Raw genomic sequence first — 114,469 nt, forward strand, 5'->3', positions numbered from 1 at the left:
GTCTACGACCGCGACGGCTACCTGTCGCACATCTACTACGGCCAGCGCAAGGACAACCTCTTCTCCGCCACGGCCCCGGCCCGTATCGGCTTCACCGTCGCGGAGCGCTGCTACACGGTCGGCTCGGTCACCTGCACCGACGCCAACTTCAAGTCGAAGGACCCGGGCAACTACCGCCCCTGGTTCGACACCCCGGCCGACCTGCGCTGCGAGGCGAAGAAGAAGTGCTGGAACGCGGGCCCGTCCTTCTGGACCCGTAAGCGCCTCGACAAGATCACGACCTCGGCCCAGCGCCGCACCGACACCGACGCCCGTCAGGTCGTCGACGAGTACCAGCTCAAGCAGTCCTTCGCCGAGCTGAAGACCGGCCCCAACACCGCGCTGTGGCTGGAGTCCGTCCAGCGCACCGGCTACGCCCGCAACGGTTCCACCGACGCCAGCGTCGCGCTGAACCCGGTCCGGTTCGAGCCGAACGCCGAGGACATGCCGAACCGCGTCAAGGCGGTCAACCCCCAGCGGCCCGGCTTCTCCCGCCTGCGCATCGCCCGCGTGATCAACGAGTACGGCGGCGAGACCGCCGTCACGTACAAGCCGATCACCGGCAAGTGCCTCTCCGGCACCGGCCTGCCGACGAAGACGGACAAGGCCGGCCTGAAGGCCAACAGCGAGCTCTGCTACCCGTCGTTCTGGAACCCGGACCCCGAGGTCGAGGACATCGACTGGTTCCACAAGTACGTCGTGGAATCCATCGAGGAGCTCCCGAACGTCCCCGGCGCCTACGCGACGAAGACGGCCTACCAGTACAAGAACCCGGCCTGGAAGTTCGCCGACTCCGAGTTCACGAAGAAGTCGACGCGGACGTACTCGCAGTTCGCGGGCTTTGAGCAGACGACCGTCATCACGGGCGCCGAGGACCCTGCCATCGGCAGCAAGCAGTCCAAGGCCGTGAGCCGTTTCTACCGTGGTATGGGCGACACGGTGCCGGTCAAGGACGTCCACGGCAACGTGATCAAGGCGGCGGACGGCTCCACCGTCTACGACCGTGAGGCCTTCGCCGGCCGTATCTCCGAGGAACTCAGCTACACCAACGCGACGGATGCCGACACTGACTGGCTGAGCCGCGGCGTCACCATCCTCGAGGCGACCGAGCTGGCCAAGCGGAACCGTGACGACGGCCTGGACCCGCTGAAGGCCTGGCGAGTCAACGAGGTGGAGGAGACGGCCTACACCAAGTCGTCCGGCACCAACACGGACGACCCGCGCGCCGAGCGCGTGGTCCGGACGAAGTCGACGTATGACTCGGCGAACGGACTGCCGACGCTGGTGGAGTCGCTCGGCGACACCGGCAAGACCGGCGACGAGTCCTGCACCAAGTCCGAGTACCTCAACGAGCCGACCAAGAACCTCATCGGCTTGACGAAGCAGGTCCTGGTCTCCCCGACGACGTGTGTGGCGGCGAACTTCGCGGATCTGTCGACGCTGAGCGGCGGAATCCGTACCTCGTACGACGGCACGGCCTACGGTGCGGCCCTCACGGGCACCGCGCGTGGCCTCGCCACCGAGTCGTGGTCCCTGAACGGCACCGGTACGGGCTTCGAGAGCAACGGCACCACGGGCTTCGACGCGGTGGGCCGTGTGATTCGGGAAACCGATCCGGACCAGTTGAAGCAGGCGAATCCGAAGTCCTCCACGATCACCTACTCCTCCGTGGGGCCGGCGACGGGGCAGGTATTCAAGATCACCACAGCTAACGTGCTCGGGCACACTCAGACTCAGGAGCTGGAGCCCGGCCGTGCGGTGACGCTGAAGACCACGGATACCAACAACCTGGTCAGTCAGGCGCTGTTCGACCCGCTGGGCCGTCTGGCCGAGGCGTGGGCCCCGGGCCGCACTCCGGGCAACGGCGTCGCGGACTTCCGCGCGGTCTACACGGTTCCGGCCGAGGAGATCGACCCGGAGGACCCGAACAGGAAGATCCGCAAGCCTCCGTACGTCACGACGTACGCGCGTGGGTACGAGGACCGGGTCGAGACCTCGGTGACGCTGTACGACGGTCTCGGCCGTGAGCGCCAGTCGCTGGAGGAGCCGGAGAGCGGCGACGGGTTCCTCGTCACCGACACGCTCTACAACAGCTCCGGTGAGGTCTGGCAGACCAACAACTCCTACCTGACCCGAGAGGCCAAGCCCGGCGAGCTGTTCACCCCGCTCGCCGACACCGCCATCCCGAACATCACCCGCTACACCTACGACGGCCTCGGCCGCGTGCTCGCCGAGACCCCGTACATGAAGTACGTGGACCCGGTCACCAAGGAGACGTCCTCCAAGGCGTACCCGGAGCGTGCCGTGCGCTACGAGTACGGCCAGGACTGGTCCAAGGTCATCCAGCCGCAGGGCGACTCGTCCTACCGCGTCTGGACCGACGCTCTGGGCCGCACCAGCCGCACGGACACCTTCAACCCGGCGGCGCCGGACGGCTTCACCTCCACGCGGTACGAGTACGACGTGCACGGCCAGCCGGTCAAGGCGACCTCGTCCGTCGATCCGACCCACCCGTGGACGTGGACCTACGACAACGCCGGCCGGATGCTCACCGCGTCGGACCCCGACTCGGGGACGAACCGCACGGGATACGACGCTCGCGGTCGGGTTCTCACGACCACCAATGCCAACAACGTCAAGGTCTGGAACGCGTACGACGAGCTGTCGCGCCCGACCCAGCAGCGCCTGAACGACGCCAACGGCAAGCTTCTGGCCGAGTTCACCTATGACACCGTCCCTGGCGGTCGTGGCATGCCCGCCACCGCCACGCGTTACACGGACGACCTGGCGTACTCCCAGAAGATCAACGGCTACACGACGGACTACCAGCCGACTTCGACGACGAAGTCGCTGCCCCAGTCCGTTGTCGACACCTGGGGCTTCGCCAAGGACTACACGTACGACTACGTGTACTCCGACAACGGCATGCTGGACGAGACCACCCTTCCCGCGGTGGGCAAGTTCGACAGGGAGAAGCTGGTCGTCCGCTACAACGAGGACGGCAAGGCGCTCTCCGTCTCCGGCAAGGACTGGTACGGCTCCGAGACCGTCTACTCACCCTACGGCCAGGTCCTGCGTTCGACCCTGGGCACCCAGCCGTACCGGGTCTGGGCGCAGAATTCCTACGACGAGGGCAGCGGTGAGCTGAAGGAGCAGGCGGTCTACCGGGAGAAGAACGACGCCTCCCTGGTCGGCGGCAACCTGGTCTCCAACCGGGCGTACACGTACGACCCGGCCGGCAACGTCACCTCGATCCAGGAGAAGTCCGTCGGGATCGAGGAGCGTCAGTGCTTCGCCTATGACCCGCTGGGTCAGCTGAAGTCCGCCTGGACCTCCAAGGAGCAGACGAACTGCTCCGCCCCGAAGAACATGGACGGCACGCTGAACGTGGCGTCTGGCAAGGACGGCTCCGGCTACTGGCAGGAGTACGAGTACGACCTCCTCGGCAACCGCACCAAGCTGACCGAGAAGAACCTGGCCGGCGACTCTGCTAAGGACGCCACCAGCACGTACGCCTACGGGAAGGCGGACGGCAGCCAGCCGCACACGCTGACCAAGGTGACGAAGAAGTACACCACCCCGGCCGGTGCGCAGGTCACGGCCGAGGCGACCCGCCTCTACGAGCTGACCGGTGACACCAAGTCGATCACCTCGGTTCAGAACGGCGACAAGCAGGACCTGACCTGGACGTACGACGGCAAGGTCGACCGGATCACCGGTCAGGGCTCGAACGGCAAGACCCCGTACGTGGGTCTCGGCCAGAAGTGCCTCGACCTGAAGTCGGGTCTGGCCACGGCGGGCAACGCGCTCCAGCTGTACGCCTGCAACGGCACCGTCGCACAGTCCTGGCACTTCGACCCGGCCCCTGGCCAGGCGGACGCCAACGTCGGCACGCTCGAGATGTACGACACCTGGTGCGTCCAGCCCGCCGCCAACACGGCCGGCTCGGCCGTCCAGCTCCAGAAGTGCAACGGCACCACCGCGCAGCAGCTCAAGCGCAACGCGACCGGTCAGCTGACCCACGTCGCCTCCGGCCTGTGCCTCGCGGTGCAGGGCGCGGCGAACGTCAACGGCACGGCCCTCGTGCTGGCGACCTGCGACGCGGCCCAGGCCGCCCAGCAGTGGCTGCCGCAGAACGACACCCGCCACATCTACGGCCCCGACGGTGAGCGCCTGCTCACCATCCAGGGCAAGCAGGCCACGCTCAATCTGGGCGAGGCGCAGGTCACCGTCCAGCAGGGCGGCATCCTGGTCCGCTCCGAGCGCACCTACTCGACTCCCGGCGGCGCGGTCCTGCGCTACGCCAACGGCACGGGTGGCGACGCCCTCACCGCGCTGGCGATGGATCACCAGGGCAGCGTCTACGCGGAGGTCGCTCTCTACAGCGGCATGCCGGTGCGGGTGCGTAAGCAGGACCCGTTCGGCAACCAGCGCGGCGCCGACACGGCCGGTCAGAACGTCCAGACCCACAAGGGCTTCCTGGGCAAGGACAGGGACGACGCCTCCGGCTTCCAGCCACTGGGCGCTCGTCTGTACGACCCTGCGGTGGGACGCTTCCTGTCCGTCGATCCGGTGCTCGACCTGAATGACCCGCTGCAGTCCAACGGGTACACCTATGCGCAGAACAACCCGCTCACCTACTCCGACCCGACGGGCGAATCGATCGTCCTGACGGCGTCGGAGCGGGCCGCGGCCCTCGCGGGCGCGGGTCTGTCGGCGGCGCAGGTCGCGCAGGCCGAGGCGATGCAGGGCAAGTCCCTCACGTCCGTCATCCTCGCGGTCGCGTGGGAGACGCTGAAGGACTTCATCGGCATCAATGACGCAATGGCCTGCTTCGGCGGCGATATGTGGTCCTGCGTGAGCATCGTGGTCGACGCCATTCCGTGGACCAAGCTGGGCAAGATTCCGTCCGTCATCAAGGCCGTCAACCGCACCATCGACGCCATCCAGGCGTTCAAGGCGGCCAAGAAGGCCGCAGAGGCGGTGCTCAAGGCCGCCAAGGCCGCCGAGGAGGCCGCGCTACGGGCCAAGAAGGCGGCGATCGAGAAGGCCAAGAAGGAAGCCGCGCAACGAGCGAAGAAGAAGGCAGCGGAGGAAGCGAAGAGGCGAGCAGACGCGGCGGCAGCCGCGAAGCGCAAGACGGGTAACCCCACCCACAAGCAGGCGCAGGCCAAGGCGGCGCCCAAGTCCTCCTCGCACCCCCCGGCTCACAAGGGCGGCGGCAAGAGCACCGCGGGATCCAAGAGCTCCGGCGGCGGCAAGTCCGGCGGCGGCGGAGGCGGCGGCAAGTCCGGGGGATCCTCTCGCAGCAACGGTGGTACCAGCGGTGGAGGCGGCTCGGGCAAGGCCGAAGGCGGCGGGGGCGGCAGCCAGGGCAGCCAGGGCAGCGGAAGCCCGGAGGGCGAGACCTGCAACAGCTTCGTGCCCGGCACGAAGGTGCTGATGGCCGACGGTTCCACCAAGTCGATCGAGCAGGTCAAGGTCGGCGACAAGGTGGTCGCGACCGACCCGAAGTCCGGGGAGACCCGGGTGGAGACGGTCACCGCCGAGATCAAGGGCCAGGGCCTCAAGCGGCTGGTCGAGATCACGCTCGATGTCGACGGCAAGGCCGGCTCGAAGACGGCCGTGATCACCGCGACCGACGGGCACCCGATCTGGGTTCCCGAGCTGGCTGCCTGGGTCAAGGCCACCGACGTGAAGTCCGGTCAGTGGCTCCAGACCAGCAGCGGCACTCGTGTCCAGGTCACGGCGGTGCGGAGTTGGACCGCCCAGACCTCGACCGTCCACAACCTCACCGTTTCCGACCTCCACACGTACTACGTGGCGGCGGGCGACTCCTCCGTCCTCGTCCACAACTGTGGCAACGGCAATGGGGGCGGAGCGGAGTCCTACTTCAGCGCCTACCCCAGGGAGTTCCTGGACCAGGCCGCCAAGTACGGCAAGGCGGGAGTCCGTGAGCTGCCGGACGGCCGCTTCCGGTTCTACGGTGAAGTCGCCGTGGCCCGTACCCCTGGTGAAATGCTGGGACGCCGGTTGGTGCGCGAGTGGAACCCCGCGACGGGTGCCACCCGCATCTGGCACGAGACGGTGGACCACAACGGTCGAGTGAGAATCGTCCGACCGGACGTGAATGTGACGGGTGGTCAGAAGGTGCACTACGTGTTCGATGCCGTCGGCAGATTCACGGGTACCTTCTAGCCATGAACGAGACGCTGATCGAGGCACGACGGCTCCTGGCCGGATTGATCTCCGGCCAGGTGGGCCGGGACGAGGCCGCGGACTGGGCCATGGAGAGAATCAAGGACGAGAGTGCCGACCATTCCTCCGACGAGGTCCTGTGGACGCTCCTCGACCGGTTGGCGGGCGCTGATCTCAAGCAGGCTCCGGAGTCCTACCTTCATGGTGCCGAGGACTTCGAGGAATGGCTGAGAGACGCTGATGCCTCACGCTGACTCGCGGTAGCAAGCGGCAGGGGCGGCCCCGCCGAATGGAGACATTCGGCGGGGCCGCACCCGTTTCAAGGCCCTTGCCGCCTCTCCGCCTCCAGCGCCAGCGCCTGTTCCATCACCGCCCGGGCGATCGGGGCCGCGTTGCCGCCGCCGCTGATGTCGGTGCGGCTGGCCTCCGCGTCCTCCACCACGACCGCCACCGCGACCGCCGGCTGGGCCGCGTCGGCGGCCTGGGCCCAGGCGATGAACCAGGCGTACGGGGTGCCCGTGTTGCCCAGGCCGTGCTGGGCCGTGCCGGTCTTGCCGCCGACGCGGGCGCCGGGGATCGCCGCGTTGGTGCCGGTGCCCTCGTCGACCGCGCGGACCATCAGGTTCTGGAGCTGGTTCGCGGTGGAGGGGCGCATCGCCTGGCGGTAGCCTCGGCGGCCGGTGGTGTCGACCGTGGTGCCGCCCGCCGTGGTGGTGCGCTCGACCAGGTGCGGGGCGGCGATCTCGCCGTTGTTCGCGACCGCCGCCGCCACCATCGCCATCTGGAGCGGGGTCGCCGCCGTGTCGAACTGGCCGATCGAGGAGAGGGCGAGCTGGTCGTCGCCCATGGCGGTGTCGAAGTTCGACTTCGCCACCCAGGACGGGACCCGCAGGCCCGTGTCGTTGAAGCCGAACCTCTCGACCGAGGCCACCATGTCCGTGAGCCCCACCTTCACCCCCAGCCCCGCCATCACCGTGTTGCACGACCACTGGATCGCGTACGCCAGCGAGGCGTCCGCGCAGCCCGTCGCCTCGTTCGGCAGGACCTGGCGGGTGCCCGGCAGGACGAAGGGGTCGGGGATGCCGGTCGGCGCGTCCACGTCCGTCACCACGTTCGCGTCGAGCGCCGCCGCCGCGGTGACGATCTTGAACGTGGAGCCCGGCGGATAGGTCTGCCGCAGCGCCCGGTTCAGCATGGGCTGCCCCGGGGCCGAGTTCAGGCTCCGCCACGCGCCGGTGACCGCCGGGCCCGTCCCGGACAGCGCGCCCGGCTCGTACGAGGGGGAGGACACCAGCGCGAGGATCCGGCCGCTCGCCGGTTCGATCGCGGCCACCGCGCCCCGCCGGCCGTCCAGGCCCCGGTACGCCGCCTCCTGCATCCGGGCCCGGATGGTGGTGACCACGTCGCCGCCCGGCTGCCGGCCGCGGCTGATGTCGTTCCAGAGGGGGAGCGGCGCCAGCATCGGGTCGGTGCCCGAGAGCAGGTCGTCCTCCGCGTTCTCCAGCAGCGAGGTGCCGTACGTCTGCGAGGCGTACCCCGTCACCGGCGCGTACAACGGGCCCTGGGTGTAGGTGCGTTCGTAGCGCAGCTGCTGGCCGCTGTCGCGGGAGCCGGTGACCGGGCGCCCGTCCACGACGATCTCGCCGCGCGGCTCGCCCCAGCGGGTGATCGCGATCCGGCGGTTGGCCGGATTGTCGTCGTACGTGTCGGCCTCGAAGACCATGACCCGCGCCGCGTTCACGAGCAGCGCGACGAGGAGGACCAGACAGAGCGCCGCCGCCCGGCGGATGTAGCGGATCACTTCGCGTCCTCCACGATCGGGGCGATGACGCCCCCGTCGGCCATCTCCGGGCGCGGCGCCCGCGCCGAGTCGGAGACCCGGACCAGCAGCGCCACGATGATCCAGTTGGTGACGACCGAGGAGCCGCCCTGGGCCAGGAACGGCATCGCCATGCCGGTCAGCGGGATCAGGCCCATCACCCCGCCCGCGATGACGAAGACCTGGAGGGCGAGGATCGAGGCCAGGCCGATGGCCAGCAGCCGCCCGAAGGGGTCGCGCAGGGCGAGCCCCGCCCGGTAGCCCCGGGCGACCAGGAGGGCGTAGAGGAGGAAGAGGGCGGTCAGGCCGACCAGGCCCAGCTCCTCGCCCGCCGTCGCCAGGATGAAGTCGGACTTGGCGGCGAAGCCGATCAGGACCGAGTGGCCGAGGCCGAGACCCGCGCCGAGCATCCCGCCGGCCGCGAAGGCGAAGAGGGACTGGGCGAGCTGCCCCGGGCCGTCGCCGGCCCGGATCGAGGCGAACGGGTCGAGCCAGTCCTGCACCCTGCTGTGCACATGCGGTTCGAGCGAGCCGACCAGGAAGGCGCCGGCCGCCGCGAGCACCAGCCCGACCGCGATCCAGCCGGTCCGGCCGGTCGCCACGTACAGCATGATGACGAACAGGCCGAAGAAGAGCAGCGAGGTGCCCAGGTCGCGCTCCAGCACCAGGACGCCGACGCTGAGCAGCCAGATCGCCACGATCGGGCCCAGCACCCGCCCGGTGGGGAACTGCAGTTTCCAGACCCTGCGGCCGGTGAAGGCGAGCGCGTTGCGGTTGGCGGCGAGGTAGGCGGCGAAGAAGACCGCCAGCAGGATCTTGGCGAACTCGCCGGGCTGGAAGGAGAGTCCGCCGAGCCGGATCCAGATCTTGGCCCCGTTCACCGCCGGGAAGAAGATCGGCAGGATCATCAGGCCCAGGGCCGTGGCCACCGAGAGGTACGCGTACCGCTGGAGCGTCCGGTGGTCGCGCAGCAGCACCACCACGACCGTGAACAGGGCGACTCCGAGCGTCGACCACACCAGCTGCGTGGGCGCCGCCCGGTCGCCCGGGGTCTCCAGGTCGAGCCGGTAGATAAGGACCAGACCGAGGCCGTTGAGCAGCACCGCGATCGGCAGCAGCAGCGGATCGGCGTACGGGGCGCGCCAGCGGACCGCCAGGTGCGCGAGCAGGGCGAGCAGCCCGAGCCCGGCGCCGTAGCGGGCGGCGTCCGGCGGCACGGCGCCGCTGCGGGCCAGGCCGACCTCGGCGTAGCCGTAGACGCAGATGAGGACGGCGCAGACGAGGAGGGAGAGTTCCACGCCGCGGCGCTTGGGGATGCGCAGCCCCGGCGGGGGCGCGTCCCGCGCGTCCTTCGGGGGCGGCGGCGCTGCGGTCATGGACCGCAACGTAGCAAGCAGTAAGCCCTATGTCCCTTTTGTGTGACGGTGTGCCGCGCCGGGGTCCGGCGGCCCGTCCCCCTGCTTGCCGTCCGGCCCGTCCTCCGGCCCATCCCCCGGTCCGTCCCCCGGTCCGTCCCCCGTCCTGTCCCCTGTCCCGTCGTCCGGGTCCGTCAGCCGGACGTACTCCGGCAGCTCCAGGCGCGCCACCGCGCCGCCGTCCGGCGCGTTGGCGAAGACCAGCTCCGCGCCGATCACCTCGGCCTGCCCCACGGCGATCGTCAGGCCGAGCCCGTGGCCCTTGCCGCCGCTCTCGGTGCGGAACCGCTGCGGGCCCGCCGCCAGCAGGTACTCCGGGTAGCCGGGGCCGTGGTCCCGTACGGTCACGACCGGGCCGTCCACGCTCAGCACCACCGGCGGCAGGCCGTGCCGGTGCGCGTTGGCGACCAGGTTGCCGAGGACCCGTTCCAGGCGCCGCTTGTCCGTCTCCACGGTCGCGTCCCGCCCGATCCGGACCTCGGTCGGCGTGCCGGAGGCCCGCACCACGCGCGCGGCGAGCGGGCCGAGGTCGTGCACGGCGAGGTCCACGGTCTCGGTGCCCGCGTCGAGGCGGGAGATCTCCAGCAGGTCCTCGGTGAGCCCCCGCATCGCCTTGACCCGGTCCCGCACCAGCTCCGACGGGCGCCCTTCGGGCAACAGTTCGGCCGCGGCGGACAGGCCGGTCAGCGGGGTGCGCAGCTCGTGCGCCACGTCGGCGGTGAAGCGCTGCTCGGTCTGGAGCTTGCGCTGGAGCGAGGACGCCATGGTGTCCAGGGCCCCGGACACCGTCGCCACCTCGTCCTGAGGGCGCGAAGGGTCCTCGGTCCGGGGGTCGTTGACGCGCGCGTCGAGGTCGCCGGCGCTGATCCGCCGGGCCACCTGCGCCGTGAGGTGCAGTCGCCGGGTGATCCGGGTGACGGCGAAGGCGCCGACGAGCAGGGTGACGCCGATGGCGAGCACGGAGGAGCCGAGGATCGAGCGGTCCAGGCCCTCGATGGTGGCGACGCCGCTGGAGTAGTCGAGGCGTACGGCGAGGGCCTTGCCGTCCGCCGGGCCCGCGGCCCACATCGTCGGCCGGCCCTGGTACTCGTCGACCATGGTGCCCCGGTCGCCGCGCAGCGCGAGCGCCCGCAGCGAGGCCGGCAGCCCGTCCGGGTCCACCCCGGCGAACCGGGGCAGCGGCTCGCCCGACTCGTACAGCCGGCTGACCTCGCCGAGCCGGCCGAGCGCCTTGTCCCGGGAGTCCTTCACCGTCTGGCTCGCCACCGACACGTGCACGAGGGCGCCGAGCAGCGCCGCCAGCGCGCAGCACATGACGGTGATGAAGACCGCGGACTTCCAGGTGAGCGTCGCGGTCCAGGCGGGCAGTCGGGGGCGGCGTCTCACCGGCTCGCCTCGGGCACCGACCCGGGCCGTCCGTCCCAGGGCGGCGCGGGCACCGCGGTGGGCGTGGCGGTGGGGCTGACGAACGCGGGCGCCGGGACCAGGGCGGCCCCCGTGCCCGGCGGCTTGACCCGGACGATCTCGTCCCGCGCGGGCAGCATCGTGCGCTGCTGCTCGTCCCAGGACCAGGCGGTCCGGTACTCGTAGCCGGGGATGCCCGCCGAGCTGACCCGCATGATCAGGTCCCGGCCGGCCAGCTCGACGCTGACCACCTGGTCGACGGTGGACATGATCCGGGTGAGGCCGCCGTTCTCGGCGAGGTAGACGCGGACGCCGAGCTGCTGGTCGGGCATCCGGATGCCGACGATCAGCTCGTCGCGCCCGTTGCCGGTGAGATCGCGGTAGTACGGGGTGAGGACCGGGCAGTGCGGACGGTCGGTGCCGCACGCTTCGATCGCCCGGACGGTCTGCTCGTAGAGCCCGTCCGCGCCGCTGCGGGCGTCGCCGTGGGCGCGCACCTCGGCCTGGACGACCGCCACCGGGTCCACCGAGCGCACGTCGTTGTCGGGGACCGCGATGCCGGGCACCCGCTGGGTGTCGGACTCGCCGTAGTCGATCGGCGGATTGGTCGCGGGGGGCAGGCCGGGCCAGAGCCGGACCGGCCCGACGGCGGTCGGGGTGGGGCCGGCGCTCCTGAGCTCGCCCTGGTTGCCGCAGCCGGTCAGGGCGAGCGCGCCGAACAGCACCGCGGCCGACAGGGCCGCGGCGCCGATGAGCTGTCTTCCGCGCGGTCTCACGCTCTTCCTTGTTCTTCCTTCGCGTCTCACTTCACCAGGTCGGCGAAGACGATGATGTTGTCGGTCCGGTGACCGTCCCGGACGGGGCCGCCGCAGGTGATCAGACGGAGCTCGGGACGATCGGTCCTCCCATAGACCTTATTCGTAGGGAAGTCCTTTTTGTCTACTTGCAGGATCTCGGTGACGGCGAACCGGGCCGTCGTGCCGTCCGCCCGCCGCACCTCGATCAGGGAGCCGGGCCGGACCGACGCCACGTTCCGCAGCAGCGCCGGGCCCCGGGCCGTGTCGTAGTGCGCCACCAGGACGGCGGCGCCCCGCTCGCCGGGTGTCACGCTTCCTGTGTACCAGCCCGGCAGCTCCGCCTGCTCGACGGAGGGCACCTGGAGCTCCCGGTCCGGGTCCAGGCCGAGCCGCAGGACGGGGCCGGCGTCGACGCCCGCCGCCGGGATCGCCAGCCGGACCGGGTCGGAGGCCGCCATCGGGCGGGCGGCGCGCTCCGCCGCCGGGGCGGCGGCCGAGCCGTGCGGCACCCGCACGTCGGGCGCCAGGGCCGCCGTCCCCTGCCCGGCGCAGCCGACGACGGTGCCGGCCCCGACCGCGAGGGCCAGCGCGCTGCCGGCGAGCAGGCCCCGGTGGCGCCGGGCCCGAGGGGGTGCGGGGGTGCGGTGGGGTGAGGTGCGGCGGGACGAGGTGCGGTGCGGCGAGGCGCGGCGGGGCGAGGGGCGCAGGCGCATGGCGGGCTCCGATCCGGAAGGGCTACTGACCGAATCTGAACCTAAATGTCCGTATTTGCGGTTGTGTAACGGTCGCCCGGAGACGAGCCCGCGAAGCCGTCACATCCGTCACGTCCATCGTGTCTGCCACGTCTGCCACGTCTGCCGCGTCTGCCGCGTCTGCCACGTCGCGTCTGCCGCATCGGTCCGCGAGGGGTCGCCCCGCCCGCTCACATCCGGTGCCGCTCCATCCGCGCCAGCGCCGCCCGGCAGAGCGTGAGCAGCTTCTCGTCGTCGTGCACGTCGTGCGAGCCCGCCCCGTCCTCGCGCGCGTTGTGACGGTGCCTTCTGGCCAGCTCGGTACGGATCGCGAACTCCGCCTCCGCCGCCGCCGGACCCATCTCCGCCAGGCACTCGGCCACCGTCACCCGCGTGTGCCGGTTCTCCTCCCAGGCCGCCAGCAGCACCGGCAGCACCGACTCGGCGTCCCCCGACACCCGCCACAGCGCCGCCGCCGACCGCACCCGCACCCACAGGTCCCGCGAGCCGAGCCCCGCCCGCAGCGCCGGGGCCGCCGGGGCCGCCGCCGGGCCGATCGCGCCCAGCGCCCGCGCCGCCGCGCACCACTCCGCGCCCGAGGCACCCGGCCGCAGCCAGCGGTCCAGCGCCTCCACCGCCTCCTCCGGCGATCCGTCCAGCGCCCACACCGCCTGCGCCGCCATCGACGACACCGCCGCCGACTCGGAGGCGAGCAGCCCCCGCGCGTCCTCCAGCGCCTCCCGGGCCGAGGGGCCGAACGCCGCCAGCGTCCGCAGACACGCCTCCCGCACCCAGTCCCGCCGGTTCGGCGGCGCCCCGCGCAGCACCCGCAGCACCTCCGGCAGCGCCTGCACGCCCCGGACCGCGCCCAGCGCGCACAGCAGCGGCGCCGCCCGGTCGTACAGCAGCTCGTCCAGCTCCACCTCCGCGAGCCCGCGCCGCAGCGCCGGGGCGAGCGGCAGCGCCGCCGGGCCCAGCGCCTTCACCGCGTACAGCAGCTCGCGGCGCACCTCGCCCTCCTCCAGGGCGCGCGCCAGCAGCGGGATCGCCCGCGCGTCCCCGCACCGGGCCAGCGCCAGCAGCGCCCCGCCCCGCCCGCCGGCCGGCCCCGGCGGCCCCAGCGGCCCCGCCGGGGCCGCGGCGATCCGCTCCGCCAGCGCGTCCGCCGAGGGGGCCGACAGCTCGAAGAGGCGCTCCAGGAAGGAGGTCGCCGCCTCGCGCAGCCGAGGCTCCGGATCGCTCAGCTGCGCGCCGATCAGTTGGACCACCTCGTCGTACCGGCCCCGCCAGACCCGTATCAACGCCCCGCACAGCCAGATCGCGTCCGAGCGCTGCCCCCAGTCGGGGCTGCGCAGCTGGGCCAGGATCAGCGCGATGCGGTCGTCCACCCGGTCGTCGAGCGCGGTGTGCAGGGTGCGCAGCAGCTCCTCGGTCCACGGGGTCGGGCGGCCCGCCGAGTGCTCCTCCAGGAGCTCCCTGACCTGCCCGATCAGCGTCGGGGTGGCCGCCCTCGGCGTCTCCCCGGGCCCCTCGGCGGCGGGCGCCGCGCGCACCTCGTCGAGCAGTGTGGTCACCCGGTCCACCACGTCGTCCGGGATCTCGGCGGGCGCCACCCGGGCCAGCTGCGCCAGCGCCGCGAGCCGCAGCCCCGGGGCCTGGGCGGCCCGGGAGAGCCAGGCCAGCCAGTCGACCGTCTCGGCGCGCAGCGACTCGTGCCGTAGCGCCAGCCGGCCCACCGCGTGCACCAGGGCCAGCCGCACCTCGGTGTCCCGCTCCACGGTGAGCCGTTCCCGCAGCAGGCCGAGCACCCGGACCGGGTCGGGGTGCAGCGAGGCGAGCGCGCACGGGGCCGCGATCCGCACCTCGGGGTCGGAGTCGCGCAGCAGCCCGAGGAAGACGTCGGCGCCGGCCGCGATGGCGGCGGCGGCCATCGCGAAGTTCGCCGCCGGTATGAACTCGGCGTCATCCGCGTCGAGTTCGGCGACCTCCTCGTCGTCGCCGAGGTCGATGCCGCCGATGCTGGTCAGCAGCTCCACGATGCAGCCCCGGTCCTGGACCTCGGGGTCGGCGACGAGTTCGAGCAGAAAGGGGATGCAGGCGAGGGTCGAGTCGTACACGTCGCCCTGGTGGTGCACCGCGCCGTACATGCCGTCCAGCGCGTTCTCCCGCTCCAGGGAATCGGCGGAGGCGAGCCCGCGCAGCAGCTCCGGCACGTCGTCCGCCGGGCCGTACGCGTGGCCCAGCGAGGCCCAGTCGACCTCCTCGATCCCCGTCAACATGCCAGGCCGCCTTCCCCGTGAGCGCTGTACCAGGGAGCAAGTGTGCACCAAGGCGCTGAGAACGAGGGCTCGCCTGCCGGACGCTCTCGGCGAACCCCCGCCGGGCCGCTCGCTTTGCGCCACCCGCCGTTCCGCCCGGCGCCGCGCCGGACCCCCACGGGACCCCTCCCGGACCCCCTCGGGACCCCCGCGGGGCCCCCGCATCCGGTCCGTACCACTCCCCGGGGACGGCCGACCGGCCCGGTTCCCCGGCGGGCGGGCCGCCGGGCGCCCGCGGCGGCGTTGCGTGAGTTTGTCCTGAACGGACCGCCACGGGAGGGGAGGGGGCAGGGCGCGCGATCCGGCCAGGGGGCTCGTTCACGGTGCGCGCCCCCCTCGGCCGGGGTGCGCGTCCCCCTCAGCCGGGGGCGCGTCCCCCTCGACTGGGGTGCCCTCGCCGGCCGGGGGGGGGCTAGACGGCCGGGCCTCCGGGCTCCGCGCTCGGCTCCCGGGGCCCGCCGTCCGGCGCTCGGGGCCCGGCGTCCGGTTCCCCGGGCTCGGCGTCCGGCGCTCGGGGCCCGGCGTCCGGTTCCCCGGCCTCCGCGTCCGGTTCCCCGGCCTCGGCGCCCGGCTCCCGGGGCCCGGTGTCCGGCTCGTCCGGCGCCCCGGGCTCCCCGTCCGGCTCCCCGGGCTCCCCCGGGGCCGGGGCGCGGTCCGCCGCCCGGACCCGGACGAAGCGGGCCGTGTCCTGGCGGCCCGCCGGGACCCGCAGCTCGACCGGCAGGTGCTCGGTCAGCGGGCGGACGGTCCCGTGCTCCGGGTCCGCCATCGGCCCCGCGAGCAGCCCCGCCGTCAGCGCGGCGACCTCCCGGGCCTGCGGCGCGGTCAGCCGGGGGGTGGTGCGCAGCGTGCGCCCGTCCGGCAGCCGGACCAGCACCGCCCGCGGGCGTTCGGGCGGGCCGAAGACGCCGACGAGGGCGGCGTCCCGGGTGTCCGCGTACCGGATCTTCCGCCAGGACCAGGTGCCGCCCGCCCGGTACGCCGAGCTCCACGCCTTCGCCACGATCCCCTCCACCCCCGCCGCGCGCAGCGCGCCGAACCACTCCCGCGCGGTGGCCGCGTCCTCCGTGGCCAGCACCCGCTGGAGCGGCGGTCCGGTGCCTTCGAGGGCCGCGCCGAGCAGCTCCCAGCGCTCCCGCAGCGGCCGGGCCCGCACGTCGTGCCCGGGGAGGGCGAGCAGGTCGAAGGCGATGTACGAGACGGGGACGCCGGCCCGCTCCCGCTCCCGGTGCGGGCGCAGCAGATCGGTGAAGCTCAGCCGCCCCTCGCGGTACGCGCAGAGCTCGCCGTCCAGCACGGTCCCGGGCGGCAGCCGCTCGCCCAGGTACGCGGCGACCGCCGGGAACTCGGGGGAGAGGTCGCGGCGGGCCCGGGACTGGAGGAAGACCCGGCCCCCCTCCAGGACGAAGGCGAGCGCGCGGAAGCCGTCGAGCTTGAGGGAGTACTGGTAGCCGCCGGGCACCCCGTCCGGCGCCGGGATCTCGTCGGCGGCCCGGGGCCGCATCACGTCGACCGGCGGCCGGAGCACTACGACGCCACCGGCACCGCCACCGCCAGCCCCAGCCCCGCCACCGCCAGCCCCGGTCCCGCCACCGGCACCAGCACCGCCGGCCCCAGCCCCGCCACCGGCCCCAGCCCCGCCACCGCCACCGGCCCCGGCCCCGGTCCCCGCCCCGCTCACGGCAGTGCTCCCGCCGCCGTCGGGTCGAGGAGCGGGGCGAGCAGCTCCCCGTACCGCTCCAGGCGCCCGGGCATGTCGGACAGGAGGACGACGAGCCGGTCCGGGGAGACGCAGTCCGCCACCTCCGCCCAGGTGACCGGCGCGGAGACGGCGGGCAGCGGGCGGGCCCGCAGGGTGTAGGGGGTGGCGGTGGTCTTCGCGGCGGCGTTCTGGCTGTGGTCGACGAAGACCTTGCCCGGCCGCAGCGCCTTCGCCATCCGGTGCACGACCAGGCGCGGGAGCGCCGCCTCGGCCTCGACGGCGAGCGCGCGGGCGTACGCGGACACCTCCTCGGACGGGGTCGGCCGCAGCGGGACCAGCAGGTGCAGCCCCTTGGCTCCGGAGGTCTTCGGGTACGCGGTGAGTCCGTCGGCCGCGAGGCGGTCCCGCAGCCGGCGGGCGACCAGGCAGCACTCGACGACCGTCGCGGGCGGCCCCGGGTCGAGGTCGAGCACGAGCCGGTCGGCGAGCCCGGGGGCGTCCGCCCGCCACTGCGGGGTGTGGAACTCGACCACCAGGTTGGCGGCCCACATCAGCGAGGCCAGGTCCTGGACCATCACCTGCCGGGCCCGGGGGTCCTCGGAGCGGGGCACCGGCGTGGTCTTCACCCAGGCGGGGGTGCCGGGCGGCGGGTTCTTGGTGAAGAAGAGCTGCCCGTCCGGGCCGTCCGGGTAGCGCAGGAAGGAGACCGGGCGGTCGCGCAGATGCGGCAGGATCGCGGGCCCGACCGTGGCGTAGTAGTGCAGCAGCTCGCCCTTGGTGGTGCCGGTGGCGGGGTGGAGGACCTTGTCCAGGTTGCTGAGCGCCAGCCGCCGCCCCTCCACCTCTGTGATGGGCGTCATACGATGAGAATCCCACGATTCCCTCCCATCCGGGGCTATTGCCGCTATCCGCAACTAACCGGCGTGAAAGGTGATGAACGTGCGATCCATCTGGAACGGCGCCATATCCTTCGGCCTCGTCAGCATCCCGATCAAGCTGGTCAACGCCACCGAGAGCCGTTCGGTCTCCTTCCGCCAGATCCACCTGGAGGACGGCGGGCGCGTCCGCTACCGCAAGGTGTGCGAGCTCGACGGGGCGGAGGTCTCACCGGCGGAGATCGGCAAGGCGTACGAGGACGCCGACGGCTCGATGATCCCGATCACCGACGAGGACCTGGCCGCCCTGCCGCTGCCGACGGCGAAGACGATCGAGATCGTGGCGTTCGTCCCGGCGGGCGAGATCGACCCGCTCCAGATGGACGCCGCCTACTACCTCTCCGCCAACGGGGTCCCCGCCGCCAAGCCGTACACCCTGCTGCGCGAGGCGCTGAAGCGCAGCGACAAGGTGGCGGTCGCCAAGTACGCGCTGCGCGGGCGGGAGCGGCTGGGGATGCTGCGGGTGGTGGACGACGTGATCGCCATGCACGGGCTGCTCTGGCCGGACGAGATCCGCGCCCCCGAGGGCGTCGCCCCGGAGACCCCGGTCACCGTGCGGGACGCCGAGCTCGACCTGGCGGACGCGCTGATGGCGACGCTGGGCGAGGTGGACATCAGCAGCCTGCACGACGACTACCGGGAGGCCGTGGAGGAGATGATCGCCGCCAAGGCCGAGGGCGGCGCGGGCCTGGCGCCCGCCGAGCCGGCGGCGGCCGGCGGCGGGCAGGTGATCGACCTGATGGCGGCCCTGGAGAGCAGCGTCCGCGCGGCGCGGGAGGCGCGCGGCGAGGCCCCCGGGGCGGACGGCGGCGCGGAGGGCGGCTCGGAAGGCGCGGACGACGGGCCGGCCGGGGGAGCCCAGGTCGCCGAGGTGACCGAGCTCAAGCCGCGCAAGAGGCCCGCGCGGGCGCCCGCCGCCCCCAAGGAGACGGGAGCGAAGAAGTCCACGGCCCGGACGGCGGCGAAGAAGACGGCGGCGTCGGCACCGGCCCGCAAGTCCACGGCCAAGAGCACGGCCACGGCCAAGGGCGCGGCCGCCGCGAAGAGTCCGGCCAAGTCCACCGCGAAGAAGCAGCCCGCCAAGGCGGCGAAGAAGGCGGTGCCGCGCAAGCGCTCCGCGTGACCGGCGGAGTGTGGAGGGCCGGCGGAGGGTCTGCGGAGGAGTGATGGAGGGCCGGCGGAAGGCCGGCGGCGGGCTGGCCGGAAGTGCGCCCGGATGTGGCGGACACTCCCGGATCGGGATCCCGGGTAAAGAATTCGCCATGATGTCCCGCGGCCCTTCCGATAGGCCGTCACAGATCTACGCGTACACGTCTGTGGGTAGCGCACACGCGTGTTCCTGACTGTTTTCGGTCGCGAAGCGGGCTGCTCGGGGGTGCCCCGACCTGCTGCTGGTCAGGCCGGGGCGTGGCGGGCGTGTCCGGATCGCTACGGCTGCCACGGGTCGTACATGGGGCCGGTGTATCCTCGGGGATCAAAAAAGGTCCGGAAAATTTAACCGGAATTCAATGTTCCCCTTTACTTTGCAGACACAGCCCGTTTACGCCGGCGATCTTTGACAAAGCGAAGCGATGGTTTTTAGACTCGCTGGACGACAGTCTAGGGGGAGACGATGAGTCAGCGTACGCAGGAAAAACCGAAACCTCTGATACCCGACGTTTATATCGACCGTGTCGACCGTGTTGATCGTATCGACCGTATCGACCGGAATTCCGTGGGCGGCGAGAGCTGGCGGATCCTCGTGGTGGAAAGCGAGCTCCGGTACGCGGAATCGCTCGTGACGGGCCTGCGGCGGCACGGCCACCAGGTGTCCACGGTCGAGACGGGCGGCGCCGCGCTCCAGGTGTACACCTCGGCCGACCTGGTCCTGATCGATCTCGAACTGCCCGATCTCGACGGGCTGGAGGTCTGTCGGGCCATCCGCGCCGCCGGGGACACCCCGATCATCGCCGTCACCGCCCGCGGTTCCGAACTCGACCGGGTCCTCGGCCTCCAGGCGGGCGCCGACGACTACATGGTCAAACCGTACGGATTCCGTGAGCTCATGGCCCGTATGCAGGCCGTCATGCGCCGGGCCAGGCCCCGCCCGCGCGCCGTCGACGTCATCGACCAGGGGCCCCTCCGTATTGACGCCGGCGCCCGCCAGGTCAGCCTCGACGGACGGCAGATCGACGTCACCCGAAAAGAGTTCGACGTTCTTTATCTGCTCGCCTCGAATCCCGGAAACGTCGTTCCCCGTAAAAGGCTCATGCAGCAGATATGGGGAGATTCCTGGTCGCGCAGAACCGTGGACACCCATGTGAGCAGCCTCCGGAACAAACTCGGTTGCCGGGACTGGATCGTCACCATTCGCGGTGTCGGATTCAAACTCGGCAAAGTGTAATTCGGCAGCGTCGGCGCACGGTTTCGGAACACGGAGAATCGGAAAATGACTCACCCTCCGACGCAGCCGCCCCAGCGGGCCGTGTGCGTGGGCGAGGACTGCAGGCGCGGCGCCGTCGACGGCGGCGGCAGACGACGGGCCCGGCCGGACCTCCGGCTCTGCCCCTCCTGTCTGGACCGGCTGCTCGCGGTCCTGGAAGAACTTCCCCGTCTCTACGCCGAGTGCGAGCGGGTGCTCGGCGGCGCCGGTCCCGCGCGCGGCACCGGCGAACGGCGCGGCAACGGCGGCAGACCCGCCGGCATCCCGCTCAACGGGGCGGCGGCGGAGGCGCGTTCGGCGATCGTCGCCACCCTCGGCTCCTGGAGCGGGCTGGTCGCCGACGAGCGCGGCTTCCCGGCGCCCCGGCGCAGCCCCGTCCACCTGGCCGCGTTCCTGCTGCGCAGCGCCGAGTGGCTGGCCGCCCACCCCGCCGTCGCGGACGCCACCCGCGAGCTGGAGCGGCTGGCCGGCGCCGCCCGGCGGGTGGCCCGTGAACCGGCGCGCCGGCACCCGGTCGGCCCCTGTGCCGAGCCCGGCTGCGGCGGTCTGCTCTCCGTCGCCGACGGCAGCCGGCAGATCCTGTGCGACGCGGACCCGGCGCACCGCTGGGCGGGCCACGAGTGGACCCGGCTGCGCCGCGCGATGCCCGCCCGGGACGCGGCGCCCGAACGGGCCGAACGCTGGCTCACCGCCCGCGACATCGCCGACCTGTGGGGCGCCCCGACCGGGACCGTCTACCGGCTCGCCAGCGAACAGCACTGGCGGCGCCGGAACAGATACGGCCGCACCTACTACGCGGAGAGCGACGTCCACGGCACCCTGAGCGCCCGAAGGCCCAGAACGCCCGCGATGAAGTGACCTCCGCCCGACGCCCCGCCCCCGGCACCCGCCCGGACGGCGGGGCGTCGCCGTTCCCACGCCCTCGCTCCCGCCGTTCCCACGCCCTCGCTCCCGCCGCCCCCCCCGTACCGCGCACCCCGTCCCCGTACCGCGCACCCCGTATCCGAGGAGACCCGCGTCCGATGCCGATGCAGGCCGAAGCCTGGTTCCTGGAGGTGGGCCCCCCGGGACCCGCGCTCACCGCTCCCGCCGCCCTCACCGCCCCCGCCGTCTTCGACGCGCACGAGCGGCGGCGCCTCGCCTCCTTCGTGCGGGCCGCCGACCGGGAGCTCTACACCGTCGCCCACCTCGCCCTGCGCACCCTCCTCGCGCGCCGGCTCGGCCGCGCGCCCGGGGAGCTCGTGTTCGCGCGCGAGCCCTGCCCCTGCTGCGGCGCCGCGCACGGGCGGCCGGTGCTCGCCGAGCCCGAGCCGCCGCTGCACTTCTCCCTCTCGCACACCGAGGGGCTGGTCCTCGTCGCCCTCGCGCCCGTCCCCGTCGGCGCCGACGCCCAGCTCCGCCCCGCGCCCGGCGACGTGCCCGCGCTGCTGCCCGCCCTCCACCCCGACGAGCGCGCCGCCGTCGCCGCCACCGCCGGAACCGCCCGCCGGGCCGCCGCCTTCGGGCGCCTCTGGGCCCGCAAGGAGGCGTATCTGAAGGGCCTCGGCACCGGTCTCGGCCGCGTCACCACCCTGGACGACCTCGGCGCCGACCCGGCCGGCTGGACCGTGGACGACCTGCCCTGCGGCCCCCGCCACCACGCCGCCCTCGCGCTGCGCGCGGCCCGCCCCGGGACCGCGCCCCCGGCGGTCCACCACGTGCCGTCCCTGACCGCCCTCTGAGAGAACCCGCACACTCCGGCCGGGATTTGAGAAACCCGACACAGCTCTGACACAGCGCTCATTGAACGCCGCCGCCGGTCCGAAGAAGCTGGACGTCAAGGTCGGTGCGCTGTCTCCACCGCGCGGCCCGCCCGGCCGGACCCACCGTCTCCCGGCCGCCCCCACGCCGTCTCCGTCGCCGTCGTGCTGCCCATCCCGCAGCCGACGGCGCACCGCGTTCCGGCACCCGCCGCGCCACCCCCCCCAGGGCCTTCGCACCGCCCACCGCCCACCGCACACCAGAGAGAGGACACCGCCATGACCATGGCCATCCCATCGACCCGGACCGTCGCGGACCTGCTGCTCCAGGCCGCGGAGGCACACCCCGGCTCCGGCGTCCTGTACCACGAGGGCGGCGCCGCCGCCCCGGCCGCCGCCCTCCAGCCGTACCCGGAGCTGGTGCGCGAGGCCCGCCGGGTCCTCACCGGGCTGCGGGCCCGCGGGCTCGCCCCGCAGGACAAGGTCGTCCTGCTCCTGGAGCGCCCGAGGGAGTTCCTCACCGCCTTCTGGGCGTGCCTCCTCGGCGGCTACGTGCCGGTGCCGATGGCCCCGCTCGGCGGCGACCCCGAGCGCTGGGCCGCCCAGCTCGGGCACGTCCACGCCCTGCTCGACGGGCCGCTCGTCGTCACCAGCGACAGCCTGGCCGCCGAGCTGCCCCGGGTCGACGGCCTCTCCGTCACCGCCCTCGACACGCTGTACGCCGCCGAGCCCGCCGAGCCGCTGCACGAGGCGGCCCCCGAGGACACCGCGCTGCTCGTCCTCACCTCCGGCTCCACCGGCAACTCCAAGGCCGTGCGGCTCACCCACGCCAATCTCATCGCCTCGATGGCGGGCAAGAACACCGCCCACCGCATCGGCGCCGACGACACCTCGCTCAACTGGGTGTCCTTCGACCACGTCGCCGCGCTCCTGGAGTGCCACCTGCTGCCGCTGTCCGTGGGCGCCACCCAGCTGCACGTCGAGGCCAAGGTCGTCCTCGGCGAACCGCTCGACTTCCTGCGGCTGATCTCGCGCTACGGCGTCACCATGACCTTCACCCCGAACTTCCTGCTCGGGCTGCTCAACGCCGCCGCCGACCGGCTCGACGAGCACGGGCCCGTCGACCTGTCGAAGCTGCGGCACATCATCAGCGGCGGTGAGGCCGTCGTCCGCACCACCGGCGAGGCGTTCCTCGCGAACTTCGCCCCGTACGGCCTGGCGGGCGACAGCCTCTGGCCCGCGTTCGGGATGACCGAGACCTGCGCCGGGTCCATCTACTCGCGGGAGTTCCCCGCCACCGACCAGGGCCAGGAGTTCGCCAACCTGGGCCGCCCCGTCGAGGGCCTGCGGATCCGCGTCGCCGACGAGCACGACCGGCCGCTGCCGGCGGGGGAGACCGGCGAGCTCCAGCTCAGCGGCCCCATGATCACGCCCGGCTACCACAACAACGAGCAGGCCACGAAGGACGCCTTCACGGCCGACGGCTGGTTCCGCAGCGGCGACCTGGGCCGGATCGACGACGGGCGCCTCACCCTCGTCGGCCGCAGCAAGGACAGCATCATCGTCAACGGCGTCAACTACTTCAGCCACGACGTCGAGACCCTGCTGCAGGAGCTCGACGACGTCGCCCGCTCCTACGTCGCCGCCTTCCCGACCCGCGCCCCCGGCTCCGACACCGAGCAGCTCGTCGTCGCCTTCCACCCCGAGGTCGAGGACGGCGACGAACTCGGGCTCTACCGGGTCCTGTCGGCGGTCCGCGCCAGCGTCGTCATGCACTGGGGCTTCCGCCCCTCGCTGATCCTCCCGCTGCCGAAGGAGGCCTTCCCGAAGACCAGCCTCGGCAAGATCCAGCGCCCGCTCATGCGCAAGCGGCTCGAAGCCGGCGCGTACGCGGAGACCGCCGACGCCGTCGCCGACCTGGTCCTGCGCCGCCTCGGCGGCTACACCGCGCCCGAGGGCGAGACCGAGACGGTCCTCGCCGGGATCTACGCGGAGATGTTCGACACCGACCCGGCCAAGCTGAGCGCCACCGCCAACTTCTTCGACCTCGGCGGCACCTCGCTCGACATCCTGCGGCTGCGCAGCCTGGTCGCCCGCCGGCTCGGCGCGCACGACCTCCAGATCATCACCGTCCTGATGGCCCCGACCGTCCGCGCGCTGGCCGCCCGGCTCGCCGAGGACGCGGCCGGCGGGGCGGCGGAACGCCCGTACGACCCGATCGTGCCGATGCAGGTCGTCGGCGACAAGACGCCGCTGTTCTGCGTCCACCCCGGTGTCGGCGAGGTCCTCGTCTTCGTCAACCTCGCCAAGTACTTCGTCGGCGACCGCCCCTTCTACGCCCTGCGCGCCCGGGGCTTCAACCCCGGCGAGAAGCCCTTCGAGAGCTTCGAGGAGATGGTGGCCACGTATGTCGCCGCCATCCGCGAGAAGCAGCCGCACGGCCCCTACGCCGTCGCCGGCTACTCGTACGGCGGCGCCGTCGCCTTCGAGATCGCCAAGGTCCTGGAGGCCGAGGGCGAGCGGGTCGACTTCGTCGGCAGCTTCAACCTGCCCCCGCACATCAAGTACCGCATGGACGAGCTCGACTTCGTCGAGACCGCCGCCAACCTGGCCTTCTTCCTCGCCCTCATCGACAAGAAGCAGTCGCTGGAACTCCCCAAGCGGCTGAAGCACCTGTCGAAGGAGGAGCAGCTGGCCTACTTCATCGAGCACGCGCCGCAGGACCGGCTCGCCGAACTCGACCTGGACCTCGCCAAGTTCACCGCCTGGGCAGAGCTCGCCGACGGCCTCACCGACCTCGGCCGCAGCTACAGCCCCGCCGGTCACGTCCGAGGCATGTCCGTCTTCTACGCGATACCGCTGCGCGGCACCAAGGAGGACTGGCTGAACAACGAGCTCAGCCGCTGGCGGGAGCACGCCGACGACGTCGCCTTCATCGACGTCCCCGGCGAGCACTACACGCTGATGGGCCCGCAGCACGTGGCGAGCTTCCAGTCGATCCTCCGCAAGGAGCTCGACCGGGCGCTCGGCGACGGCAAGTAAGCACCACACGAAGGGGATTGCACACATGAACGGCAAGAAGATCCTGGTCACCGGCGGCACCGGCCAGGTGGCCGGACCGGTCGCCAAGGCGCTGGCCCAGGGCAACGAGGTCTGGGCGCTCGGCCGCTTCGGCGCCCCCGGCTCGGAGGACGCCCTGCGCGCGCACGGCATCACCACCTTCCGCTGGGACATGGACGAGGCCGCCGACCCGGGCGCGGACTCCCTCAAGGGGCTGCCCGAGGACTTCACCCACGTCATCCACTCCGCCGTCAACCGGGGCGAGGACGGCGACTTCAACCGGGCGATCGAGGTCAACAGCGTCGCCGCCGGGCGCCTGATGACCCACTGCCGCACCGCGGAGGCGTTCCTGTACGTCTCCACCGGCGCCCTCTACAAGCGCCAGACCCTCGACCACGCCTACCGGGAGGACGACCCGGTCGACGGCGTCGCCGACTGGCTGCCCGCCTACCCGGTCGTCAAGATCGCCACGGAGGGCGCGGTCCGCGCGTACGCGGCGACCCTCGGCCTGCCCACCGTCATCGCCCGCCTGAACATCGCGTACGGCCCCGGCGGCTACGGCGGCGTCCCGATGCTCTACTTCAAGCGGATGCTCGCCGGCGAGCCCATCCCGGTCCCCGTCGAGGGCCAGAACTGGTGCTCCCTGCTCTACACCGACGACCTCGTCGAGCAGGTCCCGCACCTGTGGAACGCGGCCACCGTGCCCGCCACCCTCACCAACTGGGGCGGCGACGAGTCCGTGGGCATCACCGACTGCGTGCGCTACCTGGAGGAGCTCACCGGCGTCGAGGCCAGGCTGGTGCCGAGCGAGGTCACCCGCGAGACCTACCAGTTCGACCCGGAGCTGCGGAAGAAGCTCACCGGCCCCTGCAAGGTCGACTGGCGCGAGGGCATCCGCCGCACGGTCGAGTCCATGTATCCCGAGTACGCGAAGAAGGGCTGAGGCGCGCACCGATGACCACCACCACCAGCAACCTGGACCTGATCCACGCCGCCTACGCGGCCTTCCGCGACCGGGACGTCGACGCGCTCGTCGCCACCATGGCCGAGGACATGGAGTGGATCCACCCCGAGGGGATGCACACCTACGGGCTCGGCGGCACCAAGCACGGCCACGCCGGCGTCCGCGCCTTCCTGGCGCACGTCCCCACCGTCCTGGGCGGGATGCGGCTCCAGCCCCTGGAGTTCCTGGACCACGGCGACCGGGTCGTCGTCTTCGGCGTCCGTGACGTCACCTCCCGCTCCGGCCACACCGAGACCCTGCAGTTCGTCCACTCCTGGACGTTCCGCGACGGCAAGGCGGTCCGCATGGAGGACGTCTTCGACACGGTCGCCTTCCACCGGGTGATCGAGAGCTGACGGGCGCCCGGTGCCATGAAGACCGCCATCGCGTACGCCTACCTGGGCCCCGAGGGCACCTTCACCGAGGCGGCGCTGCGCAGGCTCCCCGCGTACGCCGCCCACGCCGCCCTCGACGCCCACGGCGCGGAGCCGCCCCGGCGCCCGTACCCCAGCGTCCCCGCGGCCCTGGACGCGGTCCGCCGGGGCGACTGCGGGACGGCCGTGGTCCCGCTGGAGAACTCGGTGAAGGGCCCCGTGCCCGCCACCATGGACCAGCTTGCCGAGTCCGGGCTGCACATCACCGGAGAGGTCGAACTCCCGGTGACCTTCGCCCTGATGGCACCGGACGGCACGGACCGCGCCGCCGTACGGGAGGTGTTCAGCCACCCGCACGCCCTCGCGCAGTGCGCCGCCTGGCTCGACACGCACCTGCCGGGCGCGCGGGCCGTGCCGGCCGACTCGACGGCCGCCGCCGCGCGCGAGGTGGCGCGGCGGCCCGGCGGCGGGGCGGCGGCCATCGCCGCCCCGCCGGCCGCCGAGCGCTACGGCCTGCGGGTGCTGGCCACCGGGCTCGGGCGCCGGGGCGGGGCGGTCACCCGCTTCGTCGCGGTCTCCCCGGCCCGTTTCCCGCCCGCCCGCACCTCCCGGGACCGCACCTCGCTGGTCGTCACCACCGAGGACGGCGGTCCGGCCCGGCTGGCCGCGGTCCTCGGCCTGTTCACCGACCGGGACGTCGCGGTGAGCCGGGTGCACGCCTGGCCCACCGGCGAACGCCTGGGCAGCTACCGCTACTTCGTCGACGTGGACGGCCACGTGACGCACCCGGCGGTCAGCGGCGCCCTGTCGGGCCTCCCCGGGGCCGGGGCCTCCGCCCGCTTCCTCGGCAGCTACCCGAGGTGGCCGGCCGCCCCGGCCCGCCCCGTCGCCGGTCGCCGCTGATGCCCCACGCCGCCCCCGTCCCCACCCGCCCGCGCACTCGTCCCGCCAGCCTCCTCACCTGCCTCCTCACCTTCGTCCGCGAGAGGTTCCGCCATGGAGACCCTGAAGCCCGAGACCCCTGAATTCGAACTGATGAACACATGGGACGGTCTCCCCGCCGCCCAGCAGCCCGAATACCCCGACCCCGCCGCACTGCGCCGGGTCACCCGCGAACTCGCCGCCGCGCCCCCGCTGGTCTTCGCCGGGGAGTGCGAGCGCCTCAAAGACAGGCTCGCCGCCGTCGCGCGCGGCGAGGCCCTGCTGCTCCAGGGCGGCGACTGCGCCGAGACCTTCGACCGGGTCTCCGCCGAGACCGTGCACAGCAAGCTCAACACCCTGATGCAGATGTCCGCCGTCCTCACCTACGCCGCCGCGCTGCCGGTCGTGAAGGTCGGCCGGATCGCCGGCCAGTACGCCAAGCCGCGCTCCCAGCCCACCGAGACCCGCGACGGCCTCACCCTCCCCACGTACCGGGGCGACGCCGTCAACGGCCTCGCCTTCACCGCCGGGGCCCGCGTCCCGGACCCGGAGCGGCTGCTGCGGATGTACCAGGCCTCCGCCAACACCCTCAACCTCGTCCGGGCGTTCACCGCGGGCGGCTACGCGGCCCTCGGCCAGGTCCACGAGTGGAACCGCGACTTCATCGCCGGCTCCCCGCTGCGCGAGCAGTACGCGGCCCTCGCCCACGGCATCGACCGCGCGCTGAAGTTCATGGAGGCCACCGGCGCCAGCCCGCGCGCCTTCGACGACTCCGAGTTCTACGTCTCCCACGAGGGCCTGCTGCTCGACTACGAGGCCCCGCTGACCCGGCGCGACCCCGACACCGGCCGGGTCTACGCCACCTCCGGGCACATGCTCTGGATCGGCGAGCGCACCCGGGACCTGGACGGCGCCCACGTCGAGTACTTCTCCCGCGTCGCCAACCCGATCGGCGTCAAACTGGGCCCCAGCACCACCGCCGACACGGCGCTGCGGCTCATCGACCGGCTCGACCCCGACCGGGAGCCCGGCCGGCTCACCTTCGTCGTGCGGCTCGGCGTCGACCGGGTGCGCGAGGTGCTGCCCGAGCTCGTCGAGAAGGTCACCGCCTCCGGCGCCCGGGTCGCCTGGGTCAGCGACCCGATGCACGGCAACACCATCGGCGCGCCCTCCGGCCACAAGACCCGGCACTTCGACGACATCCTCGGCGAGGTCCGCGCCTTCTTCGAGGTGCACGGCGCCCTCGGCACCCACGCGGGCGGCATCCACGTCGAGCTCACCGGCGACGACGTCACCGAATGCGTCGGCGGCGGCCATGACCTGGGCTTCCCCGACCTGTTCGACCGGTACGAGTCGGCCTGCGACCCCCGGCTCAACCGCAGCCAGTCGCTGGACCTGGCCTTCCTGGTCGCCGAGTTCCTGCACGCCGAGGAGGCCGCGTGACGGGGGAGACGCCGGGGGCGGCGCCCGGGGCGAGGCCCGAGGCGGCATCCGGCCCCGCGCCCGGGCCGGCGGGTGCGGAGCTCGGGCGGCTCCGGGCCGGCATCGACCACGTCGACGCCGCCGTCGTCCGCCTGCTCGCCGAGCGCTTCGCCCTCACCCGCCGGGTCGGCGAGCTCAAGGCCCGGCACGGCCTGCCGCCCGCCGATCCGGGGCGCGAGGCCCGGCAGATCGCCCGGCTGCGGGAGCTCGCCGGGGCGGCGCGGCTCGATCCGGAATTCGCCGAGAAATTCCACCGCTTCGTCGTGGCCGAGGTGATCCGGCACCACGAGGCGATCGCGCGCTCCGCACTGGAACAGCGAATTCCGGCCGCGCGGGAGGAGACGGCTCCGCCGCCGGTCCTGGCGGAATATTGACATTCGCTTGGCGAAATCCGACAGAGCGTGCGCATGACCTGCGAAAGTGCGCACACCCATGAATCCGTCTCCGTTGATCGAGGTTTCCGGCCCACAGGAGAATCAAGGCCATGATCCGGCCCGATTCTCCGCGGCCGGCCTCTCTCTCGTTCACGACGGACACCCGGCGTCTTCTTTCCGGGATCACCATGGGGGATTTCGTGATCAGTCGCAGAAACATGCTCAAGGCGGGTGTGGCCACCGGCGCGGCCGGCGCGGCGGGCCTGCTGATTCCGGCCACCGGCGGCACCGCGAGAGCGGCCGACCTCGACCCGGCGAGCATCCCCAAGTTCACCCAGCGGATGCCGCTCGCGCCGACGCTCGCCCCGTACTCCTCCACCGGCACCGCCGAGTACTACGCGATGACCATGAAGGAGGCGGACGTCGAGATCATCCCGGGCCGCCTCACCCGGGTCCACACCTTCAACGGCAGCTTCCCCGGCCCGGTCATCCGCGCCCGCTCGGGCGTCCGCGCGGTGGTCCGGCAGACCAACGACCTGACCGTGCCGACCTCCGTGCACCTGCACGGCGCGCACGTCCCGCCGGACAGCGACGGCGGCCCGATGGACCTCATCGCCCCGGGCGGCGGCACCAAGACGTACACGTACCCGAACCAGCAGCCGCACGCGAACCTCTGGTTCCACGACCACGCGCACCACCAGGAGTCCGAGAACGTCTTCCGCGGCCTCAGCGGCACCTACCTGCTCACCGACGACGTCGAGCAGGGCAACATCCTGCCGAAGGGCGCGTACGACATCCCGATCCAGCTGCGCGACGCCCGCTTCGACGACCAGGGCCAACTCGTCTACGCCATGGACGACTTCCTCAACCGGAACGTCATCCTCGCCAACGGCAAGGCCTGGCCGTACTTCGAGGTCGCCCGCAAGCTGTACCGCTTCCGCATCTTCAACACCGCCAACATGCGGTACTTCCACCTCAGCCTGACCGGCAACGCGCCCTTCACCCTGATCGGCACGGACGGCGGACTGCTGCCCCGGCCGCAGGAGGTCACCAGCGTGGCGCTCTCGCCGGGCGAACGCGCCGACATCATGATCGACTTCTACGAGTACCCGCTCGGCACCACCCTGGAGCTGAAGAACGCGCCCGACGCGATGCCGGGCGGGCCCGCGGACGCGATCACCAAGGTCATCCAGTTCCGCGTCACCGGCACGGGCAAGGAGTTCGGCACCATCCCGTACGACCTGCGCACCCTGCCGGCCCTGCCGCCGGCCACGGTGAACCGTTCCATCACCCTGAGCATGGACGAGACCGGCTCGGCGTCGGACCTGGGCTACATCAACGGCCTGATCTACGACATGGACCGGATCGACACCCAGATCACCCTCGGCGCCACGGAGATCTGGACCGTCACCAACGCCAACACGGTCATCCCGCACAACTTCCACATCCACCTGGTGCAGTTCAGGGTGCTGGAGCGCAACGGGAAACCCGTGACCTCGGGCCCGGAGGTGGGGCTCAAGGACACCGTCAACCTCAACCCGGGGGAGACGGTCAAGCTCCAGGCCACCTTCACCGGCTACCGGGGCACGTACCTCTACCACTGCCACATATTCGACCACGCGGCGATGGGGATGATGGCGACGATGAAGATCGTCTGACCACCCGGCGTCTGACCACCCGGCGTGGGACTACTCGGCGTCGAAGCTCTGCCGGGACATGCTGATGTACTCGCGGTGCCGCTCGGACCACCTGATCAGGGAACCCACCTCCGTGGACAGGGTGTGTCCGACCGGCGTCAGCTCGTAGTCCACCCGCGGCGGCGTGCTGGGCGTGACGGTCCTGATCACCAGGCCGTCCCGCTCCAGGCTGCGCAGGGTGAGCGTCAGCATGCGCTGCGAGATCCCGTCGATGGAGCGGCGGAGCTCCGAATAGCGCCGGGGCCCGTCGCCCAGGATCGCCATGATCAGAACGCTCCATTTGTCGCCGACCCGGTCGAGCACATCGCGCAGCTGACAGATGGCCAGACCCTCGCTGACCTGGTCAGGAACATTCATGTGCGTTGCGATCTTTGAAGTGCCGTCTTCTGCCACAGCAGCAGGATCGCCCAGAATTCTCGTGGAAACAAGAAGTAACCAGCGCACTGTTTGTGCGCGGCTTCGCCGCGCCCGCACCGGAGGAAACCATGGCCGTCGACCTGAGCGTTCTGCCCCCGCGAAAGGGGCCCCGTCCCGAGACGACCGGCCGGGAGATCCCGCACGACCAGCTGGAGGACTTCTCCCCGCCGGAGATCCGGGACGCCCTGGTGGCCCGCGCCAAGGAGCTGCCGGGCGTCTTCACCAGCCCGAGCCTGGTCTCCGAGCCCGGCTCGCTGGCCCTGCGGCTCAACCGGAGCAACCGGCCCTTCCTGGCCTTCCTGCACCCGTCGGTCGACGAGTTCGGGCACATCCACCGGTCCGGCTTCATGCACCTCACGGTGCCGGTCGAGGTCCTGCCGGCGCTCACGGAGCTCGGCTGGATCGAGCCGCACCCCATCACCCGGCGCGCGGAGTTCCCGGACAGCATCGTGATGCTCTACGCGCCGCGCGACGAGGACGAGCTGGAGGTCGCGGCCCTGGTGCTGCGGGCCTCGTACGAGCAGGCCGCGGCCTGACCGCCCCACCCCACGGAACCGAAAGAGGAATCACCCCATGCGTGCAGTGACCATCGACGAATTCGGCGCGGCCCCCACCGTCACCGAGGTGTCCAAGCCCGTGCCGGGCCCCGGCGAGATCCTGGTCAAGGTCAGCCACTCCTCCCTCAACGGCTTCGACGGCGCCGTGATCTACGGCTTCCTGAAGGACGTCCTGGAGCACAAGTTCCCGGTGACCCTGGGCAAGGACTTCGCGGGCACCGTCGAGGCGGTCGGCGAGGGCGTCGGCCGCGCCGCCGGCGACCGCGTCTTCGGCGTCGTCATGAAGCCGGTCGTCCAGGACGGCGCGCTCGCCGAGTACGTGGTGGTCGGCGAGGGCTACGGCATCGCCGCCGCCCCCGAGGGCCTGGACTCCGCCCACGCCGGCGCCCTCGGCCTGGCCGGCTCGGCCGCCGTCGGCGTGATCGACGCGCTGGCGCCGCAGCGGGGCGAGACGGTGCTGGTCATCGGCGCGACCGGCGGCGTCGGCGCGTACGCGGTGCAGCTCGCCGCCGAGACCGGCGCCACCGTGATCGCGACCGCCAAGCCGGGCGCGGAGACGGAGTTCGTCAAGGGCCTCGGCGCCACCCATGTCGTCGACCACACCGGCGACCTCGCCGCGCAGATCCGCGCGCTCTCCCCGGGCGGCGTGCACGCGGCGGCCCACCTGGCCGGCGACCCGGTGGCCGCCGCCGCGCTGGTGGCCGCGGGCGGCCGGCTCGCCTCCACGCTGGGCTTCGGCCCGGAGGCGGCGACCGAGCTGGACATCACCGTGACCTCGGTGATGGCCAACCCGGACCCGGCCACCCTGGAGCGCCTGGCGGGCGCGGTCGTCTCCGGCACCCTGACGGTGCCGATCGGCCAGACGTACGGCCTGGACGCGGTGGGCCAGGGCTTCGCCGCCTTCGGCGCGGGCACGGTGGGCAAGATCGCGGTCACCGTCGCCTGACGGAAGGAAGGGGGCGGGCGCGCCACACCGACGACGCGCCCGCCCGCGCCCGCCCACCCGCGCCCGGCCCCCGGCACCCGCCCCCTCGCCCGCCCGCCCACCCGCGCCCGGCCCCACCACGCCGCACGTGCGGGCCCCGCCCGCCGCACCCCTCGCGGCCCCCGCCCCACGCGCTCCTCTCGCCCCACGCACCCCTCGCTCCACGCACCCCTCGCCTCAAGCAGCCAGAGCCGGAGACCTCCCATGGACGCACGCACCAGCGCCGCCGCCACGGCGGCCGAGCAGCAACAGCCCGACTTCGGCCGGATGTTCGATATGGTCACCAGCTTCTGGGTGGCCCGGGCCGTGCACGCGGCGACCGCCCTCGGCCTGCCCGACCAGGTCGCCGCGCACCCCCGGACGGCGGCCGAGCTCGCGACGGCGACGGGGACGGACCCCCGCTCCCTGCACCGCCTGCTGCGGGCGCTGGCCGGCGTCGGCGTGCTGGCGGTCGACGCGGAGGGCCGCTACACGACCACGAACCTCGGCGACACCCTGCGCACCGACGTACCCGGCTCGCTCGCCTCCTTCGTCCAACTGGAACTGGGCGCCGCGCACCACGGCACCTGGGGCCTGCTGGCCGATTCCGTACGGTCCGGGCAGCCGGTCTTCGAGGCGGCGTCGGGCCACCCGATCTGGGAGTACTTCGAGCGCACGCCGGAGATGGCCGACCACCTCGGCAAGGCGATGACGGGCCTGACGGCGATGGTCGCGGACGCCGTGCTGGAGGTCTTCGACTTCTCCCCGTACGGGAAGGTGGTGGACGTCGGCGGCGGCGAGGGCGGTTTCCTGAGCGCGATCCTCGGCGCCCACCCCGGTACCGAGGGCATCGTGTTCGACCTGCCCCACGTGGTGGCCAACGGGCGCGCCCGGATCGCCGACGCGGGCCTCGCGGACCGCTGCGAACTGATCGGGGGCAGCTTCTTCGAGAAGGTCCCGGAGGGCGGCGACCTCTACACGATGAAGTGGGTGCTGCACGACTGGAACGACGAGTCGAGCATCGAGATCCTGAAGTCGGTGCGGCGCGTGATGCCGGCGGACGGCCGGCTCCTGGTGGTGGACACGGTGGTGCCGGAGGACGGCGCGTTCTCGCCGAGCAAGATCATCGACCTGAACATGATGGTGCTCAGCGGCGGCCAGGAGCGGACGGCGGAGGAGTTCCGGGCGCTGCTCGACACGGCGGGCTTCACGCTGACGCGGATCCTGCCGACGGCGTCGCCGAGCAGTGTGGTGGAGGCGATCCCGAAGCCCTGACACCCCACCCACGCCCCCCCAAGCACCCCTCCCTCCCCCCTCCTGCACCCCTCCCTCACACACCCCTCTCTCAAACGGCTCAAGGAGCAACCCATGTTCATCGCATACGTAGTCCTGGCGGCCCTGGTCTCGCTGGTCCTGGTCGGATCGGCGCGCGGGAAGCTGGTGCGCGACGAGAAGATCGTCGCCGGAATGCAGAAGGTCAACGTCCCGGACGGCTGGCTGCCGCGGCTGGCGGCGCTGGAGATCCTGGGCGCGGTCGGCCTGATCGCGGGCATCTGGTTCCGTCCGCTGGGCATCGCGGCGGGCGTGGGCGTGGTGCTCTACTTCATCGGCGCGGTCATCACGCACATCCGGGCCAAGGACGGCAAGGGCGCCCCGGTTCCGGCGGTTCTGGCGCTGCTGGCGGCGGCGCCGGTGGTCCTGGGCCTGGCGGCCAACTGACGCTCGGGGACCGGGGAGACGAAGGACCCGGCGACATGCCCGGAAGAGGAACGGAAGAGAGGACCCCATGACCATCACCGCAGACGTTCGGCCGCCCACCCCGGTCGCCTTCTACTTCGACCCGCTGTGCCCCTGGACCTGGATCACCTCGCGCTGGCTGGTGGAGGCGGAGGCGCGGGGCCTGGTCGCGATCGACTGGAATGTCATGAGCCTGGCAATCCTCAACGAGGACCGGCTGGACCAGATCCCGGAGCAGTACCGGGAGTTGCTGGGCCCGAAGGGCTGGCGGCCGGTGCGCGCGCTGGTGGCGGTCAAGGACAAGTTCGGGAACGAGGCGGCGGGCCGGCTCTACGCGGAACTGGGCGAGCGCTTCCATCCGAGCGGCCAGGGTCCGGAACTGGACGTGATCCGGGAGGCGTTGGAGGCGGCGGGCCTGCCGGAGGGGGCGGCGGCCGAGCTCTTCGCGTACGCGGAGTGCGACACGTACGACGGCGAGGTGCGGGCGTCGCACGAGGCGGGCCAGGCGGCGGTGGGGGAGGAGGCCGGCAGCCCGGTCTTCGCGCTGCCGGGCCCGGACGGTGAGCCGCTGGGCTTCTTCGGCCCGATCCTCTCGCGGGTGCCGAGGGGCGAGGCGGCGGCGCGGCTGTGGGAGGCGGTGCGGCTGGCGGCGACGGTGCCGGGCTTCGCGGAGTTCAAGCGGGCGAGGTCGGAGGGCCCGGTCCTCGACTGACCGCCCGACTGACCGCCCCGGCCGACCGGTCAGTCGACCGGTCGGCCAGCCAATGGATCGGCACGGTACGGATCGCGCGGTACGGATCGAACGGTAAAGAGAACCCCAGAACTCCCCTAAGAACCCCCCGATCCCAGGGCGGTCAGCTCCCCGCATAACGGACGGAGCTGGCCGCCCTTCGGACAACTGATGGTCAAATTCTTGTTGCGCACCTGTCATTAGCGGTCGTTCGCTGGCACGCTCGCTGCTCGCACCACCCCCACGACGTGCATTTCCCCCCATGCTTCACAGCGAAGGAGCCCGCGTGACCCGCCAGCAGACCTCGCACCGCCGCACCACCGTCCGCGCCGCCGCACTGATCGCCTCGGCCGCCATGGTCGTCATCGGAGTCCAGTCCGGCTCGGCCAGCGCCGACGCCCAGCGCGAGGCGGGCGCGACCGCGCTCGTCCTCACCCAGCCGCAGCGCGCCGCCGCGATCCAGGAGGCGCAGGCCGACGCCGCCGGCACGGCCGCGTCCCTCGGCCTGCCCGCCCAGGAGAAGCTGGTCGCCCGCGACGTCGTCAAGGACGCGGACGGCACCGTCCACACCCGCTACGAGCGCACGTACGCCGGCATCCCGGTGCTGGGTGGCGACCTCGTCGTGCACGAGAAGAAGAACGGCGCCCGCTCCACCACCAAGGCGACCCAGGCGTCGATAGCCGTGGCCGACACGGCCCCCGCGCTCTCGGCGGCGACGGTGGGCAAGTCGGCCGTGGCGTCCTCGGACGCGAAGTCGGCGAAGGCGTCCTCGGCCCGCAAGGTGATCTGGGCGGCGACCGGGAAGCCGGTCCTCGCCTGGGAGACCGTCGTCACCGGCACCCAGGCCGACGGCACGCCGAGCCGCCGTCACGTGATCACGGACGCGAGCAGCGGCAAGGAGCTGTACTCCTACGAGTCCATCGAGACGGGCATCGGCAACACCGAGTACAGCGGCAAGGTCACGCTGGGCACCTCGGGCTCGGGCACGTACACGCTGACCGACGCGGCGCGCGGCGGCCACAAGACGTACGACCTGAAGGGCGGCACGTCCGGCACGGGCACCCTCTTCACCAACTCGACCGACACCTGGGGCAACGGCCTCGCCGGCAACCGCGAGACGGCGGCGGCGGACGCGCACTACGGCGCGGCGGTCACCTGGGACTTCTACAAGAACGAGCTGGGCCGCAACGGCATCCGGGGCGACGGAGTCGCGGCGTACTCGCGCGTCCACTACGGCAACGCGTACGTGAACGCGTTCTGGGACGACAACTGCTTCTGCATGACGTACGGCGACGGCATCGGCAACACCAGCCCGCTGACCTCCCTCGACGTGGCCGGCCACGAGATGTCGCACGGCCTGACGTCCTCGACGGCGAACCTGCGCTACAGCGGCGAGTCCGGCGGCCTGAACGAGGCGACGTCCGACATCCTCGGCACCTCGGTGGAGTTCTACGCGGCGAACGCGACGGACGTCGGCGACTACCTCATCGGCGAGAAGATCGACATCAACGGCGACGGCACGCCGCTGCGCTACATGGACAAGCCGAGCAAGGACGGCGGCTCCGCGGACTACTGGTCGAAGACGGTCGGCCGCCTGGACGTCCACTACTCGTCGGGCCCGGCGAACCACTTCTTCTACCTGCTGTCCGAGGGCAGCGGCACGAAGACGATCAACGGGGTCACGTACAACTCCCCGACCTACGACAGCTCGACCCTGAAGGGCATCGGCCGCCAGAAGGCCTACAAGATCTGGTACAAGGCCCTCTCCACCTACATGACGTCCAGCACCAACTACTCCGGCGCCCGCACCGCCACCCTCTCGGCGGCCAGGGACCTCTACGGCTCGGGCAGCACGGAGTACAACGCGGTCGCGAAGGCGTGGACGGCGATCAACGTGAAGTAACCCGCCCCACCGACACGCACACACCACGGCCGCCCCCGCCCCCCGCCACCCGACGCGGAGTGCGGGGGCGGCCGCGTTCCCGGCCACCTCCCGCCCCTCCCGCCTCGCCCCCTCCCCCCTCGCCCCTCACTCCCCGCGATTAGCCTGATCGCCATGACGACCGACGGGATACGGACCGGCCGAGAAGGGACCGCGGCGCCGCCGAGGCTGGAGCGCGAGGCCCTGCTGCACGCCTTCGGCACCCTCCGGACACACCGGCGGCGGGGCGCTCCCTCCCCGCACAAACCCCTGTCCCTGCTCTGGTCCATCGCCCGCCTGGAGGCCGGCGAGGACAGGCTCGCGGCGTGGGACGTGTTCGAGGACGAGGTCGGCGGACTGCTCGCCGAGTTCGGCGGGCCCGGCTCGCAGGTGACCCCGCACTATCCGTTCTCCCGTCTGCGCGGCGGCATCTGGGAGGTGGAGGGCATCCCGGACGGCGTCAAGGACCCGAGCCCGGCGGCCCTGCGCGAGGCCGGCGCGAAGGCCGGGTTCGTGCCCGAGGCCGCCAAACTGCTGCGCAGGGCCCGCACCCGGGCCGAGGCCGTACGGCTGCTGAGCTGGACGTACTTCTCCGACGCGGACCGCCCGAGGATCCTCGACCGGGTCGGCCTCGTCGGCTACCTGAGCGCGAGCGGACACGCCGAGGAGGTGCTGGACGAGGAGGCGGCCCCGCCCTCCGGCGGGACGTCCGGCCCGGTGGGCCGCCGACGGACGACGGTCACGCGCCCCGACCGGAACCCGGAGTGGCCGAGGCAGGTCAAGCGGTGGCACGAGAGCACCTGCCAGGTGTGCGGGACCCCGCTGGAGACCCCCCGCGGCCGCTACAGCGAGGCCGCCCACATCCAGGGCATCGGCAGCCCGCACGAGGGCCCGGACACCACGAGCAACATGCTGTGCCTCTGCCCCAACCACCACAAGGAGTTCGACCTGCTGGGCATCTACGTCGACGCCGACTGGCAGGTGCGCCGCACCACCGACGACACCTTCGTCGCCTCGCTCAGAAGGCACCCCGCGCACCGCATCGAGAGCGCACACGTGGCGTACCACCGGGTGCTGTGCGGAAAGGCCGACTGACGCACGCCCCCCCCGAGCGCGCGGCCGGGCGGCGCGGAGCTCCCGGCGGCGCCCCCGAGGCCCTCTCACTCCCCGTGGTGCACCTCTCCGGTCATGGCGTCCATGGAGGGGTGCATCTTCATCGGCCCGTAGTCGTCGAAGTCCGAAGGGCGCGGCTTCTCGGGCCCGTCGGGGCCGAAGCGGACGATCCGCTCGACCCGGCAGATGCGCAGCAGGCGGTCGTCGAAGGAGAGCTCGTCGGCCCGGTCGGCCGCCCGGTAGCGCTCGGCGATCTCGGCGTACCGCTCGCGCTTGGCGTCGTCGAACTCGTAGATCAGCGGCCAGAGCCGGTTGAGCAGCCCGTAGAGGAAGCGCCGGGCGTCGTGCGGCGTGGCCATGAGGGAGCCCTCGGGCCGCCAGGCGTCCCCGTTCTTCTCGACCACCCCGAAGGTGACGGGCATCAGCGCGATCTCGGGATGGCGCTGCACGGCCCGCCGGGAGTCCTCGCGCACGGCGGCGGGGTAGCGCTTGCCGGAGTACTCGAAGCTGCGCAGCCCGAGCCGCAGCGCCTCGGACATCAGCCCGCGCTCCCGGAACGGATCGAGTACGAAGTCGAGGTCGGGCGACTCGGAGCCGCGCCGCTCGTCCCAGGACCGCTCGATGGGCTCCACGTCGGTGGGCCGGGGCGGTTCGAGCCCGGTGGGCCCGCTGCGCGCGAGCTCGTCGCCGCGCACGATCCGGTACCGCTCGTCGAGCACCTCCACCTCGTCGACGGGCTCCCGCTCCAGCACGGCCACCGCGGCGAGCAACTCCCGCCGCACGCCCGGATCGTCGGTGTCGTCCTTGGCCCGGAACCACAGCTTCGAGTTCAGACTGTCGCGCGAGATCTGCGGCATCCCGTCCTGCAGGGGCGTCACCATCCGCCAGATCCCGTCGTCCTTCCGCTGGACGGCGACCCCGAAGAGGGCACCCCGCACGGCCAGCGACGGAAACTGCAACGACGCCTGCACGGCATCGGCCTCACTCACCCACGCGACGGGATCCCCGCTGACCACGAGGTCCCGCTTCATCCGCTCCAGTCGTAGCTTCCAGTCATCGCTCATGCGCGCATTGTTGCGCCGAGGTGGGCCCCCCTGGCCAGAGTTCCAACAGAACGACCGGCGCAGTTGGGTTGCCAGGGGGGCGCCCACCCCCACCCCCCGAACCCCCGGCACGACAACGCGCCGCCCTGTCAGAGGCATATTCCGCCCACACCGGCTTCAGCGACCTCCGCACGGGCCCCAACTGGCGGGAGCGGCGCTCGCTTTCCGGGGGAGGGGGGCGCCGCCGCGACGGGCGACAAGTGAGAGGTCGGACACCTGACGTGCGCGCCCGTAGAAACAACAAGACCCCGTCCTCAGCGTTTCCGCTGACAACGGGGTCTGTGTGGCACTTCCTGCGAAGTGCCCCCGGCAGGATTCGAACCTGCGCACACGGCTCCGGAGGCCGTGTGGGCTAACGACATAGCAGCAGTTCAGCGGCTTGTAGTAGGTGGGAAGTTGTCCTTCAGTCCACAGATAGGCCACACCACTCGGGTGCCGAACGAAGGGCGATGGGGGATCACCGTTCACTCGTCTGATGTAACTTTGGCGACAGTATGCGACTCTATGTAGTCAGCGATGCACTGTAGGGGGACCTTAGTGGGGGAAGAGCTGCTGCCTCGGAGCCACAAGGACAAGGCTGTGAGAGCCGCCTTGGAAGAGATCCTTGGCGGCGGGGGCTGGAGCCTGCGTAAGGGCGGCCACTGGGGCCTCCTCACCTGTGACGTCGGGTGTCATCGGATCTCGATCAGCGGGACACCCCGAGTTGCGGAGCGACACGCGCGTGACGTGCTTCGGGAGGCTCGCACCTGCCCGCTGCCGGACGGCGACCCGAGGTCTAAGAAGCGTACGACCTGAGGTGCGGCTTTCCGCTTGACGGGACACAGTGCGGGTACCGTACTGTTGACGTGTGTCAACAGGTTGCATCGGAAGCTAGCTGGGGGAGCAACGATGAAGACCTACAGCTTGAGGTTTGAAGTACAAGACGTCTCTGACGTTGCCCGAGTCGAGGAACTCTTCTACGACCACTTTGATGGTTTGATCGCCGAGTCCTTCGGGCGCCTTCTCCTCACCGTCTACATGGACGGTCACGAGAACGGCCCGATGGCGGCTAAGTGTGCCGCGACAGAGCTTGAGAAGCTGCTCGGCGTTACCGTAGCCCGACTCGACAGGGACTTGGTTGACGCTGCGGAGATCGCCCGCAGGTGTGACCGGAGCCGCGAGAGTGTTCGGCAGCTGATCGAAGGGCAGCGGCGCAAGGGGACGTCTTTCCCTACGCCGGCAGGAGCGCCCAATGGGAAGCGCATCTGGGAATGGTCAGTAGTAAACGAGTGGCTTCGTGTAAACGTCCCGGAGTCCGCAGAGCCGGAATTTGGGTTGTCTCGGGATGAGATGGCGCTCGTTGACGGATGGCTCCTGCGGTGGCGCTCTCTGCCTTGGGAGCAGCACGTAGGTATGGAATTCCGCGAGATTACTGCAGTACTCAAAAGCGAGTCTGCGCAGATCAGATCTCCCCGAATTAACCAAGCCTGGGTCAAGTCGTGGAACGTCGCTAGTCGAGTCATCAGGGAGCCAGCTGCCGCCGCGGCTCCGGAATGTGGTGAATAGATGGCGTTTCTGATTCCTCACGCCGACGAGCAGAGGCAGCTGGCAGCTCCGGTAAATGCTCGCGCAGAGCTGCTGGATGTTCGGGTCTTCTTGCTGCATGGGGAGGTTCTGAAGGTTGACGTAACGTCGGACCTTCAGGAAATCGAGACCTTGCAAACCAATATGGGGATCGGGCGAGATGGTTCTCATATTACGTACCAGTTTGAGCACGAGCTGACGGCGCAAGACGCGGATGGGGCGGATGCGCTGAAGGTTCAGGTCAACCTTGGAGTGCTCTTCAGGTTTCCTGACGAAGGCGATCCCAAGGGTGAGGTTTCCGAAGAAAGCCTTGTCGCATTCGGCTACACGACGGCCCAGCTTGTTGCGCACCCTTATCTCAGATCGGCGGTATCCGATGTGACTTCAAAGCTGGGATTTCCGCAGGTAACGCTGGGCCTACTTAAGTCGTAACCCGCGCGCCATGCCGAAGGCCCCGGATCGACTATGGTCCGGGGCCTTCGGCATGGCGCCTCCGGGCAGGGTTCGAACCGATGGCCCCGCTTTACAAGTCCGATCGGACCGGCCGTACTCAGCCAACAGCCGAAGGCTCCCTGTCACTCCCGACCGCCTTTGGCCTCCTGCATCCACCGCTGTTGATGTCAGCTGTAGATGTCAGCCGGCCACCACCACCCAGCCAAAGCGGGTGGGCTAACGACCTCTTTACTCGCCACCGCCGGGGAGGTCGCACCCTACACAACTCCTCACACGCTGCCTTCGCCCGATACGCGGCCACGTGCCCCTCGCCTTGATGTCGGTTTGGGAATACGCCTAGGCGATTGCAGTCGCTCGTAAATCCCGGAGCTGCCGTTCGCACCCATCCCTGAAGCAAACGCCTTTCCTGTAGCGAGAATCTCGTGATGTCGCAATGCCCGCTCTGAAAAAGTTCGCGCGAACGGAATCAGATGGCCATTCAAGTACTCATTAAAGAAGTCTTTGTGCACAACATCGATCGCCATCGTTTTTCCTGTGTGACCCATGAATACGCCCGGCTCCTCAGGCTCATGACGGAATAGTCGACTCCACGGAGTAAATTTCAACTCCGTTCCAGTGGATGCTGTTTTCGCCGCAACCATAGGGGCGTCGAGAACCGCTACTGCCGAGAGAAGGTGCGCATCAAAGAAGCGGTGCGTTTCCTTGGGCGCAGACGAAGTGGAGAAGTGAGTCGCTGCGCTTGCCAAGGGCATAACGATCCCGTTATATGCATCCGTTCCGGAAAGTTCCAGCTTGGGCCCCTTGCGGGCACACTTGCTCATAATAGAGAAACCATCTCTACTCATGAACGGCTCCTCGGCAAGCTCGAGTGCTCGCATAACGGAATAGAGCCAAGTGGAACGAGAGTCATCGGTCGAGATGGCCATTTCATCCTGCTGCAGTCCCGTGACCTGGGGGAGAGTCAGGCGCCAGGGCGCCTCGGCAGGTGAAAAGAAGACATAAGGCAGATCTGACTGCTTACATTCGATGAGGATCGTCAATGACGTACGAATCCGCGAGTCGCTTGACGGCGGAGCGTCGAGCTCCTTCATGGCCATCAGGTCGCAGGACCGCATCTCGCCTGTGATTCGATCACGAAATCCCCACTCTTGCTGTACGCGAAAATCGCCTCCCAGTAGATCAAAAACAGCGCTTTGGAGAGGGTAACCAGATTTCTCGATGGCGTCCGTAAGGATTTCTTCCGTGAGCCCTGCTTTGAGATGATTACTCTGAGGGTTCATGATTTCGATATCCGCCATTAGTCGGCACCCCCGGTTGAATCCCTCGTTTTGCTTGGATCGCCACTCTAGGGGATCCAACTCTCCAAGTTATGGAGATCAGTGAAAGAGGTCGGCGGAGCGACTTTGAGCGAGCGGCCATGGCCTCGTCGACTTCCGGCACGCCGAGCACTGCCCTGACTCCCATCCCGTCTGCCGTCGACCCACACACCGTGGAGCAGGCCCGGTGCCGTGTCTGCTCGGCTCTGCCTGGGGCGACGGCAGACGGGATGGGAGTCCCCCAGCGCAACACCCCATGGGCCGGCACCCGCGTACGGAGCCCCCGCCATCCCGGAGCCTGAGCGCCCCCGCCGGAGGCATCGTCTTGAGGTCGCACTCGCGTACCGCCCCGGCTGCATCACGGGTTCGTCACCCATCAACCCGAGCTGTCAGGCGTGCGGACGGCGGCCGGGCTGGAGCGGGGCGTAGACAGGAGCGCAGGCCCGGGCGACGGGCCGCGCGCGCCGCGCCGTGCGCGGCGGGTGCCTTGATGAGGTAGAGAAACCTGTAACAGCTCCCCTTGGGCCTGCGGCTACTCCGCAGTGAGTGCGACTGCGATGGCCTGCATGTTCTCGGTGACGACGTCGGCCTGCGCCTCGGTGAACTGGTCTACCTTGTGGGGCTTGTTGGCGTAGCCGATGACCGTTGCGCCTGCTGCGTGGGCTGCCTGGATGTCCGTGAGCGAGTCGCCAATCAGGGTGCAGCTCGTGATGTCGATGTGCATCTGCTCGGCTGCCGTGATGAGCGGGAACGGGTTCGGCTTCATCAGGTGTGGCTGCTCGGAGGGGCGACCCACAATCTTCGTGACGTACTCCTCCAGGCCGTGAAGCTCGAGGAAGACCCGCACGCACTCTGCGGAGTTGTTGCTCACCACGGCTACGCCTCGACCCGCCGATCGGGCTGCCTGTAGTGCTGCGGCTGCTCCTGGCGTCGGCTGGCCTGCCACGGCAACGGCTCGGACCTCGGCGGCCGTGAGAGCCTGCTCGATCATCTGGCCCAGTTCGGTGTCGGCCTCATGCGCGATGCGCAGGACCTCGATGGGGTCGTCCGTCTGGGATGCCTTAGTGCCCGCGGCTTCACCCTGAGCGGAGAGGAGGGCGGTCAGCTCCCGCGCGACCTCGGGCGCCGGCAGCCCCGCGAACACGTCGCACACGGGTCCGTCGAAGTCGAAGAGGATGACTCGGGCGTTTGCCAGGGTCTCGGCGAGCGGTTCAGCGTGCGTCAAGGTCGAAGTCCCTTCCGATGGTCTCCCAGACGCTGTCGAACCACATCCGGGCCTGCTGGACCTGCTGGGCTCCGCCCGAGGACTCGCCGTCGTTGATCGAGTGATGGAAGAGGACAGTGTCTTTGCCTACGAGGTCGTAGATCTCGATCGATGTGCTGAACGTCCTTCACTGGGTGTCCAAGGCGTCCCGGCCGCTCGCTGACCTTGCTGAGCCTGCAGCGGCTCGCGCGGTGCTCGACGCTCTCAAACTCAAGCTCGATGGGACCGCGGCCGCTGCGGAAACTGTGCGGCGCAAGCGCCGGACCCTCGTGAATGCAGCGAACTATGCGGTGGACCTGGGAGAACTTCGGGAGAACCCGATCACGGCTGTCCGCTGGCAGAAGCCGAAGGTATCCAACCAGGTAGATCCCCGCATCGTCGCCAACCCAGAACAGGCTCGCAACCTCCTGGCGGCTGTCTCCTATGTGGGCGGGTACCGGCGTGCTCGTGGTCGTCGACTCGTCGGCCTTTTCGCCGCCATGTACTTCGGTGGGCTTCGTCCGGCCGAAGCGGTTGGCCTGGCCGAGACGGACTTGGTCCTTCCCTCGCAGGGGTGGGGCTCGGCGCTTCTTCATCGGACTCGCCCGTCGGTCGGCAGGCAGTGGACGGATTCGGGGGAGACCCACGACGACCGCGGGCTGAAGAACCGGCCGAATGAGGATGTCCGCCGGGTGCCCATACCGCCGCACCTGAGTGCCGTTCTCCGTGAGCACCTGGCCACCTTCGGCACGGCGGACGACGGGCGCCTGTTCTTCAGTGAGAAGGGCTCGGTAGTGCCGTCCTCGACCTACTACCGGGTGTGGCAGGAGGCCCGCCTCCTCGCGCTTCCGCCGGCCGTCGCCGCCTCGCCGCTCGCGAGTCGGCCGTACGACCTTCGGCACTCGGCCCTGTCGACCTGGCTGAACGCGGGCGTCGACCCGACCGAGGTTGCGGAGCGCGCCGGCAACAGCGTGGAGGTCCTGCTGACCCGCTACGCGAAGTGCCTCGACGGGCGCCAGGACGTCGCCAACCGACGTATTGAGGATCTTCTTCGCGAATACGAGTGAAGAACCGTGCATCACCCCATTGAGGCTCCGGGCATCTTGTCCGGGGCCTCACTCGTTTTCAGCCCTCTCCGCTGCGATGCTGCGAGTCGAGAGCGGACGAGGGGGGCTCGTGGAGCTGAAAGTCACGCGCTGGAAGCGGTACGGACATGATCGCCTGTACGCGAATCTGCCCGATGGCACTGCGGTCGGTTGGGCTGACGTGACGACGGGGGACATCACCGTCCTGGCCGCCGAGTATCGCGATGACGTGATCGCCGTGCTGACAGACCACTTACGGGAGATCTCCGCTCCGATCTCGCCACAGGAGCCGGCATCGAGGGCTGAAGCCCGTCCGGTGCTGCCACCTCTGCTGCCGGCCGATGACCTGTCCGCCAACCGCCCCGGTGAAGCCCTTCGTGACCTGCTCGACAAGTCCGGCCCGGGTCTCATGGAGCGTGTCGTCTCACGGCTCCTGCGCCGCCCCAGCAAGTGGGACTCGTGGCGGAAAGGACTGGCGGGGGAGAAGCGCGTGGGAGGTGAGCTGAACCGCCTGGAGCGGCACGGCTGGCGGGTTCTGCACTCGATTCCCCTGAGTGAACGTGTGGACGTCGACCACTTGCTGATCGGCCCTGGAGGAGTGTTCAGCATCAACACGAAGCACCACCACGACAAGGCCGTATGGGTCGGCGACGACGCGGTGAAGGTCAATCACGGCAAGCCGGCGCCCTACGTCCGCAAGAGCCGAGCTGAGGCAAAGCGTGTGGTCCGGGTGCTGGAGCAGTACTGCGGGTTTCCTGTACCGGTTGAACCCGTCCTCGTCTTCGTCGGCGTTACCGATCTCAAGGTGGTCGCCACCCAACTCAGCGTCCGGGTCTACCAGGAGCGCCAAGTAGCGGCTCTGGCGCCGCTCTCAGGGGTACTGACGGCCGAGCAGGTGGAGCAGCTCTACAGCGTTGCTCGCCATCGCCAGGCGTGGAGCAAGGCTTGAGCCGTGCTTTGGTGGGCGTTGGTCGTCTCCATGAGCACCGCGGGCAGGCTCCTGGAGGCTGATGCGGCCCCGTCTCCTTGGGCTCTTCAGCTGCGACGACGCCCCAAGATCCCGTCCACGCCTCGTCCACAGACCTCGACATACGGCCGCTCAGCCCTGCTCACGCCTGCACATACAACAAGACCCCGTTCTCAGCGTTTCCGCTGATCACGGGGTCTGTGTGGCACTTCCTGCGAAGTGCCCCCGGCAGGATTCGAACCTGCGCACACGGCTCCGGAGGCCGTTGCTCTATCCCCTGAGCTACGGGGGCGTCCGCCGCGTTCGGCGGCGACGGGTAGAACCCTACCAGCTCGTGAGGCGTGCCTGTGAACAGGTATTTCCGCCGGGTCACCAGGGGGTGTTCCCCCGCGCGGGTCGGAAGTGGGGAAACGCCGGACGCGGCCCTTCCCGTAGACCTACTCTCGACGTGTGTCAGGGGTGTCCGGGCGAGTGCTCGTTGTCGATGACAACCGGGTGATCCGCCAGCTGATCAGGGTCAATCTCGAACTCGAGGGGTTCGAGGTGGTGACCGCCGCCGATGGTGCCGAGTGTCTGGATGTCGTGCATCAGGTCCGTCCTGATGTCGTCACCCTCGATGTCGTCATGCCCCGGCTGGACGGGCTCAGGACCGCCGCGCGGCTGCGGTCCGATCCGCGGACCAGTCACCTCCCCGTCGCGATCATCAGCGCCGGCACGGAGTACGACAGGGAAGGGTGCGGCATCTCCGGCGTGGACGCCTTCCTCGCCAAGCCCTTCGAGCCGTCCGAGCTCGTACGGGTCGTCCGCCAGCTCATGCACCGGGACCGGCGCGGGCGGCACGGTGAGGGGACCGGGCAGGAGCAGCAGGAGGGCGGCGAGGAGCCGCCTGCGGGGACCGGAGCACCTCGCGGGCGAGCCCTCTAGCGGACCCCGCTCCGCAGGGTTTCCGTGGCGCCCGTTCCCGCGTTCCCGGGCCCCGCTCCGCAGGGGGTCTCCGCACTGTCCCTTCCCGCGTTTCCCGGACCCCGCTCCGCAGGGTTTCCGTGGCGCCCGTTCCCGCGTTTCCCGGACCCCGCTCCGCAGGGGGTCTCCGCACTGTCCCCTCCCGCGTTTCCCGGGCCCCGCTCCGCAGGCTCTCCAGGTCGTCCCTTCCCGCGTTTTCCGGGTCCGCCGCCCACATGCCGAAACCGGTTCGCGTTCTGCCCCCCCTCCTCCCCTAGGCTGGTCCCGTGACCCCCGCGGACCTCTCCCTCACCGTGCTGCGCGCCGTGCGCCGTGCGGTCGACGAGGGTGCGCTGCGGGTCGACGTGCCCGCGCGCGTCAAGGTCGAGCGGCCCCGGCCGGGCGGTGTCGGCGACTACGCCAGCAGCATCGCGCTCAGCCTCGCGCGGCCGTCCGGACGGCCGCCCCTCGACGTCGCCGGGATCCTCAAGGAGCGGCTGCGCGACAGCCCCGGGATCCGTGCCGTCGACATCACCGGACCCGGGTTCCTCAACTTCACCCTCGACTCCGGACGGGCCGCCCGGCTCGTGCGGGAGATCGGCGCCGCCGGGCTCCGGTACGGGCACTCCGACGCCCTCGCCGGCACCCGCGTCCGGCTCCTCGACGCCGACGAGCCCCGCGCCCGCCTCGTCGGCGAGGTCGTGGTGCGGCTCCTCCGCAGCCAAGGCGCCGACGTGCTGACCGGCGGCCGGGACGCCGCCGGCGGCGAGCGGCTCCCCGTGCTGCCCGCGCCCCATGAGCCCGCCCTCCTCGGGCCCGACGCAGCCCGCTGGGCCCTGCTCCGGCCCGCCGCCCACGATCACGCTCTCCCCGGTGGCCCCCTGCTCGTCCAGCACGAGCGCAATCCGCTCTTCCGGGTGCGGTACGCCCACTCCCGGGCGCGCGCGCTCGTGCGCAACGGCGCGCAGCTCGGCGTACCGGCGGTGTATGAGGGGGAGCCCGGCGAGGAGGCCCGTGAGGTCGGTGGGGCCTGTGGGGTCGGCCGGGTCGGGGTCGGTGAGTACGGGGACGTGCTCGTATCTCTGCTCGCCGATCATCCCGCCCTCCTCCTCGCCGCCGCCCGGCACCGGGCGCCCGACCGGCTGGCACGCCGGCTCGAAGGGGTCGCCGACGCGCTGCTCTCGTTCCAGCACACGGTGCTGCCCCTCGGTGACGAGAAACCCTCGGCCGCCCACCGTTCCCGGCTCGCGCTCGCCGAAGCCGCCGGGACGGTGCTCGCCGGTGGCCTCTCCCTGCTCGGCATCAGCGCACCCGACCAGATCTGAAAGAGCCAGTCGCCATGAGCCGTTCCGCACACCCCGCCGGGCCCCGTCACGCCGATGTCCTTCCCGAGGGGCACTATTCCGCTCCGCCCGCCGACCTCAACCAGCTCGACCCGAAGGTCTGGGCGCGGACCGTGCGGCGGGACGAGCGCGGGGTCGTGACCGTCGGCGGGATCGGGGTCGACGAGCTGAAGAGGGAGTTCGGCACGCCCGCCTACTTCCTCGACGAGGACGACTTCCGGGCCCGCTGCCGCGCCTGGGCCGAGGCGTTCGGCAAGGACGCCGACGTCTTCTACGCGGGCAAGGCATTCCTCTCCCGGGCCGTCGTGCGGTGGCTCAAGGAGGAGGGGCTCAACCTCGACGTGTGCTCCGGCGGCGAGCTCAGCACCGCGCTGTCGGCGGGGATGCCGGCCGAGCGGATCGCCTTCCACGGGAACAACAAGAGCGAGGACGAGATCCGGCGGGCCGTCGAGGCCGGGGTCGGGCGGATCGTGCTCGACTCGTTCCAGGAGATCGTCCGGGTCGCGCACATCGCCCAGGCGCTCGGCAAGCGCCAGCGGGTGCAGATCCGGGTGACCGTCGGCGTCGAGGCGCACACCCACGAGTTCATCGCCACCGCCCACGAGGACCAGAAGTTCGGCATCGCGCTGGCCGGGGGGCAGGCCGCGGAGGCCGTGCGGCGGGCCCTGACGCTCGACGGTCTCGAGCTCATCGGGATCCACTCGCACATCGGCTCGCAGATCTTCGACATGGCCGGCTTCGAGGTCTCCGCGCGCCGCGTCGTGCGGCTGCTCGCCGAGGTGCGGGACGAGCACGGGGTCGAGCTGCCCGAGATCGACCTGGGCGGCGGGCTGGGCATCGCGTACACGTCCGACGACGACCCGCGCGAGCCGCACGACATCGCCAAGGCGCTCTCCGAGATCGTCACCCGCGAGTGCGAGGCCGCCGGGCTCGCGACCCCGCGGATCTCCGTCGAGCCGGGCCGCGCCATCGTCGGGCCGACCGCCTTCACCTTGTACGAGGTGGGCACGGTCAAGCCGCTGGAGGGGCTGCGCACGTACGTCTCCGTCGACGGCGGCATGTCGGACAACATCCGCACCGCGCTGTACGACGCGGAGTACAGCGTCGCGCTGGTCTCCCGTACGAGTGACGCCGAGCCCCTGCTCGTCCGCGTCGTCGGGAAGCACTGCGAGAGCGGCGACATCATCGTGCGCGACGCCTTCCTGCCCGCCGACACGGCCCCCGGAGACCTGCTCGCGGTGCCGGCCACCGGCGCGTACTGCCGCTCCATGGCGAGCAACTACAACCACGCCCTGCGCCCGCCGGTCGTGGCGGTGCGCGACGGCGAGGCGAAGGTCATCGTGCGGCGCGAGACGGAGGAAGATCTCCTGCGGCTCGACGTCGGATGATGAAATAGTCGGGTGATGGAATCGATGTCTCACGATCCGGACCCGGGGCGGAATCGTCCGACCGGTGAGTGAGACTGGTTCCCACCGTTGTAATCCGTAGCGATACGAAGATCGAGAAGTACCGGGAAAGAGGTCGGATGATGCGTACGCGTCCGCTGAAGGTGGCGCTGCTGGGCTGTGGAGTGGTCGGCTCAGAGGTGGCGCGCATCATGACGACGCACGCCGACGACCTCGCCGCGCGCATCGGCGCTCCGGTCGAGCTCGCCGGCGTGGCGGTCCGCCGGCCTGACAAGGTACGCGGGGGAGTGCCCGCCGAGCTGATCACCACCGACGCCACCGCCCTGGTCAAACGGGGCGACATCGACGTCGTCATCGAGGTCATCGGCGGCATCGAGCCGGCCCGCACGCTCATCACCACCGCCTTCGAGCACGGCGCCTCCGTCGTCTCCGCGAACAAGGCGCTGCTCGCCCAGGACGGCGCGGCCCTCTACGCCGCCGCCCAGGAGCACGGCGAGGACCTCTACTACGAGGCGGCCGTCGCCGGCGCCATCCCGCTGATCCGCCCGCTGCGCGAGTCGCTCGCCGGCGACAAGATCAACCGGGTGATGGGCATCGTCAACGGCACGACCAACTTCATCCTCGACAAGATGGACACCTCGGGCGCCGGCTACTCCGAGGCGCTCGACGAGGCCACCGCGCTCGGGTACGCCGAGGCCGACCCGACCGCCGACGTCGAGGGCTTCGACGCCGCCGCCAAGGCCGCCATCCTCGCCGGGATCGCCTTCCACACCCGGGTGCGCCTCGACGACGTGTACCGCGAGGGCATGACCGAGGTCACCGCCGCGGACTTCGCCTCCGCCAAGCAGATGGGCTGCACCATCAAGCTGCTCGCGATCTGCGAGCGGGCCGCCGACGGCGAGTCCGTCACCGCGCGCGTGCACCCGGCGATGATCCCGCTCAGCCACCCGCTCGCCTCCGTCCGCGAGGCGTACAACGCCGTCTTCGTCGAGGCGGACGCCGCCGGGCAGCTCATGTTCTACGGCCCCGGGGCCGGCGGCTCGCCGACCGCGTCGGCCGTCCTCGGCGACCTGGTCGCCGTCTGCCGCAACAAGCTCAACGGGGCCAACGGCCCCGGCGAGTCCGCGTACACCCAGCTGCCCGTGAGCCCCATGGGCGACGTGGTGACGCGGTACCACATCAGCCTCGACGTGGCCGACAAGCCGGGCGTCCTCGCCCAGGTCGCGACGGTCTTCGCCGAGCACGGCGTGTCGATCGACACCGTCCGCCAGACGGGCAAGGACGGCGAGGCCTCCCTCGTCGTCGTCACCCACCGCGCGCCCGACGCCGCCCTCTCCGGGACCGTCGAGGCGCTGCGCAAGCTCGACACCGTGCGCGGTGTCGCCAGCATCATGCGTGTTGAAGGGGAGTAAGGACCCATGACCACCAAGGGCACCCACCAGTGGCGCGGCATCATCGAGGAGTACCGGGACCGCCTTCCGGTCACGGACACGACGCCGGTCGTCACGCTCCGTGAGGGCGGCACGCCGCTCGTCCCCGCTCAGGTGCTCTCCGAGCGCACGGGCTGCGAGGTGCACCTCAAGGTCGAGGGCGCCAACCCCACCGGCTCCTTCAAGGACCGGGGCATGACCATGGCCATCACCCGGGCCAAGGAGGAGGGCGCGCAGGCCGTCATCTGCGCCTCCACCGGCAACACCTCCGCCTCCGCCGCCGCGTACGCGGTGCGCGCGGGCATGGTCTCGGCCGTGCTCGTGCCGCAGGGCAAGATCGCCCTCGGCAAGATGGGCCAGGCGCTGGTGCACGGCGCCAAGATCCTCCAGGTCGACGGCAACTTCGACGACTGCCTCACGCTGGCCCGCTCGCTCTCCGAGAACTACCCGGTGGCGCTGGTCAATTCGGTGAACCCGGTCCGCATCGAGGGCCAGAAGACGGCCGCCTTCGAGATCGTCGACATGCTCGGCGACGCCCCCGACATCCACGTGCTGCCCGTGGGCAACGCCGGCAACATCACGGCGTACTGGAAGGGGTACCGGGAGTACGCCGCCGACGGGCTCGCGACGCACCGCCCGCGCATGTGGGGCTTCCAGGCCTCCGGCTCCGCGCCGCTCGTGCGCGGCGAGGTCGTCAAGGACCCGTCGACCATCGCCACCGCGATCCGCATCGGCAACCCGGCCTCCTGGGACTACGCGATCGCCGCGCGCGACGAGTCGGGCGGCTTCATCGACGAGGTGACGGACCGTGAGATCCTGCAGGCCTACCGCCTGTTGGCCGCTCAGGAGGGCGTCTTCGTCGAGCCGGCCTCGGCCGCCTCGGTGGCCGGTCTGCTGAAGGCCGCCGCACAGGGCAAGGTGGACCCGGGTCAGAAGATCGTCTGTACGGTCACCGGCAACGGCCTCAAGGACCCCGACTGGGCCGTCGCGGGCGCTCCGCAGCCCGTCACCGTCCCGGTGGACGCCGCGGCCGCCGCCGAGCGGCTCGGGCTCGCCTGAGCCCGGATGTCCTACGGTTCCTGATCATGGGTCAAACCCGATCAGGAACCTACATAGGCGCACAGGCTGGCGCGCGACACGCATCGTGCGCCTCCTGTGCGCCCTATGTCGCCACAGAACCTTCCTTCGATAGGCTGTACCGAACCCGCCCCGTTGCATATGCGCGGTGTCGTTGCCGTTGTCGCCTGTGAGGCGCGCGCGGCCCCCGGGTTCCCCGTACCTCCGCAGTCATCCCCGCAGTACGCCGTAGCACCGCAGTACGTCCCCCCGCACGATCACCGCAAGTCAAGGAGAGTCAACGAGCGATGGCCGGTCCCGCGTTCCGCGCCGCCGCCGTACGGGTGCGCGTCCCCGCCTCCAGCGCCAATCTGGGTCCGGGCTTCGACGCCTTCGGCCTGTCGCTGGGGCTCTACGACGACGTCGTCGTCCGGGTCGCCGACTCCGGGCTGCACGTCGACATCGCCGGCGAAGGTGCCGACACCCTTCCCCGCGACGAGAGCCACCTGCTCGTACGCTCGATGCGCACCGCCTTCGACCTGCTGGGCGGTCAGCCGCGCGGCCTTGAGGTCGTCTGCGCCAACCGCATCCCGCACGGCCGGGGCCTCGGCTCCTCCTCCGCCGCCATCTGCGCCGGCATCGTCGCCGCCCGCGCCGTGACCATAGGCGGCGACACGCGCCTCGACGAGACCGCGCTGCTCGAACTGGCCACCGAGATCGAGGGGCACCCCGACAACGTCGCGGCCTGCCTGCTCGGCGGCTTCACGCTCGCCTGGACCGAGGGCGGTGCCGCCCGGGCGATCAGGATGGAGCCCTCCGATTCCATCGTTCCGGTGGTTTTCGTCCCCGGAAAGCCCGTGCTCACCGAGACCGCCCGAGGTCTGCTCCCGCGCACCGTCCCGCACGTGGACGCCGCCGCCAACGCCGGCCGCGCCGCCCTCCTCGTCGAGGCCCTGACCCGCCGCCCCGAGCTGCTGCTCGCGGCCACCGAGGACCGGCTGCACCAGGAGTACCGGGCGCCCGCGATGCCCGAGAGCATCGCCCTTGTGAACCGGCTGCGGGCGGACGGTGTGCCCGCGGTCATCTCCGGCGCGGGCCCCACGGTCCTCGCGCTGGCGGACCACGGAACGGCCGACAAGGTCGCCCTGCTCGCGGGCGAGGGGTGGGCCGCCAACCGGCTCGACCTCGACGCGCCCGGAGCGAGCGTCCTGCCGCTCGCGCCCTGACGGGCAGCCCGCGCGGCTCTCCTGAGCCGGGGCCGCGCGGACACGAGATCGCCGGTGACGGAGAGGGGGAATGTTTGTTGGAGCCGGTAGTGTTAACCTCAAGTCTGCACCCGACGTCTTTGTGGCGCGGTGCTGAGTGTCCCCATCAGGGACCGCCAATTCTTCCGGGAGCCTCCTCCACTGCCTGAGCAGCCTGCCTGAGCAGATTCGAGCACGCTCCGGAACCGGCACGACACCCCTCGCTTCTCTTGTTCGAGGGCCGAGCAGGGGGCGCTCGGGCCGGACCCACAGCACGTTTTCTCTCTTCCGCCGTACCCGGCGGGACCACCGCCCCGACACGGTCCGCCAAGCAGGACCGCTGCCGGACAGCACAACCGGTCGCCGAGCCAGATGGCCGACGTCCGCTCCAGGGAAGGACCCTTCGTGAGCGACACCACCGATCTGATGGGCGTGACTGCCGACAGCAGTGTCGACACCTCCGCGCCCGCCGAAGGTGCTGCCTCCGGCACCACCGCACGGCGCCGCCGCTCCGGCACCGGCCTTGAGGGCATGGTCCTGGCCGAGCTGCAGCAGGTCGCGTCCGGCCTCGGCATCAGGGGCACCGCGCGGATGCGCAAGAGCCAGCTGATCGAGGTCATCAAGGAGGCCCAGGCCGGCGGCGGCTCCGCCGCCCCCGCCAAGTCGGCCGACGCCGCCGAGACCAAGCCGAAGCGCCGCACCGCGGCCAAGGCGCGTACGGCCGACGCCGAGGCCGCCCCGAAGGCCGAGAAGGCCGAGAAGGCCGAGCCGGTCGCCCAGCAGCAGATCGAGATCCCGGGCCAGCCCGCGTCCGAGGACGCCCCGGCCGGCGAGCGCCGCCGCCGTCGCGCCACCGCCCCGGCCGGTTCGCCGGAGGGCGAGGCCAAGGCCGAGGCCGCGCAGGCCGTCAAGACCGAGGTCCGCACCGAGGCCCGCACCGAGACGCAGGGCGAGGCCAAGGCCGAGACCGCCGCCGACACCGCCGAGGGCCGCGGCCGTCGCGACCGGGGTGAGCGGGGCGAGCGCGGTGACCGCCGCGAGCGCCAGCGCGACCGCCGCGACCGCGGCAAGGGCGAGGAGCAGCAGGGCGGCGGCCAGGGCGGCCAGCGCCAGCGCCAGGGCGGCCAGGGGCAGGGTCAGGCCGGCGGCCAGGGCCAGGCCCAGGGCCCGCAGGGCGGCCAGCAGGCCGGCCCGCAGGACGACGACGACTTCGAGGGCGGCCGTCGCGGCCGGCGCGGGCGCTACCGCGACCGCCGTGGGCGCCGTGGGCGTGACGAGTTCGCCGCCGGTGAGCCGCAGGTCGCCGACGACGACGTCCTGATCCCCGTCGCGGGCATCCTCGACATCCTCGACAACTACGCGTTCATCCGGACCTCCGGCTACCTGCCCGGCCCGAACGACGTGTACGTCTCCCTCGCCCAGGTCCGCAAGAGCGGCCTGCGCAAGGGCGACCACGTCACCGGTGCCGTGCGCCAGCCGAAGGAGGGCGAGCGCCGCGAGAAGTTCAACGCGCTGGTGCGCCTCGACTCGGTCAACGGCATGGCGCCGGAGTCCGGCCGCGGGCGTCCCGAGTTCAACAAGCTCACCCCGCTGTACCCGCAGGACCGGCTCCGTCTGGAGACCGACCCGGGCGTGCTGACCACGCGGATCATCGACCTCGTGTCGCCGATCGGCAAGGGCCAGCGCGGTCTGATCGTGGCCCCGCCGAAGACCGGCAAGACCATGATCATGCAGGCGATCGCCAACGCGATCACCCACAACAACCCCGAGTGCCACCTGATGGTCGTCCTGGTCGACGAGCGTCCGGAAGAGGTCACCGACATGCAGCGGTCGGTCAAGGGCGAGGTCATCTCCTCGACCTTCGACCGTCCCGCCGAGGACCACACCACCGTCGCCGAGCTGGCCATCGAGCGCGCCAAGCGCCTCGTGGAGCTGGGTCACGACGTGGTCGTCCTGCTGGACTCCATCACCCGTCTGGGCCGCGCGTACAACCTCGCGGCGCCCGCCTCCGGCCGCATCCTGTCCGGTGGTGTCGACTCGACCGCGCTGTACCCGCCGAAGCGCTTCTTCGGTGCCGCGCGCAACATCGAGGACGGCGGCTCGCTGACCATCCTGGCCACCGCGCTGGTCGACACCGGCTCGCGCATGGACGAGGTGATCTTCGAGGAGTTCAAGGGCACCGGCAACATGGAGCTCAAGCTCGACCGCAAGCTCGCCGACAAGCGCATCTTCCCGGCCGTCGACGTCGACGCCTCGGGCACGCGCAAGGAGGAGATCCTGCTCGGCAGCGACGAGCTCTCCATCACCTGGAAGCTGCGCCGCGTGCTGCACGCGCTCGACCAGCAGCAGGCGATCGAGCTGCTGCTCGACAAGATGAAGCAGACGAAGTCGAACGGCGAGTTCCTGCTCCAGATCCAGAAGACGACCCCCGGAGCCGGGAACAACGACTGACGCGAGACGTCGGTCACACGGCGAAGGGCCGGCCCGGCCCGTTACCCCGCCGCGACCTGCATGAACGAGCGTGCCCCCCGTGTACACGGGGGGCACGCTCGCGTTACGGGTCGTCGCTCAGCGAAACCTCACAGCCTCCTATGCAACCCTTTCGGGTGGTTCGTCATCACAGAAGGTGAAACCGAGGGCTGAGGAAAGACGATGACCGAGCACCATCAGGGAACCCGAATACGGGCCACCGGCCGCCGCCGGAAGCGGCCCGCGAAGGGCCGCCGCGTGCTGAAGACCGTCGCCTGGGGCACCGGCGCGCTCGTCGTCCTCGCCGGCGCGGGACTGGGGTACGCGTACGTCAAGCTGGACGGCAACATCAAGGGCGTCGACATCAACGCCCAGCTCGGCAAGGACCGCCCCGAGAACGTCGACAACGGCTCGATGGACATCCTGGTCCTCGGCTCCGACTCCCGCTCCGGCGACAACGCCGCGTACGGCAAGGACGAGGGCGGCGCCCGCTCCGACACCGCGATGGTCGTCCACGTCTACGAGGGCCACAAGAAGGCCGCCGTGGTCTCCATCCCGCGCGACACCCTCGTCGACCGCCCCCAGTGCACCGACGGCAGGGGCGGCACGGTCCCGGGGCAGCACCGGGCGATGTTCAACACGGCGTACGAGGTCGGCGGCCCGGCCTGCGCCGTGAAGACCGTCGAGGCGATGTCCGGGATCCGCATGGACCACTACATCGAGGTCGACTTCACCGGCTTCACGAAGCTCATCGACAAGCTCGGCGGCGTGGAGGTCACCACCACGAAGGCCATCAAGGACACCAAGAGCCACCTCGACCTCGCCCCGGGCACCCACACCCTCGACGGCGAACAGTCCCTCGGCCTGGTCCGCACCCGCAAGAGCGTCGGCGACGGCAGCGACCTCGGCCGCATCCAGCTCCAGCAGGCCTTCATGAAGGCCTTCATCGACCAGGTGAAGAGCGTCGGCGTCTTCACCAACCCCAAGAAGCTCTTCGACATCGCGGACACCGCCACCAAGGCCATCACGCCCGACTCCGAGCTCGATTCGGTCAACGAGCTCATGGGCTTCGCCAAGGGCCTTTCCGGCCTCGGCGCCGACGACGTCCACATGGTCACGCTGCCGGTCGAGTACGACCCCGTGGACCCCAACCGGGTCGTTCCGCTGGAGGCCCAGTCCCGGCAGGTCTGGCAGGCGCTCAAGGCTGACAAGGCCATCCCCGCGTCGGCCACCAAGGAAGGGGCCACCGGCAAGGCCGAGGGCCTCGTGAAGTAGTCCGGAGCGGCTCCCGGGCCGCCGAGGAATAGTTCCGGCCACCCCCCGGTTTTGGGAGATGCGGCCGGTCCTGGCAGACTGGTACGTCGGCCCCGGTTCACGCAGGTGCATCCCGCACGGCGACCCGGAGCCCTCCCGAAACTAGGAGACACCTTGAAGCGCGAGATCCACCCCGAGTACGTCGAGACCCAGGTCAGCTGCACCTGCGGCGCGTCGTTCACCACTCGTAGCACCCTGACCGAGGGCACCATCCGTGCCGAGGTCTGCTCCGAGTGCCACCCGTTCTACACGGGCAAGCAGAAGATCCTCGACACCGGCGGCCGTGTCGCCCGCTTCGAGGCCCGCTTCGGCAAGGCTGCGGCCAAGAAGTAGCACGTCACTGCGCCGGTCCTTGGTCGCTCCCGCTCGGGGGCACCGGACCGGCGCTTTGCCGTCCCCGCAGTCGTTCCCCCGCAGCAGCCCGTCCCGAAAACACCTCAGGAGCACCCGATGTTCGAAGCGGTCGAGGACCTGGTCGGCGAGCACGCCGACCTCGAGAAGAAGCTCGCCGACCCTTCGGTCCACTCCGACCAGGCGAACGCGCGCAAGCTCAACAAGCGCTACGCGGAGCTGACCCCGATCATCGGCACGTACCAGGCCTGGAAGCGGTCGGCGGACGACATCGAGACGGCCAAGGAGCTGGCCGCCGACGACCCCGACTTCGCCGCCGAGGTCAAGGAGCTGGAGAAGCTGCGCGAGGAGCTGACGGAGAAGCTCCGGCTGCTGCTCGTCCCGCGCGACCCCAGCGACGACAAGGACGTCATCCTGGAGATCAAGGCCGGCGCGGGCGGCGACGAGTCCGCCCTGTTCGCCGGCGACCTGCTGCGGATGTACCTGCGGTACGCCGAGCGGATCGGCTGGAAGACCGAGATCATCGACGCCACCGAGTCCGAGCTGGGCGGCTACAAGGACGTCCAGGTCGCCGTGAAGACCAAGGGCGGCAACGGGGCCACCGAGCCCGGCCAGGGCGTCTGGGCGCGGCTGAAGTACGAGGGCGGGGTGCACCGCGTGCAGCGCGTGCCCGCCACCGAGTCGCAGGGCCGCATCCACACCTCCGCCGCCGGCGTGCTCGTCACCCCGGAGGCCGAGGAGGTCGAGGTCGAGATCGTCGCGAACGACCTGCGCATCGACGTCTACCGCTCGTCCGGTCCCGGCGGCCAGTCCGTCAACACCACCGACTCCGCGGTCCGCATCACCCACCTGCCGACCGGCATCGTCGCCTCCTGCCAGAACGAGAAGAGCCAGCTCCAGAACAAGGAGCAGGCCATGCGCATCCTGCGCTCCCGGCTGCTCGCCGCCGCGCAGGAGAAGGCCGAGGCCGAGGCCGCGGACGCCCGCCGCAGCCAGGTCCGCACGGTCGACCGCTCCGAGAAGATCCGGACGTACAACTTCCCGGAGAACCGCATCTCGGACCACCGCGTCGGCTTCAAGGCGTACAACCTGGACCAGGTGCTCGACGGCGAGCTCGACCCGGTCATCCAGGCCTGCGTCGACGCCGACTCGGCCGCCAAGCTCGCCGCCGCGTAAGACGCGTACCTCGTCAGCTCGTCAGCCCCACCCGCACCACGGAGGACCAGCGTGAACCTGCTGCTTGCCGAGGTGGCCCAGGCCACCCAGCGGCTGGCCGACGCCGGCGTTCCCTCACCGCGTTTCGACGCGGAGGAGCTCGCCGCGTTCGTGCACGGCGTCAAGCGGGGGGAGCTGCACAACGTCAAGGACGCGGACTTCGACGCCCGCTACTGGGAGGCCATCGCGCGCCGCGAGGCCCGCGAGCCGCTCCAGCACATCACCGGGCGGGCGTTCTTCCGCTACCTGGAGCTCCAGGTGGGCCCCGGCGTGTTCGTGCCCCGGCCGGAGACCGAGTCGGTCGTCGGCTGGGCCATAGACGCCGTGCGCGCCATGGACGTCGTCGAGCCGCTCATCGTCGACCTGTGCACCGGCTCGGGCGCCATCGCGCTCGCCATGGCGCAGGAGGTGCCGCGCTCGCGCGTGCACGCCGTGGAGCTCTCCGACGACGCGCTCGTGTGGACCCGCAAGAACGCCGAGGGCTCGCGCGTCACCGTCCACCAGGGCGACGCGCTGGCCGCGCTGCCGGAGCTCAACGGCCAGGTCGACCTGGTCATCTCCAACCCGCCGTACATCCCGCTCACCGAGTGGGAGTACGTGGCCCCCGAGGCACGCGACCACGACCCGGAGATGGCGCTGTTCTCCGGCGAGGACGGCCTGGACACCATCCGGGGCATCGAGCGCACCGCGCACCGGCTGCTGCGGCCCGGCGGGCTCGTGGTGATCGAGCACGCGGACACCCAGGGCGGCCAGGTGCCGTGGATCTTCAACGAGGAGGCCGGCTGGGTCGACGCCGCCGACCACCCCGACCTGAACAACCGGCCGCGCTTCGCGACCGCCCGCAAGGCCACCCCATGAGCAACCAGTCCAGGCACGACGCGTACGAGAAGGCAGGCGACTAATGGCCCGGCGATACGACTGCAACGAGGCGACGGACCGTGCGACGGGTCTGCGTGAGGCCGCGTCCGCCGTACGCCGCGGCGAGCTCGTCGTGCTGCCCACCGACACCGTCTACGGGATCGGCGCGGACGCCTTCAGCTCCGAGGCCGTCGCGGACCTGCTCGCCGCCAAGGGCCGTGGCCGGAACATGCCGACGCCCGTCCTGATCGGCTCCCCGAACACCCTGCACGGCCTCGTCACGGACTTCTCCGAGCAGGCCTGGGAGCTCGTCGACGCCTTCTGGCCGGGCGCGCTCACCCTGGTCGCCAAGCACCAGCCCTCGCTCCAGTGGGACCTGGGCGACACCCGCGGCACCGTCGCCATCCGGATGCCGCTGCACCCGGTCGCCATCGAGCTGCTCACCGAGGTCGGCCCGATGGCCGTCTCCTCGGCCAACCTCACCGGCCACCCGTCGCCGGAGGACTGCGACGCGGCCCAGGGGATGCTCGGCGACTCCGTCTCCGTCTACCTGGACGGCGGCCCCACCCCCGGCATCGTCCCCTCCTCCATCGTCGACGTCACGGGCAAGGTCCCGGTGCTGCTGCGCGCCGGCGCGCTCAGCGCGGAGGAGCTCCGGAAGGTGGTACCCGACCTCGAGGTGGCGAATTGACCGCCCCAGAGGGGCGTGGCATAGCGGGGCACCCGAACGACGGCACCACCTTCCGCATCCTCCACGTCAGCACCGGCAACGTCTGCCGCTCGCCGATCACCGAGCGGCTGACCCGCCATGCCCTGAGCGACCGGCTGGGCGACCCCCTGGGCGGCGGCCTCATCGTGGAGAGCGCGGGTACCTGGGGCCACGAGGGCGCCCCCATGGAGGCCAACGCGGAGCTGGTCCTCGCGGACTTCGGCGCCGACCACACCGGCTTCGTGGGGCGCGAGCTCCTCGACGAGCACGTGATCCGCGCCGACCTGGTCCTCACCGCGACCCGCGACCACCGCGCGCAGGTCATCTCCATGGGCCACTCGGCGGGGCTGCGCACCTTCACGCTGAAGGAGTTCACCCGCCTGGTCCGGGCGATAGACCCGGCCACCCTGCCGGACCCCCGCGACGGCCACGACACCATCGACCGCGCCCGCGCCCTGGTCCGCGCCGCCGCGGCTCTACGCGGGTGGCTCCTGGCCCCGTCGGCGGAGGCGGACGAGGTGAACGACCCGTACGGGGCGCCCATCACCTTCTTCCGCTCGATCGGCGACGAGATCAACCAGGCGCTGGACCCCGTGGTCACGGCCCTGACGGGCGTACCGGCGAAGCACTGACGGGGGGCGCCCGCGCGGTGCCGGAGGAGCGCCCTCAGGGGCGTCGAGGGGGCTCGGGGCGCCCTCGGGGGAGGGGAGCGGCCCCCGGGTGGCCGTGTGGGGCGGCGGAGGGGCGCAGGCGTGCCTACAGTGGATTTCCAGACCGCTCACGCCCGGAGCCCCCCATGCCGGTCACCGTGCCCCCAGAGGCAGCACACCAGAGCCCGCTCGACGTGCTGCGCCGCCAGGACCCCGAGATCGCCGACGTGCTGCTCGGGGAGGAGCGGCGGCAGGGGGAGGGGCTGCAGCTGATCGCCGCCGAGAACTTCACCTCGCCGGCCGTCCTCGCCGCGCTCGGCTCGCGGCTCGCCAACAAGTACGCCGAGGGCTATCCGGGCGCCCGGCACCACGGCGGCTGCGCGTACGCCGACGCCGCCGAGCGGATCGCGGTGGACCGGGCGCGCGCCCTCTTCGGCGCCGAACACGCCAACGTACAGGCCCACTCGGGCTCCTCCGCCGTGCTCGCCGCCTACGCGGCGCTGCTGCGGCCGGGGGACACCGTGCTTGCCATGGGGCTCGCCCACGGCGGGCACCTCACGCACGGGGCGCCCGCGAACTTCTCGGGCCGCTGGTTCGACTTCGTCCCGTACGGGGTCGACGCGGAGACCGGTCTCGTCGACTACGAGCAGGTCGCCGCGCTCGCCCGGCACCACCGGCCGAAGGCGATCGTCTGCGGGTCGGTCTCCTACCCGCGCCACCTCGACTACGGGATCTTCCGGGCCGTCGCCGACGAGGTCGGCGCCTATCTGATCGCCGACGCGGCCCACCCGCTGGGCCTGATCGCCGGCGGCGCGGCCCCGAACCCCGTCCCGTACGCGGACGTCGTCTGCGGCACCACCCACAAGGTGCTGCGCGGTCCGCGCGGCGGGCTGCTGCTGTGCGGGGCGGAGCTGGCCGAGCGGATCGACCGGGCGGTGTTCCCGTTCTCGCAGGGCGGGGCGCAGATGCACACCATCGCCGCCAAGGCCGTCGCCTTCGGCGAGGCGTCCACCCCCGCCTTCACCGCGTACGCCCATCAGGTGGTCGAGCACGCCCGGGTGCTGGCCGCGGCCCTCGCCGCCGAGGGCTTCGCGCTGACCACCGGCGGCACCGACACGCATCTCATCACCGCGGACCCGGCCCCGCTGGGCGTCGACGGGCGCACCGCGCGGGCCCGGCTGGCCGCCGCCGGTGTGGTCCTGGACACCTGCGCGCTGCCGTACGGGGACGGCCGCGGCATCCGGCTGGGCACCGCCGCGGTGACCACGCAGGGGATGGGGGCGCCGGAGATGGCCAGGATCGCCGCGCTGTTCACGGCGGCGCTGCGCGAGGACCCGCGGGAGACGGCCCGGGTGCGCGCCGATGTGCGCGAGCTGGTGGGGCGTTTTCCCCCGTATGGCCGGTAAAAGCGGGGCCGCGCAACCGAACGGGGGGTACGCGTGTCCTCGACCATGGGGACGGCCCGGCTAGGGTGTGGGGCTGAGATGGCCAGCGATTCCTGTGGGGCAGCCCGTGCGTGATTACCTGCTGACGCTCTGTGTCACGGCCGCGGTGACCTATCTGCTGACCGGTCCGGTGCGGAAGTTCGCCATCGCGACCGGGGCGATGCCGGAGATCCGCGCCCGCGACGTACACCGAGAACCGACACCGCGGCTCGGTGGCATCGCCATGTTCTTCGGGCTGTGCGCGGGCCTGCTGGTCGCGGACCACCTACAGAACCTGAACAGCGTCTTCGAGCTCTCCAACGAGCCCCGCGCGCTGCTCTCCGGCGCCGCCCTGATCTGGCTGATCGGCGTGCTGGACGACAAGTTCGAGCTGGACGCGCTGATCAAGCTGGGCGCGCAGATGATCTCGGCGGGCGTCATGGTCATGCAGGGTCTGACGATCCTGTGGCTACCCATCCCCGGCGTCGGCACGGTCGCCCTCACCCAGTGGCAGGGCACCCTGCTGACCGTCGCCCTGGTGGTGCTGACCATCAACGCGGTCAACTTCGTCGACGGTCTCGACGGGCTCGCCGCCGGCATGGTGTGCATCGCCGCCGCGGCCTTCTTCCTCTACGCGTACCGGATCTGGTACGGCTACACGATCGAGGCGGCGGCCCCCGCCACCCTGTTCGCCGCGATCCTGATGGGCATGTGCCTGGGCTTCCTGCCGCACAACATGCACCCCGCGCGGATCTTCATGGGCGACTCGGGCTCGATGCTGATCGGCCTGATCCTGGCCGCCTCGGCCATCTCCATCACCGGCCAGGTCGACCCGGACGCGCTGAAGATCTTCGAGGGCTCGACCAAGGCGGCCACCCACGCGGCGCTGCCGGTCTTCATCCCGCTGGTGCTGCCGCTGACCATCATCGCGATCCCGATGGCCGACCTGGTGCTGGCCATCGTGCGCCGCACCTGGAACGGCCAGTCGCCGTTCGCCGCGGACCGCGGGCACCTGCACCACCGGCTCCTGGAGATCGGCCACTCGCACAGCCGGGCGGTCCTGATCATGTACTTCTGGTCGGCGCTGATCGCCTTCGGCACGCTCGCGTACTCGGTGCACTCGACGTCGATGTGGATCGTCCTCGCCGTGGTGTTCCTGAGCGCCGTCGGCCTCGTGCTGCTCCTGCTGCCGCGCTTCACACCGAGGGCCCCACGATGGGCCGAGGCGGTCGTACCGCCACGCTACCGCCGGCGCAGGGCCGCCCTGGTGCCCGAGACGCCCGAGGGGCTCGACGAGCCCGCGGAGGAGCGGGTTCCGGTGCCCGCGGGGGTCAACGGATCGACCGCGATCGGCAACCGCGCGCGCTTCTCCGACAGAAGTAAGGCCGGGGCGCGGGGTTGACGCACGTTTTTACGAATGCCGCATCCGACCGCAATACCAGACAACTCACCCTGCGCGCCCGCACACACGCGCAGGGTCACTCTCAGGTGTGACCGCAGGCACACTCTTCGAGTAAAGACCTATTCAAATAGTTTGTGATACGGTTCACGAGACCCGGCGACAGTGCCGAAAGACCGTAGTGCGACGGTCTCTTGGCCCCGAGACTCGCCTCGGACCGGGCTTACGCTCGTCCTTGCGACACCATCGCCCCCTCCAGCAAGCGGAGACACCGCCATGCCCTCTAACGACGCACGCCTACTGCTGCACACCGCCGTACCCACCGCTGCCGCCGGCGCCATCGCGGCCGTCGTCAGTGGTGTCGTCGCGGGCGGCAAGGGCGCACTCGGCGCCGTCGTCGGCACCCTGGTGGTCATCCTCTTCATGGGGCTCGGGCTGGTGGTGCTCCAGCGGACGGCGAAGAAGCTCCCGCAGTTGTTCCAGGCCATGGGGCTCATGCTCTACACGGCCCAACTGCTGGTGCTCTTCATCTTCTTGGCCTTGCTGAAGGACACCTCGGCGTTCGACTTCAAGGCTTTCGCGTTCACGCTTCTCGCCACGACCGTGGTGTGGGTCGCCGCCCAGGCCCGGGCCTACATGAAGGCCAAGATCATGTACGTCGACCCGCAGAACGCGGGGTCGAAGTCGTGAAGGGTAGGGCCGGGATAAAGACGAGTTCGGCTTCCTGCTATCGTCCGGTGCCAACTGCGGCACTGCGGGCGCGGGCATCCGAAACGGCGCCTGTCCCAGCGCGAGGCTCGATGCCGAACCGCCGCCCCCTTATCCGTAAGACCAGTCCAGTGCCGACCCGCGGCTGCGTGCCGCGCCGACACAACGAGGTTGCCGTACCTATGCGCCACGCTGAAGGAGCCCGCGGTGAGTGCTGACCAGACGCTTGCCTTCGACCCGGATTGCCACATCTTCACCGGATGCGGCTTCCCGGCGCCGGGCCTGCACACGTTCATGTACGAGCCGATCGCGACGTGGGGGAGCTTCGAGTTCACGAAGCCCATGCTCCTCGCGATCCTGGGCTCGATCGTGGTCGTCGGCTTCTTCTGGGCCGCCTTCAACAAGCCGAAGCTGATCCCCGGCAAGATGCAGATGGTCGGCGAGGCCGGTTACGACTTCGTGCGCCGCGGCATCGTCTACGAGATCATCGGCAAGAAGGACGGCGAGAAGTACGTCCCGCTGATGGTGTCGCTGTTCTTCTTCGTCTGGATGCTCAACCTCTGGTCGATCATCCCGCTCGCCCAGTTCCCGGTCACGTCGCTGATCGCCTTCCCGGCGGCCCTCGCGCTGATCGTGTACGTCCTCTGGGTCTCGCTGACCTTCAAGAAGCACGGCTTCGTCGGCGGCTGGAAGAACATCGTCGGCTACGACAAGTCGCTCGGCCCGATCCTTCCCCTGGTCGTCGTCCTCGAGTTCTTCTCGAACCTGCTCATCCGGCCCTTCACGCACGCGGTCCGACTGTTCGCGAACATGTTCGCCGGTCACCTGCTCATCGTGATGTTCTCGCTGGCGACCTACTACCTCCTGAACGGGCTCGGCTTCGTCTACGCCGGCGCCTCGTTCGTGATGGTCCTGGTGATGACCGCCTTCGAGCTCTTCATCCAGGCCGTCCAGGCGTACGTCTTCGTCCTCCTGGCCTGCAGCTACGTCCAGGGCGCGCTCTCCGAGCACCACTGAGCCGGCCCGGCCAGCAGCACTCCCCCCAACCCACAGTCGTCCGGTGGCCAACCCCCACCGGGTCCTTGAAAGAGAAGGAAGAACCGGCATGTCCGCTCTCGAGACTCTCGCCGCCGTCAACGGAAACGTCGCCTCCATCGGCTACGGCCTCGCGGCCATCGGCCCCGGCGTCGGCGTCGGCATCATCTTCGGTAACGGCACCCAGGCCCTCGCCCGCCAGCCCGAGGCCGCCGGCCTGATCCGCACCAACCAGATCATGGGTTTCGCGTTCTGTGAGGCGCTCGCCCTCATCGGCATCGTCATGGGCTTCGTCTACAAGTAAGCCGGACCGACAGCCCGACCCTTTTTACGGAAGGCACAGATGTGAACGCTCTGCTTCTTGCGGAAGCGGCGGAGCCCCAGCCTCCGCTCATCCCGCATCTCGATGAGCTCGTCATCGGCCTGATCGCCTTCGTCATCGTCTTCGGCTTCCTCGCCAAGAAGCTCCTCCCGAACATCAACAAGGTTCTGGAAGAGCGCCGCGAGGCCATCGAGGGTGGCATCGACAAGGCCGAGTCGGCCCAGATCGAGGCTCAGAGTGTGCTGGAGCAGTACAAGGCCCAGCTCGCCGAGGCCCGCCACGAAGCCGCGCGTCTCCGCCAGGAGGCGACGGAGCAGGGCACCGCGATCATCCAGGAGATGAAGGCGGAAGGCCAGCGCCAGCGCGAGGAGATCGTCGCGGCCGGTCACGCCCAGATCGAGGCCGACCGCAAGACCGCGTCCGCCGCGCTGCGTCAGGACGTCGGCAAGCTGGCCACCGATCTGGCCGCGAAGCTGGTCGGCGAGTCCCTTGAGGACGTCGCCCGCCAGAGCCGCACCATCGACCGCTTCCTCGACGAGCTCGAGGAGAAGGCCGAGGCCGTCCGATGAACGGAGCGAGCCGCGAGGCACTGGGCGCCGCACGCGAGGCCCTCGACGCGCTGACCGACAACACCTCGGTCGACGCGGCGAAGCTCGCCGGCGAGCTGGCCGCGGTCACCGGGCTGCTCGACCGCGAGGTGTCGCTGCGTCGGGTCCTGACCGACCCGGCCCAGGCGGGCGAGGCCAAGGCCGAGCTCGCGCAGCGACTCCTGGCCGGTCAGGTGGGCGGCGAGACCGTCGACCTGGTTTCCGGCATGGTCCGCTCGCGCTGGTCGAAGTCCCGTGACCTGGTCGACGCGGCCGAGGAGCTGGCGGACATCGCCGACCTCACCGCAGCCCAGCGTTCGGGCACTCTCGACGGTGTCGAGGACGAGCTGTTCCGGTTCGGCCGGATCGTCTCGTCCAGCCCCGAGCTCCGCTCGGCGCTGACGGACAAGACCGCCACGGCCACCGCCAAGGGCGAGCTGCTGCGCAGCCTGCTCGGCGGCAAGGCCGACGCCGTCACCGAGCGACTCGTCGTCCGTCTGGTGACCCAGCCCCGGGGACGTAGCCTGGAATCGGGACTCGAGTCCCTCTCCAAGCTCGCCGCGGCGCGCCGGGACCGGATGGTCGCGGTCGTCACTTCGGCGGTGCCGCTCAGCGACCGGCAGAAGCAGCGCCTCGGCGCCGCGCTGGCCAAGCTGTACGGCCGCCAGATGCACCTGAACCTGGACGTGGACCCGGCGGTCCTCGGCGGGATCACCGTGCGGGTCGGCGACGAGGTCATCGACGGCAGCATCTCGGAGCGCCTCGGCGAGGCGACCCGGCGACTGGCCGGCTGACACCAGCCGCCACACCAAGCAAGACAGCAACACATGCGGCCCGGTTGGGCCGTGCAGAGATTGCAGAAGTTCCTGGGGGTCGGCCCCCAGACCCCTAAGAAACTTCGGGCCCAACAAGGAGAGCAGGGAACCCAGATGGCGGAGCTCACGATCCGGCCGGAGGAGATCCGGGACGCGCTGGAGACCTTCGTCCAGTCGTACCAGCCGGACGCGGCCTCGCGCGAGGAGGTCGGCACGGTCAGCCTGGCCGGCGATGGCATCGCGAAGGTCGAGGGTCTTCCCTCGGCCATGGCGAACGAGCTGCTGAAGTTCGAGGACGGGACCCTCGGTCTCGCGCTGAACCTCGAAGAGCGCGAGATCGGCGCGATCGTCCTCGGCGAGTTCAGCGGCATCGAGGAGGGTCAGTCGGTGCAGCGCACCGGCGAGGTCCTCTCCGTCGGTGTCGGTGAGGGATACCTGGGTCGCGTCGTCGACCCGCTCGGCAACCCGATCGACGGTCTCGGCGAGATCGCGACCGAGGGCCGCCGCGCCCTCGAGCTGCAGGCCCCGGGCGTCATGGCCCGTAAGTCGGTCCACGAGCCCATGGAGACCGGCTACAAGGCCGTCGACGCCATGACGCCGGTCGGCCGTGGTCAGCGTCAGCTGATCATCGGTGACCGTCAGACCGGCAAGACCGCGCTGTGCATCGACACGATCATCAACCAGCGTGACAACTGGCGCTCCGGCGACGTGAACAAGCAGGTTCGCTGCATCTACGTCGCCATCGGCCAGAAGGGCTCCACCATCGCGTCCGTCCGCGGCGCGCTGGAGGAGGCCGGTGCCCTTGAGTACACGACCATCGTCGCCGCCCCGGCGTCCGACCCGGCCGGCTTCAAGTACCTGGCGCCGTACACCGGTTCCGCCATCGGCCAGCACTGGATGTACCAGGGCAAGCACGTCCTGATCGTCTTCGACGACCTGTCGAAGCAGGCCGACGCCTACCGCGCCGTGTCGCTGCTGCTGCGCCGCCCGCCGGGCCGTGAGGCCTACCCGGGTGACGTCTTCTACCTGCACTCGCGTCTGCTGGAGCGCTGCGCGAAGCTGTCGGACGAGCTCGGCGCGGGCTCGATGACCGGTCTTCCGATCGTCGAGACCAAGGCCAACGACGTGTCGGCGTTCATCCCGACCAACGTCATCTCCATCACCGACGGCCAGTGCTTCCTGGAGTCCGACCTGTTCAACGCCGGCCAGCGTCCGGCCCTGAACGTCGGTATCTCGGTCTCCCGAGTCGGTGGCTCCGCCCAGCACCCGGCCATGAAGCAGATCGCCGGCCGCCTCCGCGTGGACCTGGCCCAGTTCCGTGAGCTGGAGGCCTTCGCGGCCTTCGGTTCGGACCTGGACGCCGCGTCGAAGGCGCAGCTGGAGCGCGGTCAGCGCATGGTCGAGCTGCTGAAGCAGGCCCAGTACCAGCCGATGCCGACCGAGAACCAGGTCGTCTCGGTGTGGGCCGGCACCACCGGCAAGATGGACGACGTCCCGGTCGCCGACATCCGTCGCTTCGAGGCCGAGCTCCTGTCGTACCTGCGACAGAAGCACTCGAGCCTCATGACCTCCATCCGCGAGGGCAAGAAGATGTCGAACGACACCCTGACGGCCGTCGCCGACGCCATCGCTGAGTTCAAGCAGCAGTTCGAGACCTCTGACGGCAAGCTGCTCAGCGAGGACGCTGCCGCCGTCAACGTCTCGAAGTGACGACGGAAGGGACCTGACTCATGGGAGCGCAGCTCCGGGTCTACAAGCGTCGCATCAAATCCGTCACCGCGACGAAGAAGATCACCAAGGCGATGGAGATGATCGCCGCCTCGCGCGTCGTCAAGGCGCAGCGCAAGGTGCAGGCGTCGACCCCGTACGCCACCGAGCTGACCCGCGCGGTCACCGCGGTGGCCACGGGTGCCAACGACAAGCACGCGCTGACCACCGAGGCGGAGAACCCGACCCGCGCCGCGGTCCTGCTCCTCTCGAGCGACCGCGGTCTGGCCGGCGCGTTCAACTCCAACGCCATCAAGGCGGCGGAACTGCTGATCAAGAAGCTGGAGAGCGAGGGCCGCGAGGTCGACGTCTACGTCGTCGGCCGCCGTGGTGTCGCGCACTTCAACTTCCGTGAGCGCAAGCTGTCCGACACGTGGACCGGCTTCACGGACGAGCCCTCGTACGCGGACGCCAAGAACATCGCGGCTCCGCTGATCGAGGCGATCGAGAAGGACACGGCCGAGGGCGGTGTGGACGAGCTCCACATCATCTACACCGAGTTCGTCTCGATGATGACGCAGACGGCGGTCGAGGCCCGGCTGCTGCCCCTGAGCCTCGACGAGGTGGCGAAGGACTCCGGCGAGTCGGACACGCTCCGCCCGCTGTACGACTTCGAGCCGTCGGCGGAGGACGTCCTGGACGCCCTTCTGCCGCGCTACGTCGAAAGCCGGATCTACAACGCGCTGCTGCAGTCGGCCGCTTCCAAGCACGCCGCCACGCGTCGTGCGATGAAGTCGGCGACCGACAACGCGGGAGACTTGATCAACAACCTCTCCCGACTTGCCAACGCGGCCCGACAGGCCGAAATCACCCAGGAAATCAGCGAGATCGTCGGTGGCACCGCAGCCCTGGCCGACGCGACCGCGGGGAGTGACAAGTAATGACGACCACTGTTGAGACGGCCGCCGCCACGGGCCGCGTCGCCCGGGTCATCGGCCCGGTCGTCGACGTGGAGTTCCCCGTCGACGCGATGCCGGAGATCTACAACGCCCTCCACGTCCAGGTCGCCGACCCGGCCGAGGACGGCGCGCTGAAGACGCTGACCCTCGAGGTCGCGCAGCACCTCGGTGACGGCATCGTCCGCACCATCTCGATGCAGCCCACCGACGGCCTGGTCCGCCAGGCCCCGGTGGTCGACACCGGCAACGGCATCACGGTGCCCGTCGGTGACGTCACCAAGGGCCGCGTGTTCAACACGCTGGGCCAGATCCTGAACGACCCCGAGGCGGAGTCCGAGGTCAGCGAGCGGTGGTCCATCCACCGCAAGGCCCCGGCGTTCGCGGACCTCGAGTCGAAGACCGAGATGTTCGAGACCGGCCTGAAGGTCGTCGACCTTCTCACCCCGTACGTCAAGGGTGGAAAGATCGGTCTGTTCGGTGGCGCCGGTGTCGGCAAGACCGTTCTGATCCAGGAAATGATCATGCGTGTGGCCAAGCTGCACGAGGGCGTTTCCGTCTTCGCCGGCGTCGGCGAGCGCACCCGTGAGGGCAACGACCTCATCGCGGAAATGGAAGAGTCCGGCGTTCTGGACAAGACCGCGCTGGTCTTCGGCCAGATGGACGAGCCCCCGGGCACCCGTCTCCGCGTCGCCCTCGCCGGTCTGACCATGGCGGAGTACTTCCGCGATGTGCAGAAGCAGGACGTGCTGTTCTTCATCGACAACATCTTCCGCTTCACGCAGGCCGGTTCCGAGGTCTCGACCCTGCTCGGCCGGATGCCCTCCGCGGTGGGTTACCAGCCGAACCTGGCCGACGAGATGGGTCTCCTCCAGGAGCGCATCACGTCGACCCGTGGTCACTCGATCACCTCGATGCAGGCGATCTACGTCCCCGCGGACGACCTGACCGACCCGGCCCCGGCCACCACCTTCGCCCACCTCGACGCGACGACGGTTCTCTCCCGTCCGATCTCCGAGAAGGGCATCTACCCGGCCGTGGACCCGCTGGACTCCACGTCCCGGATCCTGGACCCGCGCTACATCGCGCAGGACCACTACGACGCCGCCACGCGCGTCAAGGGAATCCTGCAGAAGTACAAGGACCTCCAGGACATCATCGCGATCCTCGGTATCGACGAGCTGAGCGAGGAAGACAAGCTCGTCGTGCACCGTGCGCGTCGTGTCGAGCGCTTCCTGTCCCAGAACACCCACGCGGCGAAGCAGTTCACCGGCGTGGACGGTTCGGACGTCCCGCTCGACGAGTCGATCGCCGCGTTCAACGCGATCTGCGACGGAGAGTTCGACCACTTCCCGGAGCAGGCCTTCTTCATGTGTGGTGGTCTTGAGGACCTCAAGAAGAACGCCAAGGAGCTCGGCGTCTCCTGAGCCCCGTGCTCGCCTGAGGGGGGCGGGAGACGTTCCCGCCCCCCTCTTCACGCCCTTTAGAATTGATCCCAACACCCGGCAGCACCGCCGGGTGGTGACCCGAGGAGCCACCCTTGGCTGCTGAGCTGCACGTCGAGCTGGTCGCCGCGGACCGGAGTGTCTGGTCCGGCGAGGCCACCCTGGTCATCGCGCGTACGACCTCCGGCGACATCGGCGTCATGCCCGGTCACCAGCCGCTGCTCGGTGTGCTGGAGTCGGGCCCCGTGACCATCCGGACGAGCGAGGGCGGCACCGTCGTCGCCGCCGTCCACGGTGGTTTCCTGTCGTTCGCCGATGACAAGCTGTCTCTGCTCGCGGAGATCGCCGAACTCGCGGACGAGATCGACGCCCAGCGCGCCGAGCGCGCGCTGGAGCGCGCGAAGACGGATTCGGACGCCGCCGCCGAGCGGCGCGCCGAGGTCCGGCTGCGCGCGGTATCGGTCCGCTAGCGGACCGGGCGAGAGCCCCATACCTCAGCCGCGGCACGATCCGGAATTTTCCGGACCGTGCCGCGGCTGAGGCGATGCAGATGCAGGTTGTATTCGGTACGGCCGGGTCCACCGGTTACGGGACGCAGCGAGGAGGTCGGTGAAGATGTTCCTCGCTCTGCTCGTATGCGGCCTGGTCGTCGCACTGGTGGTGATCGGGCTCTTCGTCTTCGGCTTGCGCCGCAGACTGATCCAGCGGGCCGGCGGCACCTTCGACTGTTCGCTGCGCTGGGGCGTGGCGGAGGAGCCCGACCCGTCCGGCAAGGGCTGGGTGTACGGCGTGGCCCGCTACAGCGGCGACGAGATCGCCTGGTTCCGCGTCTTCTCGTACTCCCCCCGCCCGCGCAGGGTCCTGGAGCGCTCGGCCATCGAGGTCCTGGAGCGCCGGATGCCCGAGGGCGAGGAGGAGCTGGCGCTGCTCTCCGACTCGGTGATCCAGGGCTGTCTGCACCGCGGCACCCGCCTGGAGCTGGCGATGAGCGAGGACGCGCTCACCGGTTTCCTGGCCTGGCTGGAGGCGGCGCCTCCGGGGCAACGAGTCAATGTCGCTTGATAAGGCTTCTCATTGTGTGGGGGTCCCCCCGGACGAGGTCTGGGGGAGGGCCGATGTCGCCTGATCCCCTCCGTTCCGTCCGGCCCGGCGAGTGCCATGTGTGGACCGCCCGGGCCGTTTCCGTGTCCGCGTCCGATGACCTGTGCGCGCTGCTCGACACCAGGGAGCGGCGGGTGTACGAGGCGCTGACCGGGGAGCCGGTGCGGGCCCAGTACCTGACCGCGCACGCGCTGCTGCGGTCGGTGCTCGGTGCCGTCCTGGACCGGGAGCCGGCGGGGCTGGCGTTCGGGAAGGGCCCGCACGGCAAGCCGTTCCTCGCGGACGCGCCGGTCGAGTTCTCGATCTCGCACTCGGGCGAGCTGGTGGCCGTCGCGCTGTCGGCGGACGCCCCCGTCGGGGTGGACGTCGAGCGGATCACGGAGCTGGCCGAGCTGCCGCTGCCGGTGCTGTCGGAGCGGGAGCGGGCCGCGTTCGACCTGGTCCCGGGGCCGGAGCGGGCGGTCGCCTTCACCGCGTACTGGGTGCGCAAGGAGGCGGTGCTGAAGGCGACGGGGGAGGGGCTGCGGGTGGATCCCGCGCGGCTGACGGTCTCCGCGCCGGACCGGCCGGCCGAGCTGCTGGACTGGCGGGGCCGGAACGACGGACAGCCGCACCCGGGGGTGCGGCTGTACGACCTGGACGCCGGGGACGGTTACCGGGGTGCCGTGGCCCTGCTGGGCGGGGCGCACCGGATCGTCCGGCACGACGGGGGCGGCGTGCTGCACCGCCCCCGCCGGATCAGGGGCTAGTTCAGCCCGCTGTTGATGGCGCCGACGAGCTCGCCGTTGCCGGTGTCGCCGCTGAACTCCCAGAAGAACGCGCCGCCGAGGCCCTGGTTCTTGGCCCAGCTCATCTTGGAGTTGACCGTGGCGGGGGTGTCGTAGCTCCACCAGTTGGTGCCGCAGTGGGCGTAGGCGGTGCCGGCGACGGTGCCGTTGGCCGGGCAGGAGTTCTTGAGGACCTTGTAGTCCTCGATGCCCTGCTCGTAGGTGCCCTGGGCCGGGCCGGTGGCGGTGCCGCCGGGCGCCGCCTGGGTCACGCCGGTCCAGCCTCGGCCGTAGAAGCCGATGCCGAGCAGCAGCTTGTTGCCGGGGACGCCCTTGGCCTTGAACTTGGCGATCGCCTCGGCGGAGTTGAAGCCCTGCTGCGGGATGCCGGCGTACGAGGTCAGCGGGGAGTGCGGGGCCGTCGGGCCCTTCGCCGCCCAGGCGCCGAAGAAGTCGTACGTCATGACGTTGAACCAGTTCATGTACTGCGCGGCGCCCGCGTAGTCGGTGGCGTCGATCTTGCCGCCGGTGGAGGCGTCGGCCGTGACGGCCGCGGTGACCAGGTTGTTGGCACCGAACTTGGCGCGCATGGCCTGCATCATGTTCTTGAACGCGGCCGGGCCGCTGGTGTCGCAGGACAGGCCGCAGGCGTTCGGGTACTCCCAGTCGAGGTCGATGCCGTCGAAGACGTCGGCCCAGCGCGGGTCCTCGACCAGGTCGTAGCAGGACTGCGCGAAGGCGGTCGGGTTCTGGACGGCCTGGCCGAAGCCGCCGGACCAGGTCCAGCCGCCGAAGGACCAGAGGATCTTGATGTTCGGGTAGGCCTTCTTCAGCTTGCGCAGCTGGTTGAAGTTGCCGCGCAGCGGCTGGTCCCAGGTGTCGGCGACGCCGTCGACGGACTGGTCGGCGGTGTAGGCCTTGTCGTAGTCGGCGTAGGAGTCGCCGATGGTGCACTTGCCGCCGGTGACGTTGCCGAAGGCGTAGTTGATGTGGGTGATCTTGGACGCGGAGCCCGAGGTCACGATGTTCTTCACGTGGTAGTTGCGCCCGTAGACGCCCCAGTTGGTGAAGTAGCCCATCTTCACGACGTTCGGGGGCGGGGTGCCGCCTCCGCCGCCGGTGGTGCGGACCGGGGTGGCGGCGCTGGCCGGGCCGGTCTGGTCGATGGTGTCGCGGGCGACGACCGTGTAGCTGTAGTCGGTGCCGGCGGTGAGGCCGGTGTCCGTGTAGGTGAGGGCGGTCGTGGTGGTGACCTTCGTGCCGTCGCGCAGCACGTCGTAGTTCTTGACGCCCTTGTCGTCGGTGGCCGCGGTCCAGGTGAGCTTCACCGAGGTGTCGGTGATGGCCGAGGCGGCCGGGGCTCCGGGGGCGGAGGGGGCGTTGTCGCCGGGCTGGGTGGAGCCGTCGCAGGAGGCGCCGTTGATCTTACAGCCGCTGGGGGCGCCGGTACCGGTGCCGTTGAAGCCGAAGGAGACGGAGGCGCCGGGGGCGAGGGTGCCGTTCCAGCCGAGGTTCTTGGCGGTCCAGTGGTTCGCGGCGCCGGTGACGGTGGCGTCCCAGGCGGAGGTGACCGCGGTGCCGGCGGGGTAGTCCCACTCGACGGTCCAGGACGAGAGCGTGGTGGTGCCGGTGTTCTTCACCGTCCACTTGCCCTCGAAGCCGGAGCCCCAGTCGGAGGCTTTGGCGAAGGTGGCGGTGGCCGAGGACGCGGCCTCGGCGGGTGCGGCGAGGCCGACCATGGCGGCCAGTGGCAGGACGAGGGCGGTCAGACCGGCGGCAGCCCGGTGTCTGAACCCTGCTCTGCGCGTCGGTGCTTGAGTGCTCAACGGTGCTCCTCAAGTTGCGGACGACAAGGGTGGGGGTGGTCCGAAAAGGTGCGCGCGCCGCCGAGCGTAGAAAGGTCTGGACCAGCCGTCAAGAGGTCCAGACCAACGTTGGAACGCCTTCTCTCATACTTCTCTCAGACATCCGCCCGGTATGTGCCCCGGCGCGGGTCCCGGTCCGCGGGGCCCCTCCGACGCCCCGTCAGTGGATTCCCAACTCCTGTGCCAGCACCGCCGCTTGGACCCGGCTGCGCAGCTCCAGCTTGCCCAGCACCTTGCTGACGTGCGTCTTCACCGTGGCCTCCGCCATGTCCAGGCGCACCGCGATCTCCGCGTTCGACAGCCCCGCGCCCAGCGCCCCGAGCACCTCCCGCTCCCGTGGTGTCAGCCGCGCCACGGCCGCGGGCTCCGGCGCCGGCTCCGGGCGGCGCGGGGCCGCGAACTCGGCGATCAGCCGCCGGGTCACCGCGGGCGCGATCAGCCCCTCGCCGCCGGCCACCGTCCGGACCGCCGCGATCAGGTCCCTCGCGTCCGTGTTCTTCAGCAGGAAGCCCGAGGCGCCGGCCCGCAGCGCGCCGAAGACGTACTCGTCCAGGTCGAAGGTGGTCAGCACCAGCACGTCCGCCAGGCCCTCCGTCACCACCAGACGCGTCGCCGTCACCCCGTCCATCCGGGGCATCTGCACATCCATCAGCACCAGGTCCGGGCGCAGCTCGCGGGCCAGCTCCACGGCCCGCTCGCCGTCCTCCGCCTCGCCGACCACCTCGATGTCCGGGGCGCTGCCCAGGATCAGCACGAGCCCCGCGCGCACCGCGCTCTGGTCCTCGGCGACCACGATCCGGATCGTCATGCCTCCGGTGTCCTCTCCTCGGCGGGCAGCTCGGCCCGCACCCGCCAGGTCTTCGTCCCGTCCGCCTCCGGCACGGGACCCGCCTCGAACGCGCCGCCGAGCAGCGCCACCCGCTCCCGCATCCCGACCAGCCCCGCCCCCGAACCGGGCGCGCGGGGGCCGGGCCGGTCGCCGAAGGGGCTGGTCACGACCACCGTCAGGGCCCGCGCGTCACGGGCCAGGGCCACCGTGACCGTACCGGCCGAGGCGTGCTTGAGGGCGTTGGTCAGCGACTCCTGCACGATCCGGTACGCGGCCAGCTCCACCGGTGCCGGGAGCGGCGCCCCGGTCTCCTCGCGGGTGTCGTCGAGCCGGAAGGCGAGGCCGCTGGTGCCGCCGTTCGTCCGCGCCTGGGCCACCAGCGCGTCCAGGCCCGAGAGCCGGGGCACGGCCGCCGGGGCCGTGTCGTCGGAGCTGTCCCGGAGCAGTCCGATGAGCCGGCGCATCTCGGCGAGCCCGGCGACGCTGTTCTCCCGGATCACGCCGAGCGCCTGCCGGGTGGTGGCCTCGTCGTCGAGCGAGAGCGCGGCCGTGGAGTGGATCGCGATGGCGGAGAGGTGGTTGGCGACCATGTCGTGCAGCTCCCTGGCCATCCGGGCGCGCTCGGCGACGACGGCCTGGGCGCGGTCCATCTCCGCGAGCAGCGCGGTCTGTTCGGCGCGCAGCCGGGCCGACTCGGCGGCCTCCCGGTGGTTGCGGACGATGGCGCCGGTGACCGCCGGCAGGAAGGAGACCATGCCGCTGACCACGCCGACGAGCAGGGCGATCGCGTTCTGCCACCACACCAGCAGCACGATGGTGAGGGCCACCGTGATCAGGCCGGTGGTGTACGGGATGCGCTTGGCGGAGGCGGGCGTGCCGTAGACGACGGCCGCGTAGACGACGTCCGTGAACATCAGGATGGTCGCCAGATTGCCGTTGGTGAACTGGTCCGCGACGAGCGCGAGGGTGCCGACGGTCAGCGCGGTGCGGGGCGCGGTGCGGCGCAGCGCCTCCGTCCCTGCCATCACGAAGAGCGGGACGAGCGTGGCCCAGGACTGCGGGAAGACGTTGTCGACCTTGTTGTACAGCCCGAACGACCACAGCAGCAGGCCGCAGGCGAGGCCGCAGGCGGCGATGAAGAGGTCGTCACGGTGGGGTCGGGGGAGGCGCACCCCTCCATCCAACACGCCGCCCCGGGCGGGTGCGTCCTCGTACGGGCCGAGCCGTGCCTCCGTCGAAGGATGTAGGCGCGGTTCCTCACCGCCGACGACGAAACCGGCCGGGGCGGCCGGGAGGCTGGAGGGGTACCGAAAGGGGAGTCGCCGTGATCGTCACGCTGATCGTCGTCTGCGAGGTCGGGTTCTGGGTCCTGCTGGCCGCCGGACTCGCCGCCCGCTATCTGCTGAGGATGCCGCGCCTCGGCCTGGCGCTGCTGCTGTGCGAGCCGCTGCTGGAGGTGCTGCTGCTCGTCGTCACCGCGATCGACCTCAAGAACGGCGCCGACCCGAGCTGGAAGCACGGGCTGGCCGCCCTCTACATCGGCTACACCGCCGGCCACGGCCACCGCACGGTGACCTGGCTCGACGGGCACGCCGCCCACCGCTTCGGCGGCGCCCCGGCGCCGGTGGTCCCGCCGCGCTACGGGATGGCGCGGGCCCGCCACGAGGGCCGGGTCTGGCTCGGCAGCGTGACGGGCGCGGCCGTCGCGAGCGGGCTGCTGCTCCTGGCCGTCTGGTACGTGGGCGACTCGGGGGACACCGCCTCGCTCCAGGGCTGGATCATGACCGCCTGGCGGGCGGCCGGCATCCACGGCCTGATCGCCCTGTCGTACGCGGTCTTCCCGAAGAAGGCGCCGAAGGAGGCGCCGGAGGGGGCCCCGGGGAAGGCCCCCGAGCGCGCCCCCGAGCGGGCCGCGAGGGAGCCGGAGCCGTCAGCGTTCGCCGCCCGGCACCCAGAGCACGTCCCCGACCTCCTTGTTCGCCGTCCTGGCAAGGATGAAGAGCAGGTCTGAGAGGCGGTTGAGGTACGTGGCGGTCAGCGGGTTCATGGTCTCGCCGTGTGCCTCGATCGCGGCCCACGTGGAGCGCTCGGCCCGCCGGACCACCGTGCACGCCTGGTGCAGCAGCGCCGCGCCGGCGGTGCCGCCGGGCAGGATGAAGGAGCGCAGCTTGTCGAGCGGCTCCAGGAAGCGGTCGCAGTCCGCCTCCAGCTTGTCGACGTACGTCTGTTCGACGCGCAGCGGGGGGTACTTCGGGTCCGGGACGACCGGGGTGGCGAGGTCGGCGCCCACGTCGAACAGGTCGTTCTGGACGCGGACCAGGACCTTCGCGACCTCCTCGTCGAGTCCGCCGAGCGCGAGGGCGGTGCCGATGACGGCGTTGGCCTCGTTGGCGTCGGCGTAGGCGGAGATCCGCAGATCGGTCTTGGCGGTCCGGCTCATGTCGCCGAGGGCGGTGGTGCCCTGGTCGCCGGTGCGGGTGTAGATGCGCGTCAGATTGACCATGGGCCCAGCCTAGTTAGGCCTGGGCCCGGCGGAAGGTGCGTGTGCCCACCGTCACGGCCAGGACGGTGAAGCCGACGGCGACCAGCACCCCGTAGAGCATGGTGGCGCTCGCGTACCGGCCGACGTAGGCGTCCCGGACCGCGTCCACCAGGTAGCGGAACGGCATCAGGTGCGAGAGCGCGTCGAGCCAGCCGGGGGCGAGGGTCATCGGCAGCATCAGCCCGGAGAGCAGCATCGACGGGACGGCGAGCGTGTTGATCGCGGGGCCGAACTCCTGCGGGCTGCGCAGCTTCAGCGCCAGCGCGTACGAGAGGGACGCCAGCGCGAAGGTCAGCAGCGCCACGAAGGCGAAGCCGATCAGGATGCCGGCGAGCGGCGCCCGCAGGCCCATCAGCAGGGCGGCGAGGACCAGCAGCACGGCCTGGAAGACGAAGAGCGCGGCGTCCCGCAGGACCCGGCCGAGCAGCAGCGCGAGCCGGCTCACGGGGGTGACGCGGAGCCGTTCGAGGACGCCCCAGTTCTTCTCCATGATGACCGCGAAGCCCGCGAAGGAGGCCCCGAAGAGGCCGAGCTGGAGCAGCAGCCCGGGGACCAGGACCTGCCAGGAGTCGCCGGTGCGGCCGAGCGGCAGCCCGGTGAGCAGGGGGCCGAAGAGGAGCAGGTAGAGCAGCGGCATGAGCACGCCGAAGAAGATCTGGAAGGGCGAACGCAGGGTCTGCCGGGCGTAGCGGGCGAAGAGGACGGCGGTCTCGTGGACGACGGGCATCTGGGGGCTCCTAGACGGCGACGGGCGTGGTGTCGGCGGGGGCGGGGGCGCGCCCGGTGAGGGCGAGGAAGGCGTCCTGGAGGGTGGCGGCGCCGTGCGCGGCCTTGAGCGCGGCGGGGGTGCCCTCGGCGGCGACGGCGCCGCCGTCGACGACCACGAGCCGGTCGGCGAGGGCGTCGGCCTCGTCGAGGTAGTGGGTGGTGAGGACGACGGTGGTGCCGTGCTCGTCGCGCAGCCGCCGCACCAGCGCCCACAGGTCGGCGCGGCTGCCGGGGTCGAGGCCGGTGGTCGGCTCGTCCAGGAAGAGCAGCCGGGGGCGGTGGACGAGGCCGAGCGCGAGGTCCAGGCGGCGGCGCTGGCCGCCGGAGAGCGCGGCGGTGGAGCGGTCGAGGAGGGCGGTGAGGCCGAGCTCCTCGGCCAGCTCGGCGGCGCGGGCCGAGGCGGCGGCGCGGGGGAGTCCGTACAGGCGTCCCTGGAGGACCAGCTCGGAGCCCACGGTCTCCTGCGGGTCGACGCCGCCGGACTGGGCGACGTAGCCGATCGCGCGCCGGACGGCGACGGGGTCGCGGAGCAGGTCGTGGCCGGCGACGGTGGCGGCGCCGCCGGTGGGCGGGAGCAGCGTGGTGAGCATCCGCAGGGTGGTGGTCTTGCCCGCCCCGTTGGGGCCGAGGAAGCCGAGGATCTCGCCCGTCCGGACGGTGAGGTCGATGCCTCGGACGGCGTGGACCTCGCCCTTGGGCGTGCGGAAGGTCCGGGACAGCCCGGTGGTGCTGATGATTGGCATAGCGACCACAAAAACAGAGTCTCTTAAATTTTGCAATGCCTCCAAAATTTCAGAGCCCCTGGCGAAGCCCTAGGGTGGGGGCATGGCTGAGGGGCTCAGGGAGCGCAAGAAGCGCCAGACGAAACAGCGGATCTCGGACATCGCGACCGGGCTCTTCGTGGCGCGCGGCTTCGCGGCCGTCACGGTCGCGGAGATCGCGGAGGCGGCGGACGTCTCCGTCAACACCGTCTACAACTACTTCCCGGCCAAGGAGGACCTCTTCCTCGACCGGATGGAGGGCGTCACCCACCGGCTGGCCCGGATGATCCGTGGCCGGGACCGGGGCGAGTCGGCGGCCCGCGCCGTGCTGCGCGAGATCCGGGGCCACGTCACCGCCGTCTCGCCCGCGTACGGACTCATGGACGGCTACGCCGACTTCATGCGGGTGATCGACGAGGCCCCCACCCTCAAGGCCCGGCTCTTCTACCTCCAGCAGCAGGTCGTCGAGACCACCGTCGCCGCCCTCCGTGAGGAGACCGGCGCCCCGGCGGACGATCCCGTCCCGCTGCTGGTCGGCAGCCAGATCGCCTGGATCCAGGGCACCGTCGTGACCTTCATCAGCGCCGGGATGACCGCCGGCCGCAAGGCGGCCGAGGTCTCCCGCGAGGCCCTCGACCTGCTCGACGAGATCGAGGACCTGCTGAGCGAGCGCGTGCTCGACTACGCGGTGCGGACCGGCTGAGCGGCCCGTACCCCCGCCGCCAGGGCGTGCGCCGCCCGGACCGCCTGCTCCTCGGTGGTGAAGCGGCCGAAGCCCACCCGGATGCTGCCCCGGATCCGCTCCGGCGGCAGCCCGATCGCGGTCAGCACGTGGGACGGCTCCTGCGCCGAGCTGTTGCACGCCGAGCCCGAGGAGACGGCGACCGCCGTCACCTCCAGGAGCAGCTGCTGCGCGTCCGCCCCCTCGAAGGACAGGTTCACCGCCTGCGGCAGGAAGCCCGTCCCCGTACCGCTGTTCAGCGTGTACGGCACGAGCCCGGCCAGCTCCGCGAGGAACCGCCCGCGCAGCCCCGCGAGCCGCGCCGCCTCCCGCTCCCGGCCGCCCGCCAGCAGCTCGACCGCCGTGCCGAGACCGATCACGGCGGCCGTGTTCAGGGTGCCCGCGCGCAGCCCGCGCTCCTGCCCGCCGCCGTGCAGCAGCGGCACCAGCGGCGCCCGGTCCGACAGGTCGTTGGACACGTACAGGACGCCGACGCCCTTCGGCCCGTAGATCTTGTGCCCGGAGAAGGTCAGCAGGTCCACGCCCAGCTCCCGTACGTCCACCGGGAGGGTGCCCACGCCCTGCGTGGCGTCGCAGTGCAGCGGCACCCCCGCCGCCCGGGTCAGCTCGGCGATCCTGGCCACCGGCTGGATCGTGGACACCTCGTTGTTGGCCAGCATCACCGACACCAGCGCCGTCTCCGGGCGCAGCGCCGCCGCCACCCGGGCCGGATCGACCCGGCCCTCGGCGTCCACCGGCAGCACGGTCACCTCGTGGCCCGCCGCGCCCAGCGAACGGCAGGTGTCCAGCACCGACTTGTGCTCCACCGCCGTCGTCACCACATGGCGGGGCCGGCCGTCGGCGGCGCCCGCCACGACGCCCTTGACCGCGAGGTTGTTGCCCTCGGTGGCGCCCGAGGTGAAGTAGATCTCGCTGCGGCCCGCCCCGAGGAACCGGGCGACCGTGCCGCGCGCCCGCTCGACCTCGCGGAAGGCGCGGATGCCGGCCGCGTGCGGGCTCGACGGGTTGGCGAAGCACTCGGTGGCGGCCCGGTGCATCGCGTCGGCGACCGCCGGGTCCATCGGGGTGGTCGCCTGGTGGTCGAGATAGATCGTCGCCATGTCGCGCTCCCCTCAGAAGTCGTACGCGGTGTAGGTCAGGGCGATCGGCTCGGCGCACTCGGCGTCGGCGAAGACCAGGGTGATCTCCTCCTCGGAGGTGCCCCGGGTGCGCAGGTAGATCTCGGCGCCCTTGGTCACCTTGTCGCGGTCGGCCAGTGAGTTGATGTCGACGACGTGCCGGCGCGGGCAGTCGGGGAAGGCCCGCAGCCGGGCGAAGTAGCGCGCGAAGTACTCGGCGACGATCAGCGGGCAGCGCGGCACGACGTGGTCGCCCTTGACCACGCCGGCGAGCACCTTCGCGTAGCTCCGGGAACGGAAGAGGATCTCGTCGCCCTCGCGCGAGAAGGGCGGTTCGAGCGCGGTGCCGCGCACGGCGTGCTTCATCGCGCGGGCGGCGCGGTTGCGCAGGGTCCGCTCGCGGGTCACCGAGTACGTGATCCCGGCCGCGCCGGCCGCCGCGTCGAGCGGGGCGAGGTCGAGCGCCTCGGGGGCGGGCTCGCCGGCGGCCGGGACCGTACAGGCGTCGGCGGAACAGGACATGCCGAGGTCGTTGACGATGACGTCGTAGAGGACCTTGTTGCCTCGGTGCAGCCGGCGGGCCACGGCGCCGGTCTCCAGGCCCAGGGCGAAGGAGTTCAGCGAGAAGGCGCCGATCCCGGCGGCGGTCTCGAAGTAGCCGCCTGCGACGAGCACGGCGGTGCGGCCGGTGCGGGAGACGGTCTCGAGGAGCGGAGCGACGCGTGCGGCGCGCTCGGTGCTCAGGGTGGGGCTCATGTCTGGTGCACTCCGTTCTGCTTCGGTGAGGGGTGAAGTCCGATCGGACGGTGCTGAGGACGTGGGACTCGGATACGGATACGGGGCCGGGGTCCCCGCCCGGGGTGCGGGTCCGGGGACGGGGGGCGGGGCCGGGGCTCGCGGCCGGGGCCCGGGGGAACCGGGACCGGGGGCTCGGGCCCGGGAGGTGTCAGGTCCGGGGGCGCGGGGCGCCGTCGGCGCCGGGGACGGGTCTGGGGTCCGCCACGGTGGTCGCCGGGACGGATCCGGCCGGGGAGACGGCTTCGGCCGAGGAGACGGATCCGGCCGAGGAGACGGCTTCGGTCGTGTGGACGGCTTCGGCCGCCGGGGCGGGGCCGGCCGGGGCGGGCCCGTCGGGTGCGGGGCCCGCCGCCGCGCCCGCCGCCCCCACGCCCGTGCCGATCGCCGCGCCCACCACGCACAGCACGGCGCCCCACTGGAGCGGCGAGAGGTGCTCGCCCAGCAGGCTCAGGCCCACCAGCGAGGCGATGACCGGCTCGACGGTGGAGAGCACCGCGAAGACCCGGGGCGGCAGCCGGCGCAGCGCGGCGAACTCCAGCGAGAACGGGATGACCGTGGTGAGCACGGCCACGGCGAGCGCCGCGCCCAGGACGGCCGGTTCCAGCAGCACGCCGAGCGGCGGCAGGCCGAGCGCCGGGGCGGTCGGCAGGGCGAGCACGGCGGCCACGCTCAGGCCGAGCGCGAGCCCGGCGCCGCCCGGGACGGCCCGCCCGACCCGGGCGCCGAGCAGGATGTAGCCGGTCAGGGCCGCGCCGGTGAGCAGGGCCGCGGCGAGCCCGACCGGGTCGTCCAGGCCCCGGGTCCCGCCGAGGACCAGCAGCCCGGCCGCCGCGAGCAGCACCCAGAGGCGGTCCAGCGCCCGCCGCGAGGTCAGCGCGGCGAGCAGCAGCGGCCCGCTGAACTCCAGGGTGACGACCACGCCCAGGGGGAGGCGGGAGGTGGCCTCGTAGAAGGCGAACTGCATGACGGTGAAGACGGCCCCGTACGGCAGCAGCAGCCGCCAGTGGGTGCGCAGCAGCCGCAGCGCGGGCCGGGAGAACAGGCAGAGCAGCGCGGCGGAGAACAGCAGCCGCAGCAGGGTGGCACCGGCCGGGCCGGTCCGCTCGAAAAGCGTCTTGGCGAAGGCGGAGCCGAACTGCAGGCTGACCATGCCGGCCAGCAGCAGAAGCGGCGCGGGGGCGGCTCTCGGGTCGAAGCGACGCATGACAGACGACTATATACCCCCCAGGGGTATGAGGCGACGCGATCCGGCCCATGGCCGGGGTGTCGCGAGTGTGACGTCCGTCAAACCGGGCGTGACGCGCGTTACTTCGCGGTCACTTGGCGCCCCGGGCCCGCTAATCTCCGCCGGAGAGCCAGAAGTGAACAGTCGTTATGGGCAATGAGGGGTGGAAGACGTGGCAGGGAAGCTCGCCGTCATCGGGGCCGGACTCATGGGGTCCGGGATCGCGCAGGTCTCGGCCCAGGCAGGCTGGGACGTCGTCCTGCGCGACGTCACCGACGCCGCGCTGACCCGGGGCACCGAGGCGATCGCGGCCTCGTACGACCGCTTCGTCGCCAAGGGCAAGCTGGCCGCCGCCGACGCCGAGGCCGCCCTCGGCCGCATCACCGCCACCACCGACCTGGACGCCGTCGCCGACGCCGACATCGTCGTCGAGGCCGTCTTCGAGAAGCTGGAGGTCAAGCACGAGATCTTCCGCGCCCTCGACAAGGTCGCCAAGGACGGCGCCGTGCTCGCCTCCAACACCTCCGCCATCCCGATCACCAAGATCGCCGCGGTGACGGAGCGCCCGGAGTCCGTGGTCGGCACCCACTTCTTCTCGCCGGTCCCGATGATGCGGCTGTGCGAGCTGGTCCGAGGCCACAAGACGAGCGACGCCACCCTCGCCACCGCGCGGGAGTACGCCGAGTCCGTCGGCAAGACCTGCATCGTCGTCAACCGCGACGTCGCCGGCTTCGTCACCACCCGCCTGATCTCGGCCCTCGTCGTCGAGGCCGCCAAGCTCTACGAGTCGGGCGTGGCCACCGCCGAGGACATCGACATCGCCTGCCGGCTGGGCTTCGGGCACGCCATGGGCCCGCTCGCCACCACCGACCTCACCGGCGTCGACATCCTCGTCAACGCCACCGGCAACATCTACACCGAGACCCAGGACGAGAAGTTCGCCCCGCCGGAGCTGATGCGCCGGATGGTGGACGCGGGTGACATCGGGCGCAAGAGCGGGCAGGGCTTCTACACGTACTGATTCCGCAGGGGGGTCGGCGCGGAGTCCGCACAGGGGTCCGACCGTCCCCCACGCCATCGCCCCTCGGGGTGAATTTCGATATCGGTTCGCTTACAAGGCGCAACGCTTCCGCCGACCCGGCAGTCAGTCGTTGCGAAGACGGGCACACGACGGAGCACTCTCGGGGAGCGCATATGCACATCAGGGGCGACCACGTCGAGCTGGTCGTCGGGGGCCGCCTCGACGTCCGCAGCGCGGCGGACGCCCGTACGGTCCTGCACTCGGCCGTCGACGACGGAATCGGCGACCTCGTGCTCGACCTGACCGGCCTCGACTCCTGGGACGCCACCGGGCTCGGGGTCATCATGGGCGCCCACCGCCGGGCCGGCCGCTGCGGCCGCCGCCTGGTGCTGCGCGGGGTCCCGCCCCAGATGCAGCGCCTCCTCGTGGCCACCCGGCTGCACCGCATCCTCGCCATCGAGGGCGGCCTCGCCGCGGAATCCCTGCCCCGCGTCTGACCGCACACGGGCCCGCACGGCCACCCTTCGGCGGCCCGCCGGGGGAGTGCCGGGGGAGCGGCCCGGCCGCGCGGCCGTGAAGCCCGCGTGGAGCGGCTGTGGAGAACAGGCGTCCGGCCCAATCCTCACAAGACCGTGACGTCTTGGTCTCCACGGCACCCCGCCTGTTCCCGGAGCCACGGCGACCGTCTAGGGTCGGCTCTCGCCTGCACATCGCCCGTCGCTTGGGAGCTAGCACCATGGACCCGACCCACCGGGGACCCGAGGAGTACGGTCACGACACCGAGGGCGAGGAGGCCCGCCCCGGTCCCTCCGCCGCGCTCGTGCCCGCGTCCACCGCCCCCGCCCGGGTCCGCACGGCCCGCGTCGTCGCCGGCGGCCTGCTCCTCACCGTCAACCCGGTCGACGGCAGCGAGATCGAGGTCTGCCCGCCCGGCGAGCAGCCCCCGGCCCCCCGCCGCCGCACCCCCGAGGAGCGCGCCGAGGCCGCCCGCGCCGCCGCGCCCCCCGTACCGCCCGGCCCCGCCGCCCCCGCCCTGCCCCTGCTCGAACGGCAGGAGCAGCGCGAACTCCTGGCCCGGCACCTCACCCGGGGCCGCTCCGCGCGCCTCACCGGCCCCGCGGGCTCCGGCCGCAGCAGCCTCATCGCCGCCGTCGCCGCCGACTGCGCCGACATCGCGCCCGACGGCGTCGTGCGCCTCTCCGGCCACCACCGCACCGCCACCGAGCTGCTGTACGAGCTGTTCCACACCGTCCAGTACGCGCCCGGCTTCCGGCCCGACCGGGAGGAACTCCTCATCGAGGTGCGGCGGATCGGCGCCATCGTCCTCGTCGACGACCTGGAGTTCGGCGGCACCGCCCTCGACGACCTGCTGGCCGCCACCCCCGACTGCGCCTTCCTCTTCGGCGCCACCCCCGACGTCCCCGCGCCCTCGCCCGAGGCCGCCCTGGAGGAGATCGCCCTCAGCGGACTCGGCCGCCCCGCCGCCGTCGAGCTCCTGGAGAGCGCCGTCGGCCGCACCCTCACCGAGGAGGAGGCCAACTGGGCCGGCGACCTCTGGTTCGAGTCCGAGGGCCTGCCGCTGCGCTTCGTCCAGGCCGCGGCCCTGCTCCGGCAGCGCGACCGACTCCGGGTCGGCCCGGCCGAGTTCGACGCCTTCGGCGCCCTGGAGGAGGCCTTCGGGCCCACCGGCGCCGCCCCCGCCGTCCCCCCGGCCCCGGCACCCGGCTCCGCCGGGGCCGTCGACGACGACCCCGACGTCGAAGTGCGCGACGTACCGCTGCCCAGCCTCGGCGAGGGCGCCGCCCCGGCCTCCCTGCTCGCCTCCCGGCTCAGCCGCGCCGCCCAGGACACCCTGCGCTTCGCCGTCGCCCTCGGCGGCGAGGTGCCGCACCAGGCACACCTGCCCGCCCTCGTCGGCGACACCCACGCGGACGCCGCCCTCGGCGAACTCATGGGCTGCGGGCTGCTCTCCCCGGTCGGCTCCCGCTACCGCCTCGCCGCCGGAGCGCTCACCCAGCTCCTCGCCCAGGGGTACGAGGAGGACGCCACCGGGCGCGCCCACACCGTCGCCCAGCACTACGCCTGGTGGGCCTCGCACCCCTCGGTCACCCCCGAGCGGGCCACCGCCGAGGCCGACGCGCTGCTCGCCGCGCTCGCCGCGCTCGTCCCCGGCAGCGGCGCCGAGCACTCCGCGACCGGCGTCCTGCTGGCCCGCGCCGCCGCGCCCGCCTTCGCCGCCGGACTCCACTGGGGCGCCTGGGAGCGGGCCCTGCGCGGCGGCCAGGAGGCCGCCCGGCGCTCCGGCGACGTCGCCGAAGAGGCCTATTTCCACCACGAGTTGGGCATCCTCGCGCTCTGCGCGGGCAGCCTCCAGCGGGCCCGCGCCGAACTGGAGGCCTCCATCGGGCTGCGCGGCGCCCTCGCCGACAAGCGGGGCACCGTCGCCGGCCGCCGCGCCCTCGCCCTCGTCGCCGACCTCACCGGCGAGGCCCTCCCGGCCGAGCCCGCCCCCGGCGACCCGCACGCTCCGGCCGAGCACGACGAGGGCCCCCACTCGCCGCCCCGGGGCCTCCCGGTGGCCGCCCCGCCGCCGGCCAGGTCCGCCTTCCCCACGCTGGCCGCGCCCAGCGACTTCACGGGCTTCACCGGCTTCGGCGGCCCGCCCGCCCCCGCCGGGCACGCGCCGACCGTCCCGACGCCCTTCCCGCCGGTGGCCCCCGGTGCGGGCGCCGCGCCCGCCTCCCTCGCCGCCTTCTCCGACGACGCCCCGACCGTCGTGACCGCCCCGGCCGGACCCGGGCACGTGGCCGGGGCCGGGGCCGGGGACGAGGACGAGGACCGGGACCGCCGCGGGCGCGCCAAGGGCCTCCTCGCGGGCGCCCGCCGCAACCTGGCCGCCGTCGGCGCGGGCGCCCTGCTCGTCGCCGTGCTCGGCACCGTGGTCGCGATCGGTGCCACCTCCGGCGGGGACGAGCACCCCTCCAACGACAAGGTCACCTCCGACAGCAGCGCCGACCCGGGCGACGGCACGGACGACGGCACCCCCGGCGACGGCGAGTCCACCGAGGACGCCACCGGCGGGCCCTCGGACCCGGCCCAGCCGGGCCCCACCGGCACCGCCTCCCCGGGCGCGACGGCCTCCTCGGGCACCCCGTCCGCGAGCGGCTCGCCGTCCGCGACGGGCAGCCCCACCCCGACCGGCCCGGGGGCGACCACGACGCCGCCGGAGCCCACCCTGTCCCCGACGCGGACCCCGACGCCCACCAGGACGCCGACGACGCCGCCGACCACCCCGCCCACGACGCCGCCGACGACGCCGCCGACCGACGACCCGACGACGACGCCGCCCACCGACAACCCCACCGGCTCCGCCTCCGCCTCCCGCTCCGAGTCCGCCCCGGCGGACCCGGCCTGACCGGAGCCCCCGGCGTATCCCGCGTACGCGAAAGGCCCGGGTGCCGTCCGGCTCCCGGGCCTTCTCCGTACGCGTGTCCGTGCGGGTGCCCCCGCTACGGTCAGAACAGGCGCAGCTTGTCGTCCTCGATGCCGCGCAGCGCGTCGTAGTCGAGCACCACGCAGTCGATCCCCCGGTCGTTGGCGAGCACCCGCGCCTGCGGCTTGATCTCCTGCGCCGCGAAGACGCCCTTCACCGGCGCCAGGTGCGGATCGCGGTTGAGCAGCTCCAGGTAGCGGGTCAGCTGCTCGACGCCGTCGATCTCGCCGCGCCGCTTGATCTCGACCGCGACCGTCGCCCCGTCGGAGTCGCGGCACAGGATGTCCACCGGGCCGATGGCCGTCGGGTACTCGCGGCGGATCAGCGTCCAGCCCTCGCCCAGCGTCTCGATCCGGTCGGCGAGCAGCTCCTGGAGGTGGGCCTCCACGCCGTCCTTGATGAGACCGGGGTCCACCCCGAGCTCGTGCGAGGAGTCGTGGAGGATCTCCTCCATCGTGATGATCAGTTTCTCGCCCGCTTTGTTGATCACGGTCCAGACGCCGGCCTCGCCGTCGGCCCCCTCCTTGAGGGTGCACGGCGGGGACATCCAGTTGAGCGGTTTGTACGCGCGGTCGTCCGCGTGGATGGAGACGCTGCCGTCTGCCTTGACCAGGATCAGACGGGGCGCGGAGGGCAGGTGGGCGGTGAGCCGGCCCGCGTAGTCCACGGAACAGCGGGCAATGACGAGACGCATGGTCCGCAACGCTACAAGACGGACGCCTTCCGGCGCGATTCGGGCCGTACCGCCCGCCCGGCACTCGCCCAACGGGCGTCACTTATTGGCCGGTTGTGCGCCCAATCTCCTGGTGCGGGCAGACCGGCGCGCTTACCGTGGAACGCGGGAGGTCGTCGCCCGTGCACGCTGCGTGCGCGTCGCCGTCCCCTGTCCCTGCCCGCAAGGCCCCGCCCGTCGGGGTCGCGAGAGGAGAACCCATGTCGCTCGACGTCTCACCGGCGCTGTTGGAACAGGCCGAGCGAGGCGAGGTCGACGAAGCCGACTTCGTCGACTGCGTCCGGACCTCCCTGCCCTACGCATGGGAGATGATCAGCTCGCTGGTGGCACAGCTGAAGGTCGACGGCGGAGAGTTCGCCGACAACCAGACGCCGCCGCCGGACGAGCAGGCACGTGGTCAGCTGTTGCGCGCCCTGGCGAGCGATGCCATCCGCGGTGCGCTCCAGCGGCACTTCGGAGTGCGTCTCGCCTTCCAGAACTGCCACCGCGTGGCGGTCTTCCCGCTGGACCCCTCGGTGGACGAGCGGCTCGCCCGCTTCACCTCCATACGGGGCCAGCTGCTCAACCAGTCGCCCGAACTGCGCGACTGCTGACAAGGCCTGGTGCTGCCGCTCCGCGTCGCGGGAGAACGAGGAGACGCCGGAGCGGCAGCACGGTCCTGCCCGCGCCCCGCCCGGGCCGGGGCGGCCCTGGTCAGACCAGCAGCGGCAGCACCTCGGTGCCCAGCCGGCGCACGTTCTCCTCGGTGGCGGCGAGCTCGCCCGAGCCCTCGGCGAGCAGCGCGAAGCGGGTGATGCCGGTCCGCTCGGCGGTCGCCGCCAGCCGGTCGGCCGCGAGTCTCGGGGTGCCCACCGGATGGAGGCCGCAGAGCAGCTCCGTGTAGGCCACCGGGTCGCGCATCGCGCGGTGCCGGCCGTCCACCGTCACATGGGCGTCGAGCCCCTGTCTCAGCCAGCCCGGCATCGCCTTCACCAGCGCCTCCGCCGCGTGCGCTCCCCGGTCCGCGAGCTGCACCACCCCGGCCGAGACATGGCCCGAGCCGATCCGCGCGAGCTCGTCCGGGTCCCGCCCCGCCTCCCGCGCGGCCCGCTCCCAGCAGGCCACCATCTCGGCCTTCTCCTCGTCGCCGCAGTGCATCCCGAGCAGCATCGGCAGCCCGCGCGCGGCGGCCAGCCGGACACTCGACGGGGAGGTGCAGGCGACCACCACCTCGGGCGCCGCCGGCCCGCCGATCAGCTCCCCGGGCCCCGGCACCACCGCCACCTCGCGGAAGGCGTAGCGCTCGCCCTCGGCGCCGACCCGGGGCTCGCGCAGCCAGCGCAGCAGCAGGTCGAGCGATTCCGGGAAGCCCTCCTCGTACGCCGGCAGGCCCGCGCCGAACACCTCCAGGTCCACCCACGGCCCGCCCCGCCCGACCCCGAGGGTGAACCTGCCCCCGGAGGCCACGTGCAGTAGGGCCGCCTGCTCGCCCAGGGCGACCGGGTGCGCGCTCGGCAGCACGCTGACCGCCGTGCCGACCCGCAGCCGGCGGGTGCGCCCGAGGAGCAGCGCGGCCAGCGTGACGGCCGACGGGCAGACCCCGTACGGCACGAAGTGGTGCTCGGCGAGCCAGACGGAGTCGAGCCCCGCCTCCTCGGCCGTCTCCGCGGTCCGCACCGCCCGGTGCAGTGCCTCCTGCTGGCCCTGCCCCGGGAACTGTGCGGCCAGCACGAACGTACCCACGCGCATCGCTTCTGCCTCCTCGCGGCCGGCGCGTCTCCCCCTCGCGAACTTCCCCTCGTACCGGCAACAACGTCTGACACGTGCCAAAGGCAACGGGCGTTCATGAAGTTCTTGCGATTTTCGGCTGATCCGCCACGGGCGGGTGCGGGGACGCCCCGTCGCGGCCCGTAGGCTGGACGGAACCGTCAGTGTCCAGACCTCCGTGAGGTGTCGAAGTGTCCCCGCGCCACAACCGCGCCCGAGGCGGCGCGCAGCCCGATCCGCAGGGCGATTCCGGCGACCGCTACGGCGGCGCGCAGCGCAGCGAGACCTGGCAGGGCGAGGAGTGGTACGTCCGCCATGTCGCCGGCGCGAGCGCCCCCGGCAAGCGCTACCGCTGCCCCGGCTGCGACCAGGAGATCCCCGGCGGCGCCCCGCACGTGGTGGCCTGGCCCGAGTACGGGGGAGTGGACGACCGCAGGCACTGGCACAAGGCCTGCTGGAGCGCGAAGGACCGCCGCACCAGCAGGGTGCAGCGGTCCCGTAACGCGCCGAAGTACTGAGCCGGAGCCCCGGGGCCCGGCCCGGACGTCGCGGCTCAGACGTCCCGGCTGTTGAGCAGCGCGAAGGCGCCGCCGAAGACGACGGCCGTGAGGCCCACCATGATCAGCAGCGGCTCCCAGCCCGCCGGGCCGTTCTCGCCGAACGGCGCGACGTCGCTGTACAGCGCGATCATCTGCGAGGGGATCGCGTAGGTGAACAGGAACTCCTGCACCGACTTCAGCGCCGCGGAGAACATGAACATGGCCGCCACCAGCGGGAGCAGCAGCAGACCGATCATCACCGTGATCGCGCCCGCCGAGTGCCGGATGAGCGTGCCCACCCCCAGCGACAGCAGCCCCAGCGTCGCGAGGTAGGCGCCCGCCCCGACCGTCGCCCGCAGCCACTCGCCCGCCGACGGCGTCGCCGCCGTGTCCACGATGGCGACCTGGGCCGCCGCGACCAGCGCCGCGATCACCGTGGTGACCGTGAAGACGAGCAGGAAGAAGACGATCGCCTTCGCCGCGAGCACCCGGCTGCGGCTCGGGCAGGCCGTCAGGGTCGTGCGGATCATGCCGGTGCCGTACTCGGAGGCGATGGTCAGCACGCCGAGCGTGATCACGCAGATCGAGGCCGGCAGCATCCCGAAGAAGCCGAAGCCGAGCGCCGACTCCTCGCCCATCGGAGCCTTGGACGCGGACGCGATGGCCGCGACGCCCAGGCCGATGGAGAGCATCAGCAGCACCATGACGCCCAGCGTCCACATCGTGGAGCGCACCGAGCGGATCTTGGTCCACTCCGAGGCGAGCGCGTCGCCCAGGTGCGCCTTGCGGACCGGGATCGGGGAGACGTAGGCGTACGGGGTCGTCATCGGGCTTCCTCGGTGTTCGGGCCCTGCTGCGGGTTCTGCGGGGTGGCGTACGGGTTCTGTCCGGGCGGCGGCGGGGCGTACCAGCCCTGCTGCGGCACCTCGGGGACCGCGTAACCCTCCGGCTGCGCCTGCCCGTACGCCGCCTGCCCGTGCGGCTGCGGCTGCGGCGCCTGGAGGTGCGCCAGCCGGTCGTCGGTCGACCGGTAGTCGACGGCGCCCTGCGTCATGCGCATGTACGCCTCCTCCAGCGAGGCCTGGTGCGGGGAGAGCTCCCACAGGCGCACGTCCGCGCCGTGCGCCAGGTCGCTGATCCGAGGCAGCGCCAGCCCGGTCACCCGCAGCGCCCCGTCCGGCTCCGGCATCACCTGGCCGCCGGCCTCGGTCAGCGCCGCGGTCAGCTTCTCCCGCTGCTGCGGCTCGGTCCCGGGGGTGCGGACCCGGGCGAAGTCGGCCGAGTTCGCCGAGATGAAGTCGGTGACGCTCATGTCGGCGAGCAGCTGTCCTCGGCCGATCACGATCAGGTGGTCGGCGGTCAGCGCCATCTCGCTCATCAGGTGGCTGGAGACGAAGACCGTCCGCCCCTCGGCGGCCAGCTTCTTCATCAGGTTGCGCACCCAGAGGATGCCCTCGGGATCCAGACCGTTGACCGGCTCGTCGAAGAGCAGCACCTGCGGGTCGCCGAGGAGCGCCGCCGCGATGCCGAGCCGCTGCCCCATGCCCAGCGAGAAGCCCTTGGAGCGCCGCCTGGCGACGTCCTGGAGTCCGACGACCCCGAGCACCTCGTCCACCCGGCGGGCCGGGATGCCGGCGAGCTGGGCGAGCGACAGCAGGTGGCTGCGGGCGCTGCGCCCGCCGTGCACCGCCTTGGCGTCGAGCAGCGCGCCCACCTGACGGGGGGCGTTCGGGAGCTGCCGGAAGGGGTGGCCGCCGATCGTCACATGGCCGGAAGTCGGTGTGTCCAGGCCGAGGATCATGCGCATGGTCGTGGACTTGCCCGAGCCGTTCGGGCCCAGGAAGCCGGTGACATGGCCGGGCCTCACCTGGAAGGAAAGGTTGTACACGGCCGTCTTGGCGCCATAGCGCTTGGTCAGGCCGACTGCCTCGATCATTCTGCAGCCCCATCGACAGGTCAGGTTGTCGTCGGGGCGTGGTGGCCGGCGGCCGGAGCCCCCCGTATGAGTGAGGAGCTTATCCAGCCGTTGACGGTTCCGCCGAAACGGAACCGTTGTGCCTTGATCCCCCGCTCGCGCCCGGAACCCGGGTGGCGCGGCTCAGGCGTCGCGGTGCTTCAGCACCAGATAGCCGCCGAGCAGCGCGGCCACCACCCAGATCAGCATGATGCCGAGCCCGCCCCAGGGCCCGTACGGCGCCTTGTCCGAGCCCATCGCGTCCGGCACCACCTGCATGATCTTGGAGCCGGCCTGGTCCGGGAAGTAGCGGGCGACCTCCTTCGCCTTCGGCACCGCCGACAGGATCTGGGAGATCAGGAAGAAGAAGGGCACCAGGATGCCCAGCGACAGCATCGAGGAGCGCAGCATCGACGCCACGCCCATCGAGAAGATCGCGATCAGCCCCATGTAGAGCCCGCCGCCCACCACCGCCCGCAGCACGTTGTCCGCGCCCAGGGTGGTGCGGTGGTCGCCGAGCAGCGCCTGGCCGAGGAAGAAGGACAGGAAACTGGTGGCGAGGCCCACGACCAGCGCCAGCGTCCCCGCCACGGCGATCTTCGAGAAGAGGAACGTGGCCCGCTGCGGCACCGCCGCGAGCGAGGTGCGGATCATGCCCGAGGAGTACTCGGTGCCCACCACCAGCACCCCGAAGACCACCATCGCGAGCTGCCCGAGCACCATCCCGGAGAAGCTGACGAAGGTCGGGTCGAAGGTCGCCCGCTCGGTGTCCGAGAGCTTGTCGAAGGTCGAGCTCATCAGCGCGCACAGCGCCGCGCTCATCGCCACCGTCACGAGCAGGGCGCTCGCCAGTGTCCAGACCGTCGACGAGACCGTCCGGATCTTGGTCCACTCCGACTGGAGGACCGCCGTCACCGCCGCCATCGCTCAGGACCCCTCGTAGCTGTCGCCCCACCGGGGCCCGTCGACCGGAGCCGGCGGCGGGGGCGCGCCCCCGCCGCCGTGCACGTCCGTCCCGTGCGCGTGGTACTCCACCGCGCCCGCCGTCATCTGCATGAACGCCTCCTCCAGCGAGGCGCGCTGGGAGCTCAGCTCGTGGAGCGTGATCTGGTGCGCGGCGGCCAGCTCGCCGAGCCGCTCCGTCGTCGCCCCGTCGACCTCCAGCGTCCCGCCGCCCGCCTCGACGGCGATGAGTCCGTTCGCCTGGAGCAGGTCCCGCAGCCGTTCCCGCTGCGGAGAGCGGAGCCGTACGTAACTCCGGGAATTCTGCTGGATGAAATCCGCCATCGACGTGTCGGCCAGCAGCCTGCCCTGGCCGATCACGATGAGATGATCCGCCGTCAGCGCCATTTCGCTCATCAGATGACTCGAAACGAAGATCGTCCGGCCCTCGGCCGCGAGTGTCTTCATCAGATTGCGGATCCAGTGAATTCCCTCGGGGTCCAGACCATTGACGGGTTCGTCGAACATCAGGATCTCGGGATCCCCGAGCAACGCCGAGGCGATACCGAGCCGTTGCCCCATGCCGAGCGAGAAGCCCTTCGACTTCTTCCGCGCGACCGCCGTCAGACCCACCAGATCCAGCACCTCGTCGACCCGCGCGGCCGGAATGCGGTTCGACTGGGCCAGGCACAGCAGGTTGTTGTACGCCGAGCGCCCGCCGTGCATCGCCTTGGCGTCGAGCAGCGCCCCGATGTACTTCAGCGGCTCCTGGAGCTCCCGGTAGTGCCGCCCGTCGATCCGGACCGTGCCGCTCGTCGGGTTGTCCAGGTCCAGCATCATCCGCATGGTGGTCGACTTGCCCGCCCCGTTCGGCCCCAGGAAGCCCGTGACCACCCCGGGCCGCACCCGGAAGCTGAGCCGGTCGACCGCGAGCTTCGACCCGTACCGCTTGGTGAGACCCTCCAGCTCGATCATGCGTACCAAGCTACGGGCACGCGAAACCCCCCGCCACCGGAATGACAGGGGGTTTTCGTGAACTCCGCGCGGCCCCTCGGGGGCGCCGGCGACTAGCGGGACTGCTGGGCGGGGACGCCCGCGGTGCGCTCGTCGTCGATCGGGGAACCGGCCGCGGCCACCGCGGCGCCGGTCAGCGTGGCCAGCATCTCGCGGACGTTGGTCAGCTGCGCGTTGATGGAGTCGCGGCGGTTCGTCAGCGCCGCCAGCTCGCGCTCCGATTCGCTGCGGATCCGGTCGGCCTTGGCGTTCGCGTCGGCCACGATGTCCTCGGCCTGGCGCTGCGCGGTCTCCACCGTCTGGCGGGCCCGGCGCTCCGCGTCCGTACGCAGCTTCTCGGCCTCCAGGCGCAGCTGCTCCGCCCGGTGCTCGATCTCCGCGAGGCGCTTCTCGGCCTTGGCCTGGCGGGCGGCCAGGTCGCGCTCCGACTGCTCGCGGCGCTTGGCCAGGTTGGTCTCGAAGTCCGCGGCGGCCTGGGCGGCCTTGGCGCGGGTCTCCTCGAAGAGGGCGTCCGCCTCCTCGCGCTTCGACTGCGCGTCCTTCTGCGCCTCGGAACGCAGCGAGTTGGCCTCGCCCTGCGCCTTCTCGACGATCCGGACGCCCTCGTCCTCGGCCTTGGCCTTGCGCTCGGCCGCGAAGGACTCCGCGTCGTTGCGCACCTGCTGGGCGGCCGACTCGGCGAGCTCGCGGTGCTGCTCGGCGGCGCGACGGGCCTCCTCGCGCAGGTCCTTCGCCTCCTCCTCGGCCAGCCGCAGGATCTTCTCGACCCGGGCACCGAGACCGGCGTACGACGGCTCCGCGTCGCTGACCTGGGCCTGGGCGTTCTGCGTTTCGAGGTGCAGTTCCTCGATGCGCTTTTCCAGAGAGGTGATCCGCGACAAGGCGCTGTCACGGTCGGCGACGAGCTTGGTAATGCGGTCGTCCACCTGACCGCGGTCGTAACCACGCCGCACGAGCTCGAAGCCGAAGGGGGAGGATGTGTCGCTCATGAGGTTCCTGTCGAAAGAGACCGGTGAGGTGTTAGAGGGAATCCTAGGGGCCGAAGCGGCGTGTCATCGAGCGTATGCCCGTTTGATCGGGAGAATGTCCAGCCTTTCGGGTGGCTAGCTATCCGAGGACTTGCCACTCGAACGAGTGGATCCCGCGGACGCGCCCGCCTTGACCGACGGGCCGCCGGCGGACTTCCCCCCTCCGCCCGGCGCCTCGAAAGACTCCAACGCTTCGAGGACGTCCTGGACACGGGAGATCTCGGCATTGATGCTCTCGCGGCGCCGGACCAGCACCTCCAGCTCGCGCTTGCCCTCCTCGACGGTCCGCTCCGCCTCGCGCTCCGCATCCGCCTTGATCTTCTCCGCCTCCGCGACGAGCGAGGCCTTCTTCTGCTCGGCCTCCTTGAGGAGCCCCTCCGCCCGCTTCACCGCGGAGATGCGCACCTTGCTCGCCTCGGAACTCGCCTCGGAGAGCATCTCCTTGGACTTCTCCTCGGCCTCCGCGCGCTGCTCGGTCGCCGCCTTCACCAGCTTGTCGACGCGCTCGCCGGCCGTCTTCATCTGCTCGGCCGTCTCGCGCCGCGCCCGCTCGTGCAGCTCCTCGATCTCGCCCTCGATCCGGGACCGCAGCTCCTCCGCGCGGTCCCTTATGGCCGTGGCGTCGCTCCGGGCCCCGACCAGCAGCTCGTCGGCGTCCGTACGGGCCTTCTCGACCAGCGAGTTGCCCTCGATGGTCGCCTCGGCGACGATCCGCTCGGCCTCCTTGCGGGCCGCGCCGACCATCGTGTCCGCCTGCGTCTCCGCCTCGGTGGTGGCGCGCAGCGCCTCCTCCTGCGCCTTCGTCATCAACTGGTCGGCCTGCTCGGCCGCGTCGGCGCGCTTCTTCGCGCCGGCCTCGCGGGCCTCGTCCAGCGTCCGGTCGGCCTCGGCGCGCGCCTCGGCGCGCATCTCCTCGGCGGCCGCCTCGGCCTCCGCCCTCGCCCGCTCCGACTCGACGCGGATCCGCTCCGCCTCGGCCGTCGCCTCGCCGATGAGGGTGTCGGCCTGCTCGGCGGCGTCCGCCCGTCGCTTGTCGGCGGCCTGCCGGGCCTCGTCCAGCACCCGCTCGCCGTCCGCGCGGGCCGCGGCGCGCAGCGCCTCCGCCTCCGCCTCGCCGTCCGCCTTGACCTGCTCGGCCTCGGCGCGCAGCCGGGCCGCGTCCTGCTCGGTGCTCTCCAGCAGCTCGGCGGCCTCGGTCGTGATCCGCTCGGACTCGGCGCTCGCCTCGGCGACGAGCGCGTCGGCCTGCTCCGCCGCGTCCGAACGCCGCTTGTCGGCCGCCTGCCGGGCCTCGTCGAGGATCCGGTCCGCGTCCTCCAGCGCCGCCGTGCGCAGCGCCTGCGCGTGCGCCTCGCCGTCGACCTTGACCTGCTCGGCCTCGGCGCGCAGCCGGGCCGCGTCCTGCTCGGTGCTCTCCAGCAGCTCGGCGGCCTCGGTGGTGATCCGCTCGGCCTCCGCCGTCGCCTCGCCGACGAGCGCGTCGGCCTGCTCCGCCGCGTCCGAACGCCGCTTGTCCGCGGTCTCCCGGGCCTCGTCCAGGACGAGCCGCGCCTCGGTGGTGATCCGCTCCGCCTCGGCGGTCGCCTCGCCGACCAGGGTGTCGGCCTGCTCCGCCGCGTCCGAACGCCGCTTGTCGGCCGCCTGCCGGGCCTCGTCCAGGACCTGCTCCGCCTCGGCGCCGATCCGCTCGGCCTCCGCGCGGGCCTCGCCGACCACCGTCTCCGACTGGCCGGCCGCCTCCGAACGGATCCGGTTCGCGTCCTCGCGGGCGTCCGCGCGGGTGCGGGCCGCGTCCTGCTCGGCCGACGCCAGCGCGTCCGTCGCCTCGGTCCGTACCCGCTGCGCGTACTCCGCGGTGTCCGACCGCAGCTTCTCGGCCTCCGCGAGCGCGTCCGTGACGGTCCGCTCGGCCAGCGCCTTCGCCGCCTCGGACTCCTCCCGCGCCCGCTCCCGGGTGCGGTTCGCGTCCTCGGTGGCCCGCTCCCGCTCCTCGTACGCGTCGGCGCGGACCCGGTCCGCCTCCTCCTGCGCCTCGGTCCGGGTGCGCTCCGCCACGTGCTCGGCGGTGCTGCGCAGCCCCGCGATCTCCTCCTCGGCGGCCTCCCGCAGCCCCGCGACCGAGTCCCGCACCTCCTGGGCGGTCTGCTTGGCGCCGGACACCAGCTCCGTGGCGCGGGCGTCGGCCTCCTCGACCAGCCGGTGCGCCTCGGTCTGCGCCTCCTCCACCCGCTTGCGGGCGGAGGCCAGCAGGTCCTCGCCGCGCTCCCGGGCCACCTGGCGCTCGCGGTCCGCCTCGGCGCGCGCCGAGTCCAGGGTCTCCTCGGCCTCCCGGCGGCGCCGGTTGGCCTCCTCCCGCGCGGCCGACAGCGCCTCCGCGGCCTCCGCGGCGACCCGCTCGGCGGCGGACGCGGCCTCGGACCGCACCCGGTCGGCGGTCTCCTGCGCCTCGGACCGCAGCCGCTCGGCCTCGGCCCCGGCCTCCTCGCGCAGCGTCGTCGCGGCGGACTCCGCCTCGGTACGCGCGGCCGTCGCGTCCTGCGAGGCCTCCGCGCGCAGCCGCTCGGCCTCCTGCTCCGCCTGCGCCCGCAGCGTGCGGACCCGCTCGGCGGACTCGCTCCGCTGCCGCTCGGCCTCCTCCGCCGCCTCGCGCCGGATCCGCTCGCCCTCGGCCCGCGCGTCGGTGAGCTCCTCGGCGGCGGCCGACAGCCTGCCCTCCGCCTCGGAGTGCAGCCGGGCCAGCTCGGCTGCGGCGTCGGTCTGGCGCGCCGTGGCGGCCCGCTCGGCCTCCTCGCGCACGGCGACGGCGATCTCCTCCGCCGCCTCCTTGACCGACTCGGCCTGCTCCTCGGCCTCGGCGCGCATCCGCTCGGCCTCGGCGCGGGTGCGCTCCAGCGTCTCCTCGGCCTGGGTGCGCAGGGTCTGCGCCCGCTCCATGGCCTCGGAGCGGACCCGCTCGCTCTCCGCGCCGGCACTGGTGCGCTGCTCCTCGGCGTCCGTGCGCGCCTTGGTCAGCAGCTCCTCGGCGGTCCTGGCCGCCTCCTCGATCTGGCCGACGGCCTCGCGCCGGGCCTCGCCGCGGATCCGCTCGCCCTCGGCGATCGCCTCGGCCCGCAGCCCCTCGGCCTCGCCGCGCAGCCGGCGGGCCTCCTCCTGGAGCTCGACCGTCTTGGCGCGGTACTCCTGCGTGTCGTCCTTCGCCGAGCCCAGCAGCTCGTCGGCCTGCTCCTCGGCGGTGGAGCGCAGCCGGTCCGCCTCGGTCTCGGCCTCGCGCCGGATCCGCTCGGCCTCCTCGGTCGCCTTGCGGGTGGTCTCCTGGGCGTCGGCGGACGCCTTGGTCAGGACCTCCTCGGCGGTCCGCGCGGCCTTGGCGAGCGCGGCGGCGGAGTCCTCGGCGGCGACCGTACGGGCCTTCTCGGCGGCCTCCGAGACCAGCTTCTCGGCCTCGGCGGTGGCCTCCCGCAGCTTCTCCCCGGCCTGCTCCTTGAGGGCCTCGGCCTCCTTGGTGGCCTCGCCGACCAGGCGCGCGATCTCCGCCTTCGCGGTGCGGGTGCGCTGCTCGTTGACCGACTCGGCGCCGGCGAGCTGCTTGGCGGCGGAGTCCTTGGCCTCGGACAGCGTCCGCTCGGCCTCCGTACGGGCCTCGCGCAGCCGCTCCTCGGCCTCCTGGACGCGCTGCTCGGCGGCCCGGGACAGCTCGGCGGCCTCGCGGCGGGCCTGGTCCGTCTCGGCGGCGGTGGCGGAGCGCAGCTGCTCGGAGTGGCCGGCGGCCTCCTGGGCCTGGCTGGACGCGGCGCCCAGCATCCGCTCGGCGTCCTTGCGGGCGCGCAGCAGAATCGCTTCCGCCTCGGCACGGGCCGCCTCGGCCTCGGAACCGATCCGGCGCCGGGTCTCCTCGGCCACCCGGACCGCCTCCGCGCGCGCGGCGGCCAGCGACTGCTCGGCCTCGGCGCGGGACTCCTCCATCAGGCGCCGGGCCTGCGACTCCGTGCGGGCGCGCAGCTGCTCGGCCCAGGCCACGTTCTCGTTGACGTGCGACTCGACGGTCTGGCGGCGCTCGTTGAGCTCCTGGTCGAGCTGCTGGCGGCGGGTGACGGCCTCGGTGTGCAGCTCCGACTGGAGCCGGGCCTGCTGCTCCGCGTGCTCCTGGAGGATGCGCTGGGTCTGGGCGCGCGCCTCGCGCAGCTCGCGCTCGGCGTCCTGGCGGAGCTGCTCGGCCTGCGCCTGCGCGTTGCGCAGCATCTGCTCGGCCTGGTAGCCGATGTCCGCGCTGTCGTACGCGGGCCGGGACGCGATGGTGCGGCGCGCCTCGTGGAGCTTGGCGCGCAACACCTCGACCTGGTAGCCGAGGTCCTCGGCGTGCTGGACGGCCTTCTCCCGCTCGGTCTTCAGCCGGTCCATCTCGGCCTCGAACCGCGAGAGATGGTCCTCTTCAGCTCGCTGGCTCTCCTGGCGTTCGTAGCCCCGCACTGCGCGGTCCCATCCTTCCCCGAGCTCTTCGAGCAGGGGAGACCCCAACCCTGGTCGCAACTCCAGCGGTCTCGCCCTCACGGCCGAGGACGGACCCCCGGGGAATCGTGGCAGATCGGACGACCCCGACATCCCGACTTCGGACCCGTGCGCGCACGGCTCCGACCGGCCCCGGCCCGGAGTCGCCCACTCTACCGGGCCGGGAATCCGGAGGTCAGTGCTCCGCTGAGGAGTGGTCAGCCGGGGACTGCGCCGAGGTGACCAGTTCCGTCAGGACGCCGTGGCAGTCCTTGGGGTGCAGGAAGGTGATGCGGGAGCCCATGGAGCCGGTCCGCGGCTCGTCGTAGAGCACCCGGACGCCCTTGCCCCGGATGGCCTCGGCGTCGCCGTCCACGTCCGCGGTGCCGAAGGCGATGTGATGCACGCCCTCGCCGTTCTTGGCGAGCCACTTGCCCACCGCCGAGTCCTCCCGGGTGGGCTCCAGGAGCTGGAGGTAGGAGGCCCCGCCGTCCGAGGTCTCGTTGATCTTGAGCATGGCCTCGCGGACGCCCTGCTCCTCGTTCACCTCTTCGTGGAAGACCTCGAAGCCGTAGGTGGCCCGGTAGAACGCGACGGTCTCGTCGAGGTTCCGGCAGGCGATTCCGATGTGGTCGATTCGCGTCAGCATCCCCCCAGTGCAGCGCCGACCGGATGGTTACGCAACGTGCGCGCGATCACACCGGCAGGCCGGTGACCGGGTGTGGCAGCGCTCAGTACATTGGCGGTAAACCCTCGTTCACTCCTCATCCCAAGGGGCTGTGCCTCATGTCTGGAACGACCGGTACCACCTCAGTGATCGTCGCGGGCGCCCGCACGCCCATGGGCCGTCTGCTCGGCTCCCTCAAGACCTTCTCGGGCGCCGACCTGGGCGGTTTCGCGATCAAGGCCGCGCTGGACCGGGCCGGCATCGGCGGCGACCAGGTGCAGTACGTGATCATGGGCCAGGTGCTCCAGGCGGGCGCCGGGCAGATCCCCGCCCGCCAGGCGGCCGTCAAGGCCGGCATCCCGATGAACGTCCCGGCCCTCACCGTCAACAAGGTGTGTCTGTCCGGCCTCGACGCCATCGCGCTCGCCGACCAGCTCATCCGCGCGGGCGAGTTCGACATCGTGGTCGCGGGCGGCCAGGAGTCGATGACCAACGCCCCGCACCTGCTGCCCAAGTCCCGCGAGGGCTACAAGTACGGCGCGATCGAGATGCTCGACGCCATGGCGTACGACGGCCTCACCGACGCCTTCGAGAACATCGCGATGGGCGAGTCCACCGAGAAGCACAACACCCGGCTCGGCATCCCGCGCGAGGTCCAGGACGAGATCGCCGCCCTGTCGCACCAGCGCGCCGCCGCGGCCCAGAAGAACGGCGTCTTCGAGGCCGAGATCACCCCGGTCGAGATCCCGCAGCGCAAGGGCGAGCCGGTCGTCTTCTCGCAGGACGAGGGCATCCGCGCGGAGACCACCGTCGAGTCCCTCGGCAAGCTGCGCCCGGCCTTCGCCAAGGACGGCACCATCACCGCCGGCACCTCCTCGCAGATCTCCGACGGCGCCGCCGCCGTGGTCGTGATGAGCAAGGCCAAGGCGGAGGAGCTGGGCCTGGAGTGGATCGCCGAGATCGGCGCCCACGGCAACGTGGCCGGCCCGGACAACTCGCTCCAGTCGCAGCCGTCCAACGCGATCCTGCACGCCCTGAAGAAGGAGGGCCTGGAGGTCGGCGACCTGGACCTGATCGAGATCAACGAGGCCTTCGCGGCGGTCGCCCACCAGTCAATGAAGGACCTCGGCGTGACCCCTGAAAAGGTGAACGTCAACGGTGGCGCCATCGCGCTCGGCCACCCCATCGGCATGTCCGGCGCCCGGGTGGTGCTGCACCTGGCCCTGGAGCTCAAGCGGCGCGGCGGCGGCGTCGGCGCGGCGGCCCTGTGCGGCGGCGGCGGCCAGGGCGACGCCCTGATCGTGAAGGTCCCCGGCAAGTAAATCCGTCACCTCTCCGTCACCTCAAGGAGCAGCGCACATGGTGGACGTCCCCGATCTGGTCGCGCAGGCACGGGAGGGCCGGCCGCGTGCCGTGGCCCGGCTGATCTCGCTCGTGGAGGGGGCGTCCCCGCAGCTGCGCGAGGTCATGGCGGCCCTCGCGCCGCTGACCGGGAACGCCTACGTGGTGGGCCTGACCGGCTCGCCCGGCGTCGGCAAGTCGACCTCGACCTCGGCCCTGGTCAGCGCGTACCGCCGGGCGGGGAAGCGGGTCGGCGTGCTCGCCGTGGACCCGTCCTCGCCGTTCAGCGGCGGCGCGCTGCTGGGCGACCGGGTGCGGATGTCGGAGCACGCCTCCGACCCGGGCGTCTACATCCGCTCCATGGCCACCCGGGGGCACCTGGGCGGCCTCGCCTGGTCCGCTCCGCAGGCCATCCGGGTGCTGGACGCGGCCGGCTGCGAGGTGATCCTGGTGGAGACCGTGGGCGTCGGGCAGTCGGAGGTGGAGATCGCCTCCCAGGCCGACACCTCGGTGGTGCTGCTCGCCCCGGGCATGGGCGACGGCATCCAGGCGGCCAAGGCGGGCATCCTGGAGATCGGCGACGTCTACGTGGTCAACAAGGCCGACCGGGACGGCGCCGACGCCACCGCGCGCGAGCTCAACCACATGCTGGGCCTGGGCGAGGCGCGCGGTCCCGGCGACTGGCGCCCGCCGATCGTCAAGACGGTCGCCGCGCGCGGCGAGGGCGTCGACGAGGTCGTGGAGGCGCTGGAGAAGCACCGCGCGTGGATGGAGGAGCACGGCGTGCTGGCCGGCCGCCGCCGGGCCCGCGCGGCCCGCGAGGTCGAGACGATCACCATCACGGCGCTGCGGGAGCGGATCGGCGACCTGCGGGGCGACCGGCGGCTGGACGCGCTCGCGGAGCGCATCACGGCCGGCGAGCTGGACCCGTACGCCGCCTCGGACGAGCTGGTGGCGAGCCTGACCGGGCACTGAGCGGGCGCCGACCCGCGACGAGGGGCCCGGCGCCTGTTTCCGGGCGCCGGGCCCCTTCGCGTACCGTGGTCGGCGGAGCTACGGCTTTCCGCGGCGTCCGCGGAGCTGCTCGGCGATCGGCTTGAGCGACTCGTGGAGGTCGGCGAGGGCCGCCGGGCTGAGCTGGTCGATGAAGTGCGTGCGCACGGACTCGACGTGGTGCGGGGCGACCTTGCGCATGGTCTCCATGCCGTGGTCGGTGAGCACCGCGTACAGTCCGCGCCGGTCCGACTCGCAGTTCTCCCGGCGGACCAGACCGGCGTTCTCCATCCGGGTGATCTGGTGGGAGAGTCTGCTCTTGGACTGGAGCGTGGCCGAGGCCAGGTCGCTCATCCGCAGGCGCCGGTCGGCCGACTCGGAGAGATTCACCAGGATCTCGTAGTCGTTCATGGTCAGGCCGAAGGGCTGGAGGTCCTTCTCCATCTGGTACGTCAGCATCCTGTTGACGTCGAGGTAGGTGCGCCAGGCGCACTGTTCGCCGTCGGTGAGCCAGGGGGTGGCCGTTTCCGTCTCCATATATGGATTCTACCTAAGAAGTTGAAAACTTGACGAAGTAGCGGGGTGTGACTCCCGGCACCCGGTGCGGGACCCCGAACCCCGGCCGACGGGCGCAGACGTTCGAGGACGTCACACTCCGCAGACTACCGCTCACAGGCCGAAGCGACGCTGGAGGTCGCCGAGCTGTCCGGGAAGACGCGGTACCTGGCCGAGCGGCCCCTGCCCGGAGCCGTGCGCGCCCTGACCCCCCGGCACGCCCGGCTGGGCCCCGGGCTCGCCGATCGCGCGCTCCGGCATCAGCAGCTCCGTCGACTGCAGCAGCACCGTGCCCGCGCCCACGAACTCGAACTGGTGCTCCTCGCCCGAGGTGCCGCCGATGCCCGTCAGGGCCCGTACGCCGCCCATCACGCCGGTCAGGTAGCCGTGGTCGTAGTGGTGGCAGGGGGAGGGGCAGTCGGCCCAGCCGACCAGCGCCTGCGGGTCGACCCGCAGCGGCGGCTCCATGAAGACCACCGGGCCGTTGGAGGCGGCGACGAACTTGCCCGTGCCGATGAGGGTGACGAAGCCCGGCACGATCGACTGCTTCAGCGCCAGCGTCGGCTGGTACGCGAGCAGATTGCCCGAGCGGATCGTCAGGTTGCCCTCGTCGAGGTCGTACGAGTTCACGTCGAAGGCGCGGTCGGCGAGCAGCATCTTGCCGCTGCCCTCGGCCACCACCCAGTCGCTCGCGTGCAGCGGCGAGTGGAAGGAGGTGCGGACCAGCCGGTCGAGCCGCCCGTGGCCGATGCCGTTGAACTCGATGCGCCCGTAGTAGGCGATCATCTTGCCCTTCTGCAGGAACCACTGGGAGCCCTTGAGCTCCACGCAGAAGGTGTACGCGTTGACGTTGTCGTCGGAGGGCAGCGAGTGCGGGTCGTGGATGACAGGGGTGCTCACAGCTTCTCCTCCGAGGCCTGGACGTACACCGCGCCGCTGCCGCTCAGCTCCAGCTGGAAGGCCTCGCCGGAGCCGCGGCCGACCATGTCGCGCCAGCCCAGGGCCGTGGAGAGCTTGTTGCGGACGTCGCCGTGGTGGGCGACGTAGGCCTGCGGGTCCACGTGGACCGGCCGGCCGGGGGCGATGGGGAGCTCGATGACCCCGCCGTGGGCCATCACCGCGACCGAGCCGTGGCCCTTCAGGGTCGTGGTGAACAGCCCCTGCCCGCTCACCTGGCCGCGCACCATGCCCATGACCCCGCCCTGGGAGCCGAGGAACATCGTGCCCTGCTCCAGGGTGCCGTCGAAGGCGAGCAGCCGGTCGGCCTCGACGTACAGGGTGTCGCCGGTGAGGGAGATCACCTGGATGTGGTGGCCGCCGTGGCCGAACAGCACGGTGCCGCTGCCCTCGACGGTCATCAGCGGGGTCGCCTCGCCGGCCACCCGCCGCCCGATCATCGACATCAGGCCGCCCTGGCCGCCGCTGAGGCTGGGCGTGAAGCCGACCTCGCCCCGGTACGCCAGCATCGCGCCGCGCTGGCTGAACAGGCGCTGGCCGGGGACCACCGTCGCCTCGATCATCTTCGAGTTGATCTCGCGGAAGGGCATCAGACGTCGCCCCCGATGGTGTTGCGCTCGCTGGGCTGGACGTAGACGAGCCCGTCGCCCTCGAAGCGGATCTGGAAGGCCTCGCCGCCGCCCTCGCCCATGAGGGTGCGGAAGGTCACACCCGACTGGAAGTGCTGCTGGAGGTTGCCCTGGTGGGCGACGTACGCGCCGGGGTCGACGTTCAGCGGGTACTGCGGGGTGACCCGGAGCACCACCGCCGGGCCGTCGGACATGATCGCCGCCTGGCCGGTGCCTTCCACGGTCGTGGTGAACAGGCCGTTGCCGGTGGCGCCACCGCGCAGCCCGGTGAAGCTGGTGCCGGTGCGCAGACCGGCGTCGGCGCAGAGCAGGTTGCTGGACTCGACGAAGAGCTTGTCGCCGTGCAGCTGGACCAGGTTGATCTCGGAGGCGCGGTCGGCGAACCAGCAGGTGCCCTGCCCCCGGACCTCCATCACCTCCATCTGCTCGCCGGTGAGCCGGCGGGTCACCATCCCGCGCAGGCCCTCGCCCCCGCCGGACATCTTCTTGAACGCCATCTGGCCGTCGTAGGCGACCATCGAGCCGTTCTTCGCCTTCACGGCATCGCCGGTCATGGACACGGCGAGCACTCTGCTGCCTTGGAGTCGGAACGTTGCCACGGTGGTGAAGGTACTGGCCCCCCGCCTAAAGGGACAGCAAAGTCCCCGTGCACAATGGACGGACGCTTGTGCGCCGATTCACAAGATCGCCCCCCGTTCTCACCGAAGGTGACCCACGTGGACATCAAGACCGCCACCGCTCTGCACCGGCTGCGCCTCATCTCCGTGCCGGAGGCCCTGTCGTTCCCCGCGCTGCTGATCTTCGGCTCGCTGCTCAGCCGGATCTCCGACATCGACTTCCTGATGATGCCGCTCGGCGCGCTCCACGGCCTGCTGTTCGTGATCTACGCGCTGTTCCTGCTCGACGTGTGGAACAAGGCGAAGTGGCCGTTCAAGCGGGTCGCCTTCTTCTTCCTGCTCGCGGTGCTGCCCTTCGGCGGCCTGTACGGCGACAAGAAGCTCAAGCGCTACGAGGCGGAGGCCGTCTCGGCCTCCCGCGCGCGTCGCCAGGCGGCGGTGGAGGCGTGATCGTCGCGTTCTCGGTGACCCCGCTGGGCGTGGGGGAGGAGGTCGGCGCGTACGTCGCCGACGCGGTCCGGGTCGTGCGCGAGTCGGGCCTGCCGAACCGCACCGACGCCATGTTCACCTCCATCGAGGGGGAGTGGGACGAGGTGATGGACGTCGTGAAGCGCGCCGTCGCCGCCGTGGAGGCGCGCGCCCCGCGCGTCTCGGTCGTCCTCAAGGCCGACATCCGCTCCGGCGTGACGGACGGTCTCACCTCGAAGGTCGAGACGGTCGAGCGGCACCTCGGAGCCTGATCCCACGCCGAAAGCCCCCGGTCCGGGTGAGGACCGGGGGCTTTTTTCGGCCGTCCGTCTTGAGCGCGTGCTCAAAACCGACTACGGTGCCGGTTGAGCGGTCGCTCAAAGCGCGCTCGACCACGGGGGAGGGGCCATGCGGCTCTATGTCGAGACGTGCCCGCGCGCCGATCCGGACACGCGGCACGCCACGCGCGTGCCGCCCTTCCCGGCCGTCGCCGGCACCGGTGTCTCCGCGGGGGAGCGCCACCGGGCCGACGGCGGCCGGGCCTCCGTCCCGGAGCGGCCGTGAGCCGCGCGCCGCGCCGGCGCCCCAACGCCGCGCGCGGCGGAGGCGGGACGGGTTCCGGACGGGGCGTCAGGGGGCCGGGGAGTCCGGGGGGTCCGGGGAGCGGCCGTCCGGTGTCCGGCTCTCCGCGGCCCGGCCTTCCGTGGTGCGGGCTTCCCGCGTCCGGTGCCCTGCGGACCGGTCGTCCCGTGCCCGTGCGCTCCGGCGAACGGCGGCTCCCCGAAGGCGCGTTCGCGGCGCTGCGCGCCTCGCTGCGGGAGCGGGCGGAGGCGGCGGAGTGAGCGCGGAGGACACCCGGGAGCGGCTGCTGGACGGGGCGCTGCGGACCCTCGTCGAGCAGGGCATCGCCAAGACCTCGGCGCGCGCCGTCGCCGCCGCCGCGGGGGTCAACCAGGCGCTGATCTTCTACCACTTCGGCTCGGTCGACGACCTCCTCGCCGCCGCCTGCCGCCGGGGCGCCGAGCAGCGGGTGGCCCGGCACCGCGAGCGGCTGCGCGCGGTCGGCAGCCTCACCGAACTCCTGGCCTTCGGGCGGGAGATGCACGCCGAGGAGCGGGCCGCCGGGCACGTCGCCGTGCTCGGGCAGCTGCTCGCCGGGGCGCACACCCACCCGAGGCTCGCCCCCGCGACCGCCGCCGGGCTCGACCTGTGGATCGAGGAGGTCGAGGGCGTGCTGCGGCGGGTGCTGGCCGGCGGCCCGGTCGACGGGCTCGTCGATCCGGCCGGGCTCGCCCGCGCCGTCGCGGCCTCCTTCGTGGGCATCGAGCTGTACGAGGGGGTGGACCCGGACGGGGCCGCGGCCGCCCTCGACGCGCTCGAACAGCTGGGCGGTCTGATGGCCGCGCTGGACGAGCTGGGACCCGTGGCGCAGAAGGCCGTCCGCTACGCCTTGCGCCGAAAGGCTGACATTCCGTAAAAACCCTCGCTCGGCCGCCTCCAGTCGACACGCCGATGAATGTCCCTTTTCGTGGGGCTATCGACCCGTTCGACGACAGCTGGAGGCACCGTGCGGCCGGGAGGCTACGACTACGACACCTACAGCCGACTCGCCGGTCCCCTCACGGAACCGGACCCGGCCGCCTACAGGGTGCAGTACCGAAGTCTGCTCTCGAAGGAGCCGCACCGAATACGAGCCGTCCTGCTCATGGGCCTCGCGCCGCTGCTCTCGGCGCTGCTGCTGGCCTACCTGGTCTGGCCGACCCACTGGACCGTCCGCGAGGGCGACGACCGCTGGCGGGTCCCGTACGACACCGTGATGCTCGTGTCGATCGGGCTCATCTGCTTCTTCATGCTGGTGAACGTCACCTCGATCGCGCACGCGACCCTCGTCGCCCGCGATCCGATACCCGTCCGCCCCGAACCGGGCACCCGGGTCGCCTTCCTCACCACGTACGTCCCCGGCAAGGAACCGCTCTCCATGGTCCGCGCCACCCTGGAAGGCGCCGTCCGGCTCACCCACGACGGTCCGCTGGACGTCTGGCTGCTGGACGAGGGCGACGACACCGCCGCCAAGGCCCTGTGCGCGGAGCTCGGCGTCCGCCACTTCACCCGCGCCGGAGTGCCCGAGTGGAACCGCGCGAAGGGCGTCCACAAGGCCCGCACCAAGCACGGCAACTACAACGCCTGGCTGGCCATGCACGGCGACGGCTACGACTTCTTCGCCTCGGTCGACACCGACCACGTGCCGCTGCCGAACTTCCTGGAGCGGATGCTCGGCTACTTCCGCGACCCCGACGTCGCCTTCGTCGTCGGCCCGCAGGTCTACGGCAACTACACCTCCGCCGTCACCAAGGCGGCCGAGTCGCAGCAGTTCCTCTTCCACGCGCTGATCCAGCGGGCCGGCAACCGCTATCGCGCCCCCATGTTCGTCGGCACCAACAACATCGTGCGGATCACCGCCCTCAAGCAGGTCGGCGGGCTCTACGACTCGATCACCGAGGACATGGCCACCGGCTTCGAGCTGCACCGGCGCCGCAACCCGCGCACCGGGCGCTTCTGGCGCTCCGTCTACACCCCCGACGTCCTCGCCGTCGGCGAGGGCCCCGCCTCCTGGACCGACTTCTTCACCCAGCAGCTCCGCTGGTCCCGGGGCACCTACGAGACCCTGTTCAGGCAGTACTGGAAGGCCCCCTTCCGTACCCCGCCCGGGCGCCTGCTCAACTACACGCTGATGCTGGTCTACTACCCGATGACCGCCGTCAACTGGCTCCTCGGCATCCTCAGCTGCGTCCTCTTCCTCTGGATCGGCGCCTCCGGCACCCAGGTCTCCTCCGCGGTCTGGCTGATGATCTACAGCGACGCCGTCGCCCTCCAGATCGGCCTCTACCTGTGGAACCGGCGCCACAACGTCTCCCCCCACGAACCCGAGGGCTCCGGCGGCCTCGCCGGCATGGCGATGTCCGCGCTCTGCGCGCCGATCTACCTCAAGTCCCTCGGCTCCGCCGTGCTGCGCACCCGAGGCCGCTTCGTCGTCACCCCCAAGGGCGGCGAGGCCAGCCCCGACCGGGTGCTCACCTTCCGCATCCACCTCTACTGGGCGGCCGTCCTCATCGCCTCCCTGGTGGCCTCCGTCCACTTCGGGCACACCCACGCCGCCATGCGCACCTGGGCGGTCCTCGCCCTCGTCATCAGCCTCGCCCCGCTCGTGGTCTGGAGCGCCGGCACCCTGCGCGAGCGGCGCCGGCTGCGGGTCCGGGCCGAGGCCAGGGCCCGGACCAGGGCCCGCGGCCGGGCCGACGCCGCCGAAGGCGTCACGATCGTCACCGCCCCCGTGCCGCCCGCGCCCACCACCACAGCCGCGCCCACGACGACCGGAGGGAACTGAGCCATGGCCTACCGGCCGTCCAAGCAGTTCAAGAAGACCCTGTTCGGCAGCGGCGCCGTCCTCGTCCTCGCGGCGCTCAACGCCCCCGCCGCCGTCTCCTTCGCCAGCGAGAAGTACCACGCCTACAAGATCGCCCAGCCGGGCTACCAGAAGGAGTTCGGCTCCTGGGCCGTGGTCGACGTGCCCGAGCAGTACCGCGTCAACGCCATCCACGCGGCCCTGCTGCACACCGGCAAGGTGCTGCTGATCGCGGGCTCCGGCAACAACCAGAAGAAGTTCGACGCCGGCACCTTCGAGACCGTCCTGTGGGACCCGGTCAAGAACACCTTCAAGAAGATCCCCACCCCCGAGGACTTCTTCTGCTCCGGCCACACCGCCCTGCCCGACGGGCGGCTGCTCGTCGCCGGCGGCACCGCCCGCTACGAGGTCCTCGACGGCTCGGTCAAGAAGGCCGGCGGCGGGATGCGGGTCAAGAACGAGAGCCCCGACCGGGCCGTCACCCTCAGGAAGGGCACCGTCTTCCGCTCCCCGTCCGGGGTCGAGTACGTCACCAAGACCGACGTCACGGTGCCCAAGGCCAAGCGCGAGTTCGAGATCTCGTACTTCAAGTCCGGCCAGATGAAGCCCTGGAAGACCAAGGTCACCGCCGCCGAGTCCCGGGTCTTCGTCGAGGCCGTCAAGGAGGGCCCGCAGGCCCTGACGACCGAGGCCGCCCAGTACGAGGTCGTCGGCCTCAAGGGCGAGGAGGCCGACAACGTCTACGGCCTGGCCCAGAAGCTCACCACCGAGAAGCAGGACTTCCAGGGCATCAAGGCCGCCTACGAGTTCGACCCCAAGGCCGAGCGGTACATCCCGGTCGCCCCGATGAAGGACGCCCGCTGGTACCCGACCCTGGTCACCCTCGACGACGGCAAGGTGCTCGCCGTCTCGGGCCTCAACGACGTCGGCGATGTCGTCCCCGGTGACAACGAGATCTACGACCCGGCGACCAAGAAGTGGTCCAAGGGCCCCTTCCGCTACTTCCCCACCTACCCCTCGCTCTTCCTCACCAAGGGCGGCAAGCTGCTCTACACCGGCTCCAACGCGGGCTACGGCCCCGCCGACAAGGGCCGCGAACCGGGGCTGTGGGACCTGGAGAAGAACTCCTTCACCAAGCTCGGCGGGCTCACCGACCCCGACCAGCTGGAGACCTCCTCCTCCCTGCTGCTGCCGCCCGCCCAGGACCAGCGGGTGATGGTCCTCGGCGGCGGCGGGGTCGGCGAGTCGCCCGTCTCCACCGCCCGCACCTCGATCGTCGACCTCTCCAAGGAGGGTCCGGTCTTCCGCGACGGACCCGCGCTCCCGCAGGGCACCCGCTACCTGAGCAGCGTGCTCATGCCCGACGACACCGTCTTCACCAGCGGCGGCTCGGGCGAGTACCGGGGCCGCAGCGGCAGCGACATCCTCCGGTCCCAGTTCTACGACCCGAAGAGCAACTCCTTCACCGCCGCCGCCGACCCCACCGTCGGCCGCAACTACCACTCCGAGGCCCTGCTGCTGCCCGACGGCCGGGTCGCCACCTTCGGCTCCGACCCGCTCTTCGACGACAGCGACAACACCAAGCTCGGCACCTTCGAGCAGCGCATCGAGGTGTTCACCCCGCCCTCCCTGCACCGGGCCGGCGGCAACCGCCCCGTCCTCGGCGAGGGCCCGAGGGAGCTCGACCAGAACGGCCGCGCCACCTTCCGGACCGCCGACGCCGCCCGGATCGCCACGGCCCGGCTGATGCGGCCCAGCGCCGTCACCCACACCACCGACGTCGAACAGCGCTCGGTGGAGCTCGGCCTCACCAGGGGCGCGGACGGGGTGAGCGTCACCGTCGAGGTCCCCAAGGACCGCACCCTGGTCCCGCCCGGCTGGTACATGGTCTTCGTCACCGACAAGGACGGCATCCCGTCCGAGGCCGCGTGGATCCAGGTCGGCCAGGACCCGGCCCCGGCCCCGGAGCAGGGCGAGGAGTAGCCCGGGAGCCGGGAGCCGCTAGCGGGCGGCGTCCTTCGCCCGGCGGGCCAGGCCCAGCGCGTAGTCGGGCCACCAGGTACCGGCGGCCGGGCCGCCCCGGCAGGGGCCGTCCGAGTCGCCGGGCCGCTTGATCCACAGATAGGCGTCCACCAGCTCGTCGCCCGTCCGGTCGGTCGGCGGCACGCCCAGCGCCCGGCCGGGCGGATTGCACCAGCCCTCCGGCCGGTCGCCCGGCAGCGGGCCGTCGCCGTTGCGGCTGGTGTCCACCGTGAAGTGGGTGCCGCCGAGCAGCCGTGAGAGACCGGCGCCGAAGCCCCGTACGACGTCGTTGGTCTGGAAGTTGGAGACGTTCAGCGCGAAGCCGTCCGCCTGCTCGACGCCCGCCCGCCGCAGCGGCTCGACCAGCTTGTCCGGCCGCTCGATCCAGGCCGGGTTGCCCGCGTCCAGATAGACCCGGGTGCGCGGCTGCCGCTTGAACCGCCCGACCGCCTCCGCCAGCAGCGCCAGCCGCTCCTCGTGGTACTCCGCCGGGGTGCAGCCGTCCACGATGTGCGGCACGGCGTCCGGCTCCAGCACCACCACCGCCGGGGCGTCGCCGATGGCCCCCGCGAAGGCGTCCACCCAGCGCCGGTACGCGGCGGCGTCGTGCGCCCCGCCCGCCGAGTACATCCCGCAGTCCCGGTGCGGGATGTTGTACGCCACGAACAGCACGGTCCGCAGCTCGGGCGCCGCGCCCCGCACCGCCTTCGCCACGTCCGGTACGGGATCGTCGCCGGCCGGCCAGTCGGCGACCGGCCGCTCCGAGATCCGCTTGAGGAGCCTGGCGTCCTCCGCCCGGCCCTGCGCCTCGTACTGCCGCACCTGCCGGGCCGCGTCGCTGTCCGGGTCCACCCAGAACGGCGAACCGCCCGTGGGCGGCGCCGCCTCGCCGCGCGAGGCCGGCGGCCCGACGGGGGAGGCGGGGGAGTCCTCGCCGCCGCAGCCGCCGAGCAGCAGGGCGGCGGTGAGGGCGAGCGCGGCGGTACGGAGGGAACGACGGGACATCCGGCCCCCAGGGTCGGGATTCGGGTCCGGACACGGGTCGGGACCCGGGTCGGGACGCGGGGCGGTGCGTGAACGCGGTCTTAAGGGACAGACCGGGGCTATCCTGACATGTCGGTCAGTCAGTCTCCGGCTGCGACACCGCCAGCGCGATCCCCAGTGCCGTCCGCTCGTACAGCACCTGGTGCCCGTACCGCCGCGCGCCCAGCAGCCCCGCCGCCCGCAGCACCGACAGATGCGCCGACACCGACGAGGGCGCGAGACCCAGCCGGTGCGCCAGGGCCGTCGTCCCCGCCGGCTCCCCCAGCGCGCACAGCACGTCCGCCCGGGCCCGCCCCAGCAGCCGCGCCAGCGCCTCGGGTGTCCGGTCCCGGGGCTCCGTCCACAGCGCCCCGATGCCCCGCGCCGGGTACGCCACCGTCGGCTGCCACGGCGGATCGAAGCCGCTCACCACGTCCGGCCAGGTGAACACCGAGGGCAGCAGCACCAGCCCCTGGCCGTCCAGCGCCCGCACGTGCTCCCCGTGGTAGGCCACCGTCAGCGTCGAACGCTCCTCGTCCCACGCGAAGGCCGGGTGCAGCTCGGCCAGCAGCCGCTCCAGGCCGCCCTCCGCCAGCCGCCGCGAGTGGTACGCCACGTCCGCCTCCAGGAGCGCCCGCAGCCGGGGCCACTCCGGCTCCACCAGCGCCTCCCAGGCCCGCTCCAGCAGCTCCGTGAGCCGCGCCAGCGCCCCGGCGGGATCCGCCAGCATCCGGCGCCCCTCCGCGCTCCCGGCCGCCCCCGGGGTCTCCGCCAGCGCCCGCCGCACATCGTCCAGGACCAGCGCCGGATCCGTCGCCCGGACCGCCGCCAGCTCCCGCTCGAAGGTCGCCGTCGGCCCGATCGGCGGCGGATACAGGAAGTCCGGGCTGTGCCCCTGGAGCGGCATCAGCAGGTGCAGCGGCGCCAGGTCCACCTCCGCCGCCGCCTCCCTGATCCGCCGCAGCCACGGCAGGTGGTACCCCTGCTGCCGAGGCCGGGCCAGCACCCGCACCGCGCAGTGCGTCTCCCACAGGGGCGAGACCGCGAAGCGGATGCGCAGCGGATCCGCCTCGCCGAAGTGCAGGTGGTACGGCATGGGGGCGCGCCTCCGGCCCGGAAGATTCGGCTGGGTCCGAAAGTCTAGGACCCCGGCGCCGCCGGCCGCACGCTCCTGGCATGTCCACGAACGACACCCGGGAGTCCGGCGCGGCCCCCGCGCCCGCCCCGCCCGCCCCCGCCCCGCCCGCGCCCGCCGGGCCGGACCCCGCCGCGCCCGCGCCCGCGTCCCCCGGATACGCCGCCGTCTTCGCCGTACGCGAGTTCCGCTTCGTCTTCGTCG

Annotated in this window: 101 protein-coding genes, 1 tRNA gene and 1 pseudogene (1 of these 103 cut by a window edge); 66 read left to right on the forward strand and 37 right to left on the reverse strand. The window is 71.7% G+C overall.

Features of this window, described 5'->3' with window-relative positions; translation table 11 throughout:
* Positions 1-6,237: ricin-type beta-trefoil lectin domain protein (locus tag ACZ6J5_RS25625; RefSeq protein ID WP_469395248.1), on the forward strand; the 6,237-nt coding region annotated here is incomplete at its 5' end.
* Between the two features lie 2 nt (positions 6,238-6,239).
* Positions 6,240-6,491 (forward strand): DNA-binding protein, encoded by a 252-nt coding sequence (locus tag ACZ6J5_RS25630; protein ID WP_469395250.1) that lies wholly within the window; start codon positions 6,240-6,242, stop codon positions 6,489-6,491.
* 65 nt (positions 6,492-6,556) lie between these two features.
* Here the strand turns inward: ACZ6J5_RS25630 and ACZ6J5_RS25635 are convergent, their stop codons facing one another.
* The 8 genes from ACZ6J5_RS25635 to ligD all read right to left on the reverse strand — a co-directional run bounded on the left by ACZ6J5_RS25635 (position 6,557) and on the right by ligD (position 17,283).
* Complete coding sequence (locus ACZ6J5_RS25635) at positions 6,557-8,038, reverse strand: penicillin-binding transpeptidase domain-containing protein (RefSeq protein WP_469395252.1); 1,482 nt, start codon at positions 8,036-8,038, stop codon at positions 6,557-6,559.
* Positions 8,035-9,432 carry an FtsW/RodA/SpoVE family cell cycle protein gene (locus ACZ6J5_RS25640; protein WP_469395254.1) on the reverse strand — a complete coding sequence of 466 codons (1,398 nt, stop codon included), beginning with the start codon at positions 9,430-9,432 and terminating at the stop codon, positions 8,035-8,037. Before ACZ6J5_RS25640 ends, ACZ6J5_RS25635 begins: the two co-directional genes overlap by 4 nt.
* A gap of 27 nt (positions 9,433-9,459) precedes the next feature.
* Complete coding sequence (locus tag ACZ6J5_RS25645) at positions 9,460-10,857, reverse strand: ATP-binding protein (RefSeq protein WP_469395256.1); 1,398 nt, start codon at positions 10,855-10,857, stop codon at positions 9,460-9,462.
* A complete protein-coding gene (locus tag ACZ6J5_RS25650) occupies positions 10,854-11,651 on the reverse strand; it encodes a hypothetical protein (RefSeq protein ID WP_469395258.1) in 798 nt (265 codons plus the stop codon). Before ACZ6J5_RS25650 ends, ACZ6J5_RS25645 begins: the two co-directional genes overlap by 4 nt.
* Before the next feature lie 26 nt (positions 11,652-11,677).
* Positions 11,678-12,385 (reverse strand): class F sortase, encoded by a 708-nt coding sequence (locus tag ACZ6J5_RS25655; RefSeq protein ID WP_469395260.1) that lies wholly within the window; start codon positions 12,383-12,385, stop codon positions 11,678-11,680.
* A gap of 209 nt (positions 12,386-12,594) precedes the next feature.
* Positions 12,595-14,682 carry a PBS lyase gene (locus tag ACZ6J5_RS25660; protein WP_469395262.1) on the reverse strand — a complete coding sequence of 696 codons (2,088 nt, stop codon included), beginning with the start codon at positions 14,680-14,682 and terminating at the stop codon, positions 12,595-12,597.
* A 451-nt stretch (positions 14,683-15,133) separates the two neighbouring features.
* On the reverse strand, positions 15,134-16,249 hold the full coding sequence (locus ACZ6J5_RS25665) for an ATP-dependent DNA ligase (protein WP_469395263.1): 1,116 nt from the start codon (positions 16,247-16,249) through the stop codon (positions 15,134-15,136).
* 149 nt (positions 16,250-16,398) lie between these two features.
* Entirely contained in the window at positions 16,399-17,283 is an 885-nt protein-coding gene (ligD, locus tag ACZ6J5_RS25670; protein WP_469395265.1) for a non-homologous end-joining DNA ligase, read from the reverse strand.
* A gap of 79 nt (positions 17,284-17,362) precedes the next feature.
* On the opposite strand from ligD, the gene ku reads away from it, so the two are divergent.
* The 11 genes from ku to ACZ6J5_RS25725 all read left to right on the forward strand — a co-directional run bounded on the left by ku (position 17,363) and on the right by ACZ6J5_RS25725 (position 30,391).
* Positions 17,363-18,481 carry a non-homologous end joining protein Ku gene (ku, locus tag ACZ6J5_RS25675; RefSeq protein ID WP_469395267.1) on the forward strand — a complete coding sequence of 373 codons (1,119 nt, stop codon included), beginning with the start codon at positions 17,363-17,365 and terminating at the stop codon, positions 18,479-18,481.
* Positions 18,482-18,970: 489 nt separating this feature from the next.
* Positions 18,971-19,741 carry a response regulator transcription factor gene (locus ACZ6J5_RS25680; protein WP_469395269.1) on the forward strand — a complete coding sequence of 257 codons (771 nt, stop codon included), beginning with the start codon at positions 18,971-18,973 and terminating at the stop codon, positions 19,739-19,741.
* A gap of 45 nt (positions 19,742-19,786) precedes the next feature.
* Positions 19,787-20,638: a hypothetical protein gene (locus ACZ6J5_RS25685; protein WP_469395271.1), complete on the forward strand. Its 852-nt coding sequence runs from the start codon at positions 19,787-19,789 to the stop codon at positions 20,636-20,638.
* Between the two features lie 164 nt (positions 20,639-20,802).
* Positions 20,803-21,501: a 4'-phosphopantetheinyl transferase family protein gene (locus tag ACZ6J5_RS25690; RefSeq protein WP_469395273.1), complete on the forward strand. Its 699-nt coding sequence runs from the start codon at positions 20,803-20,805 to the stop codon at positions 21,499-21,501.
* Positions 21,502-21,798: 297 nt separating this feature from the next.
* The gene (locus ACZ6J5_RS25695; RefSeq protein WP_469395275.1) at positions 21,799-24,561 is read left to right on the forward strand and encodes an AMP-binding protein; all 2,763 of its coding nucleotides are present in this window, start codon (positions 21,799-21,801) and stop codon (positions 24,559-24,561) included.
* A gap of 25 nt (positions 24,562-24,586) precedes the next feature.
* Positions 24,587-25,522 carry an NAD-dependent epimerase/dehydratase family protein gene (locus ACZ6J5_RS25700; RefSeq protein ID WP_469395277.1) on the forward strand — a complete coding sequence of 312 codons (936 nt, stop codon included), beginning with the start codon at positions 24,587-24,589 and terminating at the stop codon, positions 25,520-25,522.
* An 11-nt stretch (positions 25,523-25,533) separates the two neighbouring features.
* A complete protein-coding gene (locus ACZ6J5_RS25705; protein WP_469395279.1) occupies positions 25,534-25,938 on the forward strand; it encodes a nuclear transport factor 2 family protein in 405 nt (134 codons plus the stop codon).
* Positions 25,939-25,953: 15 nt separating this feature from the next.
* Complete coding sequence (gene pheA, locus ACZ6J5_RS25710) at positions 25,954-26,859, forward strand: prephenate dehydratase (protein WP_469395281.1); 906 nt, start codon at positions 25,954-25,956, stop codon at positions 26,857-26,859.
* 93 nt (positions 26,860-26,952) lie between these two features.
* The gene (locus ACZ6J5_RS25715; RefSeq protein WP_469395282.1) at positions 26,953-28,320 is read left to right on the forward strand and encodes a class II 3-deoxy-7-phosphoheptulonate synthase; all 1,368 of its coding nucleotides are present in this window, start codon (positions 26,953-26,955) and stop codon (positions 28,318-28,320) included.
* Complete coding sequence (locus ACZ6J5_RS25720) at positions 28,317-28,733, forward strand: chorismate mutase (protein WP_469395284.1); 417 nt, start codon at positions 28,317-28,319, stop codon at positions 28,731-28,733. The genes ACZ6J5_RS25715 and ACZ6J5_RS25720 overlap by 4 nt, the downstream gene beginning before the upstream one ends.
* 200 nt (positions 28,734-28,933) lie before the next feature.
* Entirely contained in the window at positions 28,934-30,391 is a 1,458-nt protein-coding gene (locus ACZ6J5_RS25725) for a multicopper oxidase family protein (RefSeq protein ID WP_469395286.1), read from the forward strand.
* Positions 30,392-30,421: 30 nt separating this feature from the next.
* Here the strand turns inward: ACZ6J5_RS25725 and ACZ6J5_RS25730 are convergent, their stop codons facing one another.
* Positions 30,422-30,787, reverse strand: a complete 366-nt coding sequence (locus tag ACZ6J5_RS25730; protein ID WP_469395287.1) for a winged helix-turn-helix transcriptional regulator — start codon at positions 30,785-30,787, stop codon at positions 30,422-30,424.
* Positions 30,788-30,915: 128 nt separating this feature from the next.
* Between ACZ6J5_RS25730 and ACZ6J5_RS25735 the strand changes: the two genes are divergently transcribed.
* From ACZ6J5_RS25735 to ACZ6J5_RS25765, 7 genes are all read left to right on the forward strand, one after another.
* Entirely contained in the window at positions 30,916-31,383 is a 468-nt protein-coding gene (locus tag ACZ6J5_RS25735) for a luciferase domain-containing protein (RefSeq protein WP_362480495.1), read from the forward strand.
* Between the two features lie 37 nt (positions 31,384-31,420).
* The gene (locus ACZ6J5_RS25740) at positions 31,421-32,350 is read left to right on the forward strand and encodes an NADP-dependent oxidoreductase (RefSeq protein ID WP_469395289.1); all 930 of its coding nucleotides are present in this window, start codon (positions 31,421-31,423) and stop codon (positions 32,348-32,350) included.
* Between the two features lie 243 nt (positions 32,351-32,593).
* Entirely contained in the window at positions 32,594-33,643 is a 1,050-nt protein-coding gene (locus tag ACZ6J5_RS25745) for a methyltransferase (protein ID WP_469395291.1), read from the forward strand.
* 93 nt (positions 33,644-33,736) lie between these two features.
* Entirely contained in the window at positions 33,737-34,087 is a 351-nt protein-coding gene (locus ACZ6J5_RS25750) for a DoxX family protein (protein WP_469395292.1), read from the forward strand.
* Between the two features lie 67 nt (positions 34,088-34,154).
* Positions 34,155-34,817, forward strand: a complete 663-nt coding sequence (locus ACZ6J5_RS25755; RefSeq protein ID WP_469395294.1) for a mycothiol-dependent nitroreductase Rv2466c family protein — start codon at positions 34,155-34,157, stop codon at positions 34,815-34,817.
* 280 nt (positions 34,818-35,097) lie between these two features.
* The gene (locus ACZ6J5_RS25760) at positions 35,098-36,738 is read left to right on the forward strand and encodes a M4 family metallopeptidase (protein ID WP_469395296.1); all 1,641 of its coding nucleotides are present in this window, start codon (positions 35,098-35,100) and stop codon (positions 36,736-36,738) included.
* Positions 36,739-36,891: 153 nt separating this feature from the next.
* Entirely contained in the window at positions 36,892-37,851 is a 960-nt protein-coding gene (locus tag ACZ6J5_RS25765; RefSeq protein ID WP_469395298.1) for an HNH endonuclease, read from the forward strand.
* A 65-nt stretch (positions 37,852-37,916) separates the two neighbouring features.
* On the opposite strand, the gene ACZ6J5_RS25770 is transcribed toward ACZ6J5_RS25765, so the two are convergent.
* Positions 37,917-38,933, reverse strand: a complete 1,017-nt coding sequence (locus tag ACZ6J5_RS25770) for a DUF5954 family protein (protein ID WP_469395300.1) — start codon at positions 38,931-38,933, stop codon at positions 37,917-37,919.
* 927 nt (positions 38,934-39,860) lie between these two features.
* Between ACZ6J5_RS25770 and ACZ6J5_RS25775 the strand changes: the two genes are divergently transcribed.
* Together ACZ6J5_RS25775 and ACZ6J5_RS25780 are read left to right on the forward strand one after the other, a co-directional pair.
* Positions 39,861-40,517 carry a hypothetical protein gene (locus tag ACZ6J5_RS25775; protein WP_469395302.1) on the forward strand — a complete coding sequence of 219 codons (657 nt, stop codon included), beginning with the start codon at positions 39,861-39,863 and terminating at the stop codon, positions 40,515-40,517.
* The gene (locus ACZ6J5_RS25780) at positions 40,518-40,967 is read left to right on the forward strand and encodes a hypothetical protein (RefSeq protein WP_469395304.1); all 450 of its coding nucleotides are present in this window, start codon (positions 40,518-40,520) and stop codon (positions 40,965-40,967) included. It begins immediately after the preceding gene.
* A gap of 290 nt (positions 40,968-41,257) precedes the next feature.
* Here the strand turns inward: ACZ6J5_RS25780 and ACZ6J5_RS25785 are convergent, their stop codons facing one another.
* A complete protein-coding gene (locus tag ACZ6J5_RS25785; protein ID WP_469395306.1) occupies positions 41,258-42,286 on the reverse strand; it encodes a hypothetical protein in 1,029 nt (342 codons plus the stop codon).
* A gap of 550 nt (positions 42,287-42,836) precedes the next feature.
* Positions 42,837-43,529 (reverse strand): HAD family hydrolase, encoded by a 693-nt coding sequence (locus ACZ6J5_RS25790; protein ID WP_469395307.1) that lies wholly within the window; start codon positions 43,527-43,529, stop codon positions 42,837-42,839.
* Positions 43,530-43,678: 149 nt separating this feature from the next.
* Here ACZ6J5_RS25790 and ACZ6J5_RS25795 point away from each other — a divergent pair.
* Together ACZ6J5_RS25795 and ACZ6J5_RS25800 are read left to right on the forward strand one after the other, a co-directional pair.
* A pseudogene (locus tag ACZ6J5_RS25795) lies at positions 43,679-44,614 on the forward strand (tyrosine-type recombinase/integrase); the annotation flags it as partial.
* Between the two features lie 76 nt (positions 44,615-44,690).
* Complete coding sequence (locus ACZ6J5_RS25800; protein WP_469395309.1) at positions 44,691-45,581, forward strand: nuclease-related domain-containing protein; 891 nt, start codon at positions 44,691-44,693, stop codon at positions 45,579-45,581.
* A 238-nt stretch (positions 45,582-45,819) separates the two neighbouring features.
* Here ACZ6J5_RS25800 and ACZ6J5_RS25805 read toward each other — a convergent pair.
* A tRNA-Arg gene (locus tag ACZ6J5_RS25805) sits at positions 45,820-45,891 on the reverse strand.
* Positions 45,892-46,070: 179 nt separating this feature from the next.
* Between ACZ6J5_RS25805 and ACZ6J5_RS25810 the strand changes: the two genes are divergently transcribed.
* From ACZ6J5_RS25810 to ACZ6J5_RS25935, 26 genes are all read left to right on the forward strand, one after another.
* Entirely contained in the window at positions 46,071-46,523 is a 453-nt protein-coding gene (locus ACZ6J5_RS25810) for a response regulator (RefSeq protein WP_469395311.1), read from the forward strand.
* Between the two features lie 305 nt (positions 46,524-46,828).
* Positions 46,829-47,866: an ArgS-related anticodon-binding protein NrtL gene (gene nrtL / locus ACZ6J5_RS25815; RefSeq protein ID WP_469395313.1), complete on the forward strand. Its 1,038-nt coding sequence runs from the start codon at positions 46,829-46,831 to the stop codon at positions 47,864-47,866.
* Between the two features lie 14 nt (positions 47,867-47,880).
* Positions 47,881-49,272, forward strand: a complete 1,392-nt coding sequence (gene lysA, locus ACZ6J5_RS25820; protein WP_469395315.1) for a diaminopimelate decarboxylase — start codon at positions 47,881-47,883, stop codon at positions 49,270-49,272.
* Between the two features lie 137 nt (positions 49,273-49,409).
* Positions 49,410-50,702: a homoserine dehydrogenase gene (locus tag ACZ6J5_RS25825; protein WP_362480524.1), complete on the forward strand. Its 1,293-nt coding sequence runs from the start codon at positions 49,410-49,412 to the stop codon at positions 50,700-50,702.
* A gap of 6 nt (positions 50,703-50,708) precedes the next feature.
* On the forward strand, positions 50,709-51,779 hold the full coding sequence (thrC, locus tag ACZ6J5_RS25830; RefSeq protein ID WP_362480527.1) for a threonine synthase: 1,071 nt from the start codon (positions 50,709-50,711) through the stop codon (positions 51,777-51,779).
* Between the two features lie 305 nt (positions 51,780-52,084).
* Entirely contained in the window at positions 52,085-53,002 is a 918-nt protein-coding gene (gene thrB / locus ACZ6J5_RS25835) for a homoserine kinase (RefSeq protein ID WP_469395317.1), read from the forward strand.
* Positions 53,003-53,425: 423 nt separating this feature from the next.
* Positions 53,426-55,471: a transcription termination factor Rho gene (rho, locus tag ACZ6J5_RS25840; RefSeq protein WP_469395319.1), complete on the forward strand. Its 2,046-nt coding sequence runs from the start codon at positions 53,426-53,428 to the stop codon at positions 55,469-55,471.
* A gap of 201 nt (positions 55,472-55,672) precedes the next feature.
* A complete protein-coding gene (locus ACZ6J5_RS25845) occupies positions 55,673-56,764 on the forward strand; it encodes an LCP family protein (RefSeq protein ID WP_469395321.1) in 1,092 nt (363 codons plus the stop codon).
* Positions 56,765-56,917: 153 nt separating this feature from the next.
* A complete protein-coding gene (rpmE, locus tag ACZ6J5_RS25850; protein WP_046909139.1) occupies positions 56,918-57,136 on the forward strand; it encodes a 50S ribosomal protein L31 in 219 nt (72 codons plus the stop codon).
* 117 nt (positions 57,137-57,253) lie between these two features.
* Positions 57,254-58,330, forward strand: coding sequence for a peptide chain release factor 1 (prfA, locus tag ACZ6J5_RS25855; RefSeq protein ID WP_469395323.1), 1,077 nt, complete (start codon positions 57,254-57,256; stop codon positions 58,328-58,330).
* A gap of 51 nt (positions 58,331-58,381) precedes the next feature.
* The gene (prmC, locus tag ACZ6J5_RS25860; protein WP_469395325.1) at positions 58,382-59,227 is read left to right on the forward strand and encodes a peptide chain release factor N(5)-glutamine methyltransferase; all 846 of its coding nucleotides are present in this window, start codon (positions 58,382-58,384) and stop codon (positions 59,225-59,227) included.
* Positions 59,228-59,270: 43 nt separating this feature from the next.
* The gene (locus ACZ6J5_RS25865; protein ID WP_469395326.1) at positions 59,271-59,918 is read left to right on the forward strand and encodes an L-threonylcarbamoyladenylate synthase; all 648 of its coding nucleotides are present in this window, start codon (positions 59,271-59,273) and stop codon (positions 59,916-59,918) included.
* The gene (locus tag ACZ6J5_RS25870) at positions 59,915-60,568 is read left to right on the forward strand and encodes an arsenate reductase/protein-tyrosine-phosphatase family protein (protein WP_469395328.1); all 654 of its coding nucleotides are present in this window, start codon (positions 59,915-59,917) and stop codon (positions 60,566-60,568) included. The genes ACZ6J5_RS25865 and ACZ6J5_RS25870 overlap by 4 nt, the downstream gene beginning before the upstream one ends.
* Positions 60,569-60,732: 164 nt before the next feature.
* Positions 60,733-61,992, forward strand: coding sequence for a serine hydroxymethyltransferase (locus ACZ6J5_RS25875; protein WP_469395330.1), 1,260 nt, complete (start codon positions 60,733-60,735; stop codon positions 61,990-61,992).
* 106 nt (positions 61,993-62,098) lie between these two features.
* Positions 62,099-63,412 carry an MraY family glycosyltransferase gene (locus tag ACZ6J5_RS25880; protein ID WP_469395332.1) on the forward strand — a complete coding sequence of 438 codons (1,314 nt, stop codon included), beginning with the start codon at positions 62,099-62,101 and terminating at the stop codon, positions 63,410-63,412.
* Positions 63,413-63,685: 273 nt separating this feature from the next.
* On the forward strand, positions 63,686-64,099 hold the full coding sequence (locus tag ACZ6J5_RS25885; protein ID WP_469395334.1) for a hypothetical protein: 414 nt from the start codon (positions 63,686-63,688) through the stop codon (positions 64,097-64,099).
* Between the two features lie 225 nt (positions 64,100-64,324).
* Entirely contained in the window at positions 64,325-65,134 is an 810-nt protein-coding gene (gene atpB, locus ACZ6J5_RS25890) for a F0F1 ATP synthase subunit A (protein ID WP_362480559.1), read from the forward strand.
* 88 nt (positions 65,135-65,222) lie between these two features.
* Positions 65,223-65,456: an ATP synthase F0 subunit C gene (gene atpE, locus ACZ6J5_RS25895; protein WP_010474382.1), complete on the forward strand. Its 234-nt coding sequence runs from the start codon at positions 65,223-65,225 to the stop codon at positions 65,454-65,456.
* Between the two features lie 41 nt (positions 65,457-65,497).
* Complete coding sequence (locus tag ACZ6J5_RS25900; RefSeq protein WP_362480561.1) at positions 65,498-66,043, forward strand: F0F1 ATP synthase subunit B; 546 nt, start codon at positions 65,498-65,500, stop codon at positions 66,041-66,043.
* A complete protein-coding gene (locus ACZ6J5_RS25905) occupies positions 66,040-66,855 on the forward strand; it encodes a F0F1 ATP synthase subunit delta (protein ID WP_469395337.1) in 816 nt (271 codons plus the stop codon). The genes ACZ6J5_RS25900 and ACZ6J5_RS25905 overlap by 4 nt, the downstream gene beginning before the upstream one ends.
* Before the next feature lie 135 nt (positions 66,856-66,990).
* On the forward strand, positions 66,991-68,586 hold the full coding sequence (gene atpA, locus ACZ6J5_RS25910) for a F0F1 ATP synthase subunit alpha (protein WP_469395339.1): 1,596 nt from the start codon (positions 66,991-66,993) through the stop codon (positions 68,584-68,586).
* Between the two features lie 20 nt (positions 68,587-68,606).
* A complete protein-coding gene (locus ACZ6J5_RS25915) occupies positions 68,607-69,524 on the forward strand; it encodes a F0F1 ATP synthase subunit gamma (protein WP_469395341.1) in 918 nt (305 codons plus the stop codon).
* On the forward strand, positions 69,524-70,966 hold the full coding sequence (gene atpD, locus ACZ6J5_RS25920; protein ID WP_469395343.1) for a F0F1 ATP synthase subunit beta: 1,443 nt from the start codon (positions 69,524-69,526) through the stop codon (positions 70,964-70,966). The genes ACZ6J5_RS25915 and atpD overlap by 1 nt, the downstream gene beginning before the upstream one ends.
* 113 nt (positions 70,967-71,079) lie before the next feature.
* The gene (locus tag ACZ6J5_RS25925) at positions 71,080-71,454 is read left to right on the forward strand and encodes a F0F1 ATP synthase subunit epsilon (RefSeq protein WP_329424228.1); all 375 of its coding nucleotides are present in this window, start codon (positions 71,080-71,082) and stop codon (positions 71,452-71,454) included.
* Between the two features lie 145 nt (positions 71,455-71,599).
* The gene (locus ACZ6J5_RS25930) at positions 71,600-72,046 is read left to right on the forward strand and encodes a DUF2550 domain-containing protein (protein WP_469395345.1); all 447 of its coding nucleotides are present in this window, start codon (positions 71,600-71,602) and stop codon (positions 72,044-72,046) included.
* A gap of 122 nt (positions 72,047-72,168) precedes the next feature.
* Positions 72,169-72,834, forward strand: coding sequence for a 4'-phosphopantetheinyl transferase family protein (locus tag ACZ6J5_RS25935; RefSeq protein WP_469395347.1), 666 nt, complete (start codon positions 72,169-72,171; stop codon positions 72,832-72,834).
* Here the strand turns inward: ACZ6J5_RS25935 and ACZ6J5_RS25940 are convergent.
* The 3 genes from ACZ6J5_RS25940 to ACZ6J5_RS25950 all read right to left on the reverse strand — a co-directional run bounded on the left by ACZ6J5_RS25940 (position 72,831) and on the right by ACZ6J5_RS25950 (position 76,718).
* Positions 72,831-74,678 carry a glycosyl hydrolase family 18 protein gene (locus ACZ6J5_RS25940; RefSeq protein ID WP_469395348.1) on the reverse strand — a complete coding sequence of 616 codons (1,848 nt, stop codon included), beginning with the start codon at positions 74,676-74,678 and terminating at the stop codon, positions 72,831-72,833. The genes ACZ6J5_RS25935 and ACZ6J5_RS25940 overlap by 4 nt on opposite strands.
* Before the next feature lie 199 nt (positions 74,679-74,877).
* The gene (locus tag ACZ6J5_RS25945) at positions 74,878-75,525 is read right to left on the reverse strand and encodes a response regulator (RefSeq protein ID WP_469395350.1); all 648 of its coding nucleotides are present in this window, start codon (positions 75,523-75,525) and stop codon (positions 74,878-74,880) included.
* Positions 75,522-76,718: a sensor histidine kinase gene (locus ACZ6J5_RS25950; protein ID WP_469395352.1), complete on the reverse strand. Its 1,197-nt coding sequence runs from the start codon at positions 76,716-76,718 to the stop codon at positions 75,522-75,524. The genes ACZ6J5_RS25945 and ACZ6J5_RS25950 overlap by 4 nt, the downstream gene beginning before the upstream one ends.
* Positions 76,719-76,870: 152 nt before the next feature.
* Here ACZ6J5_RS25950 and ACZ6J5_RS25955 point away from each other — a divergent pair, with 152 nt between their 5' ends.
* Entirely contained in the window at positions 76,871-77,557 is a 687-nt protein-coding gene (locus tag ACZ6J5_RS25955; RefSeq protein ID WP_469395354.1) for a hypothetical protein, read from the forward strand.
* On the opposite strand, the gene ACZ6J5_RS25960 is transcribed toward ACZ6J5_RS25955, so the two are convergent.
* The 3 genes from ACZ6J5_RS25960 to ACZ6J5_RS25970 are packed head-to-tail and all read right to left on the reverse strand — an operon-like array spanning position 77,477 to position 79,599.
* Complete coding sequence (locus ACZ6J5_RS25960) at positions 77,477-78,049, reverse strand: cob(I)yrinic acid a,c-diamide adenosyltransferase (RefSeq protein ID WP_469395355.1); 573 nt, start codon at positions 78,047-78,049, stop codon at positions 77,477-77,479. The genes ACZ6J5_RS25955 and ACZ6J5_RS25960 overlap by 81 nt on opposite strands.
* Positions 78,050-78,062: 13 nt before the next feature.
* Positions 78,063-78,815, reverse strand: a complete 753-nt coding sequence (locus ACZ6J5_RS25965) for an ABC transporter permease (RefSeq protein WP_469395357.1) — start codon at positions 78,813-78,815, stop codon at positions 78,063-78,065.
* Between the two features lie 10 nt (positions 78,816-78,825).
* Positions 78,826-79,599, reverse strand: a complete 774-nt coding sequence (locus ACZ6J5_RS25970) for an ABC transporter ATP-binding protein (protein ID WP_469395360.1) — start codon at positions 79,597-79,599, stop codon at positions 78,826-78,828.
* An 82-nt stretch (positions 79,600-79,681) separates the two neighbouring features.
* Between ACZ6J5_RS25970 and ACZ6J5_RS25975 the strand changes: the two genes are divergently transcribed.
* On the forward strand, positions 79,682-80,320 hold the full coding sequence (locus ACZ6J5_RS25975; RefSeq protein WP_469395362.1) for a TetR/AcrR family transcriptional regulator: 639 nt from the start codon (positions 79,682-79,684) through the stop codon (positions 80,318-80,320).
* Here the strand turns inward: ACZ6J5_RS25975 and ACZ6J5_RS25980 are convergent.
* From ACZ6J5_RS25980 to ACZ6J5_RS25990, 3 genes are all read right to left on the reverse strand, one after another.
* Positions 80,299-81,459 (reverse strand): cysteine desulfurase family protein, encoded by a 1,161-nt coding sequence (locus ACZ6J5_RS25980; protein ID WP_469395364.1) that lies wholly within the window; start codon positions 81,457-81,459, stop codon positions 80,299-80,301. The genes ACZ6J5_RS25975 and ACZ6J5_RS25980 overlap by 22 nt on opposite strands.
* A 12-nt stretch (positions 81,460-81,471) precedes the next feature.
* The gene (locus ACZ6J5_RS25985) at positions 81,472-82,233 is read right to left on the reverse strand and encodes a hypothetical protein (protein ID WP_469395366.1); all 762 of its coding nucleotides are present in this window, start codon (positions 82,231-82,233) and stop codon (positions 81,472-81,474) included.
* A 190-nt stretch (positions 82,234-82,423) separates the two neighbouring features.
* A complete protein-coding gene (locus tag ACZ6J5_RS25990; protein WP_469395368.1) occupies positions 82,424-83,479 on the reverse strand; it encodes an EamA family transporter in 1,056 nt (351 codons plus the stop codon).
* Positions 83,480-83,672: 193 nt separating this feature from the next.
* Here ACZ6J5_RS25990 and ACZ6J5_RS25995 point away from each other — a divergent pair, with 193 nt between their 5' ends.
* The 3 genes from ACZ6J5_RS25995 to ACZ6J5_RS26005 all read left to right on the forward strand — a co-directional run bounded on the left by ACZ6J5_RS25995 (position 83,673) and on the right by ACZ6J5_RS26005 (position 87,936).
* Positions 83,673-84,521, forward strand: coding sequence for a 3-hydroxyacyl-CoA dehydrogenase family protein (locus tag ACZ6J5_RS25995; protein ID WP_469395370.1), 849 nt, complete (start codon positions 83,673-83,675; stop codon positions 84,519-84,521).
* 173 nt (positions 84,522-84,694) lie between these two features.
* The gene (locus ACZ6J5_RS26000; RefSeq protein ID WP_469395372.1) at positions 84,695-85,018 is read left to right on the forward strand and encodes an STAS domain-containing protein; all 324 of its coding nucleotides are present in this window, start codon (positions 84,695-84,697) and stop codon (positions 85,016-85,018) included.
* A gap of 239 nt (positions 85,019-85,257) precedes the next feature.
* Positions 85,258-87,936, forward strand: coding sequence for an ATP-binding protein (locus tag ACZ6J5_RS26005; protein ID WP_469395374.1), 2,679 nt, complete (start codon positions 85,258-85,260; stop codon positions 87,934-87,936).
* Between the two features lie 100 nt (positions 87,937-88,036).
* Here the strand turns inward: ACZ6J5_RS26005 and nucS are convergent, their stop codons facing one another.
* Entirely contained in the window at positions 88,037-88,708 is a 672-nt protein-coding gene (gene nucS / locus ACZ6J5_RS26010; protein ID WP_469395376.1) for an endonuclease NucS, read from the reverse strand.
* A 239-nt stretch (positions 88,709-88,947) separates the two neighbouring features.
* Here nucS and ACZ6J5_RS26015 point away from each other — a divergent pair, with 239 nt between their 5' ends.
* Positions 88,948-89,340, forward strand: coding sequence for an SCO5389 family protein (locus ACZ6J5_RS26015; RefSeq protein ID WP_351666312.1), 393 nt, complete (start codon positions 88,948-88,950; stop codon positions 89,338-89,340).
* A gap of 100 nt (positions 89,341-89,440) precedes the next feature.
* Here the strand turns inward: ACZ6J5_RS26015 and ACZ6J5_RS26020 are convergent, their stop codons facing one another.
* Positions 89,441-90,475, reverse strand: coding sequence for an LLM class flavin-dependent oxidoreductase (locus tag ACZ6J5_RS26020; protein ID WP_469395378.1), 1,035 nt, complete (start codon positions 90,473-90,475; stop codon positions 89,441-89,443).
* Between the two features lie 209 nt (positions 90,476-90,684).
* Between ACZ6J5_RS26020 and ACZ6J5_RS26025 the strand changes: the two genes are divergently transcribed.
* The gene (locus ACZ6J5_RS26025; RefSeq protein ID WP_469395380.1) at positions 90,685-91,011 is read left to right on the forward strand and encodes an ATP/GTP-binding protein; all 327 of its coding nucleotides are present in this window, start codon (positions 90,685-90,687) and stop codon (positions 91,009-91,011) included.
* Between the two features lie 35 nt (positions 91,012-91,046).
* Here ACZ6J5_RS26025 and ACZ6J5_RS26030 read toward each other — a convergent pair whose 3' ends face one another.
* The 7 genes from ACZ6J5_RS26030 to mce all read right to left on the reverse strand — a co-directional run bounded on the left by ACZ6J5_RS26030 (position 91,047) and on the right by mce (position 101,104).
* The gene (locus tag ACZ6J5_RS26030; RefSeq protein ID WP_469395382.1) at positions 91,047-91,859 is read right to left on the reverse strand and encodes an ABC transporter permease; all 813 of its coding nucleotides are present in this window, start codon (positions 91,857-91,859) and stop codon (positions 91,047-91,049) included.
* Complete coding sequence (locus ACZ6J5_RS26035; RefSeq protein WP_469395384.1) at positions 91,856-92,968, reverse strand: ATP-binding cassette domain-containing protein; 1,113 nt, start codon at positions 92,966-92,968, stop codon at positions 91,856-91,858. Before ACZ6J5_RS26035 ends, ACZ6J5_RS26030 begins: the two co-directional genes overlap by 4 nt.
* Before the next feature lie 162 nt (positions 92,969-93,130).
* A complete protein-coding gene (locus ACZ6J5_RS26040; RefSeq protein WP_469395386.1) occupies positions 93,131-93,910 on the reverse strand; it encodes an ABC transporter permease in 780 nt (259 codons plus the stop codon).
* Positions 93,911-93,913: 3 nt separating this feature from the next.
* Positions 93,914-94,903, reverse strand: a complete 990-nt coding sequence (locus ACZ6J5_RS26045) for an ABC transporter ATP-binding protein (protein WP_469395388.1) — start codon at positions 94,901-94,903, stop codon at positions 93,914-93,916.
* A gap of 92 nt (positions 94,904-94,995) precedes the next feature.
* A complete protein-coding gene (locus tag ACZ6J5_RS26050) occupies positions 94,996-95,931 on the reverse strand; it encodes a coiled-coil domain-containing protein (RefSeq protein ID WP_046909175.1) in 936 nt (311 codons plus the stop codon).
* A 114-nt stretch (positions 95,932-96,045) separates the two neighbouring features.
* The gene (scy, locus tag ACZ6J5_RS26055) at positions 96,046-100,437 is read right to left on the reverse strand and encodes a polarized growth protein Scy (RefSeq protein ID WP_469395390.1); all 4,392 of its coding nucleotides are present in this window, start codon (positions 100,435-100,437) and stop codon (positions 96,046-96,048) included.
* 214 nt (positions 100,438-100,651) lie between these two features.
* Positions 100,652-101,104, reverse strand: a complete 453-nt coding sequence (gene mce, locus ACZ6J5_RS26060) for a methylmalonyl-CoA epimerase (protein ID WP_469395392.1) — start codon at positions 101,102-101,104, stop codon at positions 100,652-100,654.
* Between the two features lie 137 nt (positions 101,105-101,241).
* On the opposite strand from mce, the gene ACZ6J5_RS26065 reads away from it, so the two are divergent.
* Together ACZ6J5_RS26065 and meaB are read left to right on the forward strand one after the other, a co-directional pair.
* The gene (locus ACZ6J5_RS26065) at positions 101,242-102,444 is read left to right on the forward strand and encodes an acetyl-CoA C-acetyltransferase (RefSeq protein WP_469395394.1); all 1,203 of its coding nucleotides are present in this window, start codon (positions 101,242-101,244) and stop codon (positions 102,442-102,444) included.
* A gap of 37 nt (positions 102,445-102,481) precedes the next feature.
* Positions 102,482-103,438 (forward strand): methylmalonyl Co-A mutase-associated GTPase MeaB, encoded by a 957-nt coding sequence (gene meaB / locus ACZ6J5_RS26070; protein WP_469395396.1) that lies wholly within the window; start codon positions 102,482-102,484, stop codon positions 103,436-103,438.
* 78 nt (positions 103,439-103,516) lie between these two features.
* Here meaB and ACZ6J5_RS26075 read toward each other — a convergent pair whose 3' ends face one another.
* From ACZ6J5_RS26075 to ACZ6J5_RS26090, 4 genes are all read right to left on the reverse strand, one after another.
* Entirely contained in the window at positions 103,517-103,993 is a 477-nt protein-coding gene (locus ACZ6J5_RS26075) for a MarR family winged helix-turn-helix transcriptional regulator (protein ID WP_469395398.1), read from the reverse strand.
* 132 nt (positions 103,994-104,125) lie between these two features.
* Positions 104,126-104,911: an AIM24 family protein gene (locus tag ACZ6J5_RS26080; RefSeq protein ID WP_469395400.1), complete on the reverse strand. Its 786-nt coding sequence runs from the start codon at positions 104,909-104,911 to the stop codon at positions 104,126-104,128.
* Positions 104,908-105,558 carry an AIM24 family protein gene (locus ACZ6J5_RS26085; protein WP_469395402.1) on the reverse strand — a complete coding sequence of 217 codons (651 nt, stop codon included), beginning with the start codon at positions 105,556-105,558 and terminating at the stop codon, positions 104,908-104,910. Before ACZ6J5_RS26085 ends, ACZ6J5_RS26080 begins: the two co-directional genes overlap by 4 nt.
* Positions 105,558-106,196, reverse strand: coding sequence for an AIM24 family protein (locus ACZ6J5_RS26090; RefSeq protein ID WP_469395404.1), 639 nt, complete (start codon positions 106,194-106,196; stop codon positions 105,558-105,560). The genes ACZ6J5_RS26085 and ACZ6J5_RS26090 overlap by 1 nt, the downstream gene beginning before the upstream one ends.
* A 117-nt stretch (positions 106,197-106,313) precedes the next feature.
* On the opposite strand from ACZ6J5_RS26090, the gene ACZ6J5_RS26095 reads away from it, so the two are divergent.
* The 6 genes from ACZ6J5_RS26095 (at position 106,314) to glxA (ending at position 112,068) form a co-directional block, all read left to right on the forward strand.
* The gene (locus ACZ6J5_RS26095) at positions 106,314-106,664 is read left to right on the forward strand and encodes a DUF3817 domain-containing protein (RefSeq protein WP_469395406.1); all 351 of its coding nucleotides are present in this window, start codon (positions 106,314-106,316) and stop codon (positions 106,662-106,664) included.
* Positions 106,661-106,954 carry an MTH1187 family thiamine-binding protein gene (locus ACZ6J5_RS26100; RefSeq protein ID WP_469395408.1) on the forward strand — a complete coding sequence of 98 codons (294 nt, stop codon included), beginning with the start codon at positions 106,661-106,663 and terminating at the stop codon, positions 106,952-106,954. Before ACZ6J5_RS26095 ends, ACZ6J5_RS26100 begins: the two co-directional genes overlap by 4 nt.
* Before the next feature lie 136 nt (positions 106,955-107,090).
* Positions 107,091-107,246: a hypothetical protein gene (locus ACZ6J5_RS26105; RefSeq protein WP_469395716.1), complete on the forward strand. Its 156-nt coding sequence runs from the start codon at positions 107,091-107,093 to the stop codon at positions 107,244-107,246.
* A 274-nt stretch (positions 107,247-107,520) separates the two neighbouring features.
* Complete coding sequence (locus ACZ6J5_RS26110; protein ID WP_469395410.1) at positions 107,521-108,159, forward strand: TetR/AcrR family transcriptional regulator; 639 nt, start codon at positions 107,521-107,523, stop codon at positions 108,157-108,159.
* A gap of 39 nt (positions 108,160-108,198) precedes the next feature.
* Complete coding sequence (locus tag ACZ6J5_RS26115; protein ID WP_469395411.1) at positions 108,199-110,067, forward strand: glycosyltransferase family 2 protein; 1,869 nt, start codon at positions 108,199-108,201, stop codon at positions 110,065-110,067.
* A gap of 3 nt (positions 110,068-110,070) precedes the next feature.
* Positions 110,071-112,068 carry a radical copper oxidase GlxA gene (glxA, locus tag ACZ6J5_RS26120; RefSeq protein WP_469395414.1) on the forward strand — a complete coding sequence of 666 codons (1,998 nt, stop codon included), beginning with the start codon at positions 110,071-110,073 and terminating at the stop codon, positions 112,066-112,068.
* Between the two features lie 18 nt (positions 112,069-112,086).
* On the opposite strand, the gene ACZ6J5_RS26125 is transcribed toward glxA, so the two are convergent.
* Positions 112,087-113,112, reverse strand: coding sequence for a glycoside hydrolase family 6 protein (locus ACZ6J5_RS26125; protein ID WP_469395416.1), 1,026 nt, complete (start codon positions 113,110-113,112; stop codon positions 112,087-112,089).
* A gap of 115 nt (positions 113,113-113,227) precedes the next feature.
* Entirely contained in the window at positions 113,228-114,226 is a 999-nt protein-coding gene (locus ACZ6J5_RS26130; RefSeq protein WP_469395418.1) for an ArsR/SmtB family transcription factor, read from the reverse strand.
* An 80-nt stretch (positions 114,227-114,306) separates the two neighbouring features.
* Here ACZ6J5_RS26130 and ACZ6J5_RS26135 point away from each other — a divergent pair, with 80 nt between their 5' ends.
* On the forward strand, positions 114,307-114,469 hold the 5' portion of the coding sequence (locus ACZ6J5_RS26135) for an MFS transporter (RefSeq protein ID WP_469395420.1). It continues 1,154 nt past the right edge of the window; only the first 163 of its 1,317 coding nucleotides appear in the window; it begins with the start codon at positions 114,307-114,309; the stop codon falls past the right edge of the window.

This window comes from Streptomyces sp. NPDC042100, from assembly GCF_055582325.1.

Excerpts from the sequence above, each read along its gene's own strand:
- ACZ6J5_RS25740 (WP_469395289.1), top strand. The coding sequence starts at position 31,421 with ATGCGTGCAGTGACCATCGACGAATTCGGCGCGGCCCCCACCGTCACC.
- ACZ6J5_RS26030 (WP_469395382.1), bottom strand. The coding sequence starts at position 91,859 with ATGACGACCCCGTACGCCTACGTCTCCCCGATCCCGGTCCGCAAGGCG.
- ACZ6J5_RS25930 (WP_469395345.1), top strand. The coding sequence starts at position 71,600 with ATGTTCCTCGCTCTGCTCGTATGCGGCCTGGTCGTCGCACTGGTGGTG.
- prfA (WP_469395323.1), top strand. The coding sequence starts at position 57,254 with ATGTTCGAAGCGGTCGAGGACCTGGTCGGCGAGCACGCCGACCTCGAG.
- ACZ6J5_RS25975 (WP_469395362.1), top strand. The coding sequence starts at position 79,682 with ATGGCTGAGGGGCTCAGGGAGCGCAAGAAGCGCCAGACGAAACAGCGG.
- ACZ6J5_RS25960 (WP_469395355.1), bottom strand. The coding sequence starts at position 78,049 with ATGGTCAATCTGACGCGCATCTACACCCGCACCGGCGACCAGGGCACC.
- ACZ6J5_RS25780 (WP_469395304.1), top strand. The coding sequence starts at position 40,518 with ATGGCGTTTCTGATTCCTCACGCCGACGAGCAGAGGCAGCTGGCAGCT.
- ACZ6J5_RS25875 (WP_469395330.1), top strand. The coding sequence starts at position 60,733 with ATGCCGGTCACCGTGCCCCCAGAGGCAGCACACCAGAGCCCGCTCGAC.
- ACZ6J5_RS25945 (WP_469395350.1), bottom strand. The coding sequence starts at position 75,525 with ATGACGATCCGGATCGTGGTCGCCGAGGACCAGAGCGCGGTGCGCGCG.
- ACZ6J5_RS25965 (WP_469395357.1), bottom strand. The coding sequence starts at position 78,815 with ATGCCCGTCGTCCACGAGACCGCCGTCCTCTTCGCCCGCTACGCCCGG.
- meaB (WP_469395396.1), top strand. The coding sequence starts at position 102,482 with ATGGTGGACGTCCCCGATCTGGTCGCGCAGGCACGGGAGGGCCGGCCG.
- ACZ6J5_RS25655 (WP_469395260.1), bottom strand. The coding sequence starts at position 12,385 with ATGCGCCTGCGCCCCTCGCCCCGCCGCGCCTCGCCGCACCGCACCTCG.
- ACZ6J5_RS25685 (WP_469395271.1), top strand. The coding sequence starts at position 19,787 with ATGACTCACCCTCCGACGCAGCCGCCCCAGCGGGCCGTGTGCGTGGGC.
- ACZ6J5_RS25990 (WP_469395368.1), bottom strand. The coding sequence starts at position 83,479 with ATGCGTCGCTTCGACCCGAGAGCCGCCCCCGCGCCGCTTCTGCTGCTG.
- ACZ6J5_RS25715 (WP_469395282.1), top strand. The coding sequence starts at position 26,953 with ATGGAGACCCTGAAGCCCGAGACCCCTGAATTCGAACTGATGAACACA.
- ACZ6J5_RS25750 (WP_469395292.1), top strand. The coding sequence starts at position 33,737 with ATGTTCATCGCATACGTAGTCCTGGCGGCCCTGGTCTCGCTGGTCCTG.
- thrC (WP_362480527.1), top strand. The coding sequence starts at position 50,709 with ATGACCACCAAGGGCACCCACCAGTGGCGCGGCATCATCGAGGAGTAC.
- ACZ6J5_RS25905 (WP_469395337.1), top strand. The coding sequence starts at position 66,040 with ATGAACGGAGCGAGCCGCGAGGCACTGGGCGCCGCACGCGAGGCCCTC.
- ACZ6J5_RS25845 (WP_469395321.1), top strand. The coding sequence starts at position 55,673 with ATGACCGAGCACCATCAGGGAACCCGAATACGGGCCACCGGCCGCCGC.
- ACZ6J5_RS26045 (WP_469395388.1), bottom strand. The coding sequence starts at position 94,903 with ATGATCGAGCTGGAGGGTCTCACCAAGCGGTACGGGTCGAAGCTCGCG.
- ACZ6J5_RS25690 (WP_469395273.1), top strand. The coding sequence starts at position 20,803 with ATGCCGATGCAGGCCGAAGCCTGGTTCCTGGAGGTGGGCCCCCCGGGA.
- ligD (WP_469395265.1), bottom strand. The coding sequence starts at position 17,283 with ATGACGCCCATCACAGAGGTGGAGGGGCGGCGGCTGGCGCTCAGCAAC.
- ACZ6J5_RS25640 (WP_469395254.1), bottom strand. The coding sequence starts at position 9,432 with ATGACCGCAGCGCCGCCGCCCCCGAAGGACGCGCGGGACGCGCCCCCG.
- ACZ6J5_RS26005 (WP_469395374.1), top strand. The coding sequence starts at position 85,258 with ATGGACCCGACCCACCGGGGACCCGAGGAGTACGGTCACGACACCGAG.
- ACZ6J5_RS25680 (WP_469395269.1), top strand. The coding sequence starts at position 18,971 with ATGAGTCAGCGTACGCAGGAAAAACCGAAACCTCTGATACCCGACGTT.
- ACZ6J5_RS25745 (WP_469395291.1), top strand. The coding sequence starts at position 32,594 with ATGGACGCACGCACCAGCGCCGCCGCCACGGCGGCCGAGCAGCAACAG.
- ACZ6J5_RS25735 (WP_362480495.1), top strand. The coding sequence starts at position 30,916 with ATGGCCGTCGACCTGAGCGTTCTGCCCCCGCGAAAGGGGCCCCGTCCC.
- ACZ6J5_RS26075 (WP_469395398.1), bottom strand. The coding sequence starts at position 103,993 with ATGGAGACGGAAACGGCCACCCCCTGGCTCACCGACGGCGAACAGTGC.
- ACZ6J5_RS25825 (WP_362480524.1), top strand. The coding sequence starts at position 49,410 with ATGATGCGTACGCGTCCGCTGAAGGTGGCGCTGCTGGGCTGTGGAGTG.
- ACZ6J5_RS26065 (WP_469395394.1), top strand. The coding sequence starts at position 101,242 with ATGTCTGGAACGACCGGTACCACCTCAGTGATCGTCGCGGGCGCCCGC.
- ACZ6J5_RS25915 (WP_469395341.1), top strand. The coding sequence starts at position 68,607 with ATGGGAGCGCAGCTCCGGGTCTACAAGCGTCGCATCAAATCCGTCACC.
- atpE (WP_010474382.1), top strand. The coding sequence starts at position 65,223 with ATGTCCGCTCTCGAGACTCTCGCCGCCGTCAACGGAAACGTCGCCTCC.
- ACZ6J5_RS26050 (WP_046909175.1), bottom strand. The coding sequence starts at position 95,931 with ATGAGCGACACATCCTCCCCCTTCGGCTTCGAGCTCGTGCGGCGTGGT.
- ACZ6J5_RS26000 (WP_469395372.1), top strand. The coding sequence starts at position 84,695 with ATGCACATCAGGGGCGACCACGTCGAGCTGGTCGTCGGGGGCCGCCTC.
- ACZ6J5_RS25800 (WP_469395309.1), top strand. The coding sequence starts at position 44,691 with ATGCTGCGAGTCGAGAGCGGACGAGGGGGGCTCGTGGAGCTGAAAGTC.
- lysA (WP_469395315.1), top strand. The coding sequence starts at position 47,881 with ATGAGCCGTTCCGCACACCCCGCCGGGCCCCGTCACGCCGATGTCCTT.
- ACZ6J5_RS26015 (WP_351666312.1), top strand. The coding sequence starts at position 88,948 with ATGTCGCTCGACGTCTCACCGGCGCTGTTGGAACAGGCCGAGCGAGGC.
- glxA (WP_469395414.1), top strand. The coding sequence starts at position 110,071 with ATGGCCTACCGGCCGTCCAAGCAGTTCAAGAAGACCCTGTTCGGCAGC.
- ACZ6J5_RS25785 (WP_469395306.1), bottom strand. The coding sequence starts at position 42,286 with ATGGCGGATATCGAAATCATGAACCCTCAGAGTAATCATCTCAAAGCA.
- ACZ6J5_RS25770 (WP_469395300.1), bottom strand. The coding sequence starts at position 38,933 with ATGAGCGATGACTGGAAGCTACGACTGGAGCGGATGAAGCGGGACCTC.
- ACZ6J5_RS25755 (WP_469395294.1), top strand. The coding sequence starts at position 34,155 with ATGACCATCACCGCAGACGTTCGGCCGCCCACCCCGGTCGCCTTCTAC.
- ACZ6J5_RS26125 (WP_469395416.1), bottom strand. The coding sequence starts at position 113,112 with ATGTCCCGTCGTTCCCTCCGTACCGCCGCGCTCGCCCTCACCGCCGCC.
- nucS (WP_469395376.1), bottom strand. The coding sequence starts at position 88,708 with ATGCGTCTCGTCATTGCCCGCTGTTCCGTGGACTACGCGGGCCGGCTC.
- ACZ6J5_RS25760 (WP_469395296.1), top strand. The coding sequence starts at position 35,098 with ATGCTTCACAGCGAAGGAGCCCGCGTGACCCGCCAGCAGACCTCGCAC.
- ACZ6J5_RS26040 (WP_469395386.1), bottom strand. The coding sequence starts at position 93,910 with ATGGCGGCGGTGACGGCGGTCCTCCAGTCGGAGTGGACCAAGATCCGG.
- ACZ6J5_RS26130 (WP_469395418.1), bottom strand. The coding sequence starts at position 114,226 with ATGCCGTACCACCTGCACTTCGGCGAGGCGGATCCGCTGCGCATCCGC.
- thrB (WP_469395317.1), top strand. The coding sequence starts at position 52,085 with ATGGCCGGTCCCGCGTTCCGCGCCGCCGCCGTACGGGTGCGCGTCCCC.
- ACZ6J5_RS25730 (WP_469395287.1), bottom strand. The coding sequence starts at position 30,787 with ATGAATGTTCCTGACCAGGTCAGCGAGGGTCTGGCCATCTGTCAGCTG.
- ACZ6J5_RS25885 (WP_469395334.1), top strand. The coding sequence starts at position 63,686 with ATGCCCTCTAACGACGCACGCCTACTGCTGCACACCGCCGTACCCACC.
- atpA (WP_469395339.1), top strand. The coding sequence starts at position 66,991 with ATGGCGGAGCTCACGATCCGGCCGGAGGAGATCCGGGACGCGCTGGAG.
- ACZ6J5_RS26020 (WP_469395378.1), bottom strand. The coding sequence starts at position 90,475 with ATGCGCGTGGGTACGTTCGTGCTGGCCGCACAGTTCCCGGGGCAGGGC.
- ACZ6J5_RS26115 (WP_469395411.1), top strand. The coding sequence starts at position 108,199 with ATGTCCCTTTTCGTGGGGCTATCGACCCGTTCGACGACAGCTGGAGGC.
- ACZ6J5_RS25705 (WP_469395279.1), top strand. The coding sequence starts at position 25,534 with ATGACCACCACCACCAGCAACCTGGACCTGATCCACGCCGCCTACGCG.
- ACZ6J5_RS25695 (WP_469395275.1), top strand. The coding sequence starts at position 21,799 with ATGACCATGGCCATCCCATCGACCCGGACCGTCGCGGACCTGCTGCTC.
- pheA (WP_469395281.1), top strand. The coding sequence starts at position 25,954 with ATGAAGACCGCCATCGCGTACGCCTACCTGGGCCCCGAGGGCACCTTC.
- ACZ6J5_RS25985 (WP_469395366.1), bottom strand. The coding sequence starts at position 82,233 with ATGAGCCCCACCCTGAGCACCGAGCGCGCCGCACGCGTCGCTCCGCTC.
- ACZ6J5_RS26085 (WP_469395402.1), bottom strand. The coding sequence starts at position 105,558 with ATGCCCTTCCGCGAGATCAACTCGAAGATGATCGAGGCGACGGTGGTC.
- ACZ6J5_RS25630 (WP_469395250.1), top strand. The coding sequence starts at position 6,240 with ATGAACGAGACGCTGATCGAGGCACGACGGCTCCTGGCCGGATTGATC.
- ACZ6J5_RS25765 (WP_469395298.1), top strand. The coding sequence starts at position 36,892 with ATGACGACCGACGGGATACGGACCGGCCGAGAAGGGACCGCGGCGCCG.
- ACZ6J5_RS25980 (WP_469395364.1), bottom strand. The coding sequence starts at position 81,459 with ATGGCGACGATCTATCTCGACCACCAGGCGACCACCCCGATGGACCCG.
- ACZ6J5_RS25660 (WP_469395262.1), bottom strand. The coding sequence starts at position 14,682 with ATGTTGACGGGGATCGAGGAGGTCGACTGGGCCTCGCTGGGCCACGCG.
- atpD (WP_469395343.1), top strand. The coding sequence starts at position 69,524 with ATGACGACCACTGTTGAGACGGCCGCCGCCACGGGCCGCGTCGCCCGG.
- ACZ6J5_RS26105 (WP_469395716.1), top strand. The coding sequence starts at position 107,091 with ATGCGGCTCTATGTCGAGACGTGCCCGCGCGCCGATCCGGACACGCGG.
- ACZ6J5_RS26035 (WP_469395384.1), bottom strand. The coding sequence starts at position 92,968 with ATGATCGAGGCAGTCGGCCTGACCAAGCGCTATGGCGCCAAGACGGCC.
- ACZ6J5_RS25865 (WP_469395326.1), top strand. The coding sequence starts at position 59,271 with ATGGCCCGGCGATACGACTGCAACGAGGCGACGGACCGTGCGACGGGT.
- ACZ6J5_RS25775 (WP_469395302.1), top strand. The coding sequence starts at position 39,861 with ATGAAGACCTACAGCTTGAGGTTTGAAGTACAAGACGTCTCTGACGTT.
- mce (WP_469395392.1), bottom strand. The coding sequence starts at position 101,104 with ATGCTGACGCGAATCGACCACATCGGAATCGCCTGCCGGAACCTCGAC.
- ACZ6J5_RS25700 (WP_469395277.1), top strand. The coding sequence starts at position 24,587 with ATGAACGGCAAGAAGATCCTGGTCACCGGCGGCACCGGCCAGGTGGCC.
- ACZ6J5_RS25970 (WP_469395360.1), bottom strand. The coding sequence starts at position 79,599 with ATGCCAATCATCAGCACCACCGGGCTGTCCCGGACCTTCCGCACGCCC.